Here is a 115,343-nt window from a genome sequence, read left to right as displayed (position 1 = left end):
ACCCGCGGGAAGATGTGCTGAATAATCATGGCTGTAAGCATCATGCCTAAAATTACACGAAAGTGTTAAGTTTTCTTTGTTTAAAATTTGACCTGTTGAAGCGTCTGCCAGGATTGCCCAATAGTTGGAGGTTCCCTTTTCTTCAAAAACAAATTCATAGCATAATTTCAAATCATTATTCTCGGTTTGAAAATAAATCAGTCTGTTTCTTACATTTGCAACGCCTTCTTTCTCTTCGTCTTTAATCCCAATCAATTGGTATTGGACTGCATTTTTCAAACCTAGAGCTTGCGCAGTATTTGCGAAAATTGAGGTATTCGCAGTAGCGGAGGCTGGTTTTGCAATAGTTGTATAATTTTTTGCAAAATTATCATCGAAATAGTTGATCTTTTTATCTTTAATTAAAGCGGTACCGATTGCATTATAAATCGGAATTCCGTTGTAGGATTGTTGAATTTTCACCACATCGCCTTTCATCGATGTTGAAAAATCTTCATTAATAATTTCGAAACTTTTTAAATCTGGTTTCATAAAATCACTCTTCGCAGCAATGTGGCTCTGAATGATGGTTTTAAAATCTTGCGCATTGGCCTGCCCAAAAGAAAGCAGAAAACAAACCGTCGCAATTTTCAAAGGTAAATTTCTATTTTTCATATATATTATTTATTTGTAGTCGAATTTATAAAAAATAATTATAATTCTTGCAATTTCGACATAAAATAAACGATTAATCTTCATTTCTCTTTTTTTAAGTTACGCCTATCGACTGTCAATAATCATTAATGATGATGTTTAGCATGTTAAAAAAAAGTGTACTAATTTTCGGGTATCAGTACAGAATCTTTTAGGAAAAATAAGCTTCAAATTTAAGAGTTTGTTTATAAGCAAATTTAAACAGGCTCTAAATAAAGATCAAAAAAATGAGCTGTCTATCGACAGCTCAAATTTTATAGCATGAAAACTAAGGCTTATTTACCTTCCATTTTCTTTTTCAATTCTGCTAAAACATCCAAATCACCAAGTGTTGATTTTTCTTCGTTACTAGAAGAACCAGTTGATTTTGTAGATGAAGTGTTAGAAGATGCTTCTCTTACATTTTTCTTTTCTTCGTCTCTGAAGATTCCTGTATGAGAAACTACTACTCTTTTGAATTCTTTGTTGAATTCGATTACTTTGAAGTCTGCAGCGTCTCCTTTCTTGATTTTAGATCCGTCTTCCTTCTCTAATAATCTTGATGGACAGAATGCTTCAACTTCTAGATCTTCGAACTGAACTTGCGCTCCTTTGTCGAAAACTTCAGTAGCTGTTCCTGGATGTACAGTTCCTTCCGCATATTTAGTTTCGAATTTGTCCCAAGGATTTTCTTGTAATTGTTTGTGACCTAAAGATAATCTTCTGGCTGCAGTATCTAATTCTAGAACTACAACTTTCAATTGATCTCCAACTGCACAGAATTCTGATGGATGCTTGATTTTCTTAGTCCAAGAAAGATCAGAGATATAGATTAGTCCGTCAATTCCTTCTTCTAATTCTACGAAAACACCAAAGTTTGTAAAGTTTCTTACAATTCCTGTATGCTCTGAACTTACGGGATATTTCGCTTCAATATTCGACCAAGGATCTTGGCTTAATTGCTTCATACCCAAAGAGATTTTACGATCTTCTCTGTCTAAAGTTAAAACTTCAGCTTCAACCTCATCTCCAACTTTTACGAAATCACCTGCACTTCTTAAGTGAGTTGACCATGACATTTCTGACACGTGGATTAGACCTTCCACACCTGGAGCAACTTCTACAAATGCACCGTAATCAGCAAGTACAACTACTTTACCTTTTACTCTGTCGCCCACTTTCATGTCAGCAGAAAGAGCATCCCAAGGATGAGCTTCTAATTGCTTCATTCCTAATTGGATTCTTGTTTTCTCGTCATCAAAATCAAGGATTACCACTTTCACCGTTTGTCCGTCTTCCAGGATTTCTGATGGGTGATTAACTCTGCTCCAAGAAAGATCGGTAATGTGGATTAATCCATCTACACCACCTAAGTCAACGAACACACCGTAAGAAGTAATATTCTTAACAGTACCTTCTAATACCTGACCTTTTTCTAATTGAGCGATGATCTCTTTTTTCTGACCTTCGATATCTGCTTCGATTAACGCTTTGTGAGATACAACAACATTTTTGAATTCTGGGTTGATTTTCACCACTTTGAATTCCATTGTTTTACCTACGAATTGATCGTAATCTTTAATTGGCTTAACGTCGATTTGAGAACCTGGTAAGAATGCTTCAATACCATGTACATCTACGATCATACCACCTTTTGTTCTTGATTTTACAAAACCGTTTACGATTTCTCCAGTTTCGTGAAGCTCGTTTACTCGATCCCAAGCTTTCAAGATTCTCGCTTTTCTGTGAGATAATTGTAATTGACCTGATTTGTCTTCTCTTCTGTCCACCATTACTTCAACCTCATCACCTGCGGCAAGAGCTGGATTATAACGGAACTCGTTTAAAGAAATAACACCTTCAGATTTAAAATTAATGTCAACGATTGCTTCTTTGTCGGTAAGTCTTACGACTCTACCAATAAGAACGTCGTTATCCTGAAGATTGTTAAGAGATCCATTATAGATTTCTTCTAGTTCACTTTTCTCTTGTCTAGATTCTGCATCAAGACCTGATTCAAATGAATCCCAATCAAATTGTTCTGGAGCTACGTTTTGGTTCAAAAGAACCTCTGCCTTGTCTGTCGTTTCTGACATAATAAAAATAATTTGTATTCTTTACCTTTCAATATTTGGCTTAATGTGGTACTTTGAAAAATAGAGAAGATGTTAGTTGTTAATGTTTTAACCAAGCCAAATGCTTCCACAAAAAGTGGTGCAAAAATACGGTTTTATTTGACACCACCAATCATAATTAATGAAATTTCTTGATCATATTATTAAATTTAAAGTTATTAATAAAAGCTTTCATTTATCTTTGCAAAATGGACTTACAGACAATCTACCAAAATTTGCAGATTCAGGACATGAATCAAATGCAGAAAACAACCTATAAAGCTACAGAAGATCACAAAGATGTTATTCTACTCTCCCCGACTGGCTCAGGGAAAACACTTGGCTTTCTCTTCCCTATTCTAAGAAATTTAAATACCAGATCGGTTGGAATTCAAGCCATCATTTTAGTTCCATCTAGAGAGTTGGCTTTGCAGATTGAGCAGGTTTTCAAAAGCATGGGTACCGATTACAAAGTAACCGTTTGCTATGGCGGACACGATAAAAAAATAGAAGTCAATAACTTAATTCAGGCTCCAGCTTTATTGATAGGAACTCCTGGAAGAATCGCTTATCATTTAAAAAACGACAATTTCGATCCGACCACAATTGAAACAATGGTTTTAGATGAGTTTGATAAATCTTTAGAATTTGGTTTTCATGAGGATATGAGTTTCATTATTAATGAAATGCCGAATTTGAAGCAAAGAATGCTCACCTCAGCTACGGCAATGCCTGAAATTCCAGAATTCACAGGAGTCAATCGTCCCGAGCAGGTTGATTTCTTAAAAGTTTTAGAAATTAAACCAGACTTTCAATTGCGCAAAGTAATGACCACTTCAGAGGAGAAGTTAGATACATTATTTACATTATTATGTAAAATAGGAAATAAAAGAACGCTTATTTTCTGTAACCACCGAGATGCGGTTGACCGTATTTCAGAATTATTAAAGGAGAAAGGAATCTCAAGGGAAACCTTCCACGGTGGTATGGAACAGGACGAAAGAGAACGTGCGCTGCTTAAATTCAAAAACGATTCTTCCCGAATTTTAATTACGACGGATTTAGCTTCACGAGGTTTAGATATTCCAGAGGTAGAATCGATTGTACATTATCAACTTCCACCGAAAGAAGACGCTTTCATTCACCGAAACGGAAGAACCGCCAGAATGAATGCTAAAGGTTTCGTATATTTAATAATGACCGAAGATGAAAATTTTCCTTTCATTAAAAAAAATACGCAGGAAGAAGTTTTAACGCAGGACTATAAAATGCCGTCAAGAACTCCATTTTTAACCATTTACATCAGCGCTGGAAAAAAAGATAAAGTGAATAAAGTTGATATCGTAGGTTTTTTAATTAAAAAAGGAGAACTGGAGAAAGATGATATAGGCTTGATCGAAGTGAAAGATACAACTTCTTATGTAGCGGTAAACCGACAAAAAGTAGTCGCATTATTGAAAAAATTAGAAGGTCAAAGATTAAAAAATAAAAAATCGAAAATCGAAATTGCTTATTAAATCACCATAATCAATCTCGTTTTATAAAGTCTTTAATTTTATGTAATTTTGTTTTTTTGACCGATTTCAAATGAAAATTAATTTACCAGACAAACTCTATTATTCCATTGGCGAAGTTTCAAAAGCTTTTGATGTCAATGCCTCGCTGATTCGTTATTGGGAGCAGGAATTCCCCATCATTAAACCGAAAAAGAATAAAAAAGGAAATCGGTATTTTACTCCTGAAGATATTAAAAACCTGAAGATTATTTACCATTTGGTGAAAGAAAAAGGGTACACGCTCGATGGAGCTAGAATTGCTTTAACCACCAATTCCAAAATCTCTGAAACCGTGTCGATGATTGATCGGTTGGAGTTCGTAAAAGCAGAGTTGCAAAAACTAAAAGAATCACTCGTGGAAAGACCCGAATAAAAAGGGTGTTTTTCTCTTATAAAAATGGGTGTTTTTCTCTTATTCGTCCTAATTTTTCAGGCTAGCTTTACTGAAAATTACGACCATGAGATTCAACCTACCACTTTCAGCCGCAAAAAACTATTTTTTAGGTTTCGCCACATCGGGTCTTTTTTTAGTCTCCGGCTTATACTTTTTCAATGCCAAAAAAACACCGGAAGATTCCCCGATTAATTTTACCGAAAGTTTAGAAGCAGAAAACCTCTCTGCCACAAAAACACAATTGTCCGCATTTAATCCCAATGAATTAAATGAGGAAGAATGGAGGTCGCTTGGATTCTCTGAAAGACAAGTGGCTACCATTCTTAAATATAAATCAGTAGTTGGCGGTAATTTTAACTCCAAAGAGCAGCTCAGAAAATGCTACGCGATCTCAGCAGAAAAATTTGAAGAGTTAGAACCGTTCTTATTGCTTCCTGCACAGGCTGGAAAATCAAATTATTATCAAAACTACAGCAATAATTCTAGCCGAAAAAATGCCTATTCCAATTATAGTTCTACTTCAAATAGAGGATTAACGATTCCAGGGAAATTTAATCCCGACACCTATTCTGTGACTGATTTTATTAAATTAGGATTTACAGAGCGACAATCGACTTCTATTTTAAAATACAAAAATTATTTAGGAGGAAGCTTCATCAGTAAGGCGAAATTTAAAGAATGCTATATGATTAGTGCCGAAAATTACCGAAAACTGGAGCCCTACCTTTTGCTACCAGAAACAGGTTCGGGAGTTAGCATCGTGAATAAAAACCATGCATATAAAAGTTCTTCTTTTGAAAAACCAACGGTCACCTATTCGCCTTTTGATCCTAATAGTACGAATCTGGAAGGCTGGAAGGCGCTTGGTTTCTCAGAAAAACAAGCACAAGTCATTATCAATTACAGAGATAAAAATCTAAAAGGAAGCTTCAAAAGTTTAGATGATATTGCGAGATGCTTCGTAATCTCCGCTGAAAAATTTGAGCAGTTAAAACCTTATATGGTGTTGAGTGCTGAAATGAATAACCCTAAAGAATTGAGCAATCTGCCACAAAATCAATCCTCTAAAACTGAAGTTCAAATTGATTCAAAAACCGATTTTAGAAAAACCAACCTCAATGAAATAACATTTAAACAACTCATCGAATTTGGGTTTGATGAAAAAGCTGCGGGAAGCTTTATCGGATTCCGTAAAAAACTAGGTGGTTTTATAACGAAATCGCAAATAATGGAAACCTATAATATCGATAAAGATTTAACTGCAAAATTAATTGCAACCGCACCGTTATTAATCGATCAAGTTCCGAGATATACATTTATGGACGCACCTGAATCTTGGTTAAAAAGCCACCCGTATTTTAAATATTACGCGGACAAAATTATTTATTATCGAATTACCTATTCTAATGAGAATAAATTCTTTAGAACAATGAACATAAAACCGGAAGCCGAGCAAAAAATGAAGTTATATCTTAAATAAAAAATCAGCTTCCGTAGATACTGATTTTTTAATAATTCTTGATTTAATTCTTAATAAATTTTAAAGACAGATGATCGAGCTGTAGAATATAAACTCCCGGAAGAAGTTTTCCGACCTCAAGTACATTACCATTTTTGAATGGTGCTTTAATATTTAAAAGTTGCTTGCCCGTAAAATCACGAATAGTGGCGCGCTGAATCATCTCTAATTGCGTACCCTTAACAAATAGCTTGGTTCCTAAAACAGGATTTGGATATAAAAAAATCTGGTCTTTCTTATCCGCACTGATTTCTGCAGCAGACAAAACTCCAATATTGTCGCAATAATCTACGGGATAAGATTGCCACTCGGAAAGATTAAAGGTAGACGTTGGCTCTACCACAGCCGAAGATCTGTACAAAGAAACATCGCCAAGCATTTCAAAATTATTTTGACCTCTTATTCCAATCGCATCAATGGTAGTGGATACATAGCGAAGTTCGATATAATTACTTCCGTTAAAAGTCATTTGTGGTGCCGCAGAAACAAACCGTGCTTGCTCATTGGTGATACAACTAAAATTTGAATATGGATTTAAGATTACAAAACTCTGATTATTTTCCACAATCCCTTCTAATTCATAAGGTGCTGGGAAATAGTAATTGTTATAAGTATTATTGTAGAATTGAATACTGAGGCGATATTTATTCAAATCAACAGCATGGCCGGTTTTATTGATAATTTCAATTGCTTTATTATCACCAGACCCCTCCAAATATTTGGTAATCATTAAATCCTTCGAATATACATCTTGATCTAAAGTATGGATTGATAATAAATTACTTTCCGCTGATTCTGTATAATCTTTATAATATGCTTTTACCGCAAATTGATAAAGTGTTGACGGAGTGAGATGATCTGCAATAAAATTCGTGCTTTTGGCATAACCAACAGGTATTCCATTCTGATAAATCTTATATCCCAAAATAGTACTATCAGTAGAAGGACTCCAGTTCAAATTAACAAAATAAGCACTTGTTTGTGAACTGCTTAAATTTTTTGGTGCTTCTGGAACCACCACGACAGGATTTTGATTCCAAATAGAATTCACCCATTCCGGATGATCAACAAATGGGTTTCTATTTTTCTGAATAGTATATACCCGATTGTTTCTTTCGATTTCACGGGTTGATACTGGGTCGCTATTATGCCACTGTAAAAGCATGGCAAGAAACCATTCTTCGTAGGCTTTTTCTTCCGATCCATCTAAGGGACTGGTATCATTGGCGGGTGAGGTGCCATTATAAAAATTAAAAGAACTTAATTTTCCTTCGTACCGAACGACGTAATACAATAAACTCCTGGCAATATCTCCTCGAAATTCGGGGTGTGGCTCGTAAACTCGTCCGGTATAGCCTGAATTAGGCGTGGCATTTTTGTTGATTTTAGAGCCATTGGTAAACGTGTAGTAATTAGTTGTTCCTGCAATACCGTACGGATAATTGCTCCGCAATTGATTAATTCTCGCATCAGTAGGTATTACAAAAAATAAATCTGAATACATAGGATAATTGCTGTTAAAGCTACTTTGCGGCATCATGTGTTCCCGGTTATAACCTAAACCTTCCGCTCCGGCGGAACTGATCAGGTTGTCTTTTGTATAGTGGTAAGCCGTAGTTCCAGTCGGATTATTACTGTAGATATCTAATAGATAAGTAGTATTAGAAGCGTCATAATCATAAAAATGATCTACATCAGTTAAGGCATAAAAACTCGGTAAATCACCATAATGCCACGTAATCGTTTTGTTTGAAATGATGTCGTGAAGTTTGGTTTTAAGTTCGTAACCATTAAGTCCCGATACCCCCTCATAGTAATTAGCTGGTGCCTGCGAAAAAAGTAATACAGGCAAAAAGAAAACAGAAAATAAAAATTGCTTCATTGCGTTTATTTGCAGCTAAATTACAACATAAGATTTTGAAAAACGGGGAAACATTTCATTTTTTTAAAAAAGGAAAAATCGATCATGAATCAGAATATTCATATTTATAGGATATTAACGCATATAATCCCCTAAAATATTTTAGAATTTTATACATTTTATATATCTTTGAAAACAAATATTAAATATGAATAGCGAACTAACTCATAACCTCACTATGATTGCAGAAACAGCCCGGGATTTTGCAGAAAAAAACATCCGTCCAAATATTATGGACTGGGACGAAAGCCAAACTTTCCCTGTGGAATTATTTCATCAGTTAGGAGAAATGGGATTTATGGGAATCGTAGTTCCTGAGCAATACGGTGGGTCTGGTTTAGGTTACCACGAATACGTAACGATTTTAGATGAGATTTCACAGGTTGATCCATCCATTGGTCTCTCGGTGGCTGCTCATAATTCCTTATGTACGAATCATATTTATGAATTCGGAAATGAAGAACAAAGACAAAGATGGTTGCCACAACTTGCTTCTGGTAAAGTAATTGGAGCTTGGGGGTTAACGGAACATAATACCGGATCAGATTCAGGAGGAATGAGCACAACCGCTGTAAAAGACGGTGATGACTGGATTATTTCTGGTGCAAAAAACTTTATCACCCACGCAATTTCAGGAGATATTGCCGTGGTAATGACCAGAACTGGTGAAAAAGGTGCGAAAAACAATTCAACCGCTTTTGTTTTAGAAAAAGGAATGGCTGGTTTTAGCTCCGGAAAAAAAGAAAATAAATTAGGAATGCGTGCTTCAGAAACCGCAGAACTTATTTTTGATAGTGTTAGAGTTCCAGATGCAAACCGTTTAGGCGAAGTAGGTTCAGGTTTTAAACAGGCCATGAAAATCTTGGATGGTGGTCGAATTTCTATCGCGGCCTTAAGTTTGGGAATTGCCAAAGGTGCTTACAAAGCTGCTTTAAAATATTCGAAGGAAAGACATCAATTTGGAAAAGCAATCAATCAATTCCAAGCGATTAATTTTATGTTGGCAGATATGGCTACAGAAATTGATGCTGCAGAACTATTGATTCAACGTGCTTCAAACCTGAAAAATGCAAAACAGCCAATGACCAAAGAAGGAGCAATGGCAAAACTGTATGCTTCTGAAGCTTGTGTAAGAATTGCCAATAACGCCGTTCAGATTTTTGGCGGATATGGTTATACAAAAGATTTCCCTGCAGAAAAATATTACAGAGATTCAAAATTATGTACGATTGGAGAAGGAACTTCTGAAATCCAAAGATTGGTCATCGGTCGAGAAATTTCTAAGTAACAAGATAAGTTATAAATCAAAGCTCGGTTATTACCGGGCTTTTTTAGTGAAAAATGGTCTACAAAAAAATTTTCTAACCAAGAAATCAATAAAAAAATTTCCTCTATTTTATTCTTTTCAACCGATTGTCTATATTTGTTTAAATTAATACTTAATGGATCAAATCGACGCTCTTAATCAAGTGGCAGAATTTCACAAAACTTTTAACGCTCCAATTTTAGAAAACCCTCAAATTCCTAGCAGAGATAGATGCCAATTGAGAGTTGCGCTACTGCAAGAAGAATTAAATGAGCTGCAAGAAGCTATTAATAATAAGGACTTGGTCGAGATTGCTGATGCATTATGTGATTTACAATATGTTTTAAGTGGCGCTGTTTTAGAATTTGGATTGGGTGAAAAATTCGGTAAACTCTTTAATGAGGTCCAGCGTTCTAATATGTCTAAAGCTTGCGCAAGCCAGCAGGAAGCCGCTGAAACAATTGCCTTTTACAAAGAAAAAGGAGAAGCAGCTTATGCTCAAAACTCTGGCGACAAAATCAATGTTCATCGTTTATCTGATCATAAAGTTCTCAAAAACATCTATTATTCTCCCGCTGATTTAAAATCAATTATCGAGGGTTAACCATTTATTTTCAACTCCAATATTTATTAATAATGAAACATTTTACTAAAATAATATTCACCGCTTCTACCCTTTTTTTAGCCTTACAATCCTGCCAATCGCAGAAAATTGTAGTCAACCGAGAAGTAGAAACAACAAACGACGGAAAAATGCTCTTAGGACATCAAACAAAAAACCAATTATTAAAAGAACCCTACAGCGAATGGTTCATACAGGGCTTTGATGATTATCAAATCGATCAAAAAGCATTGGCAGAATTAAAAAAAGAAAAACTTAATTCCTATAACATTATTTTGGTGATGGGAACTTGGTGCGAAGACAGTCACCGGGAAGTCCCACGTTTTTTCAAAATATTGGAAGCAACCAAATATCCTGAATCCAAATTAACGATCATTGCCGTTAATCGCAAAAAAGAAGCACCAAGCGGTGAAGAAGGACTCTATAATATTCAGCGTGTTCCGACCATTATCGTACAGAAGTATGGAAAAGAAATTGGCAGGATTATTGAAAGTCCCTCCAGCGGATATTTAGAAAGAGATTTACTCGAAATCCTTAAAAAAGACAATACCTCACTTAAAGACTTAATCAAATAAATTGAAAGCAACCCAAAAACCCTTATTTTTTATCGCAGGAGCCACTGCAATGCTGCTACTCTTCTTTTTATGGAATTCTTTAACCAAGAAAACAGAAGAAAAAGTTCAGAATGATTATTACATCATTACCAATCAAATTCGAAAAATGAATAAAATGGTGGTCATGGAGCAGGATTTCTCTAGCATGCAAAAAACAAAAATCACCTCGCAATTATTGGGGAGCTCGCTCCTACCTTCTACCGAAAAAGAGATCATTACTTTTACCAAAACCAATGCACAGGTTACTTATGACTTGTCTAAAATGAATATTAAAGTTGATTCTATCAATAAAAAACTAATTATCAAAGAATTACCAAATGCAGACATTCGCATCATCCCCAGTGTTGAAATTCAGTCGATGGATGATTCTTTTTTCAACCGTTTTAGCGATAAGGATTTTCAGAAAATTACCAAATCAGCAAAAGATAATGCCTATAAAACAGTCAATCAGAACCGACTTAGAGCGGAAGGCAGAAAACAATTATTAGAAAATTTAGACCAAATATTTGTTTTGGCAAAGGCTTTGAACTATCAGATCGAAGACCAAACCGGTCAACTCGATGTATCAAAACTTTAAAAATAAAAATATGCATTCTGATAAAAATGAAAAAACCACAGAGGCGCAAGTAAAAAAGCAAAACCAGGATTTGCCCAATTTACCAGCCGCCAGTGAAGAGGTTAACAATGAAAAAGCGGTAAAGAAACAGATTAAAAAAACCTCCAAATTACAGCCCGATGGCAAAACAGACAATACCGATCATAATAGCGAAAATTAATTTTTCGCTATTTTTTTTATGTTAAAGTATTGCTAAAGTCCCAAAATACTCGCACAATGTCACAGAATTTGCTTACTATAGGTATAGCATATTAAACGGTCACCTTCAAAATTTATCGTCATGAATTACCATATTTTCGGAATCTTTCCGACCATTAACAATGCCCTATCAGCAGCAAAACAATTAGAAAAAGCGGGTTATGTAAAACAATTCATCGGTTTCACACAAAACAGTAAAATACGTCCTGAGGCTTTAGTAGAAGACCATTTCATCGATGAAAATGAAGTCACCGTCTACACTCCTAACCTAAATCGCGCGCACAAAGCGAAAAATATTTTGCTAAAATTTGGAGCCGAAATAAATAAAATACAAGGACTTACGCCAGAAAATGATCAAAAAGATAAGCAACAGAAAACTGCTAGAATACCATTTGGCAGACGAAAAACAACCAACCTAAATCAATCAAAAGACTAAATTGGCGTTTCAATCTGAAGCAGCAAGCATCTATTCTATCCTCAAGACCACACCTGCTTTCCATTACAATCTTTTTTGGGTCTCGCCTGTCGCCGAGACCCAAAAAAGGATTTTCATTTCAATCAGGGCTAAAACTTCATTTTTAGTAATCTTAGCCTAGCAAAACATCAAGAAATTAAAAATTTAAAGCCCTATAAAACCTCTATCTAAAATATTTTCGGCAATAACGCCAAAACTAAAAGACAGTTTCATAGAAAATCCGTATTTTTGCCACTTAAAATTTTTAGTTCAAAATGATTAAAATTACTCTTCCTGATGGAAGCATCAAAGAATTTGAAAGCACAATAACTCCGCTTGACGTAGCAAAATCAATTAGTGAAGGCTTGGCCAGAAACACCATTTCCGCTGTTGTAAACGGAACACAGGTAGAAACCACGACCCCAATCACCGCAGATGCTACGCTTCAACTTCTCACTTGGAATGATGATTTGGGAAAGAAAGCATTTTGGCATTCCTCTGCACACCTTTTAGCACAGGCGATTATGGCGTTTTATCCAGACGCAAAATTAACCATCGGACCGGCAATTGAACAAGGGTTTTACTATGATGTTGATTTCGGCGAAGAAGCTTTGTCGGAAAAAGATTTCGAAAAAATCGAAAAGAAAATGTTGGAGAATGCAAAGAAAAACGCAACCTTTTCAATATATCCGGTTTCAAAAGCCGACGCACTGAAAGCATATGCCGATAATCCTTATAAAACAGAATTAATTTCAAACCTGAATGATGGCGAAATTACCTTCTGTACCCATGATAACTTTACCGATTTATGCCGTGGAGGTCACCTTCCAACCACTGGAATTGTAAAGGCAGTAAAGGTTCTCAATGCTGCTGGAGCTTACTGGAGAGGCGATGAAAAAAACAGACAACTTACAAGAGTTTATGGAATAACATTCCCAAAGCAAAAAGATTTAACGGAATATTTGGAGCGTTTAGAAGAAGCCAAACGCCGTGACCATAGAAAATTAGGTAAAGAATTAGGAATATTTGCTTTCTCTGAAAAAGTGGGTGCAGGTTTACCTTTGTGGTTACCAAAAGGTACTGCTTTAAGAAAAAAATTAGAAGAATTCCTTTCTGCTGCTCAAAAAAAATCAGGTTATGAATTTGTGATGACCCCCCATATTGGCGCCAAAGAATTATATGTAACTTCAGGCCACTGGGATAAGTATGGAGCAGACAGTTTTCAACCAATCAAAACTCCAAACGAAGGTGAAGAGTTTATGTTGAAACCGATGAACTGCCCCCACCACTGCGAAATTTATAAAGTTGGTCAATGGTCTTACAAAGATTTACCAAAACGATTTGCAGAATTCGGGACTGTTTACCGATATGAACAATCTGGCGAACTTCATGGTTTAACAAGAGTTCGTGGATTTACCCAGGATGATGCCCATATTTTCTGTACGCCAGATCAATTGATGGCAGAATTTGAAAATGTAATCGATTTAACGTTGTACGTTTTCAAATCATTAGGATTTGAAGATTTTGTCACACAGGTTTCTTTAAGAGATCCAGAAAACAAAGAAAAATATATCGGCTCCGATGAAAACTGGAAAAAAGCAGAAGATGCGATAATTCAGGCGGCGAAAAAGAAAGATCTAAATTATGTCATAGAATATGGTGAAGCTGCTTTTTATGGTCCAAAATTAGACTTCATGGTAAAAGATGCTTTAGGACGTAAATGGCAACTCGGGACGATTCAGGTAGATTATAATTTACCAGAACGATTCGATCTTACTTATATTGGTAGCGACAATGAAAAGCATCGACCGGTGATGATTCACAGAGCGCCATTTGGTTCTATGGAACGGTTCATCGCCATCTTATTAGAAAATACGGCAGGAGATTTCCCACTTTGGTTGGCTCCAGATCAGTTCACCATTTTACCGATCAGTGAAAAATATGTGGATTATGCAAAAAAAGTTTCGCAATTGCTAGAAAATCACGATATTTGTGGACTGGTTGATGACCGAAACGAGAAAACAGGTAAAAAAATCAGGGATGCAGAATTGCAAAAACTGCCTTTTATGTTAATCGTTGGGGAAAGTGAAGAAGGTACTGAAACCGTTTCTGTAAGAAGAAGAGGTGAAGGGGATCTCGGAACAATGAGTATCGAAGACTTTATCAGCTACTTCAAAAAAGAAGCAAAAATTTAGAATAATTAGAATTTAACCAATTAAAATAAGACACCATAGCACAGAAATTTCATTACAGAGGTAGAGGTCCGCAGAGACGAGTTCAGGAAGATTTGCACCAGATCAATCAAAAGATCCGCGCAAGAGAAGTTCGTTTGGTAGGTGATAATGTGGAACCCGGCGTTTATCCGCTAGAAAAAGCTCTCGAAATAGCTAAAGATCAGGAATTGGATTTAGTGGTTATTTCAGATAAAGCAGAACCTTATATTTCCAGAATTCTGGATTATAAAAAGTTCCTTTATGAGCAAAAGAAAAAGCAGAAAGAACTAAAAGCCAAACAAGTAAAAGTTACGGTAAAAGAAATCCGATTCGGTCCACAAACCGACGAGCATGACTACGATTTCAAAAAGAAACACGCCGAAAAATTCTTAGAAGAAGGTTCTAAATTGAAAACCTATGTTTTCTTTAAAGGCCGTTCAATCATCTTTAAAGATCAAGGAGAAATTCTTCTTCTTAAATTAGCCCAAGAATTAGAGCACGTAGGAAAAGTTGATCAATTGCCTAAATTAGAAGGTAAAAGAATGATTATGATGATGAGCCCGAAAAAACCGGCTAAATAATTTGACAATGAGTTGTTGTAGTTATTTGATGATTACATCGCTTTGAATTATAAAATAGAAAGAGACTTTTTGAGTCTCTTTTTTTTTGGTTTTATAAACTCCTTTTAAATACTTGAAATTGCTATTAAATAAAAAACGCTAGTCTTTAAAGGTAGCGGTTGATAAGCGAATGGATTCTTGAGAAATCCTTGGTCTTTTCGACGCAAAGTTTCGAGAGCTTGTGCTGCAAGCTGCACTCTGAATCATAGAAGGTGTTTCCCCATCTTTATGTCGGCTCTTTCATACCGTCCTTTTTCGAGCTTCATTTCAGAAAAACCAAATTTACGGTAAAGATGAATTGCCGATTCTAACTGCGTATTTGAGTAAAGAATTACGGTTTTAATTTGATTTTGTTTTGCGATGCACAAGCAATGTTCCAATAAAAGTGTTCCGATTTTAAGACCTTGGGCTTTTTCTGAGACAGCCATTTTACCCAATTCAAAAATATATTCCTCTTTCTTAAGTAAAGATGCCGTGCCAACAATTTCATCATCAAGTTTTGCATAAAAAATAAAACCTCCTTTTTCGATAATCTCTTCTCTTGGATTGCAGAGCGACCGAATATCACTTTCCTCAACCCGAAAATATTTTTCGAGCCATTCGTAATTAAGAATTTTGATGGCGTCTTTCAGATCATCAGAAAAGTTTATTATTTCTATTTTATTTGGGGTCATGGTTTTTGCATGTGAATTAAATTATTTTCTAAAAATTAAAAGATGTTCTAAATTTCAACTTATTGACCCCTCAGTTCATTAAAATGGTGCGTTAATTAGTTTATAAGAGGACACATCAGCTTTGAAAATCAATAATTTTCAACTTTATGTTCTTATAAAAAACAAAACTACGGTGTCCAATTTGTTCTATTTAGAAATTTAGACCGCTATTACAATTTTTGCATTCCTTTCCAACAAAAGTAATTTAATCATACAGAAGATTAAATATGGGGAGAAGATTTAAAAAAAATATAATAATTTCCAGTTTTTTTATTTTACGACCAAACTCATCATCAAATTATCATGGTATTCCTCACCATTTTTAAAATAGTTCTCAACAATGCCATTTTCTTTAAAACCCATTTTTTTATACAAGTATATTGCTGATATATTTTCACAATAAACCTGGAGCAAGAGCAATTCTAGCATTGGATTTTCTTTAGCCCAATCAATTGAACTTTTCATAAATTCAGTTCCTAAACCAACATTTCTCCAATCAGTCAACATTCCCATTCCTATAATAGCGGTGTGCTGCATCATGATTCTGGGATTTCCTGTAAGGTCAATATTTCCGATAATTTCATTTTCGAATTCGGCGACCAATAACAAGGAATTGTCTTTCTGAATAAATGAACTGATCCAATCCCTTTCTTGTTCTACCGTAATAATAATTTCGTTGGAAGTCTTTGGAATAAACGCACTATCACTGATGTATTTTTTTAAGGTCGCTAAAAGGTTTTCAGCATCAGAAATTTCAGCAGTTCTGATTCTAACTTCTTTACGATTTTTAAGGGTGACTGTTTTGGGATTAAATTTCATTTTTTACTTTTAAAATAAGAATTATTTGTGTAGAGAACCGACCAATTAATAACTGCGTGTGTGCTACAATTTCGCTTAAGATACTTCTGCAACACAAATATAATTTAAATTTGCAAAGTCTTAAAAGTTAATCATGAGGTCGTGTAGATTGGGCTATGGTTTTTATAAGAACAACATCTCCCGCGTGAGGGATCGCAGCGGTTACCCCGGAATAGGCGATGGGAACGCGGGGGCATGAGGAGTATGAGCGAAGAGCCCGACCTGAGGGAGGGAATGGTCTGGTCGTCAGGCGAGATCATGAGCGACTGAAGGGCACGCCCCAACCTAAAAACAATTATATAAAATATCTTTTTTTAATTCGCTGAAATTTCGTACTTTTGCAGTCTGAAAAATGTGTAGAATACTGTAAAGGGTGTGCACGTGAGAAGAAAAAGATATTGATAACAAATAGATAAATTAAGCAAAAATGCCAAAATTAAAAACTAAATCAGGTGCTAAGAAGCGTTTTAAGCTTACCGGAACTGGTAAGATTAAAAGAAAAGGTGCTTTCAAAAGCCACATCTTGACCAAAAAAGAAACGAAGCAAAAGAGAAATCTTACGCAAACTTCTTATGTTGCAGAAGTGGACAAAAAGAGTGTTTTACGTCAATTAGCTTTAAAATAGTTTTTATAAATCAATCGGTTTATAAGAATTAACAAATTCAGAAAATTTAACCCTGAAACGGTGCACCTAAGTGAATGAATAATTAAAAATGAATATTGAAGAATTATTAAATTTTCCTTTTTCATTACTAATTTTAAACCTCCGCCCTTTTCAAAAAAAACAAATTTAAATTATGCCAAGATCAGTAAATGCCGTAGCTTCTAGAGCTCGCAGAAAAAAAGTTATCAAACTGGCCAAAGGTTTTTTCGGTAGAAGAAAGAATGTTTGGACGGTCGCAAAAAACGCCGTACAAAAAGCAATGCAATATGCTTACCGCGGTAGAAAAGAGAAGAAAAGAAACTTCAGATCGCTATGGATCACGCGTATCAACGCTGGTGCAAGAGAACATGGAATGTCTTACTCCCAGTTTATGGGTGCTCTTAAAACAAACAATATCGAATTGAACAGAAAAGTTTTAGCGGATTTAGCGATGAATCACCCTGAAGCGTTCAAAGCGATTGTGGACCAAGTAAAATAAATGTAAAATTTTTTGTTATCAATTATAAATCCTAAACATTTGTTTAGGATTTTTTTATATATTTGAAAAAAAATTTTATGAAAAAGTTTTTACTCTTGCCAATTGTTTTAATTACGGTTAAAAGTTACTCCCAAACTTTTGTTCAAACTTACAAAGACCGCGCTGATCTTGTTACCCAAGCAAATATCAATACCAACTTAAATGAATTTGCAAGTTACGGCATCAAGAAAACTGGAACTACTGCAAATAACAATGCAGCGACTTGGCTACAGAATAAATATACCGCCTTAGGATATTCTGCTTCTGAGATTACGACACAGAGTTTTACCGTTTCTGGTGCGGCAACTAAAAATGTAATTGTTACCAAAACAGGAACGACTTTCCCAAACACTTTTATTATTATTTGCGGACATTACGATACCATTAATGGTCCAGGTGTTAATGATAATGGTAGTGGCGTTGCAGCCATCTTAGAAGCTGCTCGAATACTAAAAGATGTACCTACAGAATACTCTATTAAATTTATAAATTTCTCTGGTGAGGAACAAGGATTACTTGGAAGTAAAGCATATGTGACCAATGTAGTAAAAGCAACCAACCCTAGAATGGATATTAAATTGGTTCTCAATTTAGATCAAATTGGTGGTGTTGCAGGGTTTAATAATGTTCAAATTAATGTAGAAAGAGATGGTACGCCAAGTTTTCCAGCGGGCATGTATCCTAGTAATCCATCCTCTAATAATGCGGCCTCTGCGGTAGTAAGTGCAGAATTATCTCAAAATATAATAAATTATTCAACCATCAGTCCCGTAAACTCTTATGTTGAGCGTTCTGATTATATGCCATTTGAAGCTGAAGGATATGTAGTTACTGGCTTATACGAAACAAAAGAAAGTACGAAGCCGCATACTTCTGGTGATACTTATGTAAACATGGATCCTGTTTTTTTATATAAAGTTACCAAAGGCATCGTAGGCGCAATACAATATTTTGCTGTCGCGAATACCGACCTCGTTCTAAGCACAATCAATACCAAAAAAGATTTAAAAGACCGCGTGGTTATTTTCCCTAATCCTGCAAATGATTATGTGAATTTGGGTCTTGATGGAAAAGGCTATTCGACCACTGTTGTAGACATGACCGGAAAAGTAGTAATGCAATCTGAAGATCAACAAGTATTAAACACTTCTAAACTAAAAACGGGTGTTTATATGGTTAAAGTAACAACCCAAAGCGAAAGCACCACTAAGAAATTAATTATTAAAAAATAATTTAACTAATTTTTTGAGAAAACCTGAGTATTTGCTCAGGTTTTTTTATGTTCTATTTCTCTCCATCAGCAAATCTTCAATTTCACGCAGTGCAAACCCTTTCGCTTTTAGTAAAATTAAAAAGTGATAGAGCAGATCTGCCGCTTCATTTTTAAAAAGACCGGCGTTATCATCTTTGGCCTCGATGACCAATTCTACAGCCTCCTCTCCTACTTTCTGCGCCATTTTATTGATTCCTCTTTGGTAGAGGTCGTAAGTGTAAGATTTCTCTACTTTTTGATCAATGCGTTCTGAAATTGTTTCTTCCAGTTCATATAAAAAACCTTTGGAATTTTTTCCATCAAAACAACTAAAACTTCCCGTATGACAAACATTTCCGGCTGGTTTTACCTGAATTAATAAAGCATCGGAATCACAATCCTGTTTGATGCTTTTCACATAGAGGTAATTTTCTGAAGTTTCACCTTTCAGCCAAATTCGGTTTTTGGTGCGGCTGAAGAAATGAACGCGTTCGTCTTTTTGCGTTAATTCCAAAGCTTCTTCGTTCATGTAGCCCAACATCAAAACCTGCTGTGTGCGATGGTCTTGGATAATTACCGGAACTAAACCATTTCCTTTTTCAAAATCTAATTTCATCTTTAATTTTTTATTGTTTTTAAAATATCATCTGCAATCTCACCAAATAGTATTCAAGTTTATTGGTAAACTTATTTATGGCTATTTTATCGAATGGCGATTTTATTTTGTTTTAAATTTTCTTTTAAGTCGGTTATATTAATTTCATTGAAGTGAAAAATACTGGCAGCCAAAGCTCCCGTCACTTTTGTATTGGTGAAAACTTCGGTAAAATCTTCCATTTTTCCCGCGCCACTGGAAGCGATGATTGGGAGTTGGCAAACCTCGGAAACATTCTGCAACATTCGGATATCGAAACCATTTTTGGTACCGTCAAAATCCATTGAAGTCAATAAGATTTCCCCCGCTCCTAAATCTGCAACGGTCTTTACCCAATCTAAAGTTTTTAATTCCGTTTGAATTTTTCCGCCATTAATAAACACATAATCATCACCGTCGATCTGTTTCGTATCGATAGCCACAACGACACATTGATTTCCGAACTGTTGGGCGATTTCCTGAACCAGTTCCGGACGTCTTACAGCCGCAGAATTGATGGAAACTTTATCTGCGCCCGCTTTTAATAAAGCTTCAACATCCTGAACAGAAGAAATTCCGCCTCCGATAGTAAAAGGAATATTAATCTCTAAACTCAGTTTCTCAACGAGTTCGATGAGTGTTTTTCTATTTTCTAAAGTGGCCGTAATATCCAGAAAAACCAATTCATCAGCGCCGTCTTTCACATATTTTTTAGCAAGTTCCACCGGATCACCGGCAATTCGCAGATCTTCAAACTGAATTCCTTTTACCGTTTTCCCATCTTTAATATCCAAACACGGAATAATTCTTTTCTTTAACATTGATTAAATTTTTGAAGTTCTTTTAAACTTATTTTTCCTTCGTAAATGGCTTTTCCGATGATTGCACCAGAACAACCGATCTCTTTTAAATCCTCCAGATCTTTCATAGAAGAAATTCCGCCACTGGCGATTAAAGAAATTTCCGATTGATTCAAAATTTCCTGATACAATTCAAAGGAAGGCCCTTGCAACATTCCGTCCTTGGAAATATCGGTGCAAATAACTTCTTTGATTCCTTTACGTTCATAAGATTGAATAAAGTCCAAAACGTCCAAATCAGAATCGGTTAACCAACCGGACGCTTTTATTTTCCGGTTTAAACAATCTGCGCCTAAAATTAATTTTTCGGCTCCAAATTTAGTGATCCATTCTTCACAAAGCTTTGAATTTTCTACGGCGATACTTCCGATCGTGACTTGATTCGCACCAGCGTTGAAAGCATTTTCTAAACTTTCGCGGGTTTTTATTCCCCCGCCAAAATCAATTATTAGATCGGTTTGAGAAGCGAGCATTTCTAAAGTCTTTAAATTTTTAATCGTTTTTGCTTTTGCCCCATCCAAATCGACCAAATGCAGATATTGGATTCCGTGGGCTTCATATTCTTTGGCAATATCCAAAGGATTTTCGTGATAGATTTTTTTGGTATCGTAATCACCTTTAGAAAGACGCACGCATTTTCCGTCGATAATGTCTATGGCTGGAATTACTTTCATTCGTATTTTATTTGGTATGCAATTGCTGTAAATTTTTAACACAAGGGACGCAAAGATTTTCTTTATAATTATCCTGTTTATAATTCTTGTTAAGGACGCAAAGGCGTTTCACTTAGCAATGGGAAACGACACTGATAAAAAATTACAAAGTAATAGTTAGCTAGCAGATCTGAAATTAAGAAGAAAACAAAATTTTGGATTTAGCTTATGCAAACTTTAAAGAGATCAAATTTCAACTTTTACTTTTGTGACTTTTGTGGTTAAATTATTATAGTTTTAAAAAGTTTTCTAGAATCTTAGAACCGATATCTCCAGATTTCTCAGGGTGAAACTGGGTTCCGTAGAAATTGTCTTTTTGCAAAGTCGCAGAGAAAGGCAAAATATAAACGCACTCAGAAGTCGTATTTTCTCCTGCTTCACAATAATAACTGTGCACGAAATAGAAATTATCATCTGTAGAAATCCCATCTAAAAGATCGCCTTTAATTTCTTGTAAACTATTCCAACCCATGTGCGGAACAATATCGGTAGCTGGAAATTCTTTTACTTTCAAATTAAATATTCCAAGACATTGTGTATTTCCTTCTTCCGAAAAATCACACAACAATTGTTGTCCGAGACAGATTCCTAAAAACGGTTGTTTTAAAGTGGGAATCAAAGTATCTAAATTTCTTTGCTTTAAATAATTCATCGCCGTGGAAGCTTCTCCCACTCCCGGAAAAATCACTTTTCCCGCCTTTCTGATCTCCTCAAAATCTGACGTAATGAGGCTTTCAAATCCTAATTTCCGGATGGCATTTTCTACGGATTTTACATTTCCGGCGCCGTAATCGATGATTGCTATCATAATATTCCTTTGGTACTTGGGATTGAAAAATTGTTTTGATCCTGCTTCACAGAATCCCGTAAAACTTTGGCAAAAGCTTTGAAAATCGATTCAATTTTATGGTGTTCATTTTCGCCTTCACATTGAATGTTCAGATTGCATTTTCCAGTATCAGTGAAAGATTTAAAAAAGTGGTAAAACAATTCTGTCGGAACATCACCAATTTTTTCTCTTTTAAAATCGACATTCCAAACCAACCAATTTCGTCCGCCAAAATCCAAAGCAACTTGTGCCAAACAATCGTCCATTGGTAACGAGAAAGCATATCTTTCAATTCCTTTTTTGGAACCTAAAGCCTGTTCAAAACAAGTTCCCAAAACCAACGCGGTATCTTCGATCGTGTGGTGTTCATCAACCTGCAAATCACCTTTTACCTCAATTTCCAAATCAAAATTTCCATGTTTTGAGATTTGTTCGAGCATGTGATCGAAGAATGCCAAACCGGTATTGATATTCGATTTCCCGCTTCCATCTAAATTCAGCTCAACCGTAATTTCGGTTTCTTTTGTTTTTCGGTTCACCTTCGCTTTTCGTGGAATCTGCTTTAAATATTGGTAGATCTCGTCCCAACTTTGCGTGGTTAAATTAGCTTCTTCCAAATTTTCTGCTCCGATAAAAATAGATTGTGTACCTAAATTTTTCGCTAATTCTACATCTGTTTTTCGGTCACCGATAACGAAAGAATTTTTCAGATCGTAATTTCCGTAAATATATTTCTGAAGCAATCCAGTCCGGGGTTTTCTATTCTGCGAATTGTCGGATTCAAAACTGTCATCAATTAAAAGATCAGAAAAAACAATTCCTTCATTTTCAAAAGTTTTCAGCATTTTCTCCTGTGGAATTCGGAAATCTTCTTCCGGAAAAGAATCAGTTCCTAAACCATCTTGATTGGTTACCATGACCAATTCATAATCCAATTCTGTAACAATTTTTGCTAAATTTTGAATGACTTTTGGATAGAATTCTAATTTCTCTAGAGAATCTACCTGAAAATCAATGGGCGGTTCTACAATTAAAGTTCCGTCGCGGTCGATGAATAATACTTTTTTCATGATTTAGATTTCTGATAATACGTTTAAAACTTTTAAATTCTCGGCAGGTTTCCCGACACTTAACCGAAGGCAATTTTTTAAAGCCGGATGACGAAGACTCGTCCAGATGTTGGCTTGAAGTAATTTTTGATAAACCTTTTCGGCATCTTTAAATTCGATCAAAAAGAAATTGGCATCTGACGGATAGATTTTAACCACCTCTTTATTTTCCGCCAAACCTTTCTTCAATTTTTCTTTCTCTGATAAAATTATTTGGATATTCTCAGCTTGTTCTTGTCCATTTTGTAATTGCTGCAAAGCCAGTCTCTGACTTTCTGAACTGATATTATAAGGAGGTTTGAACCGATTAATAAATGAAGCAATTTCTGGCGACGAAATCCCAACGCCGATTCTTAATCCGGCCATTCCATAAGCTTTGGATAATGTTTTTAAAACAATTAAGTTCGGATATTTTTTTAATAAACCAACAGCAGATTCTTCTGGAGAAAACTCGATATACGCTTCATCCACAACCACAATTCCCTTAAAGCTTTGAATATAAAATTCCAAATCATTAATTGAATTTCCAGTGGGATTATTGGGTGAACAGAGGAATACAATTTTAGCCTTTGTATTTGTTAACGTCTCTTCAAATTCTATTTTATTTAATTGAAAATCAGCATTCAACTGCAGTTTTTCGACGGCTACGTTATTCATTTTTGCATAAATCTCGTACATCACAAAACTCGGATTGAACACCATGATCGAATCTTTCGCCGGCTCACAAAAAACCCGCATCACCAAATCGATCAACTCGTCGCTGCCATTTCCTAAAAATAAATTGGCTAAGTTTATTTTATTAATCTCTGCAAGTTTTCTTCTGAGTTGTACATTTTCAGCGTCGGGGTATCGGTTGTAATTTCCAAAAGGACTTTCGTTGGCATCCAGCAGAGTAAACTGGTCTTTGTCATCGGTCGGTCGCGAAGTGGAATAGGATTTCATTCCCACCAAATGTGGTCTGATTGTTTGTTCTAAATTAAATTCCATTTTCTAAAGATTTTAAGCGAAGTGAAACTGCATTTTTGTGGGCATTCAAACCTTCTGCAGCTGCCATTAATTCGATCGTTTTTCCAATATTTTGAAGACCTTTTTTTGATATTTCCTGAATGGTTATTTTCTTAACGAAACTATCGAGAGAAACGCCGCTGTAATTTTTGGCAAAACCATTGGTCGGTAAAGTGTGATTGGTTCCGCTTGCGTAATCTCCGGCAGATTCCGGCGTATAATTTCCGAGGAAAACAGAACCTACATTTGTGATTTTCGCAATATAATTTCTAGGATTATCAACTGCTAAAATTAAATGTTCCGGAGCGTAGAAATTACTCATTTCAAGAGCTTCATCAACAGTTCTCATCAAAATAAAACGACTGTTTTCTAAAGCTGATTTAGCAATTTCATTTCGTGGAAGTTCCTCCAATTGTATTTCGATTTCTCGTAAAGTTTCATTAAATATGATTTCATCAGTCGCGATGAAAATAATTTGCGAATCCGTTCCGTGTTCCGCTTGAGAAAGTAAATCTGCCGCACAAAATTCTGGATTTGCTTTTTGATCAGCAATAACCAAAACTTCACTTGGACCCGCCGGCAAATCGATGGCGACATTATATTCCATCGCCAATTGTTTCGCCTGAGTGACATATTGATTTCCAGGACCGAAAATTTTGTCCACTTTGGGAATACTTTCTGTACCGAAAGTGAGTGCTGCAATTGCTTGAGCGCCACCAATTTTAAAAATTTTTGTAATTCCACATAATTTCGCAGTATATAAAATTGCAGGATTAATTTTTCCATTTTTTTGAGGAGGTGTACAAAGAACAACTTCTTTGCAACCAGCAATTTCTGCCGGAATTGCCAACATCAAAACGGTGGAAAAAAGTGGTGCAGTTCCACCTGGAATGTACAAACCGATATTTTCTATGGCTCTAGATTCTCGCCAACACACGACTCCTTCTGTCGTTTCTATTTCTACCGATTTTTCTTTTTGGGCAAAATGAAATTGGAAAATATTTTCTTTTGCTTGTGAAATCGCTAATTTTAAATCTTCTGAAACGAAATTAGTAGCATTTTCAATTTCTTCTTCAGAAACCAAAAGATTTTCGATCGTAACCTGATCAAATTTTAAAGAAAATTCTCTTAGAGCAACATCTCCTACATCTTTTACTTTCAAGAAAATCTCCTGAACGGTATTTCTTAAATCTTTCTTTTCAAGAGCGGGCCTTTTCAAGAGTGTTTCCCAGGTACTTTTTTCCGGATATTTTAATATATTTTTCATGTTTACTGTTTTTGGACTTATTTCTAACGCAAAGACGCTAAGGAATTTTATTATTCTGTTGACCAATTGATTGCAAAGACGTTTGACTCAGCGAAGGCGTATTGCCTTTTTTAGTACATTGTACATTATACTTTTTACTAATTATTAGATTCTAATGTTTCATGTCTAACATCTAATTGTCTCATGTCTAATCTTTCTACAAAACCATTTTTTCAATTGGTATCACCAGTATTCCTTCGGCTCCACATTTCTTTAATTCATCAATAATTTTCCAGAATTCATTTTCCCGAACGACGGAGTGAATACTACTCCATCCAGATTCGGCAAGAGGTAAAACGGTCGGTGATTTCATGCCGGGTAAAATATCGATGATCTTCTCAAGGGATTCATTTGGTGCGTTCAACAAAATATATTTGTTCTCTCTGGAATTAATGACGGCTTGAATTCGGAACAGGAAAGATTCTAGGAGGAGGGAAATATCTTCGGGAAGATTTTGATTGGCAATTAAAACCGCTTCACTGGTTAAAACCTGCTCTACTTCTTTCAAACCATTGTGTAAAAGCGTGCTTCCAGAACTCACCAGATCGGCGATCGTATCTGCTAAACCGATGCTTGGCGCAATTTCTACCGAACCAGAAATCTCCACGATTTCCGCAGTAATATTGTTCTGATTGAAATAATGTTGAACGATGGTTGGATAAGAAGTCGCAATTTTCTTTCCTTGGAAAAAGCTAAGATCTAAATAGTCTTGGTCTTTTGGAATTGCCAATGAAAGTCTGCAATTAGCAAAACCCAGTTTTCTTACCAAGTCCACATTTTTGTTCTGTTCCAAAACTTCATTTTCACCGATAATTCCAATATCTACAATGCCTTGTTCTACATATTTTGGAATATCATCATCACGAAGGAAAAGAATTTCAAGAGGAAAATTGGTTGCTGAGTTCTTAAGTTTGCTTTTAAAATCGGGGATTTTGATGCCACATTCTTTTAAAAGTTCCAGGGATTTTTCGCTAAGTCTGCCACTTTTCTGAAGGGCAATTTTTAATTTGTTCATGTTCAGTTTTGGGAATGGGTCTGAACAAATGTCTTCATGTGAAACACAAAAAAAAACCGTCTTTGCTCAGACGGTTTTTTATTATTTTAAGTCACTTTGGACCACATTAAATCAACTCGTCTTTAGATGAGATGATGATGATGGAATAAAGCGGTTGTATTTTTCATGTTGTTTATAACGGTGCAAATATACCTTAAAAAAAACAAGGCATGCAAGATAAAATTTTTATAAAATCGTAACCATCTAATAAACAGTGATTAAAATTATTTATTCAATGTTTTAAACAACTCCTGAAGATTTTTTAATTCGATCTCATTGTCTGCCAATTTCTTATTAATCTTGGTGATATCAAGAATGAGGTCTGCGATCTTTTCACTAAACTTTTCCTTTTCAGCGTCCGATTTCGCGTTTGTTAATTTATCTTCCGCTTGATTTTTCTTTTGCTGAAGCAATTTTATTTTATTTTCCAGTTTTGCTTTTTCACTGAAATTTAATTCGAATTGGTCGTCTAGCTGTTTGATCTTTTCTTGGGTATTCTTGTCGGCACTGCTCTGCATCTGGTCAATGGCAGTATTATAAGCAGCATTAGAAGTCAATTGTTTGGTTTGGGTGTTTTCGAATCTTTGCTTCTCATCCTGCGAATATAAAAGCGCTGACATTAGAAATAAGGTAAAAAATAAAATAGTTTTCATCTGCTTGATAATTAGTAATTTCTATTGAAGTATATTTTTTATTTACTGCACAAGTTCCCGATAAACCCTCATCAAATTCTCCGCAATATTTTCATCATTATATTTTTGCACAAATTCTAAACCCTTTTCTGCACGGCGATTTCGTTCGGATTCATTGTTCCAAAGAAATAGAATTTTAGATTTTATGTCTTCAAATTGATACGGATTTACGTACATCGAATTTTCTCCACCTGCTTCTGGAAGACAACTCAAATTACTGGTAATTACTGGAGTTTTAGAAAATAGAGATTCAATAACAGGAATTCCAAAACCTTCAAACAAACTTGGGTAAACGAAAAGATCTGCTAATTTGTAAATCGCAGCCAACTCCTCCATCGAAACATTTTCAAGGAACTGAACTTGATCTTCGATTTTAATTTTAACTAAATATTTTTTTATTGTATTAAAATATTTGGTCTTTTTTCCAATGACGACCAGTGGAATTTCAGTTCCATCAATTGCTTTTACGATGTTTAAAAGATTTTTTCTGGCTTCAATGGTTCCTACATTTAAAATAAATCTCTCGGGTAAATTGAATTTTTCTTTTGTTTTAATTAAAAACTCATCGCTTTGATTTTCTTTAAAAACACTGTGACAACCTTGATAAACCACCCGAATTTTATCTTCAGAAATTTTTAAATATTGAATGATGTCTTTTTTGGTTTGCTCCGAAATAGCAATTACCAAATCTGCTTGGTTTACAGCATTTTTAAACTTCCATAAATGAATTCTGCGATCAAAAAAGGAATAATATTGCGGAAATCTCATGAAAATCAAATCATGAATCGTAACGATTTTTTTGATGGGCTTTTCTGTCCATTTTAAAGGAAGTTCGCCCGATAAACCATGGAAAATATCGGCACCAAAACCTTGTGCGTCCTTTCCCATTTTCAATTGCCGGGAAAAATTTCCTTTTGTGGTTTCTACAAATGAAACATTGGATATTTCGAGAATCTCCTTTCCTTTTTCAGACTGGTTTTTATTAAAAAGTATATATTCATTTTCTGGAAAATAAGTAGCGAGAATTCTCACCAAATCCCGTGAATAGTTACCTAAACCAGAACTATTATTGAAAAAACGTTTCCCATCAAAAGCAATTCGCATCTTCTAAAAATTTTTACTTCTGATGATGTAATTCGGTCTTTCTTTCACTTGCTTGAAGATTTTTCCCAAATAAATTCCGATGATTCCAAGAATAATCAATTGCAAACCACCGAAAAATACGACTGTCATTATTAAAGAAGCCCAACCAGAAATTTCAGTTTTTGTCACAAATGAATGAACCACATAAATTCCGTAACCAAAAACAGACAAAATTGAAAAAATAAATCCAAGATAAGCCGCTAAATATAAAGGTTTTACGCTGAATGCCGTAATTCCTGTAAATGCAAACTTCATCATTTTTTGGAGGTCATAACTGCTTTCTCCACTGGCTCTTTCTCCTGCTGTGAAACTGATTCCGGTTTGTTTGAAACCCATCCAATTTGAAAGTCCGCGGAGGAAAATATCCGCTTCATTCATATTTCGCACCACATCAACTACCGAAGAATCCATCAATCTAAAATCTGAACCGCCTCCTTCACGAAGATTTACATCTGAAATACTCGCCAAAAATTTATAATAAAGTGAAGAAGTTTTTCTTTTAAATTTTGAAATTTGTTTGGGATACGTTCTGATTGTATAAACTATATCAAAACCTTCTTCCCATTTTTTAATCAATTCTGGGATTAATTCTGGCGGATGTTGCAAATCTGCATCCATAGAAATTATTGCATTAGCGTTAGATGCGTCCATTCCGGCTTTCACGGCAGGTTGATGTCCGAAATTTCGGGAAAATTCTATGTATTTTATTTCTTCAAATTGTTGGGATAATTCTTCAATTTTGGCTTGAGTTTGATCTCTGCTTCCATCATTCACAAAAATAATTTCGAACCGATAATTTTCGAGCGTAGAAAAAACTTCCTTAATTCTTTGATGAATTAAAGCGACATTTTGCTCTTCGTTGTGAGCAGGAATAATGATGGAGATTTTTTTCACTTGTTGTTTTTAACGCAAAGAAACGCAAGGATTTTCTTTACAAATATAATGTTTTTCGTACTTTTTTTTTTGTTCGCAAAGGCGTTTCACTTAGCAATGGTTGAAGAAAATTAATTAATAAAAATTTTATAAGGTCTAAATTATTTTAGTCTAATTGATAATCTTTTTCAAAATCTTTGGTCATCAATTCATAAATAACCCGAAACCAAACGATGCAACAAGGTAATGCTTTTAGAGAATATTTCATGATATATTCATCTTTAATGAATTGTGGAAACAAATCTGAAAAAGAAAAGCACGTTAAAATGATGACAAAAATTAAAAGTCCAATATCAAGTGCACTTTTTTTCTTTTGCATCAAAAACCAAATCATCACTCCTGCAACTGCGATAATGTACGTTGGAGATTCTGAACCTGAACTGAAAAGCACGATGAACAAAAGCGTAGAAGCCAAAATCATCAATTGAAAAGGAAGATTTTTGTATTGTTTAATTCTTAAATAAGGCAATGCGAAAACCGCCATTCCGGGAAGTAAAAAGGTAAGATTAGAAATAGATGCATCTCCCAAAACACGTCTCACAATTCCCATCAAAGAATAATCTTGTCGGTTCCCCAAAACTTGATTGGAAGAATTTTTTTCTGATAACGATTGAAACCAATCTGCATAAGACTGAATTCCGAAATGTGGACTGGAAATGAGCATCGGTAAAATGATCAATAAAACTCCTGCACCAATTAATGATAGAATGAATTTCCATTTATTTTTAACAAAAAAGAACGCTGAAAGTCCGGCAATTCCGTATAATTTTACAAAAAAACCAATCATAATCGAGATTGCAGATTGCGTTTCTTTGCGCTCGTAAATATAAACTGCAGAAAGCATTAGCAAACCTGTTAATGCAATATTAAACTGCAAACTTACTGCTGCAGTGATGAATTCTTGTAAACAAAGCCAAGCAAAAAACGCTTTTTTAGCAGTAGAAAATGGCAATTTGTGAATGGCAAAAAGGAAAACCAAAGTATTGGCAATATTCCACAAAATCATACCCAACCAATCTGGTAAAAGCGCAAAAGGCGCAATAAGAACGCTGAAAAACACGCCATAATGATTAGAATCAAAATGAAAATCTGGGTTTAAAAGGTAAATATTTTTCTGATCTAAAGTATTGTAGAAAACTTTTTTGAAAATTAAATAATTATTGTATTTCAAAGGTCCTCCCAGATATTTCGCAATCGCGGAAGCAACGGAAACAATCAGATAAATCCCAAAAATGAATTTGGGATTTGAAATGATTTTTAAGAATTTATCTTTCAAAATAATTTAGAAATATTTTGATTATACAGAAACATTATTTTCTCGTAAAGCATCATTCAAAGAGGTTTTTTTGTCGGTAGATTCTTTTCTTTGCCCAATAATCAATGCACACGGAACTTGATATTCTCCTGCAGGAAATTTCTTGGTATAACTTCCCGGAATTACAACAGATCTTGACGGAACTCTGCCTTTTATCTCCACAGGATTTTCTCCCGTAACATCGATGATTTTCGTAGAAGCCGTCAAAACTACATTGGCTCCCAAAACTGCTTCTTTTTCTACGTGAACTCCTTCTACAACGATGCATCTTGAACCTACGAAAACGTCGTCTTCAATAATAACGGGTGCTGCTTGAAGCGGTTCTAAAACGCCACCAATTCCTACTCCTCCACTTAAATGTACATTTTTGCCAATTTGCGCACAACTTCCAACCGTCGCCCAAGTATCAACCATGGTTCCAGAATCTACATAAGCACCAATATTTACGTAAGATGGCATCAAAATAACTCCTGAAGCAATGTACGCTCCTTCTCTTGCAACTGCGTGTGGAACGACTCTCACCCCTTTTTCTGCATAATTTCTTTTCAATGGCATTTTATCATGAAACTCAAAAGGACCAACTTCAATGGTTTCCATTTTTTGAATTGGGAAATACATTACCACTGCTTTTTTCACCCATTCGTTTACTTTCCAGCCATTTTCTGTAGGTTCTGCAACGCGAAGTTCACCCAAATCTAATTGTCGGATTACTTCTCTGATGCTTTTACCGCTGTCTTCGGTGTGCAATAATTCTCGGTTGTCCCAAATATTTTCTATCGTTTCTTGTAATGTCATTTTTGATTTTATTTTAATTTTTTTTTGAATAATTGTAAATTTACAAAACTCTGCGTGCGAAAAGGTATGCTTTGTTCCAATATTTTTCGTTGAGGGAAGAAATAATCACTCCTTTTGAAGTTGAGGCGTGGATAAATTTGACTTCTCCGTCATTTCCTATATCGTGCACGATTCCGACGTGAGTAACTTTGCTACCTCCTGCAGTAGCAAAAAATAAAAGATCTCCAGGTTTTGTTTCTTTAATCGAAATTGATTTTCCTGTATTCGACTGGTCTTCCGAACGGCGTGGAAGTTTGGTGTTATTTTCATCGAAAACTTTAACGGTAAAACCTGAACAATCGAAGCCAGAAGAAGTATTCCCGCCATATTTGTAAGGAGCACCAAGATATTTTTCAGCATCTTTTAGAATTTCTTTTATTGCTGAGTTGACGTTTCCTGAAAAATTGGAGTCTAGCGTTTTTAGATTAGCTGTTTTCGCAACGGTTTTGGTGGGAATTGATCGTTTAACCACTTTTTTTGAAGTTCCGCAAGAGACTAAAAATAGCATTGCAAGTATTGCAAATAAGGCGTTTCTCATTTTTAAATTTACTAATTTTTCAAAAATAAGGAAAATATTCAAATTCTTCTTTAAATAAATTTGATTTTCCTTTAACGTCAACGTTTTATAAAGATTTCTGTACTCGTTTTCATTCCATTTCAAAAAAAGATTCTATATTTAAAATTCTAAAAAACCGAATTCGATCCAATGACCTTACAAGAATATAAAATTTATTTTAAAAAAGAAGTTTCTGAAATTTATACGGATTCGGAAAGTTCTATTTTGTTCGAAATTTTCCTGGAACATCTTGCCAATTTTAATAGGTTTGAATTGCGTAAAGTGCTGACGAAAGAAATTGAAGAAAGTCATTTTGTTCACCTTCAAAATTTAATCAATCAATTAAAATCAGGTAAACCCTATCAACAAATTTTAGGTGAAACGGAATTTTATGGCTTGAAATTCTTTGTGGACGAACATGTTCTTATTCCAAGACCTGAGACGGAAGAGCTTTTAGAACTGGCGATTCAAAAGATTCAAGATGCAAGATTCAAGATGCAAGATTCAGGATTTAAGATATTGGATATTGGAACGGGTTCTGGGATTATTCCGATTGTATTAAAGAAATATTTTCCTAATGCGGAAATTACAGCAATTGATTTTTCGGAAAAAGCATTGGAAATGGCGCAGAAAAATGCAGATTTTCATGAAGTTGAAATTCATTTTATTCAGCAAGATTATTTGAATAACAATTTGACGGAAAAATATGATGTCATCATTTCTAATCCACCTTATATTGGAAGGCAGGAAGAAAGTGAAATTGCTGATTCTGTAAAGGAATTTGAGCCGAAAATGGCGTTGTTTTCTCCGACTTCAAATGCTTTAATTTTTTACGAAAAAATTGCCAAAGATTGTAAAAATTACTTGGCTGAAAAGGGAATGGTTTATTTAGAAATCAACCAGAAATTAGGAAAAGAAACTCGGGACTTGTTTGTGGATGTTTTATCTGACGTTGAATTGTTAAAAGATTTGTCTGGAAATGAGCGATTTGTTGTTGGCAGAAAGGGGTAGTTAGCATGGCAATTTAAAAAAATATTGTTTTTCAATCGAGGTGATTGCCGATTAGGTTTTGAAAAGACGATTTTCGGAAAAATTTGACAAAGTAATAATTGCGACACGGAAAACTTTTATAAAATGCAAAATGCAAATTTTTTGGGGGGCGCGAGCGAAGCGAGCGCCGATAAGTTTTTTTAAAATTTTATGTATAAAAAACTACCAGTTGTTCTAGCCCCGATGGGAGCGGCATCCCCGCCTCGGCGGGATACAGTGGAAAGCGGGACTGATCNAGCGAGCGCCGATAAGTTTTTTTAAAATTTTATGTATAAAAAACTACCAGTTGTTCTAGCCCCGATGGGAGCGGCATCCCCGCCTCGGCGGGATACAGTGGAAAGCGGGACGGGTTTTTGTAAGCAGCAGAAATTGTGTTGCTCCTAAAACAATTAACCGATCTTCTTTTTCACGAAAACCATATAAGCCATATAAATCAACGGAAGTGCCATGATTCCTAAGAATAATGCATTCTCAATGGCCCGTTCTGGTTGTAAGGCTACGGCATAAATCAAACCGAAAAAAGCACCTCCTAAATGCGCGGCATGCCCAATATTATCGTTTTGTTTAGGGTTGAGCATCATATAAACCGAATACGCAAAATAGGCGAATCCGAAAATATAACCTGGAATGGCAATCGGGATAAAGAAGAAATAAATTCCTAAATCGGGAATCATGGCAATCGAGGTAAATAAAATCCCAGAAACACCTCCACTCGCTCCAATAGCAGAATACCAAGATTGGTTTTTATAAAGATAAAGCGAGAAAATATTTCCTAAAAGTATGGAACCGAAATAAACCAGCAAAAATCCATAGGCTCCAAACGCCTGGATCACAATCGGCCCGAAGAAATACAAAGTCATCATGTTGAACACCAAATGCATGAAGTCGGCGTGTAAAAATCCGGCTGAAATTAAGCGTACATATTCTTTGTTGCGCAAAATTGCGCCAACATTGAATTTATATTTCTCGAACATTGCATGGTTGCTGAACGCGATATAACTGATGATTGCCGTAGCTGCGATAATAATTAATAATACTGGACTCATAATATTCTACAAAATAAAAGTTTCGGTGACCGAAACTTTGGTTTAAACAATTTCTGAAGTTAAACTTCGGGAAAGTAATTTTTCGTGCATGGGTTTTAGTTTTTCTAAACTCCCGGTTTTTACGGTACATTTGCCTTTATAATGAACCAGCAAGGTGCATTGTTCGGCTTGCTCGAAAGTATGTTCGCAAATTTCTACAAGTGCATCAATGACGTAATCAAAAGTGTTAACATCATCATTCCATAAAATTATTTTATAGACTTCATCTTCTTTTTCGAGTACTGCAACATCTTCTTCGTATTCGCGCTGCGGATTTTCGTAATCCTTGATATTTGATGGTATGTTATAATGTAAACCCATTTCTTTAATTTTAAAAATGATTATTCTTTAAATTAAATTTCCCCAATTTCATTGGCCAGATCATTGATAATGCTTGGCTCTTCATAAGTCAATTCGACCAAATCCACACTTTTATTCTGCATCTTCAGAATTTTAACGTGGTAATTATTGATGTTGAATTCTTGATTTTCGGCAGGAATATCTTCTAATTCATGCAAAATAAATCCGGCCAATGTATTGTATTCGCCGTCTTCTGAAAGTGGAAACATTTTAGGTAAGCTTTCATTAATTTCATCTAAAGGCTGTGTTGCTTTTACCCAAAACACATTCTCGCCCACTTTGTCCACAATTCTTTCTTCATCATCTTCTTCATCCTGAATTTCGCCAACCAGCTCTTCTAAAATATCTTCAAGAGTAACAATTCCTTCGGTACCTCCAAACTCATCAATAACGACGGCCAAATGCTGCTTTTTCTGCTGGAAGACTTTCAATAAATCAGATATTTTTTTACTTCCCACTACAAAAAAGGCATCGCGCATGAGTCCTTTCAAATCATCATGGTCAATTTCGCCTTTTCGCTTCACATATTCGCGAATAATTTCTTTAGCATAAAATATCCCGATAATATTGTCAATAGAGTCTTGGTATACGGGAAGCCTAGAGTAACCGCCTTCCATAATAATATTGATGATTTCTTCGACCGGTTCTTCAATATCGATAGAAGAAATATTCTGTCTTGGAATCATAATTTGTTTGGCAGAGTGATCGGTGAAATCAAAAGCGTTTTTAATGATTTCGTAGTTTTCTTCTTCGATTTCGCCAGAGTCTGCGGATTGCTTGACCAAAAGCTGAAGTTCTTCAGTGGAATGAATTTCCTGCTCGGTTGCAGGGTGAATTTTTATCAAACGTAAAAAAGCATTGGACATGTGATTCATTGACCAAATAAACGGTTTGAATACGGTATAAAAAACCCTTAACGGAACGGCAATGAACATTGCGGTTTGCTCAGACTTTCGGATGGCTATTGATTTCGGAATTAATTCACCAAAAACGATATGCATAATGGTTATTAACAGGAAACTCAACACGAGAGAAATAGTGGTGACGGTTGCTTCTGCAATATCAACACTGAAGTACCGAAAAGTATCTGCAATAACATGGTGCATTGCACTTTCGCCCACCCAACCTAATGCTAGAGAAGCTAATGTAATTCCCAGTTGTGTGGCAGAAAGGTATTCATCAAGATGTTTTATTAAATATTCAGCCTGCTTTGCCATGGCATGTCCCTCGGCGGCTTTGAGTTGAATTTGGGAGTAACGAACCTTAACGATTGAGAATTCTGCGGCTACGAAAAAACCATTGAGAATAACTAAAAATAAAGCTAAAAAAAGCTTAAGTATGTCAGAGTCCATTTAGAAATTTAAATAATATTGTTGCAAAGATAATTAAAATTTAATAATTAAAATATTGATTAAGTGCATTGTAAATGAGGAAATTTAGACTATATCCTGATTAAATTAGTTGAACTAAAGAAATTATATTTTTCCCCTCACAGAAGAGCGGAAAACTTTTATAGGTAATCATCAAAAGTTTACTTTTCTCCGTGTAGATGTTCGTCTGATGAAATTTAAACCTTTATCGCTAAAAAGAAAAAAGCACCGAATAGCATTCGATGCCTTTTTCAATAGAGATGAAAGGATCTTTATTTTTTAATAAACTTAATGGCTTGTTTTCGTTCGCCATCTTTCACAGGAGTTAACAGATACATCCCTGGAGATAAGGTTCTAACATCAATTTCAATGTTTTTTGAATTTCTCAACAGGTTTTCGCTTTTCACTCTTTTCCCGGAGGCATCATAGATTTCGAGTTCTAGGGATTTGAAATCATTGTTTACATCAACCAACAAATAATCTTGCACTGGATTTTGTTTCAGGGAGATTTCGCTACCAAAAGTTACGGTTTCTTTGGCTTTTAAATTTACGCCCGCTCCCAAAACGATTTGCCACGAATTAAGGGTTGTTGGATCGCCTTGTCCGTAATCATAGATAATTAATCTCCAATCTCCAGCTAATTGTTTACCGGTAAGAAACGTACTCATCACTCCTGGATGATGAATGGGAAATTTTGCAGTTCCATAAGAAGGTAAATAGTTACCTGCAGGAATTGCTACACCAACTCCTACCGCTAAATGGTCAATTGGTGCGGTGTTTGCCGAATTAAATCCTAAAATATTACCTGCAACAAAAGAGGAAGAGTCTCCACAAGAGCTAATTCCACTTGCTCCAATTCTACGGATCAATGTGATTGCTTCTCCGGAAGGCGTAACCAATTCTACTGCAACGTCTCCTACCCAATTTGCAGAAATATCTAAATTAACTGTAAATTTTGAAGGATTTGTAATATTTCCTGTAATGGTGTTTGGAATGGTAATCTGTGACATATTCACACCTGGTTGCGTAAGACCACCACAACCTCCTAATCTTGTTACGCCATCTACTGTAGTTGTTGCAGTGTTGTTTTGATACGTTTGTGCTTGTGTAAATCCTACTGAAAGGAATAAAGCAAAAGCGAGAAAGTTAAGTTTTTTCATGGTAATTGTTTTTAAAATTAATACCAAAAGTATCAATTTTCCACCTAAAAAAAAGCCGTGTAAACACCTGAATATTATGGGTTAAAACACCCTAAAAAAAAATAAGACCGCAAAATGCAGTCTTATTGTATTAGAATGAAAATGTTTTTTCTAAGAATTTTTTAGCGCTTCCGCACCACCTACAATTTCCAAAATTTCGTTGGTAATGGCGGCTTGTCTTGCTTTATTGTAAAATATCTTAAGATCATTTCTCAGCGCTTCTGCATTGTCGGTTGCTTTATGCATTGCCGTCATTCTGGCGCCATGCTCTGAGGCTACGGAATCTAAAATTGCTTTATAAACCTGGGTTTTTATTGATTTCGGCATTAATACTTCTAAAATATCTTTTGCATTGGGTTCGAATAGATAATCGGTATTGGGTACTTCTGCTTGTTCAGGTAAAGCAATTGGCAAAATTTGCTCTTTCTTAACTTCTTGAGTGGCCGCATTGATAAATTTATTGTAAATCACATAAACTTTATCAAAACTTCCTTCACGGAAATCCCGCATGACGTTTTCTACAAAATTAGATACCACTTCGAAACTCATTCCATCAAAAACTGCACTTTGATTGTCATATACTTTTCTGCTTCTGCGAACGGAATCGTACACTTTTTTACCAACGGTAAGAATTTCTATTTCGTAATTGGTGTCTGCAATCGAGTGATTTAATTCTTTAATTACAGAGGAGTTAAATGCTCCGGCAAGACCTTTATTTGAAGTCACCACAATATAAAGCTCTTTCTTTACCTCTCTTTCTTCAGTGTAACTTGAAACCCCTTCTAAATCTACGGTAGAACTTACATTTTCTATAATTTCCTGTAATTTTTCTGAGTAAGGTCTCAACATGACAATAGCATCGGTGGCTTTCTTTAGTTTCGCTGCTGAAACCATTTTCATCGCACTCGTAATTTGCATTGTCGAAGAGATTGAAGTAATTCTTCCTCGTATTTCCTTTAAATTTGCCATTCTTTGAAGTCAAAGTTTAAAATTCGGTATTCAAAATCAGAAACCCTGAATACCGAAAATTGAATTTATTTTAGTTGTATTTAGACGCTAATTCTATCGCTGCCTGCTTTAGTACCTCTGTAATTGAAGCGTCAATTTTTCCAGATTTAATGGCAGCCATGGTTTCAGGATGCTTCGATCTCATGAACGCCACATATTCTAATTGAAATTCTTTTACCTTTTGAACTGGAATATTTCTTAATAAGTTCTCTGTTCCAACGTAAATCATGGCCACTTGGCTATCCACAGGAAGAGGAGAATTTACTGGCTGCTTCAAGATCTCTACGTTTCTTTCACCTTTAGAAATAACTGCTTGTGTAGAAGCATCTAAGTCTGAGCCGAATTTTGAGAAGGCCTCTAATTCTTTATATTGTGCCTGGTCTAACTTTAAAGTTCCAGATACCTTTTTCATTGATTTAATCTGCGCATTACCACCTACACGAGATACAGAAATACCGACGTTAATAGCCGGGCGAACCCCTGAGTTAAATAAATCAGTTTCCAAGAAAATCTGACCATCGGTAATTGAAATTACGTTGGTCGGAATATATGCAGAAACGTCACCTGCTTGGGTTTCGATAATTGGAAGTGCGGTTAAAGAACCACCACCTTTTACCAATGGTCTCAAGCTATCTGGCAAATCATTCATCTGTGCTGCAATGGTATCATCGTTGATCACTTTTGCCGCTCTTTCCAACAGTCTGGAGTGAAGGTAGAAAACGTCGCCAGGATAAGCTTCACGGCCCGGTGGTCTTCTCAACAAAAGAGAAAGCTCTCGGTAGGCCACTGCTTGTTTCGATAAATCATCATAAACGATTAAAGCAGGACGACCAGTGTCGCGGAAGAACTCACCGATCGCTGCTCCAGCCATTGGGGCATAAACCTGCATTGGAGCTGGGTCAGAAGCATTAGCTGCCACAATTACCGTATATGCTAAAGCGCCTTTGTCTTCTAATGTTTTTACAATTTGAGCAACGGTTGAACCTTTTTGTCCAATCGCTACATAAATACAGAATACAGGTTCACCTGCATCATAAAATTCTCTTTGATTAATGATCGTATCGATCGCAACAACAGTTTTACCTGTCTGACGGTCTCCGATGATCAACTCTCTTTGACCTCTTCCTACCGGGATCATAGAGTCAATTGCCACAATACCTGTTTGTAATGGTTCAGTAACCGGTTGACGGAAAATTACACCTGGAGCTTTTCTTTCCAAAGGCAATTCATAAGTTTCACCAGTGATTGGTCCTTTACCATCAATAGGGTTTCCTAAGGTATCTACTACTCTACCCAACATTCCCTCACCAACTTTGATGGATGAAATTCTTTGAGTTCTATTAACAGTATCACCTTCTTTCACTAATTTAGATTCACCCAAAAGAGCGACCCCTACATTATCTTCAGCAAGGTTAAGAACGATTCCTTCAACACCGCTTTGGAATTTTACCAATTCACCGTATTGAACATTTTCTAAACCGTATACTAAAGCGATACCATCACCGATGGTTAATACCGTTCCTACTTCTTCTACATTAGATTGCGTTTCGAAGTTGGCTAGCTGCTGTTTAAGAATTGCAGATACTTCTGCCGGATTTATTTCTGCCATTTTATGGTTGTTTTTGTCTTAATTTAATTGAAATTCTTTATTCAATCGGCCTAATTTTGCTTTCACCGATTCGTCTATCTGTTGATCTCCCACGCGCAAAATATAACCTCCTAAAATATCTGGATTGATAATGGATTTTACATCGAACTGGCTATTATGATTAACAAGCGTTGTAGATTTCAGAATGGTCTGAATATTTTCTGCTGAAAGAGCGGTCGCTGTAGTCAAAGTAATTCTTTGGACACCGTTCATATCTTCCACTTTGTTAATGAATTCTTGACCAATACTGCTCAACTGACCTTCTCTACCATGTTTAATGACCAACTGAATTAAATTTCTGGTCACTGGCGAAAAGCTCTTAAAAATCTCTGCTGAAACACTTACTTTTTTACGCACCTCAATAATAGGTGAGTTAAAAAAGCTTTGCAAATCTTTAGATTTTTCTATCGTCCCTACCAAGTCCTTCATCTCACTGAAAACAGAAGCAGTGCTTCCGGCCTCTTGGGTGAAATTCAGTAAGCCTTGGGCATATCTTTTTGCAACTTTACTTGTACGCATACTAGTTGAAGTTAGAAGATTTAAGGATATTCGCCACTAAGGTATCTTGTGCACTATCATTATCTAATTTTTGTTTCAAAATAGACTCCGCGATGGATACTGACAAAGTACCGATTTGACTTTTAATATCAGCAACGGCCGCAGTTTTTTCAGCTTGAATGGTTTGTCTTGCAGACTCAATCATTTTATCGCCTTCTATTTTTGCAACATCCTTAGCTTCCCCAACTATTCTATCTTTGATATCTCTCGCTTCTTTTAAAATCATATCACGCTGTACTTTCGCTTCTCGGATAATGATTTCGTTTTCAGCTTTTAAATTTTCAACTTCTAGTTTTGCCAATTTTGCTTGATTCAAAGAGTCTACAATGGTAACTTCTCTTTCGTTAACAGCAGCTAAAATTGGTTTCCAGGCGAATTTTGCCAAAAGAAATAAAAGGATTAAAAAGGTAAGTGTCATCCAAAACAATAAGCCAATTCCCGGTTCTATCATAATAGTAATTTTTTGTAATTTTTTTTCTTTATGGAAGTTAAAAAATTCTTAGCAGAGCCAACCGCGCTGCTAAGAACTAGTTTCTGAGGTTTCTTACTTAACGAACGCTCCAAAGATGATCGCGATCAAACCCGCACCCTCGATAAGTCCTGCAGCAATAAGCATTGCTCCCTGGATTTTACCCGCTTGTTCTGGTTGTCTTGCAATAGCATCCATTGCATGTCCACCGATTTTACCAATACCTAGACCAACGCCTAATACTGCTAAACCGATTCCTACGTAAATAAGTCCTACTCCTTGTGAAATCTCTTCCATAATAAAAATATATAAAGGTTAAAAATATTCTAAATTAATTAATGTGCTCCTTCATGTTCGTGCTCTTGAACTGCCATTCCAATAAACAAAGCTGAAAGAACGGTAAAGATATAAGCCTGTAAAGCTGCTACTAATATTTCCAACATTCCGATGAATAATCCAAGTGGAACTGAAGCAAAACCTAAAAGCGGTGTTTTAAAAATAAAGATCAATGACATGATCGCTAATACCATAATGTGTCCAGCTGTAATATTAGCAAAGAGACGCATCATTAAGGCAAATGGCTTCGTGAAAATACCGATGATTTCAATTGGAACCATAATTGGGTACAATAATAATGGCACTGGTGGCATGAAGATATGTTTCCAATAATCTTTATTGGCACTGAATAGAGTAATTAATAAAGTAATAATTGCTAAAACGGCTGTTGTTGCAATGTTACCAGTCAAATTATAACCAAATGGTGCGAACGGAATTAAACCAAACATGTTATTAAACCAGATGAAGAAAAATACAGTCAATAAATAAGGCATGTATTTTTTATATTTTTTCGCTCCAATATTTGGTATCGCTACTTCATCTCTAATGAAAAGAATAACCGGTTCCATAAATCTTCCGAATCCGCTCGGAACTAAAGATTTTGCATAGCCTCTTGCCATTCCAATAAAAACAAGGAACATAAAGAAGATTGAAATAAATATTGCTGCTACGTTTTTGGTGATTGAGAAATCGTAAAAAGCATTATCTAAATTGTGCTTTCCGCTCATTACCGAGAATAATTTTGCCTGCTCTAAACCTTGGGTTGAAGTAACAATTCCATGATCCAAAGTATAACCGTCGTGCTCGTGCCCGTGTGCAAGTGCACTTGACATCATCATATGCAATCCGTTTTTATCTTTAATGATGATTGGCAGCGGAATAGAAAAATGATATTCTTCCGGAGTTCCTTCATTTAAGGTAAAGACATGCCACTCGTTAGAATCACTGATATGGCTCATGATCATTCCTTTCGCATCAAATTTTTGATTATCCTCTACGATTTTTTGTTCTAAAGTTTCAGGGGTTTTGGCTTCAACTTCTTGTTGTGCATAAGTGAAAACACTTGAAAGCGTAAGAAATAAAACGAAAAATAAAGAAGAAATTCTCTTGTTCATAGGTCAAATTTATCGGTTTGCAAATATATTGAAATTATTAAAACTTACCAATACAAAAAATTGATTTTTATCAGTAAATTTTCAGGAGCGGTTTATTAACCGAATAATCTTAAAGTATAAGAAAAAAGAAGCCACCAAAAAGACCCCGATAAGAATCAGGAAATTGGTTCGATTCATTTCCAAAGTTTTAAGCCAATAGATGACCCAGACAACATCTTTAAAAATATTAATCATCATAAAAAGAATTCCCGGATTTGCAGTTTTGATCAAATACCTTTTGAAAAAATAATATAAAATTACATTGATAAAGGCAGCCGACAAGACTAACCATAAGAGATTCATCATATTCATGCTGCAAAAATAAGCAAGTTTATTATAATTGAAGGAAATTCCTTTTTGCCACTTCTCCTAAATTTCATAAAATGTAAAATTCAGTTCCTCATTTCACCCTTATTCAGTGCATAAAAAAATTGAAAAATTAATTTGTATTTTAGTATTTAAAACATTTATTAACAATGACTTAAAGACGTAAATATGTTAAAAAGAACTATTTTATTAGAAAACAAAACATCCGTAAGCACCAAAAATTTGCAAATCGTTATCAAAACGGAGGAAAGAGAAACTACGATTCCTGCTGAAGATATCGGCTATGTGGTGATCGATCATCCCCAAGTTTTTTTGAGTATTCCCGCCATGAATTTGTTGATTGAAAATAATGCCGCCATTATTGTGTGTGGGAATAATCATCTGCCCAACGGAATGTTCCTTAACCTGAACAGCCATCATATTCAACAAGAAATTTTCCGAAATCAAATGGAGGCGACTTTACCATTGAAAAAGCAGCTTTGGCAACAAACCGTAAGAGAAAAAATTAAAAATCAAGGGGTCTTGCTGGAACGAATGACGGGCGAAAAAAACAGTCTTGATTTCGTGGCATCAAAGGTGTTGAGCGGTGACACCTCTAATATGGAAGGCGTTGCGGCCAACCTGTATTGGCGGACATTTTTTGAGCATTGTGATCTTAAAGTCAAAAGAGAACGTTTCGGAAATTTTCCCAATAATTTCTTGAATTATGGTTATGCGATTTTGCGAGCTGCCACCGCTAGATCTCTTTCGGGGAGCGGACTTTTGAATACTTTGGGAATTCATCATCGGAACAAATACAATGCTTATGCCTTGGCAGATGATATGATGGAACCGTATCGGCCGTTGGTTGATGAAAAGGTTTTTGAAATACTCACCAGTAGCAACGAGCAAGAACTCACGACGGCAACCAAAGCAGCGTTTCTAAAAATTTTAACGCAAACGGTTTATTTTGAGGGAGACAAAAGTCCCTTGATGGTTGGGTTACAAAGAAGTGCAAGTTCTTTACAGCAGTGTTTTACGGGCGAAAAAAAGAAAATTAATTTTCCGCAATTATGGATTTAAACGGTTACCGAATTATGTGGATTTTTGTTTTTTTTGACTTGCCGACTGAAACTAAAAAAGACCGGCACAATGCATCGAAATTTAGAACCAATTTATTGAAAGACGGATTTAACATGATGCAATTTTCTGTATACATGCGCCATTGCGCAAGCAGTGAAAGTGCGGATGTACACGAAAAGCGTGTGGCGCAATTGCTACCTCCTTTTGGCAAGGTGAGCGTTTTACGAATTACCGATAAGCAATTTGGCAATATTATGAACTTTTGGGGGAAAGCAGAAGTTCCCAAACCGCCAGGTCCGGTACAGTTGGAATTATTTTAGGAATAAAAAAATGCTTCAATCTTGCCTTATCAGTGCAAAAAAGAAGCATTTTTTAGTACGATATTTACTACTTAAAACTTTGACTATTAGAAGGTAAGGAGCCAACTAATATCGTTTTTTCTAATCTTTAATCAAACCACAACCTGAGTAGGATATATTTTTATGTTTTCATCAATATCGTTTTTTCTAATCTTTAATCAAACCACAACAGTAAATTACCGACTATTGAAGAATTTAAAAATATCGTTTTTTCTAATCTTTAATCAAACCACAACAAATTCACCACCTACATCAGGAGATAAAAAAATATCGTTTTTTCTAATCTTTAATCAAACCACAACATTTCCAACCTCTTTCATGTTTGAAGTAAAATATCGTTTTTTCTAATCTTTAATCAAACCACAACAGGCGCCTTAAGTCCTTTGAAGTTGTTTTTAATATCGTTTTTTCTAATCTTTAATCAAACCACAACGGTGAGACTATGAAAAAATTATGGTCTGAAATATCGTTTTTTCTAATCTTTAATCAAACCACAACATTCCGTTACCGATGGATTAGAAAAATTTAAATATCGTTTTTTCTAATCTTTAATCAAACCACAACACATCGACCTTTCAAAGTGTACGGAGGAGGAATATCGTTTTTTCTAATCTTTAATCAAACCACAACTTTTGAATGATGTTGTAATTTTATTGGTATAATATCGTTTTTTCTAATCTTTAATCAAACCACAACTTGGTCTTCTGAAAAATGTAGGAATCAATAATATCGTTTTTTCTAATCTTTAATCAAACCACAACCTAGCAATGCAGAGGGCGAACGCTCAACAAATATCGTTTTTTCTAATCTTTAATCAAACCACAACAACCGGTAGATTAATTACACACACTTTCAAAATATCGTTTTTTCTAATCTTTAATCAAACCACAACATGGACTGACCGTAGGATAACCGATATAAAATATCGTTTTTTCTAATCTTTAATCAAACCACAACTACAAGTTCCACTATCAACGATTTAAGAAAAATATCGTTTTTTCTAATCTTTAATCAAACCACAACCCTCCGTTACCGATGGATTAGAAAAATTCAAATATCGTTTTTTCTAATCTTTAATCAAACCACAACAGGAGCGAATGACCAAAGAACTGCAGTCTAATATCGTTTTTTCTAATCTTTAATCAAACCACAACATAGGAACGATAGGTTAACAACGGAATTGAATATCGTTTTTTCTAATCTTTAATCAAACCACAACAATGGAAGTCATGGAAGCAGACAAGCAACTAATATCGTTTTTTCTAATCTTTAATCAAACCACAACGTTCCATATGGAATGCCCTAAAATTTTGGAATATCGTTTTTTCTAATCTTTAATCAAACCACAACTGAGCGATAAAGTAATGTCTGCGCCATTAGAATATCGTTTTTTCTAATCTTTAATCAAACCACAACCTATTTACATCAACGGAGTTTCAGCGGGTAATATCGTTTTTTCTAATCTTTAATCAAACCACAACAATACCTGCGTTGATATGCAATTGGTTAAAAATATCGTTTTTTCTAATCTTTAATCAAACCACAACGTTAGACTTCTGGCATATGGGCAGAATCTTAATATCGTTTTTTCTAATCTTTAATCAAACCACAACCATTGCATCTTTATTAATAAAAAGATCTCTAATATCGTTTTTTCTAATCTTTAATCAAACCACAACTCAATGGTAGTGGGGCTCACAGCTTAAACAAATATCGTTTTTTCTAATCTTTAATCAAACCACAACTTGAAGAGAGTTTAACCGCTGCTAATGCTTAATATCGTTTTTTCTAATCTTTAATCAAACCACAACTATAACGGGTGGTGAGAACGGCACAGACGAAATATCGTTTTTTCTAATCTTTAATCAAACCACAACTCTACTTTGTCGATTGGTAGGTATTCATAAAATATCGTTTTTTCTAATCTTTAATCAAACCACAACGAACTATGCTAATGCTTATAGTTTCTGAAAATATCGTTTTTTCTAATCTTTAATCAAACCACAACTAATACCATACCATAATACTGACAACCATAAATATCGTTTTTTCTAATCTTTAATCAAACCACAACGTTTAAACTTCAAGAGTGGCTCGAAAAGAAAATATCGTTTTTTCTAATCTTTAATCAAACCACAACATTGAAAGCCGCAGGTTTTTTATGGGCTTAATATCGTTTTTTCTAATCTTTAATCAAACCACAACACTTACAGAACTATTCACAACGTAATAAATAATATCGTTTTTTCTAATCTTTAATCAAACCACAACGTACACTACCAACGGCGGAGGAGTTTATGAATATCGTTTTTTCTAATCTTTAATCAAACCACAACTATCTGTATCTGTTTCCAAAAGATGTTAAAAATATCGTTTTTTCTAATCTTTAATCAAACCACAACAGGTGAAACTTATGGCCGTAGATTTAAACAATATCGTTTTTTCTAATCTTTAATCAAACCACAACTAACCATAACCATACTGACAACCATAACCAAATATCGTTTTTTCTAATCTTTAATCAAACCACAACCTGATTTAGCTTGCAGTTGACTTGCTCCAAAATATCGTTTTTTCTAATCTTTAATCAAACCACAACAGTAACAAAGATGAACGCAAATTGTAACAAAATATCGTTTTTTCTAATCTTTAATCAAACCACAACTCCGACACCATCGGAAAGTATAAAAGTAAAAATATCGTTTTTTCTAATCTTTAATCAAACCACAACAGATAGAACTATTGGATGTTTACAAAAACTAATATCGTTTTTTCTAATCTTTAATCAAACCACAACTGTTTCAAGTGCAATCAAAAATCTAAAAAAATATCGTTTTTTCTAATCTTTAATCAAACCACAACGGAGGCGTTACTATTATTTCTTCTTTCTCTAATATCGTTTTTTCTAATCTTTAATCAAACCACAACCAATAGCGCCAAACAATTGTTACCTGCTGTAATATCGTTTTTTCTAATCTTTAATCAAACCACAACGGTAGCGCATTTATGAATTTGTCAGCCTCAAATATCGTTTTTTCTAATCTTTAATCAAACCACAACTAATTGTTGCTCCAAATCTTTAATATCTAAAATATCGTTTTTTCTAATCTTTAATCAAACCACAACTGGCCAATTCCGCTTCATTCAGTGGACACCAATATCGTTTTTTCTAATCTTTAATCAAACCACAACATATTCCAAACTTTGATTATGATAGCCCGAAATATCGTTTTTTCTAATCTTTAATCAAACCACAACGGAAAATCCGTTGCAGAAAATCGGGGCGATTTTCCGTTGTGGTTTGGTTGCTTATGACCTCCGAAAACTGCATGTCAAGAAACTTATCGAATAAATTACTTTTTATTAATTTTTCCTATTGGGGAAATTGTAAAATCAATTCCCTCTATCATTGCGTTAAAATTACTTACTTTAAATTTTATATAGGGAAATTCTTTAAAGTTATCAATAACATTTCCTCCTTTTGGAGTTGTCAAACCACTTTCTTTTAATTTAGATTCCATTATTAATCCTTTAGAATCAAAAATGCTATTTTCTAAATAATAATTATTTAAAATTGAGTTTAGGTCTTTAAAAAATTCAGATTTCTTAATTGATTGATTTTTAAAATTTAAAAGTATTTTATCCCATAAACCAACAGTTTCAAGTATATCTTTTACTTCATGAATTTTTTGCTCATTTATAACTTCATTCATGTGCGAAATATTTGCAGTAGTACTATTTGCAGAAAGGTTATAAGTTAATTTGATACCATCTTCGTCCAAACCAGTAATTTTATAAAATCTGTTTATAATTGATTTTGTGTCTGAAAAATCTATTTCATCTTTTTCATCTTTAAATAAAATCACATTTAATCCTTTTTTCAAAATTATAGGCATTCCGTTAGATCGCAATAAACCATAATTAGTTTCCAAATGTTTTTCTGGTATTAATGAAATATTACCTTTAATTCGATCATTTTTATTAGATAATTTAAAAAAACTTCCTGCATCTAAAAAATTAATTAATTCGTATGCTCTGTCCATCTTTCCTTTTTCATTAGTACCTTCATAAACTGCCATACAGTAATTTCCATCATTCTTCGCATGATAAAATTGCTTGTGTTCATGCCGAGAAACATCGCGATGTTTTTTGATAAATAATGGATTCAAAACATCATTAGTGTAATAACGTATTTTCTTTATTGGAACTACAGAACCGTTTTTATTTGGTAAAACATATAATTCATTTTTAATTGTATTTTCCAGAAGTTGAATTTTCTCTTTTATTGGTTGTTCTTCATTTACATTTTTTAATTGTTTTTTTAGGGCTTCAATTTCTTTTTTAATCGATTTTTCTTGTTCTCTACCTTTTATTACAATTTCTTTAATACTGTTGTCAACAATATTTTTCAAATCTGTATCCTTGAAGGATTCCAATGGTTGACGTTTTACATATTTAACAATATCATCACCATTTTCGTCTTTTTTTAATATAAAAGCACCGTCGTTTGTGTGTTTTGGTTTTTTACTTTCTTCATCAATAACTGGCTGCTTTATCGCACCATAAAAACTTTCTTTATGAAGCGTTCCACGTGCAGTATCTCCTTGTTTATATTTAATTTCTCCATTTTCATTTCTTTGAATAATTCCTCTTTTACGAATGGCTTTTTTACTTTGAATATGTAAAACATCTGGTGTATGATGACTGATTAAAGTATTATTTTCAAAATCATCTACATCTTTATGAAATCCTTGCCAAGGAATTCTATGCGAAAAAGATGGCTTAGGTTTTCCGTAAAATTCATATTGTTCTAAATCGTGATAATAATTTGCCAAAGCATCATTAATATCTCTTGAGCAACATGCAACTACAACTGCATCTTTTGCATGATGTGCATGATTATCTCTTGTTTTGTCATTTAAACCCCACATTTGTCGTAAGTTGGCTGTGGTTTTTCCTTTAATTGGATAGACTTTATTAAATACTGTTTTTAAAAATAAATTTCCGTATTTACTAATGACACCAATATCTACAGACTGGCTATTTTTAAATCCATCTGGAATTTCTTCCATATTGAATGATTTATATTTTTTAAAATAGTACAAATATTCAAATCTCAACTTAGTTCGATCTGTAATATATTGGTCTCTTCTTTCTTTTGTAGATGCTACCTTTACTTTTTGGGATAGATCTTTTATTTGTTGTTCTAAACCTTTGTATTTTGCATACCAATGTTTTATGCGCAACAAAATTTCATCGTGATTTGGGCATTCAAAAGGAATTTTATCTTTTTTAGTTTGTCTATTGTAAATATTATCACATAATGTTTTGTTCAGTTGAGAATTATCCAAACTTCTACTTCTTGGAATGGTGTGTTCTATATCAAATTTTGGATTTTGCCCGATAAAATCTGAAAGACAAATAGTTTTTCCTGTATAAAGACAAACTTTATTTTGCTCTATCCAAAGTTGGTATTTCAAAATATCTGTTTCTGTTGGTTCGTAATTATTGTAATCTTCATTTTCATCATTACAATTATCAAATTTTATTTCTCCTCTAAAAATTGATTTTAATTCATTCGCATAGTTAGTTCGTCTATTTTTTAATTCTTCATTCCATTGTCTAATTGCCGTTCTTTCGTTTGCAGAATTTAGTTCTCTTGGCATTTCGATATGTATTACAGTTTCTTCATCAATCAATTCATCTTTGATTAATTGATTTACAACTTTTTTTACTTGATGTAAAGAACGCATTGCCATTGGATTTTTTATGGAAGAAATCAATGGACTTTCTAAATATTTTTTACCGTCAACTTCGCTTCGTTTTGCTTTTTTATAGATTTCAATTGCTGATGGATGATATAATTTTTTTAAATCATCTTGGCTCACATTAAAATTATCACTCAAAAACGTTTTTAAAATTTCATCAATAGTTTGCTTTTTCGCAAACTCTCCTCTTCCCGAATTAAGTTTCATTTGGTTTACAAACAAATCAAAACACTCCCTTAAAATTTGATTTTGATAATTTTCAGGAGTTTCATCCCAACGTTTTGTTCCAAAAAATGTTATTACTTGTTTATTTACATCCTTTTTATAGGCTTCTGCAACAAACTTATTTTCAGAACTCCAAGTTTCATTTTCTTTTTTTACATTTTTTATTAAACCGTTTACAATATCAATATTGTTACTATAAACTTTATAATTTTCAATAATTAAATTTATTTCTTTATTGATTATATTTTGATTTTCTTCAATTTGCCAAATTTCTTTTGGTAAAATGTTTTTCATATTCGCCAAGAAAACTGCATGAGAATAGATTAGATTTTGTCTCAAATAAGGTAAAATATTTCTAATCGCTTTTAAACTTAAAGAACCGTATTCTTGTTTTAATTTTATTTTCGAAAACTTTACCGCAGTTTTCTCATCGCAAGAAAGGTTATCTAAAGCAAATTGCTTCAACATTTCTATCTTATCAAATCGAAACAGAACATGCCAAAAAACATCTATAATTTCCTCTCTTGTTTTATTTGTTCCATTTTGATTGAGTTTTGTGTAATTTGAAAATAAATATTCTTTCCAATTATAGCCAAAAGTATCCATTAAATATGCAATTGTTGGACAACCTGCAACATTACTTCCAAAATTATAATTGAATAAAACATCAAACACTGATGCGTTTCTATCTTTAAAATATCCTGATTTCAAATCTTTTGGTGTTAATTTTTTTGCGATTTCAGAAAAATCAAAATTTGCTTTAGATTTTCTAAAAAACAAAGATTGAATATGTTCTTTTTCATCTTCATTCAGTAATCTTAATTTTTCGTCTGTTGGTAATTTAATTTTAATATTATTCAAATAGCTCAACATTCTAAATTCTTCAAAATCTGGATGAGAGATTGGTACACACGCTTTTCTAGTTTCGAGTGGACATTTTGCAACTAATCCTTTTTGAGATTTTAACGGTCTTTGAAAAAATATTGCTTTTTCAATTTTCTCTCTTACTTCTGTAGAAATATTTTGTTTTTCACAGATAAAATTAAATTCTGCTAAATAATGGTCAATTCTATGCGTATATTCTCCTCTTATTTTATTACCGCTTTTATATAAAGTATAAAAATATTCACCTAAAGTCGTACATTTTGCTTCTTCAATTTTTTCAGTCAAATCACTTATGGCTCTTTTAACTGGTCCAAGAAATTCCTTTTTATTTAATCTTTCTAATAGTTTTTCCTTTATTTCCTCGTAAGTAAATTTAGAAAACTCTTTAATTATTGCAGTGAATGCTCTTGAGAGTGTAAATAATGGCTTGTCGCCTGCTTCATCTTTATCATAACTGGTTAAAAAATCAGCAAATATTGTTTGAAAATCCAAAATTGAAGTCGCTTCGCTGATAAAAGAAGTTATCTCATCTTTCTTTTCCTCTATTATAGAATTGTCAGAACTATCAAGACGATTGCTCAAAAAACCTCTTCTTTGTGCAATATGATAAAATGCTCTTCCTATATTGTATCTGTCGTTTTTATTATTTAAGTCCAATAATTCCTTTGCAACTTTATTTCTAAAAAAATAAGGATTTTCTATTTGCTTTTTTCTTTCGTTAATATTTTCTTGATTATCAGTGCTTAACCACATTCTAAAATCTACATTTTGAGGATAAATTTTCTTATATCTCCAATCTTTCAAATCCTTTGCAGTTAATTTTGGACATAAATTATTGTCAGACAAAATTTGAAGTAGTTCAATTTTTCTAATTTTACGTCTATATTTTAATTTTCTCGCACTTCTAGATTCAGTCCTTTTTGCAGCTTTAGAACTCTCACTATTTGTTTTTGCTTCAATATTTACACCTTCAGAAAATACTCTTACCCCTTTATCTAACAGAGAATATTCTTTTCCTTCTTTTTCCACAATCGCCCATCCAACAGAGTTCGTCCCTAAATCTAATCCTAAAATTTTTGCCATTATATTCGCTTTATTAATCGTTCTATAAAAATAGGCAAAAAAGATAAAATAAAATTATACAAGTCCATAAAATGAATAAAAAATATTTAGTATATTTGTGTCAGATTAAAACAATTCTAATCTTTAATCTTATCACAATAAGGCTATATGCCGTAGATGAAAATCTTTAGTCCTGCTTTGGTGGGACTTTTTTTGTGATATTTTACTAGCGGTTGGAAGGTTGATAAACTTGACAAGGTTTTTAATACGGTAAAATTTTAATCAAAAATTTAAATTGCGTATTTTTGCAATTCTTAAAGAAAAATTATGTTCAATAGCTTACAGGATAAATTAGATAAAGCGCTGCACAGCATTTCGGGGCGCGGAAAAATTTCAGAAATCAACGTTGCTGAAACGGTAAAAGAAATTCGCCGTGCTTTGGTTGATGCCGATGTGAATTATAAAGTTGCGAAAGACCTCACCAAACGGGTGCAAGACAAAGCACTGGGGCAGAATGTTTTGACCAGTTTAACGCCGGGACAGTTGATGACCAAGATCGTTCATGACGAATTGGTAACATTAATGGGCAGCACGCATGAAGGAATCAATCTTTCGGGCAAACCCAGTGTTATATTGATTGCTGGTTTACAAGGGTCTGGTAAAACAACTTTTTCCGGGAAATTAGCAAACTATCTAAAAGTAAAAAGAAATAAAAAACCGCTTTTAGTTGCCTGTGATGTATATCGTCCGGCCGCCATTGAGCAGCTGAAAATATTAGGTTCCCAAACCGGAATCCCCGTTTATACCGAAGATGGTGCGCTAAATCCGGCGACCATTGCTGAAAATGCAGTGAAATTCGCGAAAGAAAACGGACACGATGTGGTCATTGTGGATACGGCAGGTCGTTTGGCCATAGACGAACAAATGATGAACGAAATTAAATCGGTTCATTATTTCATTAAGCCAGAAGAAACCTTATTTGTGGTGGATTCAATGACCGGACAAGATGCGGTAAATACTGCCAAAGCTTTTAATGAGGCCTTAAATTTTGACGGAGTTGTTCTGACCAAATTAGATGGTGACACTCGAGGTGGAGCTGCGCTAACGATTCGTTCTGTGGTTGAGAAACCCATCAAATTTATTTCGACGGGAGAGAAAATGGAAGCACTGGATGTGTTTTATCCGGAACGTATGGCTGACCGAATTCTCGGTATGGGTGATGTAGTTTCCTTAGTAGAAAGAGCCCAGGAACAGTTTGATGAAGAAGAAGCTAAAAAACTTCATAAAAAAATTGCCAAAAATGAATTTGGTTTTGATGATTTCTTAAAACAAATTAATCAGATCAAAAAAATGGGGAATATGAAAGATTTGATGGGCATGATTCCAGGGGTTGGCAAAGCCATTAAAGATGTTGATATTCAGGACGATGCTTTTAAACATATTGAAGCGATGATTCACTCGATGACGCCGGAAGAAAGAAGAAGACCATCAATCATCAACACGCAGCGAAAAAACCGAATCGCCAAAGGTGCTGGCCGAAAGATTGAAGATTTAAATGCCTTGATGAAACAGTTTGACCAAATGGGAAAAATGATGAAGATGATGCAGGGACCGCAAGGAAAACAAATGATGGAAATGATGAGCAAAGGAATGCCAAAAGTACCAGGAATGGGCGGCGGCAACTTGTTTGGTAAATAACACGTAAAATTTTATAAAATAAGAATCCCGGTCACGCAAAAGCGAACTGGGAATTTTTCATTAAGTTTAATTTGCTATTAAAAAAGGGGTTGCGCAAACACTTAGCGAAAATAAAACCGTTTGGACCAAATAAAAGGCACAAAAAATCCCGATTCTGTTAAATCGGGATTTTTTAACTGAAAGTTGTCTTATTTTAAGAAAACTGAAAATCCAAGATTAATTCCAAAAGTACCTACAGTAGTTTTGTAATCCGTTCCCATTACAGTTTCTTTGTTTGAAAATTGGTTATAAGATGCACCCACATCAACTCCGATATTTTGGTTGATTAAATATACCAAACCGCCTTTTGCTTTCCATGCAAAACCATCTACAGTTTCTGAATTAGAGTTACCATTATATTTTTCAGTGGCTTTTGTTGAAGCATAGCCTACACCTGCACCGAGGTAAGGAACTAAGTTAGTCGCTGATTTAAAATAATAAGTAGCTGTTGGCATTGCAGATAAAGTACTTACTGTATACTTGTCATCACCGTCTTTTTGACTCATTGAAACAAACCCTAAATCTAAACCTACCGCAAGTTTATCTTGCACGAAATATCCTACTGAAGGAGTAAGTGTAAATGTAGATACAGAAGGTTCTGTATTTGAGTTGTTTCCAACGGAATACTTTGTAGAGATATTGTTGAATCCTATTGTTGTAGATCCCCCAATTACCCATGATCCTTTTTCCATTTGCGCGTTCATCATTCCGAAAAGTGCTACAGCACCCAGTACCAATAATTTTTTCATAATTTTTTTAATTTTAGACTGCAAATCTAAAACTATTTTAACATATAATTAACATGATATTTGTCATGAAAAAACCACTCGAATGAGTGGCTTGCTTATTAAGGGTTAAATTTAATACAAGTTTGAAATTCATCAAAATTATCAAGTATATTATAATAAATTTTCCACCCTATTCCTAGACGGAACTTGACCAATAAGAGCTTCCGAAAACAGAAATTTCTCTATCGATCAAGAACTTAAAACAGGATTAGTCTATTTATTTTCCAAAAGAATAGGCATATCCTAAATTAATTGCACTGGAGGTGTATCCATTATTAGAAACTCCCATATACCCAACGTAAACTTCACTTGGTCCAAAATGGTAGGCCGCTTTTGGTTGAAAATAAAATCCACCATCGCTCGCTCCTGAGGCAAATAAAAATGCATATCCTAGATCAACGCCCAAACTGAATTGAGGCGAAAATTTATACGCTCCTGCAGCAGCAATAGGAATCATTCCTAAAGTATCCCCTCCGCCTTTCGGAAACCAAGCGGAATATCCAGAGGTAACCCCCAGGTTAAATTCAGCAGCAACTGGCCACAGGTAAGACACATCTACTCCGGCAAGAAAGTTGGAGGCGGATGAGATATCACCAACCGGTAAACCTACATGCGCTCCTAATTTAAAACTTCCGGTCGACTGAGCATGAACTGCCCCAAAAAGTGCAATAGCAACTACTAAAATTAGTTTTTTCATCGCTTTATAATTTTAATTGTAAAGTAAAAGTAAAACTATTTTTTTAAATTAACAAAATTTTAACAAATTATATTTTCATTTTTCCAGCAAAAGATTGAAATAATTCAGTTGGATTAAAATAAAACAGCTGGCCACCAGGTTATCAGTCGACCCATCATTTCTGCTATTTAGCGTAATATCTTAATTCCAAAAAACGAAAAAGATCGGTAAAAACCGACCTTTATGATTTGAGATGAAAATAGCTTAGTTAGAATGCATAACCAATTCTAATTCCTGTAACTACGGCTGGTGAAATATTGAAATTATTTCCACCATCATGAGTTACATCTGGTGATCCAGTAGCCTTAATAGTGGTATCTCCTTCAGACTCATAGGTTAAAGCAAGACCAGCTTCTACTCCTAAAAATACTCTTTTTACGAAGTAATAATCTGCTCCAAAAACACCTCTTACTCCAATTCTGAAATTGTTTGGTCCTTTTACTTCATTAACAAACGTAGTTCCTCCTGCTGAAGTTACGGTTTGTTTATTTTTACTAGAAGAAAAACCAGCCAAAACATCAGCACCCACATAAGGAGATAATCTCTCAGTTCCTGTAAAATGTTTTTCAGCACCGAACCCTAAACCAAAACCAAACTCATCTTTTTTGATTACTGTTTGATTGTTTGGATTTTCAGTGTTATTGTTGTTCGCTAAAAATAAAGTTGCTCTGTACGCAAATTTATCAGTTTTGAAATAACGTGCTTTAAACATCGCACCTGCACCAAAACCTTGATCTGGTAAGTTTACAGAAGTATTTCCTAAACCTCCTGCTACTCCTAAATCTACTGTTACATCACCTGCTGTAGGTTTGTATTCTTGTGCGCTCACTGTTGCGAAAAGTGCAATTGCACTTGCTAAAAATAATTTTCTCATGTTTTTAATTAATTTGTAATGCAAAACTAATTAAAAGCCATATGACGAAAAAAAAATCATGTATCATTTTTGAATTTCCTGATTTTATTCAGTTTTACCATTTTTAGGCCATGTAGATTTTAAGCAATGAACTATTTTTCCTATTGAATCATTCCTCACGTTGCCTCATTTCTTCTTTTCCGTAGGCATTAATAATTTTACGCACTACCGGATGGCGCACTACATCTTCTTCGGTAAGGTGTACAAAACCAATTTCTTCTACGTCTTTCAGGATTCGCATGGATTCCTTTAAACCTGATTTTTGCCGCATTGGTAAATCGACTTGGCTGGGATCGCCTGTGATGATAAATTTAGCATTCATGCCCATTCGGGTAAGAAACATCTTCATTTGAGAATAGGTGGTATTTTGCGCTTCATCCAATATGACGAATGCTTCATCTAAAGTCCGACCGCGCATAAATGCAAGTGGTGCCACTTCAATTACTTTTTTTTCGATAAAACCTTCCAGCTTTTCATGGGGAATCATATCACGAAGCGCATCGTAAAGCGGTTGTAGATAAGGATCGAGTTTTTCTTTTAAATCTCCCGGCAGAAAGCCCAAGCTCTCCCCTGCTTCTACGGCAGGTCTGGTTAAAATAATTCTTTTTACTTGTTTATCGCGCAATGCCCTGACGGCTAATGCTACACTTGTATAGGTTTTTCCCGTACCCGCAGGACCGATCGCAAAAATCATGTCTTTGGTTTCTGAAACTTTGACCAGCTTTTTAAGATTGGTGGTTTTCGCTTTAATAATTTTTCCACTGACCCCTTTTACAATAATATCTTGATCGAATACCAACTGTTTTTCAGCTTCATCTTTAAGGTTCAAGATACTTTCAACATCTTTTAAAGTAATCGAATGGTGTTTTGATATAAAACTTACCACATCTTCCAGCTTTGTTTTAAGAACATCAAGTGCTTCCTGAGTTCCCTGAGCGAAAATAAAATGATCCCTTCCAGTAATCTTGATCGACGGGAATTTGGATTTCAATAAATTAAAATATTGATTATTAACTCCATAAAAAGTTTTGGCATCGATGTCTTCAATTTCGAATTTTAGTTCAAACATAAATCAGCAGTTTTGATATTTTATTTTTATTAAAAGTATCAATTTTATTTCGATTATCAGGCTAACTTTTCCACATTCATGCTTAAAATATTATTTTTAAACTAAATTTGTACTTTCCAAAAAATACAAATGTCAGTTATTACCTTCACTTCAGATTACGGATTGGTCGATCACAGAGTTGCTTCTGTAAAAGGCGCGATTTTAACTTTAAAGGAAGATGTTACCATTATTGACGTTACGCATCAAATCCAAGCCTACAATCTTTTGCAAACGGCCTATATTGTGAGAAATGCGTATGGGTATTTCCCAAAAGGAACGGTTCATATTATCTCGGTAGATAGCTTTTATAACAAAAACCGAAAATGTATTTTGTATAAAGCAGATGACCATTATTTTATCGCGGCGGATAATGGACTATTAAGTTTGATTTTCTATGATATCAAACCAGAAGAAGTTTATGAAATCACTTTGAACAACCGCTTTGACGACGAAGTAAATTTTACATCTACTGATATTTTTGCACCCGTGGCCGTTCACCTGCAGAATGGTGGCTTGCCCGAAGTCATTGGCCGAAAATTTAAAACACCCAAACAACTTTCTTTTCCCCGTGCCGTCTTTAATGAAAGCGAAAAAATGCTGATCGGTGAAATTATGTATATCGATAATTTTGGAAATGTGGTATCGAATATTTCTAAGAAAAATTTCGATAAAAGCTGTGTCGGATTTAATAGTTATATCGTGAAATTTAGAAATCTCGCCTTGTCCAGAGTGCATGACCAATACACCGATTTGGTACATGATTGGACCAAGGAGCAGGAGTTTCATGGGAAAGCCGCGGCCGTTTTTAATGATGTTGGCTTGCTAGAATTAACGATCTACAAAGGGAATAGTGAAAGTGGCGCAAAAACCTTATTTGGTTTACAAGTCGGCGAAAGTATTTTTATTGAATTTCAATAAAACGGAATAACATCGTGATCAAACACTTCGTTTATTGATTTTTAAGAATGAAAAATGCAACCATTGTAAATTCTCAATTTTGGGATAATTCCATTATCTTTGCCATTAAATTTTTCAGATGCTTTATATCATTATCAAAGCCGTTCACCTCATTTTTATGGTCAGTTATTTCGCAGGAATTTTTTATCTCGTGCGGCTCTTTGTGTATTATAAAGATACCGATGCATTCGAAGAAAACAAGAAACAAGTGCTTCGCGAACAATATGTTTTCATGGCCAGAAGACTATGGAATATCATTACGGTTCCCGCAGGAGTTATTATGCTAGTTTCTGGTTTAATCATGATTTACCTGAATTTTGGGTTAATGAAAACGCCTTGGTTTCATCTTAAATTAACCTTTTTACTTGGGTTGGCAGCTTATCATTACTGGTGCTGGAAAAAAGTGATACAAATTAAAAATCTTCAGGGCAATGTACTACCCATTGAAAATATAAAACTTAGACAAGCCAATGAAATCGCTACTTTTATTTTATTTCTGGTTGTTTTTACAGTCATTTTAAAATCGATGGTTATCGCGTTTTGGTGGCAATTAATTGTAGGATTTATCGTTTTAGTAGGTCTCATTATGATGACGGTGAAATTAGTTAATAAAAAGAATAAACAATGAATAATGGTGAATGGTCAATAGTGAATAGTGCGATTTTTCACTCTTAACCCAATGCCGTTCTCCTACAACCTCAAATAATATGTTTGCAATATTTAAAAAAGAACTTTGGACTTATTTCGGAAATTGGAGTGCCTGGTTAATTGTCGGTGCTTTCAGTTTAATAGGCACGCTTTTCTTATTTTTCTTTGAAAATGATTCTAATATTTTCGACATTGGTTCTGCAACTTTACAGAGTTATTTCGTAATTGTCCCGTGGTTTTTAATGTTTTTGATACCCGCAATTTCGATGAAAACCTTGGCAGAAGAAGAGCAAGCAGGCACTTTGACTTGGCTTTTTTCGCAACCTGTTAAAGTTTCAGAAATCATCATCGCTAAATACTTGGCAGTTTGTTTCGTGGGAATGCTCTGTTTACTTCCCTCACTCGTTTACCTGTATACCGTGTATGTTTTGGGAGTTCCCGAAGGAAATATCGATTTGGGTGCAACCTTCGGTAGTTATTTTGGATTAATACTATTAATTGCAACGTTTTCCGCAGTTGGAATTTTGGCTTCATCCCTTTCGCAAAACCAAATTATGGCATACCTGCTCGGTGTTTTTTTATCCTTTTTCTTTTATTTTGGAGTAGAACAACTGGCAAGTTATAAATTATTAGGAGGCGCAGATTACGTTCTTTCTAATATTGGTTTTTATCAACACTTTATGGCATTTACCAGAGGATTAATTGACAGTCGAGACCTTTTTTATTTCGTGCTGGTGATTGCAATTTGTCTGTTTCTCGCTAAAGTTTTTGTAGAAAAGAAAAAGTAATTGAAATATTTATCACTTTTAAAAATGAACAAAAAAAACCTCAACTATCTTCTTCTAGCATTCCTTTTACTCCTGGGGATTTTCGGCATTTTCTCGAAACGTTTTGATTTAACCCAAGAGAAAAGATACACCCTTTCCGAATCGACCATTAAAGTGCTGGAATCAGTAAAAAAACCCTTGACTTTTGAAGTTTATCTGGATGGTGATTTCCCGGCAAGTTTCCGCCAGTTGCAAAACGAAACGAAATTCATGCTGGAGGAATTCCGAAAAGTTAATCCTAAAATTGATTTTCGCTTCATTGATCCAATTAAGACAAAAATGTCAAAAGACACTTTGGCTGCCATGGGAATGCAACCTTCGATTTTACCAGACATGAAAGAAGGTAAAATCTCTGAAATCGTAATGTTTCCCTACGCTGTTCTAAAATATGATTCACAGGGAACTTCAATTCCTTTAATCGTAAATCTGACCGGAATTGATGCCTCAGAACAACTCAACAAATCCATTGAAAATTTAGAATACAGCTTCGTTTCAAATATTAAAAGTATGACGGCGGATCGGAAAAAAACCATCGGAATCCTCATTAATCAAGATGAATTGCGCCCGGAAGAATTTCAAGGTTTTATGGAAATGGCTTTGGAAAATTACAATGCAGGACCAATAATCCCCCAGAATCAGACCGAACTGACTTATGCCGATGTTCCGCAACTTCAACACATGGATGCTTTGGTTATTGCAAAACCAAGAAAAGCTTTTACCGAAAACGAAAAAGTAATTTTGGATCAATACATTATGAATGGTGGAAAAACACTGTGGATGATCGATGCTGTAAATGCCGAAATGGATACCCTTTTCCACACCAAAAAAATAATGGCCTACCCGATGGACGTAAATTTAACCGATTTCTTTTTCAATTATGGCATCCGGCTAAATGCTGGTTTGGTGAAGGATATGAAAAAATCTGCACTTTTACGAATCGTTTCGGGAGAAGTGGCTGGTAATCCACAATACAGTAGTTTTCTATGGCCCTACTTCCCGTTGGGAATTGCGGAAAATAAAAATCCTATTACCAAAAACATCAATCCGGTAAAATTTGAATTTCCCACTTCCATTGATACATTAGGCAGAAAAAACATTAAAACAAAAGTGCTTTTTGAGTCGAGCGACCATACGCATGTAAAACAGGTTCCCAACTATGTTGCTCTGGCAGAAATCGTACAAGTGGATTCGTTGAGCGAATTTGATCAAGCAACCGCACCAAAAATTCTAGCAGTGAGTTTGGAAGGCAAGTTTAAGTCGGCCTACGCGACGAGAAGTGAGCGAAATAGCTATCCAGATTACAAAGCGGAAAGCCCCGAAAATAAAATGATTGTTATTGCCGATGGCGATGTTGGCCGAAATCAAATTTATAAAGGAAACCCGCTCCCACTCGGCGAAGATTTATTGACAAAGCAATCCTACGGCAACGAGCAGTTTTTGAGAAACGCTTTAGATTTTCTTTTAGATGATTCTAATTTAATGGAATTGAGAAACCGAAATATCGAAGCCAGATTGCTCGACCGACAAAGAATCGACGAAGAGAAAACCGATTGGCAATGGTTAAATTTAGTATTACCACTGGGAATTATCGGAGTATTAGGCGGCTTGTTTTTCTGGTTAAGGAAACGCAAATTTGAATAAATAAAAAGACCTTCAAGGTTAAATCCTGAAGGTCTTTCTCACTACCAGTGGGAAATGATTCCTTTTCTTTTTAGCGAAAAATAAACTTACTTCACTACGTCGTGAGAACTTAGCATGTTTTTAGGATCAAGAATTTCATCTAGCTTTTCTTTGGACAAAATATTTTGTTCTAGAACTAAATCATATACCGTTTTACCAGTCTCCATCGCTTGCTGAGCGATTTTAGTACTGGCTTTATAGCCAATGTAAGGATTCAATGCAGTTACAATACCGATGCTGTTCATGACTAAATTTTTACAAACATCGCGGTTGGCAGTAATTCCATCAATACATTTCGTTCTTAAAGTATCCATCGCTCTTTGCAAGTAGATCATTGATTCAACGATCGAGGCACAAAGTACGGGCTCCATTACATTTAATTGTAATTGTCCTGCTTCTGCCGCAAAAGTCACCGTCAAATCGTTACCGATCACTTTAAAACAAACCTGGTTTACCACTTCCGGAATAACAGGATTTACTTTTCCTGGCATAATGGACGAACCCGGTTGCATGGCAGGAAGATTAATTTCATTGATACCTGTTCTAGGTCCTGAAGAAAGCAATCTTAAATCATTACAGATTTTGGAAAGTTTTACGGCCAAACGTTTAAGCGCTGAAGAGTAAATTAAATAAGAACCTGTGTCTGGTGTAGCTTCTACAAGGTTTGGAGCAGATACAAATGCTTCACCAGTTAGTTTAGCTAATTTCTCTGCACAAAGTAATGCATATCCTTGCGGAGCATTAATTCCTGTTCCGATAGCAGTACCACCCATATTAATTTCTAAGAATAAATTAGAAATATTATTTAAAAGGGTAATCTCCTCATCTAAATTAGCAGCGAATGCGCCAAACTCCTGACCTAAAGTCATCGGAACTGCATCCTGTAATTGAGTACGACCCATTTTAATTACATCGCTAAACTCTTCTCCTTTTTTTCTAAATGAATTATTAAGTTCAGCTAAATGTTTCACCAAAATCTGGTTCATTCTGATCACGGTAAGTCGAACTGTAGTTGGATATACGTCGTTTGTAGACTGCGAAAGATTCAAATGATCATTCGGATAACAATGTTGGTAATCTCCTTTTTCGTAGCCCATAATTTCTAAAGCACGATTGGCAATAACTTCATTGGCATTCATATTCACCGATGTTCCTGCACCACCTTGAATCATATCTACTGGAAATTGATCGTGGAATTGACCATCGATAATCTCTTGACAAGCCTGCGAAATCGCAGCCGTCATCTTGTCATCTAAAAGACCCAGTTCATGATTGGTTTGTGCAGCCGCAAGTTTTACATAAGCAATCGCTTTTACAAATTCTGGATATTCACCCATTTTGTTACCTGTAATGTAGAAATTGTCTACCGCTCTTTGAGTTTGAACGCCATAATAAGCGTCTTTAGGAACTTGTAATTCTCCTAGTAAATCGGATTCTAATCTATAATTTTTCATAATAATTGATTTTGAAATATTAATATTTATTTATTTTTAATTTTTGTTAATGCTTAAATTTAATTGGTCTGTGTTCTACAGAATTTTTAAACACCTATTAATTTCTGTTTGCTTCCGTTTTATTAAAAGGCTTTAATTCTGTACATCACTCCTAAACTAACTCTATCAGTTTTATAATCTTGTAGAGAAGGAATTGCTTCCGTATACACATATTTCCGACCGATGTAAGCTAAGAAAATTCGTAAGTCCTGATCTTTAAAGGGAAGAAATTCAACGCCTCCCATGTAACCGTAGGCTTTTCGGAAGTCATCGTCATAATTCTCTACGTTTTTTACAGAAGTGGTTTCATACATTCCTTTGGCGAAAATATTCCATTCTGGTTTTGGCTGAAATTCTGCTTTTAAAATCACCGTATTATAAGTAACGTCTTGAAACACTTTCTGATTGTTGAGCGCCAACCATTCGGCTCCATCTTTCGTAGCGATTCCCAAGCGGTCTATCTTTTCATCAGCATTCATATAATCTAAAGTTAACTGAAAGTGCTTCAGATTGTATTTAGTCCCCATGGTAATCATTGAAGAATAATTATCTTCAGCTTCTGTCTGAATACCGTACGCCCATCGGGTCTGAAAACGCTTGTCGAGAAAACTACCATTCCAGTTGACGATATAAGCAAGTGGATTGTGAGACTGTTCAATTCCCTGCGCTGATAAATCACCGTAAATATCTTCTAAATAGGAGTTTCTGCTATTGGTGATTTGAAACTGAAATTCTTGATCTTTAATGGGCGTATAAATAATGGCTCCTCCCATCATACTGTTGTCCATTGCGCTAATAAAATCAGCATATTCGTGAACATTGATGGCATTCTGATCAAATTCAAATCCTCCCCAAGCCTGACGTTGCTTCCCAGTGATAATGCTAAATTTATCATTGAATTTATAACCTACGTACATATAGTCAGTGGCTTTACCAATATTATCTAAAGACTGTGGATTGGTAGGTCTGTTTAATCGTTGTCTAAAACGATAAAATATTTTTTCATTGAGATTTCCTTTAATTTCCAACCGGAACTGTCTTGCTTTAAAGGCCATTTCAGTTGCTTCACCTTCCTCTGAAATCATATCAAAGCTGGATTGTATATGGAAATAAATATTGAGTTGGTCATTATGCCTTTCCAAAAAACTAATCTTATCTTCAGTTTGCGTACTGGTCGGATTATCTTGAGCATAGATGCCTAAAGAAAAAACGCAGGCGACTAAGGTTATAATATACTTTTTCATAATGTTTATTTTTTACTGTTTACATAAAGCTGATGATCAAATAACCTACTCCAATGGCTACAATCGTAGAAACAAAACCCGGAATTTGAAAGGAGTGATTGATCACATACTTACCAATTCGGGTGGTACCGGTCCGGTCGAAGTTAATTGCGGCGACTACGGTAGGATAATTGGGAAGGAAGAAGTAACCGTTCACGGCTGGGAACATTGCCAGTAAAGCCAATGGAGGAATTCCTAAAGCCAATCCTAGTGGATAAAGCGTACGAACCGTTGCCGCCTGGCTGAACAAAAGGATCGACATTACAAATAGGGCAAAGGCAAATAAGAAAGGATAAGAAGTAACTACGCTTTGAATGTGCTCTTTGAAAAATGCGAGGTTACCATTGAAAAAAGTATCTCCCATCCAGGCAATTCCGAAGATGGCAATCACCGCTTGCATTCCTGCAATAAAAATACTTCCGTTAACTGCTTTGGTGACATCCGCTTTAGCAAAAACCAGAATCAACCCTGCGGTAGACATCATTACGATCTGTATGATTTGTGCCATCGTTACTTTCACGATTTCGCCATCGATAAGAAATGATGGCCGTAAGGTTGGGATTGACCCAAATAATACGACTGACAAAACACCCATTAGAAATAGAACAACAGCAATAAGCGGCCGTTTATTGCTCGTTGTATCTTCAGAATCTGTTGCATGTTCTTTATTTTGTATTAAACCTTCTTGAAGTCTTTTCAAATAGATAGGATCTTTTTCCAGGTCAACTCCTACAAAACTAACCGCGAAAGCACCTGCTAAAACACCAATAATCGTCGCGGGTACACAGACCATTAAAATATCAATCATTTCAATTCCCTGACCACCGAGTAAGCTGGTACTTAACAAAGCTGCAGTGGCGGCTGAAATAGGACTTGCAGTAATCGCCTGTTGTGAAGCGATAACAGATATACTTAATGGCCGTTCGGGACGCACTTTACTTTCTGTGGCAATTTCCGATATAATCGGTAATAAGGAATAGGCAATGTGCCCTGTACCAGCCAAAAAAGTAAATACATAACATACAATCGGACCCAGAAAGGTAATTGATTCTGGGTTTTTTCGAAGGATTTTCTCAGCGACCTTCACCAGATAATCTAATCCGCCGGCAGACTGTAAGGCAGATGCTGCAGTAATTACCGCAACAATCATTAACATCACTTCTATAGGAGCTTCGCCAGGAGGAATCTGGAACACAAAGACCAAAATAGCCATTCCGATCATTCCAAAAATCCCCAATCCGATTCCCCCAACTTTTGCTCCAACAAATATTGCGGCCAACACCACGATAAGTTGTAAATATACTGCGTATTCCATGTGCTTGTTTTTTATTAGTGTAAAGGTCAGCAAGTATAGCCCATGTTCTGAATTTTAAGCTATGAACTATCTTTCAGTAAGGGGTTACATTTTTCACATGATGGTGTGAACATTTACGCAGTTGATTTATCTCAGCTCCAATAGCATTGTACTGGAATAAAATCTGCGTACATTGCTGTCTAAATAATAAAGATGATTGTACCTGAAGCCTATCTGGAAAATTCTTTTTTTAATCATTTAAGCGATCACGAAAAGTCAGTTCTTAACGCCAATGCTTCACTCATGAAATTTGATCAAGAAGAAATGTTCATTAAAAACGAAAGCTTACTGCTCTCGGTTTTTTACATTTATAAAGGCGAAGTAAAATTGAAAGATCACGATGGTCGCTTGGTTGATATTTATGGGGAAAAAGATTTTATCGGTTTACGGTATTTATTCAGTGAAGAACCCATTTTTTTCTCAGCTTACGGTGTAAAAGGTACGCAGGTGATACAGTTTGAAAAAAATGTTTACAGAAAATTCGTGTCTACTAATTCTAAGTTTCTTGTTGACGTTTTTAATAAGGCGAATGAAAATATGACTTGCCTGGCCAAAAATCTTTTAAGCTATAAACGCAACAAAATCAATGGTGCTTTAGCAAATTTTCTACTGCATTATGGCGAAAAAGGATGTTTAAATTTTTTAAAGCAGAAAGAAATTAGCGATGTTTTGGGCTATTCGAGAGAAAATATCAACAAGTGTCTAAATAATTTTACCGCAGAAGGTTACATCGAATATACCGATGAAAAAATAAAAATACTGAATACTGAAGCCTTAATTTCAATTAAAAAGTTCGGTTAAAACTTGGTTAACTATTCATTGATGTATTAGAAAATCAGAATAGAATAAGTTGATTAAACGTCTTTTATAAAATCTTCATATTCGTGAAACACCCGTTCAAATCCGTCCATTTTTTCTACAAAAAACCCGAAGATTTCTTGCCAGGTATTTTTATTATAAATAGAAACATTTTCTTTAGTGACCCAAAACCTAGAAATGACTTTACCATTTTCTAAAGTATAGAATTCATCTTTCAGCACCGCACCCAATTCTTCTTCTAAAATAGATTCCAGCGACCACATTTTTTCAAAATAGGCATTGCGAAAGAGTTCATCAGTGATTTCTATATCTAAAGAAACTTCGACTTTCCTAGCATCTGCGTTAAATTTAAAAGCAAAATCCTTGATCTTGGTATTGTATAAAAGCCATTTTCTGGGAAAACTTTTTCCAAAGGCGATCCAGAATTCTTTTCTCAATCTTTGTGCTTCTTCTTTACTAAACATGCCAATAAATTTACAAAGTGCGAACTTACTCAAAATATCATATTTTACCCCATCTTCTCGATCCTTTTTTGAACACAAATATATTTCTATTTATAGAAATATTCTTAATTCACTTTCGCTCATCAAACATTCTTGATTTCGCGGTGGAAAAAAGCATATCTATTTGATACAATGCTTTTTTATAGCTTCTAAAAACTTTTACTTAATTTTGCTTTATGCTTTCCAAAAAATCACAATACGCCTTTCGAGCCCTTTCCTATCTTGTTGGAAAAAAGGAGGAAGGACCCATTTTGATTTCAGACATTGCGACTGAGAAAAAAATACCTTTAAAATTTTTAGAAAATATTCTCCTTGAACTGAAAAAAGCAGAAATTCTGGACAGTAAGAAAGGAAAAGGTGGCGGCTATTTCTTTAATGTCAATCCCGCTGAGGTTACTCTTGCAACCATTATCCGACTGGTAAATGGCCCTATTGCCATGATTCCTTGCGTTAGTATTCATTTTCATGAACAATGTATGAATTGTAACAAAAAACATTGTGGGCTGCACGATGTTTTGATCGAGGTTCGTGATTCCTCTTTAGCCATTTTAGAAAAGAAAACCTTACTAGACATCGTGGATTAAATCTTTCAATTTTTATTTGCCTTATTAGTCCACTAATTTGGTAGAATAATTAAATTGTCGCAAATTTGTTGACCTTAATTAAACAAATAATGTTTTCAGCAGAAGCCATTCAACAATTAGAAAAGCTTACCCTCGAGCAAAGTCTTTCTAAACTATGCGAGATCGTTCCCAGCGGAATTGTGTTTTCTACTTCTTTAGGTCAGGAAGATCAAATTATTACCGATGTTATTTTTAAAAATAAATTGCCCATCAAAGTATTCACTCTGGATACGGGACGATTATTTTATGAACACTACGATCTTTTAGCAAATAACAATTCCAAATACAAAATTAAAACAGAAGTTTATTTCCCAGCTGCTGACGAGGTCGAAAAAATGGTTAATGAAAAAGGAATTAACAGTTTTTTTCAGTCGGTAGAAAACAGAAAAGAATGCTGTGCTATCCGAAAAGTAAAACCACTAAACCGCGCTCTAGAAGGCGCCAAGGTTTGGATTACTGGTCTTAGAAGTGAGCAATCTGAAAACCGACAAACCTTACAAATGCTGGAATGGGACGCAACCAGGCAACTCCACAAATTTAATCCCCTGCTTTATTGGACTTATAACGATGTTTTAAAATATATTGAAGAACACCAGATTTTGGATCTACCCCTTCATCGCCAAGGATTCATCAGCGTGGGCTGTAAACCTTGTACAAGAGCGATCGAGCCGGGCGAGAATCCGCGTGCTGGAAGATGGTGGTGGGAAGAATCTCAAAAAGAATGCGGTCTGCATTCCGAAAAATAAAAATTGTAAAATACGATTATGTCAAAATATCATTTAAATGATCTGGAGCAATTAGAGGCAGAAAGCATCTATATTATGCGAGAAGTTGCAGCCCAGTTCGACAAACCAGCCTTATTATTCAGCGGCGGAAAAGATTCGATTACCTTGGTTCACTTAGCGATGAAAGCCTTTGCTCCGATGAAAATCCCTTTCCCTTTGGTGCACATCGATACGGGACATAATTTCCCGGAAGCATTGGCGTACCGAGACTTTTTAGCAAAAGAAATCGGCGCCGAATTAATTGTTAGAAAAGTGGAAGACACCATTCATAAACAAAATCTAACCGAACCCAAAGGAAAATTTGCTTCACGAAATTGGTTGCAAACGCATACGCTATTAGAAACGATCGAAGAGTTTCAGTTTGATGCTTGCATCGGGGGCGCAAGGCGGGATGAAGAAAAAGCCCGTGCAAAAGAACGTTTTTTCTCTGTTCGTGATGATTTCGGGCAGTGGGATCCCAAACTGCAACGACCAGAACTGTGGAAAATTTATAACGGAAAAATTCACAAAGGTGAAAATGTTCGGGTCTTCCCTATTTCTAACTGGACCGAATTGGATGTCTGGAATTACATTAAAAAAGAAAATATTCAGTTGCCCACGATTTACTTTTCGCATGAAAGAGAAGTTTTGGAATATGAAGGTCAACTCATTGCAGTTTCAGATTTCATTCAAATTGATGAAAATGATAAAATTTCTACGAAAACCGTACGCTACAGAACGGTGGGCGACATGACTTGTACCGCAGCGGTAGAAAGCAACGCAGCGACCTTAGATGAGGTGGTCGAAGAAATCACCGCTTCCAGAATTTCGGAACGGGGCGAAACAAGAATCGATGATAAAGTGACCGAAGCCGCTATGGAAGACCGAAAAAAAGGCGGATACTTTTAACAATGAATGAATAATTGGAAATACGTGATGAGCAATGCAACTATTACTCCTTACGAATTCCTCATTTCTAACAAATAAAAATACATGGATATATTAAGATTAATGACTGCCGGAAGTGTTGATGATGGCAAAAGCACCTTAATTGGTCGACTTTTGTACGACAGCAAAAGTATTTTGGTGGATCAATTAGAAGCCCTGGAAAAGCAATCTAAAAATAAAAATTCCGACGGTATCGATTTGGCAATTCTCACTGATGGTTTGCGGGCCGAACGGGAACAAGGCATCACGATTGATGTTGCGTACCGGTATTTCTCAACTACTAATAGAAAATTTATTATTGCAGATGCTCCCGGACATGTGCAGTACACGAGAAACATGATTACGGGTGCCTCAAATTCTGAGCTGATGATTATCCTCATCGATGCTCGGCAAGGCGTCATCGAGCAAACCAGAAGACACAGCATCATCGCTTCTCTTTTGAAAATTAAGCACATCGTCATCGCCGTGAATAAAATGGATTTGGCGGATTTTTCCGAGCAAGTTTTTGAAAAAATTAAAACCGATTATTTAGAAATCGCCAAAAAACTTAACCTCAGCAATATTCAGTTTTTCCCGATCTCTGCTTTAGATGGAGATAATATTGTGGATCGTTCTACGAAAATGCCTTGGTTTAAAGAAAGTTCATTACTGGAATATTTGGAGCAAGTTGAAACCAGCGAGGAAACCAATCTAGAAGATACGCGCTTCCAGGTACAATTTGTTATTCGTCCGCAAACCGAAGAACACCATGATTATAGAGGCTACGCCGGGGAAATCGTCAGTGGAATTTATAAAAAAGGAGACCGCATCAAAATTCTACCGCAAAATATAGAAACCACAATTTCTAAAGTGGAAACCGGCGGAAAAGAAGTTGATGAAGTTTTTGCACCACAACCCGCCGTTATTCATATAAAAGATGATATTGATATTTCGAGAGGTGATTTTTTTGTAAAGATGGAGCACATTCCTACCGTGGCAAACGAATTCCAAGCCTTGGTCTGTTGGATGGATCATAAAGTTTTAATTCCCGGCAATAAATATTTTTTACAACATCGGAGTAAAGTCATTAAAGTGGTTGTGAAGGATATTGAGTATCAATTAGACGTGAATACTTTAGAAAAAACACCAATTACCGATTCGGTAAAATTGAATGAAGTGGTGCGTGTCACTTTGAAAACAGCGGGACCACTGGTTTTCGATTCTTTTGAGAAAAACAAAGGAACAGGAAGTGCCATTTTGATTGATGAAACCAGCAATGCAACCGTTGCTGCGGTAATGATCCTGTAAGCGATGAGTATCGTTCAACCCAATAATATGCATCCGCTATTCCTCAATTTGGAACGGATTCCTGTATTAATGGTGGGCCATGACGATCTAATTTTTCGGGCAGTGAAGCAATTCTGCCGCAATTCTATTCATTGTAAAATTAAGATTTTTGATGAAAATATTTCAGCTGAACTCATTGCATTTTCAGCTGAAAAAACAAACATCAAACTCATCCATCGAAAAATCGAAGACCAAGATTTACTGGATTTTGCTTTGCTGATTATTTCTACCGAAGATCACGAGTTTGAAGAACATCTGGTGCAAAGCGCTCATCTTAAAAACATTCTCGTGAATGTAGTTGGCAAGCCACAAATCAGTGATTTTTCATTGGTCTCTGTCATTAAAAAAGAAAATATAAAACTGGGAATTTCTTCTAATGATTATTCGCCAGAAGTACAGAAAAGAATCAATAAAATTATCGAACACAGCATTCCTTCTGACCTTGAAGAGTTTATTGGCAAGCTGAAATTTGCTCATAAAAACCCTTTGATAAACCGGGAAGATGAACTGAAAATCCTCGATACGATTACCGCAGATTATCTTGATCAAAGACAGAAACATCCGCTTGCAGATTCGGAATACGAAAATTTGTCAAAAATTGCCAAAGCGGTTCGTCGCCGGGCCAGTATTTATCTGGGTATTATTGGCGTGATGGTTTTGGTTGGTGTTTTATCGTATATTCTTTTTGAATTTCAGTTATTTCCAGACATCAATGCATTTATGAATCAGGACGATCATATTTTTTACAAAATGTTGGCGGTTGGTTTTGTGGCAGAATTGGTGGTGGGAAGCACAGGAATGGGTTATGGTATTATTTGCACGACGATTCTTTTGATGATGAATATTGCGCCACCAATCATCAGCGCAAGTATTCACTCGGCAGAAACCTTTACGTCGGCGGCAGGAAGTATCAGCCACTATCGACTGAAAAATGTGAACATGAAGTTGGTAAAAACGCTGGCAATTCCGGCGATTGTAGGGGCAATCATCGGTGCGTTGGCACTCACCTATTTTGGTGAGCATTATGCGCACATTGTAAAACCATTAATTTCTTGTTATACCTTATATCTTGGCATTAACATTTTGCGAAATGCCTTTAATAATAATAATAAAAAGAAAGTGCGCATCCAGAAATCCGGTCGAAGCATCAGAGCCATAGGATTAACTGGTGGATTTATTGATTCTTTCACAGGTGGTGGTTGGGGACCATTGGTTACTGGAACTTTACTAAAAGACGGCAGAACACCACGCTACGTCATCGGAAGTTCTACCCTAGCGAAGTTTATACTGACGATCACCAGTGCAATAACCTTTGTACTAACCATCGGAATTCAGCATTGGAATATTGTACTCGGATTATTGATCGGAGGAATCGTTACCGCTCCTTTCGCTGCCATGTTGACGAACAGGATTCCGATTAAGAAAATGTTTGTAGTTATTGGGATTCTCATTATAACATTGAGTGTTATTTCAATTGTAAAATCATTGAGTTAATTTTTAGTGATTTATTTACTAATTACTCTTAAAAATAAAACTCATAAGTATATTTTTTAATTTTTGGCTAAAGCCGAAGAATGCTCCTAAAAAAAACGGGCTTTAGCCCGTTCCTATTGAATTTAAATTTATTTTTGATAAGAAATACTGTCTAAAGGTTTTCCTTTATTGTATTTTTTAATGAAGATTAGTTTTCCTTTTTCATTATAATACTTCCAATCGCCATTATAGTACCAATGGATATATTCATCAGTGACTTCGGTTGTAGATTGCCCTTTCTTCTTCACTTTTCCGTTCGGATGAAAAAATTTGGTCTTTATTACTTCCTTCTGATAAATCTCTTTCTGATCGATTTTATGATCGATGAAAGTACGCCAAACACCAATTTTAAGACCTTTCTTATATTTTCCTTTTGAAACAAAAATGCCCTGTTCGGTAGTATTGGATTCGATCCATTTCCCCTCTCTTTTTTGAACTTTTCCATCCTTGATGTGTTGGTTCACTTTGGTGGGTACACACGATAAGAGTGTGCAAATAAACAATAGAAAAATATATTTGATATTCATGGAATTAAATAACCCCCAAATCTTTTCCGACTTTATCAAAAGCTGCAATGGCTATATCTAATTGCGCTCTGGTATGCGCCGCCGAAAGTTGAACTCTGATTCTGGCTTTTCCTTTTGGCACCACGGGATAGAAAAATCCGATGACATAAATCCCTTCCTCCATTAATTTCTCCGCCATTTTTTGGGCCAAAGGAGCGTCGTACAGCATTACTGGAACAATCGCAGCATCACCATCTGGAATATCAAACCCTTTGGCTTTCATTTCTTTTCTAAAGTATTCGGCATTTTCCATCACTTGATCTCTCAAAGTGGTATCATCGGAAATCATATCCAGAACTTTGATCGCTGCACCTACGATTCCTGGAGCGAGAGAGTTCGAGAATAAATAAGGTCTTGAACGCTGTCTCAGCATATCGATGATTTCTTTTTTCCCAGAGGTAAATCCACCCAATGCACCACCTAGAGCTTTTCCTAAAGTAGAAGTAATAATATCAACTCTACCCATCACTGCACTGGCTTCGTGTGTTCCTCTTCCGGTTTTACCGATAAATCCAGTTGCGTGCGAATCATCGACCATCACCAAACAATCGTATTTTTCGGCCAAATCACACAGACCTTTTAAATCTGCAACAATTCCGTCCATAGAAAAAACACCATCGGTTACAATGATTCTGAAACGGTGATTCTGCTGGGAAGCGGCTTTCAACTGCTCTTCCAAATCAACCATATTGTTATTTTTATATCGGTATCTGGCTGCTTTACACAAACGGACTCCATCAATAATCGAAGCGTGATTTAATTCATCAGAAATAATGGCATCTTGGTCGGTAAATAATGGTTCAAAAACACCCCCATTTGCATCAAAACAGGCTGCATATAAAATAGTGTCTTCCAACCCAAGGAATTTAGAAATTTTGGCTTCTAATTCTTTATGAATATCCTGCGTACCGCAAATAAAACGTACAGAAGACAAACCATAACCGCGACTATCAACCATTTCTTGGGATGCTTTCATCACTTCTTTATTGTTTGATAAGCCCAAATAGTTATTCGCGCAGAAATTCAATAATGATTTTCCGTTGGCTTCAATCACCGTAGATTGTTGGGAGGTAATGATTCGTTCGGTTTTAAACAAACCATCATTCTTAATATTTTGCAGTTCGTTCTGTAAATTTTCCAGATAATTTTTTGAAATCATATTTAATTATTTTGAAACGCTAATTTACGAAAAAAAGCACTCTTTCAAGTGCTTTTCTGATTTTGTTATTAATAACATAAGGTTAAGTAGGGCTGGGCTATTCTTTTATAAATTTTAAAGTTTTATCCGCAAGTTTTAACAGATAAACTCCTTTTGGAAGCGGATTTACTCCAATCGATTTTTCTGAAGACAGTGTTCCAGCCTGCAGCATTTTCCCATCTAAACTAAAAATTTGATAAGCATGTTCTGAGGTCATTCCGTTCACGAAGAGTTCATCTTTTACTGGATTAGGAAAAATTTTGATTTCCTTTTTCGAAACATCATTGACAGCTAAAATTGCTGGATCTTTGGTTACGGTTGACCCTTTTGTAATGATTTGTTTATCGTAATTAAACGTTACTGAAGCCACATTAAAAGGCAGTGCTTCGGCAAAATATTGATTATTTGATTGATGATCCAATACCAAATATACCACTTGCCCAGCGGTGCCTGTCACTTTAATGGGCAGGGGCAACTCAAAGAAATTCACAGATGAATGACTTTGGGTTTGAGCAACTTTAAATCGAATGACTTGATCGGGAGTTTGATTCCATCTAATTTGATAAGAAGGATAGCCTTGCCCATAAATCCAGTCATTAAAAAATCCAGTGAAATCTTTTCCGGTAGATTGCAGCAAAGAATTTTTCAGGTCGGTAGTCACGGCGTACTGGTAAGCCAGGTTGGGTTGATTATGGTAGTCTTTTAAGGCTTGATAAAAAGGAGCATCTCCTAAAACCCATTTGATCATTCTTAAAACATAACCACCTTTGGAATAACTCAACCGGCCGCTAAAAATGGTATTAACACTGCCTAAGCTTGCATCAGCTACATAAACACTTCCTCCTGCGGATTGCGTGATATAGTCTATTTCTGATTGCAAATAACTCATAAACTGGCTGTTGGTCATGAGAAGTTTCTCGTTGGTGAGATGTTCACCATAAGTTGCAAAACCCTCATTGAGCCAGATATCGTTCCAGGCACCGCAAGTCACTTTATCACCAAACCATTGATGGGCCAATTCATGAGCGATAAGACCCTTGCCAAATGAGCCCATGGAAGACATTGTTGAATGCTCCATGCCGCCACCCCAGCCAAATTGCATATGGCCATATTTTTCATTCCGGTAAGGATATGGGCCAAAATACTCCTCATAAAGATTCATTAAATCTTTGGTCCAGTTAATATTTGCCATACTGGTGGTGTTAGAGGCAGTGGAAGGATAAACGTAATTGACAAAAGGGAAAGGAGGCGTTCCCATGGTATCATTAAATTTGGTGTAATTCGTAATTCCTAAGGCCACTAAGTAAGCGGGAATCGGATAATTGGTTTGCCAAAAAGTCAATTTTTTATTGCCTGGCAATAACGTTTCAGAAAACAATTTCCCATTAGAAGCGACATTGTATTGTGAAGGCGTGGTGATTTTGATGTCAAATTTTTCAATTTTATCATTCATACTTTGCTTTGTCGGAAACCATTCTTGGGCGCCATACGGTTCAGAAAGCGTAAAAAGAACAGGTGTTCCACCTTGGGTAGAAGTTGTAAAAGCGTCACCAGCACTTCCCATCGTATCTGGTGTGCCAGCATATTTGATCGACAGTGAATCTAAGGTTGCGGAGGCTAACGGAGTTGGAAAGTCAATTTTTATTTCTTTGGTCGACAATTGACTGAAAGTTAGATTTGTTCCGTGGTATTTGACTTCAGAAACCGTCAGAACATTAGAGAAATCAAAATAAATACTGGAAATATTTTGATTAGGCACAAAATGGCTGGTCACTGTTCCACTTACGAAACTCTGTGCTGGATCAAGTTCCAGATCCATTCTCTGGTATTTCAAATCATAATTTAAAGTGTTGGGGTTCACATTATAATTAATCATTTTAGCATACCTTTCGGTTTCACTTTTAATCATACTTTTTCTTTCTGCTTCTTCATTTTGGCTAAAAATCTGTACGAAAGAAAGGATTAAGGCTAATGTATAAAACTGTTTCATTTATTCAATTATTTGCCGATAAAGATAAAAAAAAACCTTTCAATAAATATTGAAAGGCTAGTTTTTATATGAAATAAATATTTATAAACTGAGTGTTGGCTCGAGAATTTGTTCCATTCGGCTTTTAACTTGATCTACAGAACCCGCATAATTATTAATGAGTAACGAGAAAACCAAAGTTTTACCAGAGTTTGTTTTCATATAACCTGCCAATGTTTTTACTTTATTTAATGTACCTGTCTTAGCAAAGATTTGGCCATTTCCTGCTCCATAAAACATTCTTTTTAAGGTTCCGGTTTGTCCGCCAATCGGTAAACTTTCCTGGAAGGTCTTATAATATTTTTGATCCATTAAATTGGCCAAATATTTTACTTGCGAAATAGGAGTTACCACATTACTTCGTGAAAGTCCGCTGCCATCATGATAATTTAAACCTTGCGTATCAAACCCGATTGATTGCAAATGATTATTAACGACCTTTCTTCCCGATTCTAGCGTTTGATCGCCTAATTTCTGAAAACCTACCATGCGTAAAGTCGCTTCTGCCAACGCGTTATCACTGTGTTGATTTGTATACAAAACAATCTCGGCTAAAGTCGGTGATTGGTAAGTCGTAATTAGCTCTCTCTTCTCTGGATTCGGATCTGCATATCTTGTTACCACTTTTCCAACGACTGGCAAACCACTCTTTAACATGGTTGCTCGCAAGTTGTTCGCTAAATAGGCAGGAGCATCGGGTAATTTTGTAGTGAGATAGCCACCATCAAATTTATCGGCATACACCATCTGCCCAATGTAAGGCGAGATGTAATAATAATTTTTGTTTTCAGAAAATGGATTGGATTTCTTTGCAATCAACTTCTCATTTTGAGGATTAATCTCGTGGGTCGTTCCAACTGGTAAATAATAATTGCCATTTTCTAACCACACAATACTTTCAGGTAAAGACTGGCTTTTATTTAATTTAAAAACGCCAGTTTGAATAATGATATCGCCATTGATTTTCTTAATTCCTTTGTCTTTGGCGGCCGCAATAAAATCACTAATTATTTCGCGATACGAATAGGCACCAGCTTTATTGGTTCCTAAAGACGGATCACCACTACCTACGATGTACAAATTTCCGTTAAGAATACCATCTTCTATGGTTCCAGAATATTCTAACTGGGTAATCCACCGGAAATTTTCTCCCAAAAGGTTCAACGCCGTTTCCGTAGTCAATAATTTAGTTGTAGAAGCAGGAATCAAAGAAGCATTTTCATTATAAGAACTAATGATTTTTTTGGTTTTGGGATCATAAACCACAAAACCCCAATTTGCATTACGCAAAACTGGATCATTGATCATTGAATTCAGTTTAATATCCACGAGTTCCTTTGCGCTGAGAAGTTTTTCAGCAGACTCTTTAGTAGAATTTAAATTTTGAGTATCGTATGATTGCGGGTAAGTTGTCGAAGCGAAACTCCCCTGTCCTAAAGCAAATGTAGAAACTGCAATTGCAGAAGAAACCAGGATTTTTTTGATGTTAATCATTTAATTTTATTATTTGATTATCTATTACTAGTTCTGGTAAAAGAAGAATTTTCTAATACAAAACATCTATAAAACGTTCAAAAGTATAAAAAATTGTTGAGTCACAGTGATTTAACGGGTATAAAAACGTGGTAAAAACTGTTAAACTTTGTTAAAAGTCAACGAAAATCAGCTTTTTTATAGAATGATAAGCTGTAATCTCATCAAATTCGACTAAACTTTTGGTAACCAAACCTTTGTATTCTTCGTACCGTTTTCCACGCGGCAATTTGAGCAAAAGTTGATATTGGTACATTAAATTTAATTTTCCGATTGGCGATTTTTCAGGTCCAAGAATACATTCTTCGGGCAAATATTTCCTTAAAATAGATCCTAGAAATTGAGAGGCACGATTTACTTTATCTTCTTTGCGGTGTTTCAGTTCGATCATAATTAATTTTACGAAAGGCGGATAGAAGAATTTTTTACGTTCCGTCAGCAGATGCTCATAAATCATCGGCGTATCGTTATTTTTTAACAGTTGAAAAATAGCGTGTTGCGGATTATAAGTCTGTATCAGTACTTTTCCTGATCCAGAGATTCGCCCGGCCCGGCCCGAAACTTGGGTAATCAATTGAAAAGCTCTTTCTTCTGCCCGAAAATCTTGTACATATAATAAGGAGTCTGCTTTTGGGATGGCGACCAGTTCAATATTATCAAAATCCAACCCTTTGGAAATCATTTGAGTACCTACAATAATATCGGTTTCGCCTTCTTCAATTTTTTCATATAATTTCTCATAGGCGAATTTTCTGCGCATAGAATCTACATCCATTCGGTCGACTTCTGCCTCGGGGAAAATCTTAGAAACTTCTTCATGAATCTGTTCAACACCGACTCCTCTTATATTCAGGTTTTCTGAATAGCATTTCGGGCAGGTTCGTGGTTTCGAGGCTTTTTGACCACAATAATGACATTTCATTTCATTTGAAAATTTATGATAAGTCATTACCACGTCACAATTCGAACAATAGTTCACGTAACCACAGGTTTCACATTCTACCACATTGGCGTATCCACGGCGATTATGCAGAATCATGGTTTGTTTTTTATGATCGAGTTCTTTCTGTATTTCATCAATAAGATGGAGCGAAAAACTACCGGCTAATTTTTTGGTATCCTGCGCTTCTTTAAAATTGATGAGCTCAAATTCCGGAATTTTCACGCTTCCAAAGCGTTCGCCTAAATAAACATATTTCAGTTTATCTTTTTTAGCTGCATAAAAAGACTCTACCGAAGGTGTTGCGGAACCAAGAATTATAGGAGCATCATAAAATTTTGCCAACATTTGGGCGGCATCTTTTGCGTTAAAAAACGGAGAAATTTCTCTTGGCTTATAGTTCGAATCATGTTCTTCATCAACAACGATTAATCCGAGATTCTGATAGGGTAAAAACAACGCATTTCTGGTTCCAATAAGGATTCTGATATCATTATTTTTTATTCTTCTCCAGACTTCTACCCTTTCAAAATCAGTAAGTTTCTGGTGATAATATCCTAGTTGTCTGCCATATTTTTTCTCTAAACGTTGTACAATTTGTTTGGTTAAAGAAATCTCGGGCAAAAGAAAAAGCACATTCTTCTCCTCCGCAACCGCGTCTTCAATTTTCTCTAAATAAAGATGGGTTTTACCAGATGAAGTTACGCCATGAAGCAAGACATTTTTATTTTGTTTGAACGCTTCATCAATTTCATATTTCGCTTGAAGCTGAATATCACTCAATTTTTCTAGATCTTCAGTTTCTCCTTCGAAACTTTCCAGCCGATCTTTTTGCAGATAATATTCCTGTACCAAATCCTTTTCAACTAATGATTTTAATTGTGCATGAGCAAAATTACCTTCTTCTAAAGCATCAGATTTCTTAATTGCTTTTTCAGGATGTTCGGTTTGCTTTTCGAGCAGCAAAAGAAAAAGTTCCTGCTGTTTCGGTGAGCGTTTTAGCGTTAATAGAATTTCTGGTAAATGGGTGTTTTTTACTTTTTCTTCATTAATTTTTAAATAGGCAACTTCTTTGGCTTTATATTTTTCAGCGATCTTTTCATCGATTTCTATGTACTGTAAATCGATTAGAGAATTGATTGTTTTTACAATTTCTTTTTTTGGAATAAAAGCTTCGATCTCTGTTAAATTGATAAGTTGCCGAACCTCTAAAGCTTGGATGAGATACATTTCATTAACGTCCAGATTCTCAAAATCAACCGCTACATTCGGTTTTAATTTTAGATAGGTTTCACTTTCTAATTTTAAAGAACCAGGAAATGAAAAACGATAAATTTCACCAAGATTACCCATATAATAATCAGAAAGCCAAGACCAAAACCAAATCTGTTCCTTTGGCAAAATCGGAAAATCATCTAAAATATTGATAATATCTTTCGGTACAAAATTCTCAGGTTGGTGGTTATGAAGTTCAAATACGATTCCGGTATAGATCTTTTTTCCTCGAAAAGAAACCAAAACCCGCATGCCGACCTGTATGTTTTCCATCAGTTCTACAGGAACTTTATAGGTAAAAGTTCCTTTTAAATTTAAGGGAAGAATGACTTGGGCGAAAGTTGATTTAATGGTATGATGATTTGATGAGCTAATAATGCGGGAGTCTTTCGATTCCGTTTTACAAATTTAGAAATAAAATTCGGCTAAAAACCAATTGCCTTTTATTAATTGAAAAACGGGCGAAAGCCCGTTCCTATTGATGGTGATTATTTTGATAAATCAAAATAAAAAATAGATGAAAATTTATTTTCCTTTTCGTCGATCCAATTCTTTTTGAATTAAAACCAATTCACGGCCGGTTTGCCCAGCTACAGAGGTATTTTCTTGCGCTCTTCTGGTCAAATACGGAACCACATCTTTTACAGGACCATACGGAAGATATTTGCAAACATTGTATTTTTCGGCACCCAAATAATAGGTAATGTTATCACTCATACCGTACAATTGGCCAAAATGAATTTGTGGGTGTTCGTTTGATAAACCCATCGCTTTCATTTTATCCATCACGAGTTCGGTTGATTTCTCATTATGCGTTCCAAAAAAGCCAGAAACTTTATCCAAATTATTCAAAACAAAATCGATAGCTGCATTAAAATTATCATCTGAGGCTTGTTTTGTGGGTTGAATAGGATCCGGATAATTCATGGCTGCGGCACGTGCTCTCTCTTTTTCCATATAGGCCCCACGTACAAATTTATAGCCTAGAAAATAATTTTGCTCTTTGGCTCTTTCTAAATCTTTGGCCAGATATTCCATTCGGCCTGTTCTGTACATTTGTATGGTGTTCCAGATAATGGCTTTTTCTTTATTAAATTTCAACATCATTTCATTGACCAAATCATCGGTAGCATCTTGCATCCAACTGTCTTCTGCATCAATCATCAACACCACTTTTCGATCAAAAGCCATCTGGCAAACGTCTTCGTATCTCTTTATCACTCTCGCCCATTCTTCTTTTTGGGAAGTGGTAAGTTCCACCTTTTTACCAACCTCTTCATAGATTTCTATTCTTCCAAAACCAGTTGGTTTAAAAACCACAAAAGGAATGGCGGGATTTCCTTCAGCAAACTTAATATTTTGCTGGATTTCAGCACACGTATCATCAAAAACCTTCTCTTCTGCTTTTCCTTCAATCGCATAATCGAAAATACTTCCCACATGATGTTTAAACATTTGTTTAACCACTTTCATACTTTCTTCACGGGTTTCGCCACCACAAAATTGTTCAAATAAAGTTTGCTTTACGATATCGGTTACAAAAGGGAAATTATTCTTCACTGTAAAATTTAAGGCTGTGATTCCAAAATTGGTAATCATCGGCTGCTCAATGGCTTTGAACATCCAAAACGCTTTTTTCAGTTGAGAATCGGTTTTGTCTGCGAAGGCAATTTGGGTGTTATCAAAAATATTCATGCTCATTTTTAAAGTTGAACAAATTTAATACAACTCTTTGAATTGATAAAACTAAATTAAAGTTTAATTTTGTGATAAATTTCAGTATCAATGATTTCACTATTAGATCAGGATTTCTCACAGCTCAATGATTTTTTGACCAACCTAAAACCGACCCAACTTTTAATTTTAGTTGATGAAAACACCCATGAATATTGTCTACCTACAGTATTAGGGAATTTGGAAACAGAAATTCCATTTGAAATCATTGAGATAGAAGCTGGCGAAGAATTGAAAACGCTGGAAACTGCGGCACAACTGTGGGAAATATTAACTGAATTTGAAACCGATCGCAAAGCTTTGATGATTAATCTAGGAGGTGGCGTGATTACCGATATGGGTGGCTTTATAGCCTCGACGTATAAAAGAGGAATTTCTTTCATTAATATTCCAACGACGCTTTTGGGCATGTGCGATGCTTCAATTGGCGGAAAAACTGGCATTGACCATCAGTTTTTGAAAAATATTATCGGAACTTTTGCGCATCCCAAACATATATTTGTTTTCCCAGAATTTTTGAAAACCTTGCCTTTAGAAGAATTACGAAGTGGTTTTGCAGAAATGCTAAAACATGGTTTGATTACGGATGAAAAACATTGGAATGATTTAATTGCCATTGAAGATTTAACAGCAGAAAGTATCTTCCCGTTCATTGAAACTTCGATGAAGATTAAGCAAAATGTGGTTGCGCAGGATTTTACTGAACAAAACATCCGAAAAACCTTGAATTTTGGACATACGATTGGCCATGCGATTGAAAGTTTGTTTCTGTTAAAAGGAAAGCCAATCATGCATGGTGAAGCAGTTGCTTTGGGGATGATTTGCGAAACCAGAATTTCTCTGCTTCAAAATTTACTTACAGAGAAAGCAGCAAGTGATATTATTTTTAACATTCGAAAATTCTATCCAGTGTTGGATATCTCTGAATTTTCAGTGGAAGAAATCTTAAACCTAATGAAAAACGATAAAAAAAATGCGGGTGGCCATATTAACTTTTCTTTATTAACGAGTATCGGTCATTCTAAATTTGACCAATCAGTTACTGTTGAAAATATTAAAGACGCATTGCTATATTATCAAAAATAAAATTGAAAACTGATTATTATAAAATGAAATCCCCAGCCAACCATCGGCTGAGGATTTTTAATTTTAACACAAAATACTGATATGCAGTATTTTAAAACAGTTGCTATTTAAACCCTTGTTTAATTTTAGAGACTATTCTAATGTTTTGGCACAGCATTTGAAAGTACTGTCCCGTAAAACAAAATTAAAAATGTAATGACAATGAGGATTCAAACCTTTAAGAAATTTTAGAATTTCAATTATTAAAGAAATGAGTCTAGAATTATCAAAAACGTAAAATTAATCAGAAAAATTTAACATTATGAAAAAGTTAGTATTAGGTGCGGCAATCGCAATGAGTTCATTGGCATTCGCACAACAGTTCGGGATTAAAGGGGGAATGAATGTTTCTTCGCTTTCAAAAGACGCAGGTTTAAGCGACAATAAATCAAAAATTGGCTTTAATGCTGGTTTATTTATGAATGCACCGTTGGGACAAAACTTCAGTATTCAGCCGGAGATTTTGTATAACAACCTTGGTGATAAAGTAACGTACAAAAACCTTGCAGGCAATGAATATGCTTCGGTTTCTAGAAACTTAGATTATATCGCCGTACCAGTAATGTTCCAATATAATGCAACACCTGAATTTTATTTAGAAGCAGGTCCAGAATTTGGTTTCTTGGTTAGTGCAAAAGTGAAAACAGATAACAGCGTTTTAAATACAACCACTACAACCTCTTTAGATACTGATGCTTACAAAGATTTCAATATGGGAATTGGACTTGGTGCAGGATATTATTTCACTCCAAAAATTGGTTTAACTGCCCGATATGTTGCCGGTGTGACTGATGTTTACAGTGCTAACAACGGAGATAAAGTTAAGAATAACAATTTCCAAGTAGGTTTGGCTTACAAATTCTAAGAAAATCATTTCATATCGGATTAAAAAAGGTTGGGAACATATTCCCAACCTTTTTTTAATATAAATTATTCAAATAGTTCAGCATCTTCACCTTTCGGCACCGGATATTCTTCAGTGAAGCAACCAAAACAATGTTTGGAACTGCCCAAGATATTTTTAAGATTATCCATGCTTAAAAATTCAAGTGAGTCCACGCCCAGGTATTTTCTTAATTCTTCTACCGTCATATTGGCTGAAATCAAATCGTCTTTTGTTGGGGTATCAATTCCAAGGTAGCAAGGTGCAATAATCGGCGGCGAAACACTGCGGAAATGAATTTCTTTGACGCCTGCATCTTTCAGAATTTTAACCAATCGCTTGGAGGTAGTACCGCGAACAATGGAATCATCAATGATCACTACTCTCTTTCCTTTAATTTCAGAAATAATCGGATTCAATTTAAGATTCACGATTCGCTCTCGCATTTCCTGAGTGGGGACAATAAAACTTCTACCGATATACCTGTTTTTAATCAAAACGGGTCGAAAAGGAATACCAGAAGCGATTGAAAAACCAATCGCAGCAGGAACTCCAGAATCTGGCACACCGATAACGATATCTGCTTCTATCGGTGCCTGTTCCCAAATTTTCATACCGGATTTCTCCCGGATTTCGTGCACATTAATTCCCTCCATAATGGAGTCTGGTCGGGCAAAATAAATATATTCGAAGGCGCAGGTTCTTTTTTCACAGTCTTCTTTGGCCATGAAACTTTGCAAACCAGTTTCGTTTTCATTGGTATAAATAATTTCTCCCGGCAAAATATCACGAACATATTGCGCTCCCACCGCATCTAAAGCTACTGATTCGGAAGCTACGACATAGGTTTTCTCATCGATGGCACCCAAAACTAGGGGGCGGATTCCATGAAAATCACGGAAGGCAAAGAATTTATTTCTGGTCATTCCGACCACAGAATAAGCACCTTCAATTTTTTCCATGGTGGTTTTAATGGCAGCACGCAAGCCTAAATCCAAGTGTTTTTGAATGAGTCGTAGAATCACTTCCGAGTCAGAGGTCGCTCTGAACACCACTCCTTCAGCTTCTAATTCCCGTTTTAATTCGCGCGCATTGGTTAAGTTGCCGTTGTGTGCAATTGACAAAATAATCTGGTCATATTCATTCTTGGCAAAAAAAGGTTGAAAATTATATTTTTTCTTATCGCCCGCTGTGGTATATCTCGTATGTCCGATCGCAGAGTTTCCCATGAAGGTTTCTGGTTCACGGATTTCTTTATAAACATCCAAGACCAATCCTTCATCTTTAATATTAAAAATTTTCCCCTGATTCATTACCGAAATCCCACACGCCTCCTGACCACGATGCTGCAAGGCAAAAAGGCCAAATTGCGATAGTGAAAAAGTATCGACATCGGTATTGGAGTAAAGGCCAAAAATGCCACATTCCTCTGAAGGCGAATCAAATGGATCATCTTTTTTGAGCAGATTTCGGCCGTAGGTATTTTCCTTGAATTGATTTAAATAATCTATTCTATGCTGTTGTAAATCTTTCATTTTTATCCTCACCCCAACCCTCTCCAATGGAGAGAGAGTAAGGTTTTTTATTTGTTTAAAACTTTCTTTAATCGTTCATAAATTTCTACATACGCTTCAGTAACTTCACCTAAATCCCTTCTAAAACGGTCTTTATCGAGTTTCTTCATCGTATCTTTGTCCCAAAGTCTGCAAGTATCAGGCGAAATTTCATCAGCTAAAATAATTTTACCGTTGGAATCTTTACCCAATTCGATTTTAAAATCGACCAAAATAATGTTCATCTTATCGAAAAGGTCGATTAAGATATCATTAATTTCAGACGTAAGTTCATACATTTCGTCGAGTTCTTCATACGTTGCGGCACCTAAGAATACGGCATGGTGATCATTAATTAGTGGATCGCCAAGTTCATCTTTTTTATAGCAAATATCAAAAATCGTTACCGGAGACTTTATTCCTTCTTCAATTCCCAAACGTTGCGCCATACTTCCAGCCGAGTAATTGCGAACTACCATTTCTAGGGGAATAATGTGTACTCTTTTTACCAGCTGCTCTCTTTCGTCTAGCTTTTTAATAAAATGGGTGGCGATTCCTTTGTCATTTAAATATTCAAAAATCAATGTGGTAATTGCATTGTTCATTTCACCTTTCAGATCTACGTTCCCTCTTTTTTGTGCGTTGAAAGCGGTTGCATCATCTTTGAAACGGACAATCACTTCATTTGGATTATCGGTTTGAAAAACCTGCTTTGCCTTTCCTTCATAAAGCATTGCTCCTTTTGTCATTTTTACTTTTTATTAAATTTTACTTTTTACTTATTTAATAGGGTTAAAACCCTATCCTTATTTAAACCGCCACTTCATGGCTTTTGGAATCATAGTTTAACTAAAATCCCAGTAAGAACTGCGAGTCCGAAACTTAGCAAAGTTCCTATTAATACATACTCTGTAAGTTTTCTCTGTTTTGCTTCTGCTAAATCACTAAATCTGAAAACTGATTTTGCGGCGATCATAAATCCAACTCCTTCCCAATGATTCACTAATATAAATACGAAGACCAAAAGACGCTCGAGGATGCCAATATACTTCCCTGCATTTACAAGAGAATCTGTTTGCAATGTATTATACTCAGCACTTACGGGAGTCCAAATTGAAATCACTGTTTTAATAATTATGGAAGAAGGAACGGTTAGAAATATCAACGCTGTTACCAATTCTAAAGTTCTCGGATTGAATAAATCTTCCCATTTAAAATAGGGAAAATAGAAGATTGACAATGCCGCAATCACCAATAAATGAGCAGTTTGATCGATAAAAAACCAAGATCTTTTTGTTTTTTTATTTTGAAAATGAAGTTTTGTCCAATCAATTAGAAAATGAGTTAGGCCTATTATTAAAGCAATCCACCACAGATTTAAATCCCATAAAAATAGAATTGCAAGAATGCTGTGCACCAGAATGTGAAGATATAAAAAGATGCTTTTTTCCTTCTTCTTCTCTTTATCAGCGACCCAAGAATTGGGCTGAAGAATAAAATCTCCTAATAAATGTGCCAATATGAGAGGGATGAAAATCATTTATAATTCTGCAATTTTTTTTCTAAAGAATTGATCAGTTTCTTGTATCAGCTCAAAATTAGCACGTTTAAGTCTTTGACTTACTGAAGATTGTGTAATATTGAGTTCTTTTGCTAGTTCTTCTTGGGTGAGTTCCGAATTCCGTAACAACTGATGAATAATTTCTGCAGTGGCGGCCGTCCAGTTATCAAAGTCGATGGAAGCCCATTTGAAAAGGATATTCAAATCACGAGTCACTTTATCATTTTCTGTTTGTATGGATAATGTTTTCCCTTGGGATTTAATTTCAGTTAACAATCTGCCAGAATTCACATACGCTGAACCATTGGATTCTGTGATTTTTTCCGATTGAAAGACTTCGTTTCCTATACCGATTGCCAAACGAACGTCTAGATTTTCAAAAGTTCTGATCAGGGATTTCAAAAGCAAAGCCTTGTGAAAAACACCATCTACATTGCATTTTAATTGAAATTCATCTCCGCGATAGACTTCCCAATTTTCCGGTGTTGTTGACCATGAACCCAATAATTCTTTCAATTTTGGGAGCCACAACTCACTGTCTGACTTTTGAGAATTAATAATATCACCGGTAATAACTGCAATCATTCGTCAAATATAAGCATTAATCCTTATAAACTCAAAATATAAGGTAAATACCTAATATTTATTTAAAAAGCTTAGACTAAAACATAAGCTAATCCACTAATAATCAATCAATATAAGTAAAATAGCTAATATTAAATTTTACCATTATTAGAAATCAATTAAAATTATTTAAAATATTCAACACCATTTTTAAAAATATTATGATAATTCGCGGTTGGAATATTTTTTAATAAACCTTCTGCAAAACGTTCAGGATGCCCCATTCTTCCAAAAATTTTACCGGATGCAGAAGTCAATCCTTCGATTCCAAATAAGGAATTATTAGGGTTAAATGGCATTCCGTGTGCAACATTTCCTTCATGATTAATGTATTGAGTCGCAAGCTGACCGTTTTTATACAATTCCAGTATTGCCTCTTCAGAAGCTATAAATCGGCCTTCACCGTGCGAAATCGGAATCGTAAATACTTGATCCTTCATTCCCTTTAACCAAGGTGAATCATCATTAATAACTTTCACATCGACCATTTGAGAAATATGACGACCGATTGCGTTATGTGCTAAAGTCGGCGAATCTTCATTCAAATCCCGAATTTCACCATAAGGCAGTAAACCGGATTTTACCAAGGCTTGGAAACCATTACAAATTCCGAGAATCATTCCATCGCGTTCCAGCAATTGATGAACCGCCTTTTTCATCTTCTCGTTTTTCAAAACATTGACGATGAATTTTGCAGAACCATCTGGTTCATCTCCAGCCGAAAAACCACCCGAGAAAACCAAAATCTGTGACTGATTAATTTCGGAAATCCAGGCCTCTAAACTTTCATTTAAGAGTTGGTGATTTAAATTGATAAGAGGCAAACCTGAAATCTCAGCTCCTTCTTTTCGAAAGGCATTTTGGGTTTCATATTCGCAATTGGTTCCTGGAAAAATTGGGGCAAAAACTTTCGGTTTCGCAATTTGATGTTTGTTAAAATAAATCGTTCTGGGTTGAATTGAATTTAATTTTGAATCAATTTCAACAACGATTTTTTTATTTTCCTTTGTTGGAAAAAGTTCTTCAAAAGTTCCACTCCATACTTCAAGTAAATTTTTGATATTGAAGTTCAAATTTCTGATTTTCAAACCATCTGAATCATTAACCTCACCAATGACTTGAAGCAAACTGCTCTCTAGCGTTACCGAACTTTCGATAATAAAACTTCCAATATTCTTTGTTAAAAGCAACTTTTCGTCTGCCTTAATTTCTGCTCCAAGGTGATTACCAAAACTCATTTTTGCTAAGGCAACTGCAATTCCACCCTCTTTGACTGTTTTCACCGAAACAATCTTTTTGGCCTTAATGTTTTCAAATATGAAATCAAAGATCTGTTTTAAATCTTCGTAATTCGGCATTCCATTTTCTTGCGAAATATGTTGGAATAAATACAATTTATTTCCTGTTTTTTTGAATTCTGGTGAGATGATATTTTTCTTTTCTCCATTCGCGCAGGCAAAAGAAATCAAAGTCGGTGGAACGTGAATATCTTGGAAACTTCCACTCATGGAGTCTTTACCGCCAATCGCAGCCAACTCAAAATTCATCTGCGCATCATACGCCCCAAGCAAAGAAGCCAAAGGTTTCCCCCACTTCTCTGGGTAATTTCCTAGTTTTTCAAAATACTCTTGGAAGCTCAAACGGATGTTTTTATAATCACCACCCATAGCGACAATTTTAGCAACACTTTCAACAACGGCATTTGCGGCACCAACCAAGGAGTTTTGCGACGACAAATCGGCATCAAAACCCCAACTTGCTAAAGAGACTGTTTCAACATTTTTGGCGTTTAGAATCGGTAATGTTTGGACACTTCCTTCCATAGGGGTCAATTGGTGTTTTCCACCAAACGGCATCGCAACGGTCGTTCCACCCACAGAAGCATCAAACATTTCTGCCAATCCTTTTTGGGAAGCGACATTTTTACTAGAAAGTATTTTTAAGAAATTCTCTTCACTGAACTTTATGATTTGATTTTCAACAGGTTGCAGGTGTGATACCCGCGCATGCTGTGTTTTTGCACAACCATTGGTATCTAAAAACTCCCGACCTAAATCTACAATTTTATTCCCTTGCCAGAACATCTGCATTCTACCGGAATCGGTTACTTTCGCCACTTCTACGGCTTTTATGTTTTCCTTTTCACAAAACCTGATAAATTTTTCTTTGTCTTTCGCTTCAATAACAACCGCCATTCTTTCCTGCGATTCAGAAATAGCGAGTTCAGTTCCATTTAAACCTTCATATTTTCTAGGAAGAATATCGAGGTTAATTTCCAGTGAGTCAGCGATTTCACCAATCGCCACCGAAACTCCACCTGCCCCAAAATCGTTTGATTTTTTAATTAAAGTCGTGACTTCAGGATTTCTAAAGAGTCTCTGAATTTTTCGCTCTTCAACTGCATTCCCTTTCTGAACTTCAGTTGATAACGTATGAATTGAAGTTTCATCTTGAACTTTAGAACTTCCACTTGCGCCGCCAACACCGTCCCTTCCGGTTGCGCCTCCTAATAGAATAACGAGATCACCATTTTGGGGCTGCTCTCTTTTGACCCAATCTTTTTTCACGGCACCCACGACAAAACCAACTTCCATTCTTTTTGCTTTGTAACCCTCGTGGTAAATTTCATTCACCAATGTTGTGGCTAAACCAATTTGATTTCCATAGGAGGAATAACCGTTTGCTGCCTGTTTCGTAATCGTTCTTTGCGGAAGTTTTCCAGGTAAAGTGTCAGAAATTGGCTCTAAAACATTGGCTGCTCCTGACAATCTCATCGCTTGATAAACAAAAGCACGTCCGGACAAAGGATCGCGAATTGCTCCACCTAAACAAGTTGAGGCACCACCAAAAGGCTCAATTTCAGTTGGGTGATTATGGGTTTCGTTTTTAAATAACAAATACCAAGGTTCTTTTTTACCATCAAAATCTGCTTCAATTTCAATTGTACAGGCATTGATTTCATCGGAAACCACAAGATTTTCTAATTTCCCTGTCTTGTGGAAATATCTTGCACAAACCGTAGCAAGATCCATTAATGACACTGGTTTCGCTTCTCTACCTAAAAATTTTCTCTTTTCTAAATAATCATTAAATATCGTTTGCAAAGTCGATTTAAAAGAATCATTAAATTGAATATCAGTCAATTCTGTTTCAAAAGTCGTGTGTCGGCAATGGTCGCTCCAATATGTATCCAAAACTTTAAGTTCTGTTTCGGTCGGACTTCTATTTTCGGTTTTAAAATAATTTTGAATAAATTCTAAATCATCAATATCTAAAGCAAAACCATGATCATCATAAAATGCTTTTAATTCTTCCGCAGAAAAATCTGTGAAACCTTCATGAACAATAACTGGATCAGGAGATTCTTCCACCGGAATTTCTAATTTTGATAAATCTTTAACCTGCGATTCCACTTTATTGATCAGATGATTCTTAATGGTTTCAACTTCGGCCTCAGAAACACCAAACAATTCGATGAGTTGACCACTTCTAACTTTACCTTGTTCATTTTCAGTTAGTAAGGCAATACACTGTTGCGCCGAATCTGCACGTTGGTCATATTGACCTGGTAAAAATTCAGTCGCGAAATATAGATTTTTCGCAGGATTTTCTTCATGTAAAATATCGGTCACGGGATCCACAAAAGTACTGGCAATCACTTTGGAAAGCTCATCATCATTCACACCGAAAACATCATAAACATTATAGACTTTAGCGTCTTTAATATGGGGTACGATATTTTTTATTTCATTAAAAATTTTCGGACTTTCAACATCGAAAATTCCTTTTTTTTCTACGAAGATTCTTTTTTTCATTTTTAATTTTTATAATAGGATTATATCCTATTCTTTATTAAATCGTCCTTTCAGGACATTATAAGATTTATTTACTTGCCAAAAGCGATAAAAAAAATGCAGCCAAAAAGACTGCATTAAATATTTATACTTTAAGGTCGGCTTTTAATCCGATGAGTTCGGCGTACTTTTTTAAGATTGGATTTACCTCATTTTCGATAAACTCTTCGGTTTGAATGGGTGCGAAACCGATGAAGTTTTTCGGGTCGAGCACTTCCATCAATTTTGATTTATCCAGTTTTAAGGAGGCGTCGTTCATAATTCTGCTAATTAAATCATTTTCTTTGCCTTCTTGTTTAACCTTTTTTGAAGCTTCCATGGAATGAACGCGGATGGTTTCGTGAATTTCTTGTCGGTCGCCACCAGCTTTCACTTCTTCCATAATGATATATTCGGTCGCCATAAACGGAAGTTCTTCCATTATATGTTTCTGAATTCTATTTTCATAAACTACGATTCCATTCATGATATTATTCCAAATCATCAGAATAGCATCAATTGAAAGAAACGCTTGTGGAATGGTCAATCGCTTATTGGCAGAATCATCCAAAGTTCTTTCAAACCATTGGGTCGATGCGACCATTGCGGAACTTGTAGAAAGTGACATCACGAATTTTGCCAAGGCTCCTATTCTTTCCGAACGCATTGGATTTCGTTTATAGGCCATCGCAGAAGATCCGATTTGGTTTTTCTCGAATGGTTCTTCTATTTCTTTTAAATTCTGAAGTAATCTTAAGTCATTGGTGAATTTGTGCGCAGATTGTGCGACATTAGAAAGTAACGCTACAACCTTTGCATCAATTTTACGGTCATAGGTTTGGCCGGAAACACCGAATACTTTATCAAACCCAAAACGTTTTGAAAGTTCTTTATCTAAATGTTTTACTTTGGAATAATCACCATCAAATAATTCCAAAAAACTCGCCGCAGTTCCGGTGGTTCCTTTTACGCCGCGAAATCTTAAAGTTTCTAAGAAAAATTCTAATTCTTCAAAATCTAAAATTAAAGACTGTAACCATAAAGTCGCACGTTTTCCCACGGTTGTTAGTTGTGCAGGTTGATAATGCGTAAAACCGAGCGTCGGTAAATCTTTATATTGAATCGCAAAATCAGCCAGATTCTTCATGACATTGACCAATTGTTTTCTGATCAACAAAAGACCGTCGCGCATTTGAATCAGATCGGTGTTATCGCCCACAAATGCTGAAGTTGCACCCAAATGGATTATTCCTTTTGCCAAAGGGGCAGCGTCGCCATACGTGTGAACATGTGCCATCACATCATGACGGAATTTTTTTTCATACTCCGCCGCCTTTTCATAATCGATGTCTTCCGCGTTTTCTTTAAGTTGTGCGATTTGCTCTACGGAAATGTCGAGCCCTAAATCTTTTTCGATTTCGGCCAGAGCGATCCATAATTTTCTCCAGTTTCTGAACTTGTTATTCGGTGAGAAATTGTAGAGCATTTCCTCACTTGAATAGCGTTCTTCAAGGGGATTTTTATAGGAATTCATTCTTTCTTTTACTTTTTACTCGCACAAATTTAAGGAAATTATTTCAGGCAAAAAATTTATTTTCGTCCGGTAAACTCTTTCATGGTGTCATAAACTCCAAACACATTTTGCATCACCCAATCAAATGCTGGGATTGGAAGTAATCCTTGCGAAAGTCGGATAAACCAATAAGGAAGAGGCAAAGCAAACATTTTGGTTTCCTTTTCGATTGCTTTAATAATTCGTTCTGAAGTTCTTTCAGGTTCTAAAATTGGCAGTACTTTCGACTTCACGCCATCAAACATTCCGGTATTGATAAAGAAGGGCATGATGGTCGTAACAGAAATATTTTTCTTTAACTGATTCATTTCCAAACGAACGCTGTCGCCCCAACCAACTACTGCCCATTTTGATGAAGCATACACCGACATTTTCGGATTAGAAATTAGGCCTGCCGAGGAAGCAATATTACAAATAGCACCGGAATTTTTAGCGATCATTCCAGGTAAAAATTCCAAAGTGGTGTGCATTACAGCAGTTGTATTAATCGACATACTTTTTTCAATCTGTTCATGGGTGTGTTCATGAAAATATTTTCCTACTACAATACCAGCATTATTGATTAGAATGTCAACGGAACCCACTTCAGTTTTTACGCGTTGCGCATTAATTTTAATTTCATCAAGATCAGACACATCAACTTTATAAGTAAGTACCTCACCACCCAATGTGGAGAATTCTGATTTGGTTCGTGCTAAACCTTCTTCGTTTATATCCCAAATAATTAATTGTGAACAACCTCTTTCCAGAGATTTGCGGCTCATGATTTTTCCTATTCCGGAACAACCGCCCGTAATAAGAACTATTTTATTTTTGAAATCCATTGCTAATGATTTATTTTTTTACGGTAAATTTGTTTGGATTGATAGTTGTTATAAATAACGCTAACCACGAGGTTCAACGAAATTGCCCCTAACAAAAATCTAAACTACGATTAATTAATAAATAAAAGCGATGAATTTTCACGATATTTTAACACGACAACAAGAATTTTTCACTAGTCAGAAAACTAAAAATCTGAAATTCCGAAAAATCTATTTGGAAAAATTTAAAGAAGTCATTATTAAAAATGAGGATATATTATACGAAGCCATTTACCGGGATTTCGGAAAATCAAAATTTGATACCTACACGACCGAAATTTCTTTTGTTTTAAAAGACATCGATTATTACCTTAAAAACTTACATTCTTTAGCAAAACCAAAACGAGTGCGCACCAATCTCGCCAATCAATTGGGCTCCAGCAAAATCCATCCCGAACCGTTGGGATGTACGCTAGTCATCGGCGCATGGAATTATCCGTATCAGCTTTCGCTTTCGCCGGTAATTGCTGCTATAGCTGCTGGAAATACGTGTATTTTAAAACCAAGTGAAGTTGCAGAAAACACAATGAAAGCAATGGCCAAAATTATTAATGAAAACTTTCCCAAAGAATATTTGTTTGTTGCAGAAGGTGGTGTAGAAGAGATCACTGAAATATTAAAACTAAAGTTCGATAAGATTTTTTTCACCGGAAGTCCGAAAGTTGGGCAGATCGTTTACGAAGCAGCAGCAAAGCATTTAACGCCGGTAACCTTGGAATTAGGAGGAAAAAGCCCGGCCGTTGTAACCTCCAGTGCAAATTTTGAAGTTGCTGCTAAGCGAATTGTTTGGGGAAAGTTCCTGAATGCCGGTCAAACTTGTGTGGCCCCCGATTACATTCTGGTTGATGAGAAAGTGAAGGATAGCTTCCTGGATACGTTGAAATCTTATATTGAGAAATTTAATTATCAGCCAGATGCAGCACATTACACAAGAATCATCAATGATCGAAATTTTGATCGGTTGCTAAAATTAATTGATCAAGAAAAAGTCTTCTATGGTGGAAAAAGCGATGCATCATCAAAATATATTGAGCCTACACTCCTGCATAAGGTGACGTGGGCTGACGCGGTGATGCAAGAAGAAATTTTTGGACCAATCTTACCGGTTTTAACTTTTAAAAACTTCAATGAAGCATTGCTTCAAATCGCAAAAGGAGAGAAACCCTTATCTGCGTATTTATTTACAAATGATTCGGAAGAAAAAGAACATTTTATTTCGAAAATATCTTTTGGTGGCGGTTGTATTAATGATGTGGTGATGCATTTAAGCAATGACAATCTTCCATTCGGCGGCGTTGGTACTTCTGGAATTGGGAATTATCATGGAAAATTTGGTTTCGATGCTTTTTCTCATCAGAAAGCCATTCTCAGTCGCGTAACTTGGGGCGAACCTGATTTAAAATATCCGCCTTATTCCGACAAAAAATTGCATTGGATTAAAAAACTCTTATAAAAAAACAAAATCTCATCAGTTAACTGACGAGACTTTTGCTTTAAGATTTAGGCGCCCATTTCTGGAAAAACGCTTTAACCTTGTCGATACTGTAGCCTTTTCCTTCCTCCAAAACTGCGCTGTCTTGGGTATGAATCATTTTACCGTTTTTATCTAAAATAATGAAAACGGGATAACCGAATTTTGCTCCAGGATTGTCATACTTCGTAAATACTTTTTCATTTTTATTTTCAGGAGAATAATTCAAATGATAATACAGATAATTTTCATCCACTATATTTTTAAGTTCCGGAGTGGTTTGCACAAACTGATTAAATCTCAAACACCAAATACACCAGTTTCCACCAGCTTGTAGGATAATATTTTTATTTTCCAGTTGTGCCTGTTTTACCAATTCAGCAATTTTCGCTTCTGCATTTTCCTTATCATTATAAGGTTTCGGAAGTTTAGCTTTCTCTTCTGCAGCCACTTTTTTCTTTGCTTCTATAATCGCAATACTGTCTGCTTCAACTGCACTCGACTTCTTTGTTTGTGTTGATTTCATAGTGCTGCTTTCCGTTTTCTGGGAACAAGCCAAATTGGTAATCAACAAAGCTGAAACAGCAAATATTCTTAGGATTGTTTTTTTCATTTTTTAAGGGATCTATTTATCGTTTGCAAATTAATAAAAATAGAATGAACCATAAACTTAATTATCACTAAATTTGCACCTAATTTATGAACTTTATATTCAAAATCTTACTGCTTTTTACAAAACTGCCGCTGCGGATTTTGTATCTATTTTCAGATTTCATATTTTTTGTCATCTATCATCTTGTAGGCTACCGAAAAAATGTGGTTCGTGAAAACCTTCAAAATTCTTTTCCTGAAAAATCTCCTGAGGAACTCAGAAAAATTGAAAAAAAATTCTATCTTAATTTTTGCGATTATATCGTCGAGACTTTTCGATCATTTACGGTATCCTCTACTGAATTGCGGGTTCGTGTTCAGCATATTAACCAAAATGTTTTTCAGGAAGCCTATGATGAAAAGAAAAACATTATTCTCTTGGCCGGACATGTTTTTAACTGGGAATGGTTTAATGCCTTAGCAATGGCAGTGCCACAGGACAAGAGTTTCCCAGTTTATCGCAAGGTTCAAAGTGGTTTTTGGGAGCAGAAGATAAAAGAACTCAGAACCCGATTCGGCAATCAACCCTTAGAAGCGAAAGAAGTGGTACGCCACATTTTCAGAAATCCGAACGATGGTAATTCTATTTATTTATTTGTTGCAGACCAAACGCCACATGTTTCAGAAGTGACTTACGGTTTAAATTTTTTGAACCAGAAAACACCCGTTTTTGTAGGTTACGATAAGCTTTCGACCAGAATGGATTTGGCCTTTATTTACTGCGATATGAAAAAAGTAAAGCGAGGTTTTTATCAGGTAAATTATTATCGTATTCTTCCGGATGGTGAAAAATTTGTAGAACATGAAGTTGTTAAAAAATTTCATCAACGGTTAGAAAATACCATTAATAAAAGACCAGACAATTATCTTTGGTCGCACAGAAGATGGAAATATCAAAACGCCATCAAAGTTATGGGCACTTAGATTCGTAAATATTCTTACCTTATTTAGCAAATTACTATTGGATTTAGCAATCGTCATACTTAATTGGAATGGAAAAAACTGGTTAGAAAAATTTCTACCCAACGTTATTGAACATTCTGAAGATGCACTTATTTACGTCATAGACAATGCTTCTTCTGATGATTCTATTTCATTTCTAAAGGAAAATTTTCCAATGGTTAAAATCATTGTTAATACTAAAAATTACGGATTCGCAGGCGGTTACAATGAAGGTTTAAAAAAAGTTCAACACGAGTTTTACTGTCTCTTAAATTCTGATGTTGAAGTGACTGCTCACTGGATCAGACCCATTCTTGCTATTTTTCAGCGTGACAAAAACATTAGTGCTGTTCAGCCTAAAATTCTTGATTTTAATAAAAGAACGCATTTTGAGTTTGCGGGAGCTGCAGGTGGTTTTCTTGATAATCTTGGTTATCCGTATTGCCGCGGAAGAATTTTTGAAAACATCGAAGAAGATAAGGGTCAATATGATGATGAAATCGAAATTTTATGGGCCTCAGGATGTTGTTTCTTTATCCGTTCTCAGGATTTTTGGGCCCAAAATGGCTTTGATGCACGATTCTTTGCCCATCAAGAAGAGATCGATTTATGCTGGCGTTTAAAAAACTCAGAAAAGAAAATATTTTATACCGGAAAATCTGCGGTTTATCATGTGGGCGGCGGAACATTAAATAAACAAAGTCCACAAAAGACATTCTTAAATATCCGAAATAATTTTTCGATGCTTTTAAAAAATGCACCTTTTTCTACCTTAGTTTGGTTGATTCCTTTTCGGTTAATCCTCGATGGATTTGCAGGAATTTATTTTGGATACAAACACGGCAGGTCTCATTTTTGGGCGGTCATTCGTGCCCATTTTTCTTTTTATGAGCAAATTCCAAAAACGTTTAAACTTCGGCAAAAAAATCAGATTAAAAAGTTCTACGAAGCGAAATGGCTGGTTTTTAAAAACTTTCTGTAAGTTATCCTTCTATATTCAACCACGATGACTAAATTTATCTAAATTTATGCTATGAATATCAATATCTACTTCATCATTGCAATCATCGTGGTTTCGCTCCTCTTTCTTGGGATTTTAATTTATTTTTTTCAACATAAATTTTTCTTTCAACCCGAAAAACTACCGGCAGATTTCAAATTCGCCTATGAGCATCTAAAAGCAGAGGAAAAATATGTGGAAACTGAAAAAGGAGCCAATATCAGTTATCTTCATTTTCAGGTGGATGACCCAAAAGGGGTGGTGATCTATTTAAAAGGAAATACAAAAAGTATTAAAGGTTGGGGGAAATTTGCGATCGACTTTACACGATTAGGCTATGAAGTGGTGATGATGGATTACCGTGGATTTGGGAAAAGTACGGGAAAAAGAACCGTAGAAGCCATGAAAAGAGATTCTCAATTTATTTACAATATTGTAAAAAAAGAATTTAGTGAAGATAAAATCACGGTTTACGGGAGGTCACTTGGGTCAGGATTTGCGGCGCGACTTGCCTCTAAAAATAATCCGCGTTTGTTAATTTTAACCTCGCCACTGTATTCATTACTACGAACGATTCAGCGTTATTTACCTTTTATGCCCGCCAAACCATTCTTGCGGTACAATATTCCAACTTTTCAATATTTAAAAAATGTGCGTTGTCCGATTAAAATCATTCATGGCAGTGAAGACCGACTTGTGCCGATCAAGACCGCGATTGATCTGTCGGAAATAAATCCAGAACTTACCCGATTGTATGTGATTTTAAGAGCTGGCCATATCGATATTCATCAATTTGAGGAATACCATCGCGCAATGGAAGAGATTTTTGAAGAGCGAAAGGTTTTCATTGACGCAGAAAAAACAAGTTTAGGGTATTCCCATCGGAAGTAAAAGCTGAATTCTATGATCAAAAAAATTATCTTTGTAGTCCTTAAAAGATTTGAATGGAATTATTGATCATCATTTTACTCGTTTTACTCAACGGAATTTTTTCCATGTCGGAAATGTCACTCGTCTCCTCCCGAAAATTCAAACTAGAAAATGCGGGTCGAAAAGGCAGTAGAGGCGCAAAAAAAGCACTTGAACTTTCAGAAAACCCCACTAAATTTTTATCAACGGTCCAAATCGGGATTACTTTGATTGGGATTTTGCTTGGGGTATATTCCGGTGAAAACCTCACCAATGATTTTAAAAGTTTTCTGGATCAATTCGCAGTTATTACACCCTATTCTAAGCCATTGGCGACCATCGGAATTGTAATTTTCATCACGTATTTATCCATTTTGTTAGGGGAATTGTTACCGAAAAGAATCGCAATGACTTTCCCGGAGCGAATTATTACTTTGCTCGCAAAACCGATGGACATTTTGTCTAAAGTTACCTCGCCTTTTGTTTTATTATTAACCACTTCCAATAATTTATTGCTAAAGTTATTTGGAATAAAAAGCACCTCAGACAGCATTATTACCGAGGAGGAAATAAAATCCATCGTTAGGGAAAGTGCGCTGGAAGGACAAATTGAACAAATTGAGCATAATATTGTGGAAAGGGTTTTTGAGCTGGGTGACCGGAAAATCAATACACTTTTGACCCACCGAACCTCGGTAACTTTTTTTAACGTGAGTGAAAATTTGGAAAGTATTTTACAGAAAATCAAAGACGAGAAGCACAATGCCTATCCAGTGACCGATGGAAATAATTTAGATCACATTATCGGAATTGTGAGCATGAAAGATCTCTTTCCGATCGCTGATCCAGAAAATTTTAATCTGAAAAACCATTTAAAGCAGCCTGTTTTTCTTAATGAAAATTATTACGCCTATAAAGTGCTGGAAATTTTTAAAAAAGAAAAAAACCATTATGGGATTGTTATCGATGAATATGGAAATACCGTAGGGATCGTAACCATGCACGACGTATTAGATGCGCTTGTAGGAAATACAGCGACCAGCGATAATTTTGATTACCGAATTACACAACGAAGTGAGCACTCATGGTTGGCAGATGCCCAGTTTCCCATTGTAGAATTCATCAAATACTTTGATCTGGATTATGAATTTGATAATAAAGACAATTATACCACGTTGGTTGGTTTTTTCCTCAATGCACATCATGGCTCTACGGAAGTGGGTGATACGATAACAATTGAAGACCTGGAGCTTGAAATTATCGACAAAGACCGGCAGCGGGTAGATAAAATATTAATTACCAGAAGAATCTCTTAAACTAAAAAATATGGGAAAGCTTCTTCAATATTTTCAAGAAAAAGTGGTTTTTTTACCAGTCGTTTTGCCAGAAAATCATGAATTTGATTTTAAAAATAATTTCGAAGAATATTTTTGGGAAACTCCTTTTGACGGAAAAATAAATGTACTTCATTTTAAAATAAAAAACCCGAAAGGCGTCATTGTCTACTTCCATGGAAATGCAGATAATCTACATCGTTGGGGGAAAATCGCCACAGAATATACCACCTTTGGGTACGATGTTTTGGTGATGGATTATCGTGGTTACGGAAAAAGTTCAGGTCCCAGAAATGAAGATTATCTTTATTCCGATGCGCAGTTTTTCTATGAGTTTGCAAAAGAGCATTATGGAGAAGAGAATATAATCGTATATGGAAGAAGTTTGGGCGGTTCTTTTGCGGTTAAAGTGGCAGCAGAAAATCAGCCAAAAGCGGTCATTTTAGAAGCAGCATTCTTTAATTTACAGGATATTGTGAACCGATGGTTGCCCAAACAAGTAACAGATCGTGTTTCTCCGACTATGACCTATCATTTTTTATCCAATGAAAATATTATAAAAGTGCAAGCACCACTCTATCATTTTCATGGGACAAAAGACAATATAGTTCCTTTAAAATCAGGTAAAAAATTATTTGAAACTTTCAAAAAATCGCAACCGAAAATAAAAAAGAAATTTATTGAAATTCCAAATGCCGGACATGATGACCTGATTAATTTTGAGAAATTTGTAACCGAAATTAAAAAAATATTAAACGCTGATGAGTAAATGGGAATTTAATAGCAAAGTGTTTCTTCAACAGTTAATCGCGTATTTTTTTCTACTGAATGGTTTAAAATTATTATTAAGCTTACGAAATATTGATCTTCTTAAAGTTCTAAACAACGGAAGCTCCTTGCAAGTTACAATAGCAGAAGTTCAAGTTCTTTACCCTAACCGTGTTCCAGGTATGATTATTTCTGATTTTATCTTCTTTAATACAATAGTCTCCTACTGCATCACTATAATCATATTTTTATTGCTATTGTTTTTCAGCAAAAGTAAAAGAGAAACTTTTCTGATCTTTATTCCTTCAATGGTCCTTATTATTTTCTTTGGCCAAGAATTTTGGAACATCGTAAAATTTCTTTTTATTGAACCCTTTACATTTCTAGATAATATTTATTTAGAAGTCATTTTCAGTGGAGTTGTCTTAATTATATTGTCTACTTTATTATTCAGTTATTCTAATTCAAAAAAATTACTAAACAATGCTTAATTTTTGCGCCATCGATTTTGAAACCGCCACACACGAGCGACACTCTGCCTGTGAGATGGGAATTTGCGTGGTTGAAAATGGCGAAATTGTTTCTACTAAGACGTGGCTCATCAAACCACCAAGTTATCCTTATTTTCACCCCAGAAATATTGATGTTCATGGTATTACTCCCAATGAAGTGAGCGATGCACCGACCTTCGATGAAATATGGCATGAAGCGCAGGATTTAATGTATGGAAATTTAATGATTGCACACAATGCCGGTTTTGATGCTGGTGTGTTGAGAAGTTGTCTGGATTACTATGGTTTTTTTAAACCCAAACTGAATTATTTATGCAGTATTTCGATTGCCAAAAAATCGTGGAAAGGTTTACCGAAGTACGGATTGAAAAGCTTGGCAGAGCAACACAACATTCATTTTAATCATCACCGTGCAGGTGCTGATGCCGAGGTTTGTGCGAAGATTTCTTTATTGGCTTTTAATCAACTGATGCTGACTAGAGATGATGAAGTTAATGAATACATGAAAAAAAATATGAAAACACTTTAGATACGAACTTACCTTTAATTACTCAGGACTTCAGCCACTAAGTTAAACTTTGGAACCTCTATTTCTAAAGTTTCATTGGATAAAATATTTTTGCAATAATACTTTCCCGACATATTCCCAACACCGGAACGCAGCATTACGTTCGAAAAATAGGTGAAATTCTCGCCTGGTTCAATCGTTGGTGTTAATCCAATCACCCCTTCTCCGGCGACTTCGGTAAAGCCGAATCCTAAATCAAAAATCAACCATTTTCTGCTCAAGAGTTTGATGGCCTCGCGCCCTAAATTTTCTATACTGATATTGTACCGAAATACAAAGCGGTTCTCTGCAGGAAAACTGTTTTTTGTATCGTACTGGGGAATCACAGAAACTTTAATATCGAAAGTAGTCGTTGAATACATGATGGGAAATTTAAATCAGTTCATACAAAAATCCCGCCTTTGTAGACGGGACTTGTATAATTTGTGAAAATTTTTCTTTAATTAAAGTTCCAATCCTCTTCTTTCGTCACCTCCAAGTAAGAATTCAACCGGATTATCGATCGCTTCTTTTACGGCAACTAAGAATCCTACAGATTCTTTACCATCGATAATTCGGTGGTCGTATGATAATGCCACGTACATCATTGGGCGAATTACAACCTGTCCATCAATCGCCATCGGTCTTTGTAGAATATTGTGCATTCCTAAAATCGCTGATTGTGGTGGGTTAATAATTGGAGTAGACATCATGGAGCCGAAAGTTCCACCATTAGTAATGGTAAAAGTACCTCCCGTCATTTCATCAACAGAAATATCACCGTCTCTCACTTTTTCAGCAAGGGATTTAATATTAGCTTCTACGCCTCTGAAACTCATGTTTTCTGCATTTCTCAACACTGGAACCATCAAACCTTTCGGTCCAGAAACCGCGATGGAAATATCACAGAAATCGTAACTTACTTTGAAATCGCCATCGATTGAAGCATTAACATCAGGATACATTTGAAGTGCTCTGGTTACTGCTTTGGTAAAGAAAGACATGAATCCCAAACCAATTCCGTGTTTTTGAGTAAACTCTTCTTTATAGAGCTTTCTGATTCTAAAAATTTCCGACATATCAACTTCATTGAAGGTCGTCAACATCGCGGTTTCGTTTTTCACAGAAACCAACCTTGCGGCAATTTTTCTACGAAGCATGGATAGCTTGGTGGTGCTTGATCCTCTAGATCCGCTGGTAGCAGAACTTGTGGCTCCCATGGCTGGAACAGAAGCTACCTCAGCATCTTGTTTGGTAATTCTACCATCTTTCCCAGAGCCACTTACTTGTGAAGCATCAACACCTTTTTCGTCTAAAATTTTCTTAGCTGCTGGTGATGGTGTTCCGGTGGCATACGTTGCAGCAGGTTTAGCTTCTATTTTTGGAGCTTCTGGTTTCGCAGGTTCCGCTGCTTTAGCCTCTGTTTTTGCAGGCACAGAGCCTTCTGGTTTCGCTGCAGCGGTGTCAATCAGGCAAACCACCTGACCTACTTCTACTACCTCACCTTCTTCAGCTTTCAGGGTAATTACCCCACTTTCTTCTGCTGGTAATTCAAGCGTTGCTTTATCAGAATCTACTTCTGCGATAGGTTGATCTTTTTCTACATAATCGCCGTCTTTTACTAACCACGTTGCGATTTCAACTTCGGTGATGGATTCTCCCGGCGATGGGACTTTCATTTCTAATATAGACATCGGATATATTTTTTATTTTTTGTTTTAAATCGATTAAAAACTTTATTTTGAGTAAAATTATTGAATTAAAATTATGCGGTTACCGGTCTTTTCGTCGGTGCATCATTTCGATCAAATACGCGATTAATTACACTATTCTGATTTTTTTCAAACATTTTATGGCTTCCGGGTGCTGGTGAACCACTTGGCACAGCAGCAATAACCTGAATTCCTGTATCGCGGAAATTTCTTAAAATATACCCCCAAGCTCCCATATTCTCTGGTTCTTCTTGTACCCAAAGCAATTGTTTTCTCTTGCCATATTTCGCGAAAATCTCATCGATCTTATTTTGTTGTAGCGGATACAGTTGTTCCATTCTAACCAAGGCTATATTTTCGCAATTCAGCTCTTCTTTTTTAGCCAAAAGTTCGTAATAGATTTTACCTGAACAAAGAACTAATTTATCAATTTTATCTGGTGTTGCTGTTACATCATCGATGATTGGCTGGAACTCTCCTGTCGCTAATTCTTCAATGGTAGAAATTACTTTTGGATGGCGCAATAATGATTTTGGCGTCATTACGACCAAAGGTTTTCTGAAGTTCCATTTCATTTGTCTTCGCAGTAAATGAAAATAATTTGCGGGTGTTGTGGCATTGGCAACAACCATATTTTCATTGGCACAAAGCCCTAAAAATCGTTCTAATCTTGCTGAAGAATGTTCGGCGCCCTGTCCTTCAAAACCATGTGGAAGAAGCATTACTAAGCCTGCTTGAATTTTCCACTTCTCTTCTGCTGCAACCAAATATTGATCGATAACGATTTGAGCACCATTAACAAAATCACCAAACTGAGCTTCCCAAATCGTTAAGGTGTTTGGCGAGGCCATGGCGTAACCATAATCAAAACCTAAAACTCCATATTCTGATAGATGGGAGTTGTAAATATCAAACCTGTTTTCTGAAACATGTCTTAAGGGGATGTACTCTTCTTCACTATCTTCGGTTTTTACGAGTGCGTGCCGGTGAGAGAATGTTCCACGTTCTACATCTTCACCAGATATTCTCACATTGTGACCTTCGGTAAGTAAAGTTGCATAAGCCAACCATTCACCTAGTGCCCAATCTAGTGTATCTCCTTCAATCGCCTTAATTCTGTTTTCAAAAAGTCGGGTTACCTTAGTAATGAATTTTTTATCCTTGGGCAAGGTCGACATTTTAAGAGCCAATTCCTTCAACTGCGTTGCATCAAACTTGGTATCGACTGCCTGATAAACTTCTCCTTTTGTAGACATCGGTAAATCTTTCCAAGCATCTGCCATAAAAAGATCCATGGTATTTTTTTCAATTTCTTTTGATGCGTCAAAATCTGCATCCAAAAGTTTTTTGAAAGAAGTCTCCATATTTTTCAAGACTTCATCAGGAAGCATCCCTTCCTTAATTAATTGTTCTTTATAAATCTCTCTCGGGTTGGGGTGTTTCGAAATTAATTTATACAGGTTTGGTTGTGTAAACCTAGGTTCATCGCCTTCATTATGTCCGTATTTTCTATAGCCTAAAAGATCGATATAAACATCTTTTCCAAATTTTGCGCGGAAATCAGCAGCAAAACGAATGGCATGCACCACCGCTTCAACATCGTCAGCATTCACATGCATTACAGGAGATTCTGTCACTTTTGCAACGTCTGTACAATAATTGGAAGAACGGGCATCTAAGAAATTGGTGGTAAAGGAAACTTGATTGTTCACTACAATATGTACGGTTCCACCAGTGGTGTAGCCTTCCAGCGTCATCATTTGGGCAACTTCATACACGATACCCTGTGCTGCAATCGCACCATCACCATGAATAATGATTGGTAACACTTTCTTGTAATCTTTGTAGGTATCATCTACTTTTGCACGACAAATACCTTCTACCAGAGCTGCAACAGTTTCTAAGTGTGAGGGATTAGGAGTTAGATTGATTGAAACCTCTTGTCCATTTTGCGTTTTTATTTTTTTAGATGATCCTAAATGATATTTCACATCCCCAGAAAACACATCTTCTTCAAACTCTTTACCTTCAAATTCCGAGAAAATCTGCTTGTACGACTTACCGAATATATTGGTTAATACGTTTAAACGTCCTCGGTGGGCCATTCCCAAAACAACTTCATCTACTCCTAATTGGGAGGAACGGGTTATTAATTGATCTAAGGCTGGGATCAGCGACTCTCCTCCTTCCAATGAAAATCTTTTTTGCCCTACAAATTTAGTATGGAGATAGTTTTCAAAAGCTACCGCTTGATTGAGTTTCTCTAAAATTTCAATTTTTTCATCGGCGTTTAACTGCGGATGATTTTCATTAACTTGCAGCCACTCTCTGATGAAAGTGCGCTCTGCCACATTATTAATATGCATATATTCCACCCCAATCGATTTGCAATAAATTTTGTCGAGATGATTAATAAGTTCCTGCAAAGTAACCGCTGAAGCTAAACCAGTGGTGGTGGCCGAATTAAATTTTCGGGAAAGATCAGCTCTGGTTAATCCAAAATTTTCTATTTCCAAAGACGGTTCGTAATTTCTTCTTTGTCTCACCGGATTGGTGTTGGTAAAAAGATGACCACGATGTCTGTAGGCTTCAATCAAATTTAGAACTTGAAATTCTTTTTGTATATCCTCTGGAATCTGACCATTTGCGGAGGCTTGATTTGCCAGCTGTACTGGAGTAGAAACTTTTGTTGATTCAGAATTACTCCCAAAATCATCACCATATCCTTCTAAAGCAAAATCAAACCCCTGAAAAAATGCTTTCCAGGAAGGTTCTACCGAGTCGGGGAACTTTAAATATTGTTGGTATAAGTCTTCTATTAACTGCGAATGTGCAGCGTTTAGGAATGAAAATTTGTCCATTATTTACAAATTAACTGTTTATTTTTATTTAAAGACCAAATTTAACAAAAATAAGTGACGTAGTAAAGCCAAAAAATGGTTAAAAAGACGATTACTACAAATTATTTGTAAACCGGCAAAGATAATTTCATAACGGTGTTAGTATCAGTGGTTGGCTCTTCTAAGAAAGTCTGTTGCAAATCACCAATTCGCATGGTGTCACGTTTTGCTTTTGTTAAGAGTTGCTGAATTGCTTGCACCCGACCTGCATAACTTCCTTGATAGAAAATCACGTAGTATTTTGCACCATTTATGGTTCTAAAACTAAAATTATTGTCGGTTATCCCCTCTTTTTTAGAAAGCGGAATTCCATAAAAATAAGAAACCTCTTTATCCTTAAAACTATCTGCATCCGTAATTAAAATAGGCTCACCATATTCATCATCTCTTTTGCCTAAATCCATTTTCACATAGTTTGTTGCTTTATTATGATTAATGACAATGTTTTTAAAAAGGGCATCTTTTACATTTTTGGTCGTAACGTTTATGCCTAGCAGCAATTGAGTGTCTTGTTGCTCTACAATTAGGGAGTCGAATTTTAAACTTTCGTGCTGCATTTCTCGATCAACTTTATTACCTAGAAGATGATAAAGGTTTTTCATGCTTTTATCAATATTATCAACCCAAAAGTCTTCAGATATTAAATTTAAAGATCGTTTTAAAAATGGTTGTTTTGGGGTGTGAACAAACCAAATGATTTTGGTTTTATTATTTTGGGCAATAAATTTCAGGTCGATCGAGTATGGCGTACTTTTCCGGCCTTCGAATAATTGATACTTCAACGTTCGTTCAGGATTTTCATATCGAATAAAAACATCACCAAAAACATCATCATCCTTTTGATCGTGAAAGCTTAATGCACTGCCTCTTCCTTCATAGGGTGTGAAATATTGAACGCTTAAGTCTTTATTATCTGAAAAAAAAGAGTTCCATCTGGTAAAATTCTGTAAGTTATTAAATTGCGGGAATACTTTATCAATGGGATAATCAATCTCTTTTTCGATCGTGAAATTTTTATTCTCATCAACAAATGTCATTGAAACGGCATAAACCGCTCCGAAAAACAAAACCATAAAAATTCCAAATTTTATCCAACGCATGGGGCAAAAATACGGAAAAAGGTGCGCAAAAAAAACACGGCAATAAAAATACGACCGTGTTGCTTTATTTTGGATGAAAGTTGTTTACGGGATTTGTGTTCCTGGTTTAATGACTGCATTTTTTTTAACAACGATAATTCCATCTTTAATAGAATAGGTTTCAAAATCTCCATCCGCTAAATGTTTTCCGCCAATGATTCTGACATTGTCACCGATTCTACAGTTTTTATCGAGAATTGCCCGTTCGATATAGCAATATTTTCCGACTCCCAAATTGGGAATTCCTTGGTTATCATTGGATACAATTTCTTTGGTTTCCTGATAAAAATCGGCACCCATCATGTAGGAATTCATTAAGGTACTTCCGCGGTCAACACGACTGCGATTCCCCACTATTGAATTTTCTATTTTATCTGCCATTACAATACAGCCATCACCGAAAACGGCTTTGCTTACATAGGACCCAAGTATTTTAGACGGCGGGAGCATTCTTGCTCTGGTATAAATGGGCGATTTGCTGAATAAATTGAATTTCGGAAAATCCTTCGTTAAATCTAAATTCGCATCAAAGAAAGATTGTATGGTTCCTATATCAGTCCAGTAGCCATCATATTGAAAGCTCAAGGTTTTATATTTCCCAATCCCATTTGGAATAAGCTCACCACCGAAATCGTCCCCTGGATCCTCATCAAACATTTTTTTCAATCCATTTTTATTGAAAACATATATTCCCATGGAGGCAAGATATTCTTTACCATCGGCTTTGTTTTTTTCAGAAACTTCAGATTTCCAATCATTTAAAGCATCTCCCGACGGTTTTTCAATGAAGGAGGTTATATTTCCTTCTTCATCAGATTTCAAAATCCCAAAGCCTGTAGCATCGTGGGCATTCACCGGAATGGTTGCAATGGTAATATCGGCTTTATTTCGGCAATGAAAATCGATCATTTCACGAAAATCCATTTGATACAGTTGATCACCGGAAAGAATTAATATATACTCATAATCATATTTATCCAAATGCTTCATGGATTGCCTAACCGCATCAGCCGTACCTTGATACCAAGCATCGCTTTCTATATTTTGTTCTGCGGCTAAGATATCCACAAAACCTTTGCTGAAAATATCAAAGTGGAAAGAATTTTTAATATGAGAATTTAGTGATGCTGAATTGAATTGGGTCAGCACGAGAATTCGATTGAATCCCGAATTAAGACAATTTGAAATTGGAATATCCACTAACCGATACTTCCCTGCAATTGGGACCGCTGGTTTCGAGCGTGTGTTGGTTAAAGGAGACAGTCTGGTTCCTCTTCCTCCACCTAGAACAATTGATATTACGCTGGGTTTCATATATTTCTTTTTATTAGATTACTAAAATTTGTTGTATAACAATATTACCATTTTTCTGGTACTAATCAAAATAAAATTGACTGATAAATGATATCATATTTGAATTTAAGGTGGAAAAGATACAGAATCGATAAAGATCAAAAAATTCTTAATGCCAGTATGAATAAAGTAGAGAAAATTAATATAATCTTCTTTGAGTCTTTTGGGTTCATCGTATTCAGGAATAAATGGAGATCAAAGGAATTTCAGTTTTATCGGTAGAAAATCCTTTGTAGCAAACGTCTAAGCTCGCGGACTATCATGGGTAAAGGAAATAGCACATCACAAAAAAATCTCCCAAAAAATTTGAGAGATTTGCGATCCGGACGGGACTTGTTCTTTTTGAAAAAAAGCCCTATCCATAAGCTTTATGCTGTTTCCTTGTTTAGTAGGTCACTGAATAGGTCACTTTTATAAACAATTTAGAGAGCGTCGTTTTTTACTGGTGCAAATATAGCCCATTTTTAATTATTTTCAAATATTCAATTCATTTTTTCAATAAAAAAGTTACAATTGGCAGATAATCAAGTTGATTTATTTTGACCAATCCCCTTTAAACATTGATATAATTTTGAAATCCTGCACTATACTATAATTAAACTGTCTTTCAATTCGTATTTCGCATATGGAGTCCAATGTAAATACAACTTTATAATTTTTAAAGAACCGTAATTAAATTTCATGATTATAATATTCATCAAGATTTGATAAATATTTTATAATTAAGTTCACATCAATTTTTGTTTCAAATTGATCATTATCAGAAACAACCGTATAGGTTACTGTTCTTACTAAAAACCTTATCGCTTCTTTTATTTCTTCATCTTGTAATTCTGTAAAAAAAGTCTGATAAGCTTGAAATGGAATGTAATAGGAGTTTTCACTTTTTACGTAATAAATATTAAATCTTTCTGAAAGAAGATTAAGAAAACTTTCTATTCCACTTTTAAAGTAATTGAGTAGTTCATAAAATAAAACATGATTGAACTCAAAATGTAATTTATATCCCAAATCTACTTTAGTAGCAAGGTATTTATCTTTATAATGAGCCGCATATAATTTATAAAATTCATTATCCGAGTTGAGAACATCTGAAAGTTTTTTTTCTTGGTATTCTAAAAGAATATCTTCAAATTGATTAAGCTTTTCATTTGTGAAAAATTCGTTATAATTATCAAAATCGCGATGTCTAAACGAAGAGTCCTGTTCATTTAATCTTCTATACAATCTAATTTTCTTTTGTGCTGATGTTAAATTCATAGTTATTTATTTTTGTTAAATTTATTAAGAAAGTTATTGAAATTAAAACCAATACCTGCAATATTAGGTTTAAGTTCCAAATTGTCTAAATCCCAAAGTTTTTCCCACAGATTTTCCCTTTCGTTAAGATTTTGCTTTCTTTCCTTTTTTAAACTTTGCTTGATTTTATCTAATTTAGACTTATATTCTGGAGTATAATTTGGTTTGTTTAAAAAATTGATTTCAAAATCTTCTATTTTTAAAGTCACATTTGAGGGGTTAGATTCTATAAAACCTTTGATAATTTCTGTGTGAAGCCAGAATGCTAGATTATGTAATCTCGATTGATAACCTGTTAATGCCAGCTCACCATCTTCAATTGAAAAATCACCATTAATGATTTTTAAATCATTTTCATGCGGTTTATCAATATCGTTTATTAAATAATTGATGTCTTTATATAGAGTTTCTATAAAGTTGGGATTTTCATTTCTTAATGGCTCAATTACCGAAATAATGTATTCATCCAAAGATTTTTTTTCGGTATTTCTTATTTCTTCTATAATATTTAGATATTCAGTTCTTTGTAACATTGCTTCATTAGATTGGGCTTTAATAGTAAGTGCGTCCGTTCACGAAATCAATTAGTGATGTTTTTATTTACTCCATTTTAAGTTTTGTGCATACTTTGTATGTGGTCCAATTTCATATGGAAAAGATTTTGAACCAGTCTCATGTCCTAATGTTTGAATAACTTCATCTGTTACCCATATATAATTTTCAGAGGATTTGGTCTTTAAATCCATAAGTAATGGCATTTGTTCATCATTAATAACTAAATCAAAAACTTCATAAATGAACAGTCCTTTACCTCCCATATCCAGATCAATTATAGGTGATTGAATTTTTTTCTTAAACTTGTAGTCGATGTATCTAAAAGGTCTCCATGTTAAAATTTCTGTCGCAATTAATTCTTCACAAAATTCTCTCCAAGGCGAAATCTCACGATCCTCTTTTGAATCGAACCATTTAAGAAATTTAATTAGATTTTTACCTTTTACATGAACACGCAGATCATTTTTTGCTATTCCTTTTTCAGTTTCAAATTTTCTGTCAGGTCTAACATCTAATTCTTCGAATTTTTTTTCACAGCCTGGTAATGTTTTATAACAGCCTCCTACAGGTTGAAAATATTTTCTTGTTCTACTTTTAACAAGCAAATATTCATTTTCAACTTTTATTCTATAGAGATATGAAATAGAAACACGAACATCAGTATTTTTTAACAAAACCTGTGACTGGAAATAAAATCCAAGTCTATTATAGTTTTCATATACAAAAGTTACAATGAAAGTAAGTAATGCGATATATCCAGTGGTGGAATATTTAGATTCTGTCCAGTTTCCTTTTTCAATGTATCCAACAACGATTAGAATAACAGACAAAATTATTTGTAGAAAGATAGGTCCTTTTTTCATACAATTTTGGGGCTTGGATTAAGTTTTTTAATGGTCTCGGCGACAGTTTCAAAATCTAGAGCTTTATCTGGAAAGCATTTAGCCACAGCTTCCGGCAATATTCTTAATCTTATATCTGAAAAAGAAAATGCAAGCCCTTCATTAGATTCTTCGCCTGACAAATTAGCTAATTCCTCAAACTGCTTATCTGTAATTTCAACACCATCAAGAGAGGTTTTAAAAAGAAGCACTCTTTCCTCAAAGGTGGGACGTTCAAATTCCAAAATAATTGCAGCTCTTCTTACTATAGCTTCATCAAGAAAATGCAATCTGTTTGTAGACATGAACAGTATTGCCCGACCATTTAGTTCACGAATTTCATCAATTTTTTGAATTAATGTATTTACAGCTGCTTTTTCTTCCTGATGCATCTGCATAGTAGATCTGGTTGAAGCAATTGCGTCAGCTTCGTCAATCAGTAAAAATGCTATTCTCTTTTTACCTGCTTGATTTTTCAGTTCTGCAAAAGCATCATTTACCAGATTTCCCATTTGACCGTGCAAACCTTCACCTCTCACTCTTGTACTCAACTTTAGAAAAAACCCATCCTTTTTTAAATCTCTCAGCATTTTATCTGCAATGGCTTCAGCTGAAACAGTTTTACCTGTTCCCGCATCACCTGTCAATATAATTAAAGGATACTTCTCTTTCAGTTGTGAAATTACGGGTAGTTCAGATTTGTGAAATTTCTTGCTCCACTCAACTAGACCTTCCTGATCTAGCAATAGTTTTAAGTTTGAGAATATCCTATTATATTTGTCTTCAAAACCTATTAAATGTTTAGCTCTTTCGGCTATTTCTCTGCTCGGCAGTTCTGTTATATTATCGAAAATTGTACTCATATTTATTTAAAGTTCTTTTTTTGTAGTTCGTATCCATTGCTTGCATATAGCTGTGCGTCTGACTGCTGTAAATGTGGAAAATTAGTATTAATATTTGTACTGCCCCAATTCACTTTTAAATCTTTTTGAAAATTTGCTTTTTCTTCAGCAGTTAGGTTGTGCCATTTCTGGGTATGAGATAATATGATGGATAGTGAAGTATTATCAGTATTTGGCCAATCATTATTTTTTCCGGCACGTTCGCTATCGGTTGCATCACCTAAATCATTTACAATAAATTTAGCTGCTTTTACAGGTAAGCTAGTGTTGGTATCAATTAAGGTTATACTTACTGAATATAAATAATATTTTTCTGCAAATTTGAGCACATCATGGAAAACCTTATCCACATATTCCATTGTCCATTTATTGGTACGTCTGGCTATAGTTCTAATATCTGTTTCGCAACTTTCAAATGTTTTTCTTACATCAAGAACTGTGTAAGTATTTGTTTTTGTATTTGTTCCGTACATAGTTTAATTTATTTAATGTTAAAAGCTGGACCAAAGACACTTTTCCATTCCTGTACCGTATCTCCTTCATTATTTCTCGCCTGAGCAAAGTTCAAAGTGTCAAAAGCCTCTTCAGCTTCTTCAATAATTTCGTTCCACTTCGGTTGATTCATCCTCTTTGCTACATTATTTTCTTTATTTGTATTGTCTGCAAAATAGATTGGTGAATCATAATTAGGTGGCACATTACGAATGGAATCCTGAAATACAATTTCCGGGAATTCGGAGGAACTTATAAATTCAAAAAAACGAATAATTCCTTCTTCAACATTTGTTTGAATTCCTTTATTAATATCAAGATGGGCAACAATCAATTCTATCGCAAAAGAAGACAATCCAGGCTCATCATCAGAGGGATTTAATTCTTTATAATTTCTCCACCACTTTACAGCCCTTACAATTGAAGTGTAAGCGGGATTCTCTTGTCTTCTATTAAGTGAAAAACTTAATTGTTTTGAAATACTGGTAATATATTTTTTACCATTACCATGTCTGCTGGGTTGCCATACATAATCCTTTGGTAAACTCAAAGGTACTACAGGTACTATATCAACACTTAATCCAGAACCAGAAAAATATATGGTTACAGATTTTGTATTTCCTGCCGCATCAACATCTTTAGAAATATCTTTTTGCGGATATATCTCTTCTAAATACTCTACAATGAAATCAAAAAGTTTCCCAATATCATTATGAATGTCTTCGTCACCTGCAACAAAAAGCACAAGATCTATATCTATAGGATGGTCTCCTGTAGGTTTTAAAATTGTATGCTTTTTCCAAGAGCCGGCAATGATATATTTTTCAACTTTTAGCCCATGCCTGTCATCTTCAGCAATTTTTTTATTTAATTTTTCCTTTAGATTGTTTAGCTGATCTCTATACTTGCCCATATTTTCTGGCTGTAATTTGATTTTGCTAATAAAAAACTGTAAATCTTTGTCTGATAATTTCATTTTTCTGTTTATTATGTTTGTTACATCAAACTCTTCGCCTACGAATTGGGTGATGACAAACTGTCATTAAAGTCTGATTTAGATGTAAATTGAGCCAAATGTAATCTTATTTTAAAATAAAGAATTACGGAAATCCATAAGGAGATAAATAGCATTTTTAAATTTTGCACTCAAAATAAATTCCTGTTATTTCTTCTCATTTACACGTTCATATTTAAATTTGATTTACTACAAGCATTATTCTGTGATGCTTGTAGTAAATCAGGGAATTACTTTTCTTTTGTAATTCCTTTGAAAGGGGTGTTACTGGAAGTTTTTACATCCATAAATCTGCCTGTAGCCGTATCACGTTTTATCCACGAATCGTTTTGTGGATTGTAAGTTTGTGAACGCCCTTTAACGGCTCCGTTTCTGTGACCATCTCCGGTCGGTTTGTTAGTTGCCATAATTATTAAGCATTTTTTTCCTTTAACATTAGCCATAAAGGAATTGGCAGTTGAACAAACTTCATACATATACTAATTCCGTTAGAAAGATTTTTATAACTTTGGGAAATATGAGCTTATCCACTCATATACTAATTCCATTAGTAATGCTTTTTGGTATATAGATGAATGTAGAACAAAAAAACACCAATGAAATAATTTTTGAGACATTACCCAGTGATGAACTTATAGATTATATCTCATTTAAAGAAGAATATCCTGATGAAGCGACGTCAGCATTTACTGAATTTTGCAGTAGATTTGAAAGAGATATTTTGCAAAAAGCTGAGATATATTGTAATAAATTTAATTACAGTGAGGTCGTTGCTCTTGAAATAGCAACATGCGCTTTTGCAAGAGTATGGAAATATCATTCTTTTACTAAGGATAAAGCAAAGTATCCTGATGATATTGATCGATCAATTTTATTGTGGCTTTATCCGATAGTATATACTCAAATAATAAAATATGGAGATCTGGATACTTGTGCTGAACCTGAAGAAGATGATTTATCTATTGTCGAGAATATTGATGAACTAATTACGTTAACAATAGGAGATGAAGATATCCAAAAGAAAAAAGATTTAAAAATTAGATTAGAAATTATTGAGAGAGCTATGCTTGGTTTATCTGAAAAACATAAGATTATTTATCTTACATACAAAGCATACGAAAATACAGGTAAGAAAAACCTGCCAAGATCGGTAGGTAAGAAGCTCAGAGAGAAATTGAATTTAGTTCAAAATTCAATTCAGGTTTATAAGAAAGAAGCTAATGATCATATTAATAACTATCTAAAAGCTTTCAATGGGAATTGATAAAAAATATATAGGAAAAGTTACAGAGAATAATCTTGATGATTGGTTACACTCAACAGGTTTTGTATTTCCTCAGACTAAAATTCATATAGAGAGGTTTAATAAGCTTTACGAGGATTATGATTTTAAGCTGAAAAACACCAGCATTAATGTCAAATCAATTATTGATGGTTCTTTTTGCTTAGAAAAAGAACCAAAAATTATATCTATTGATTCTAACATAAGTCTTGAAATACAAAGTTTGAAAATGGTTGCAAGAAAAGGGCAAAGTGGTATTTCTCAAAGTGTGATTGATAAAATGAAGCAGAATCAGAAAAAGAAAAATGGTGATAGATAATATTTCCTTTTCAAAAATTAAAAAACTTGCTGGAAATATTAGTGGGCTTTTCAATACAGAAAAAATAATTCCTTTACATCTTATTGCAGAATCTGAAGATATTGAAGTATTTTATGATCACTATGAAAAAGGAACTTTTGATGGAATGACCGTTTATGATGACGATGAATTTTATATTCATATAAATGTAGATAATTAACCTGTTGTGCATTTAGCATAAATTAATTTTTGTTTTATTTATACTTCTTTTAAAAACGAAAAAATTCAGATACTGTATCATTGTAAAGGAAGTGATTTTA

At 35.2% G+C, this 115,343-nt stretch carries 103 protein-coding genes, 1 pseudogene and 1 CRISPR repeat array (1 of these 105 running past the window's edge); of the genes and pseudogenes, 40 read left to right on the top strand and 64 right to left on the bottom strand.

The window, feature by feature from the left end; genetic code table 11:
- Both QWY78_RS01965 and rpsA read right to left on the bottom strand, forming a co-directional pair.
- Window positions 1-654, bottom strand: partial view of a T9SS-dependent M36 family metallopeptidase gene (locus tag QWY78_RS01965; RefSeq protein WP_290216017.1) — the beginning only. The gene continues 1,941 nt to the left of window position 1, outside the view; 654 of the gene's 2,595 nt are visible here — the first part of the coding sequence; its start codon is at window positions 652-654; the stop codon falls past the left edge of the window.
- Between the two features lie 314 nt (window positions 655-968).
- On the bottom strand, window positions 969-2,768 hold the full coding sequence (rpsA, locus tag QWY78_RS01960) for a 30S ribosomal protein S1 (RefSeq protein ID WP_290216015.1): 1,800 nt from the start codon (window positions 2,766-2,768) through the stop codon (window positions 969-971).
- 227 nt (window positions 2,769-2,995) lie between these two features.
- Between rpsA and QWY78_RS01955 the strand changes: the two genes are divergently transcribed.
- The 3 genes from QWY78_RS01955 to QWY78_RS01945 all read left to right on the top strand — a co-directional run bounded on the left by QWY78_RS01955 (window position 2,996) and on the right by QWY78_RS01945 (window position 6,216).
- A complete protein-coding gene (locus tag QWY78_RS01955; protein WP_290216012.1) occupies window positions 2,996-4,303 on the top strand; it encodes a DEAD/DEAH box helicase in 1,308 nt (435 codons plus the stop codon).
- Window positions 4,304-4,373: 70 nt separating this feature from the next.
- The gene (locus tag QWY78_RS01950) at window positions 4,374-4,715 is read left to right on the top strand and encodes a MerR family transcriptional regulator (protein WP_290216010.1); all 342 of its coding nucleotides are present in this window, start codon (window positions 4,374-4,376) and stop codon (window positions 4,713-4,715) included.
- An 85-nt stretch (window positions 4,716-4,800) separates the two neighbouring features.
- Window positions 4,801-6,216, top strand: coding sequence for a ComEA family DNA-binding protein (locus tag QWY78_RS01945; RefSeq protein WP_290216009.1), 1,416 nt, complete (start codon window positions 4,801-4,803; stop codon window positions 6,214-6,216).
- A gap of 43 nt (window positions 6,217-6,259) precedes the next feature.
- Here the strand turns inward: QWY78_RS01945 and QWY78_RS01940 are convergent, their stop codons facing one another.
- Window positions 6,260-8,137 (bottom strand): endonuclease, encoded by a 1,878-nt coding sequence (locus QWY78_RS01940; RefSeq protein WP_290216007.1) that lies wholly within the window; start codon window positions 8,135-8,137, stop codon window positions 6,260-6,262.
- A gap of 187 nt (window positions 8,138-8,324) precedes the next feature.
- Here QWY78_RS01940 and QWY78_RS01935 point away from each other — a divergent pair, with 187 nt between their 5' ends.
- The 8 genes from QWY78_RS01935 (at window position 8,325) to infC (ending at window position 14,780) form a co-directional block, all read left to right on the top strand.
- Window positions 8,325-9,464: an acyl-CoA dehydrogenase family protein gene (locus QWY78_RS01935; RefSeq protein WP_290216005.1), complete on the top strand. Its 1,140-nt coding sequence runs from the start codon at window positions 8,325-8,327 to the stop codon at window positions 9,462-9,464.
- A gap of 154 nt (window positions 9,465-9,618) precedes the next feature.
- Complete coding sequence (locus tag QWY78_RS01930; RefSeq protein WP_290216002.1) at window positions 9,619-10,086, top strand: pyrophosphohydrolase domain-containing protein; 468 nt, start codon at window positions 9,619-9,621, stop codon at window positions 10,084-10,086.
- Between the two features lie 32 nt (window positions 10,087-10,118).
- Window positions 10,119-10,679 carry a TlpA family protein disulfide reductase gene (locus tag QWY78_RS01925; RefSeq protein WP_290216000.1) on the top strand — a complete coding sequence of 187 codons (561 nt, stop codon included), beginning with the start codon at window positions 10,119-10,121 and terminating at the stop codon, window positions 10,677-10,679.
- Window position 10,680: 1 nt separating this feature from the next.
- A complete protein-coding gene (locus QWY78_RS01920; RefSeq protein ID WP_435389031.1) occupies window positions 10,681-11,295 on the top strand; it encodes a DUF4230 domain-containing protein in 615 nt (204 codons plus the stop codon).
- Between the two features lie 10 nt (window positions 11,296-11,305).
- Window positions 11,306-11,494 (top strand): hypothetical protein, encoded by a 189-nt coding sequence (locus QWY78_RS01915; RefSeq protein ID WP_290215999.1) that lies wholly within the window; start codon window positions 11,306-11,308, stop codon window positions 11,492-11,494.
- A gap of 120 nt (window positions 11,495-11,614) precedes the next feature.
- Window positions 11,615-11,968, top strand: coding sequence for a hypothetical protein (locus tag QWY78_RS01910; RefSeq protein WP_290215996.1), 354 nt, complete (start codon window positions 11,615-11,617; stop codon window positions 11,966-11,968).
- Window positions 11,969-12,261: 293 nt separating this feature from the next.
- Entirely contained in the window at window positions 12,262-14,181 is a 1,920-nt protein-coding gene (gene thrS / locus QWY78_RS01905) for a threonine--tRNA ligase (RefSeq protein ID WP_290215994.1), read from the top strand.
- A 92-nt stretch (window positions 14,182-14,273) separates the two neighbouring features.
- Window positions 14,274-14,780: a translation initiation factor IF-3 gene (gene infC / locus QWY78_RS01900; RefSeq protein ID WP_290215992.1), complete on the top strand. Its 507-nt coding sequence runs from the start codon at window positions 14,274-14,276 to the stop codon at window positions 14,778-14,780.
- Between the two features lie 242 nt (window positions 14,781-15,022).
- On the opposite strand, the gene QWY78_RS01895 is transcribed toward infC, so the two are convergent.
- Together QWY78_RS01895 and QWY78_RS01890 are read right to left on the bottom strand one after the other, a co-directional pair.
- The gene (locus QWY78_RS01895; RefSeq protein WP_290215990.1) at window positions 15,023-15,493 is read right to left on the bottom strand and encodes a GNAT family N-acetyltransferase; all 471 of its coding nucleotides are present in this window, start codon (window positions 15,491-15,493) and stop codon (window positions 15,023-15,025) included.
- A gap of 309 nt (window positions 15,494-15,802) precedes the next feature.
- Window positions 15,803-16,351, bottom strand: a complete 549-nt coding sequence (locus tag QWY78_RS01890) for a GNAT family N-acetyltransferase (RefSeq protein ID WP_290215988.1) — start codon at window positions 16,349-16,351, stop codon at window positions 15,803-15,805.
- Window positions 16,352-16,817: 466 nt separating this feature from the next.
- Between QWY78_RS01890 and rpmI the strand changes: the two genes are divergently transcribed.
- The 3 genes from rpmI (at window position 16,818) to QWY78_RS01875 (ending at window position 18,803) form a co-directional block, all read left to right on the top strand.
- Window positions 16,818-17,015 carry a 50S ribosomal protein L35 gene (gene rpmI / locus QWY78_RS01885; protein WP_027377392.1) on the top strand — a complete coding sequence of 66 codons (198 nt, stop codon included), beginning with the start codon at window positions 16,818-16,820 and terminating at the stop codon, window positions 17,013-17,015.
- 172 nt (window positions 17,016-17,187) lie between these two features.
- Window positions 17,188-17,532 (top strand): 50S ribosomal protein L20, encoded by a 345-nt coding sequence (rplT, locus tag QWY78_RS01880; RefSeq protein WP_290215979.1) that lies wholly within the window; start codon window positions 17,188-17,190, stop codon window positions 17,530-17,532.
- A gap of 77 nt (window positions 17,533-17,609) precedes the next feature.
- Window positions 17,610-18,803, top strand: coding sequence for a M20/M25/M40 family metallo-hydrolase (locus QWY78_RS01875; RefSeq protein WP_290215977.1), 1,194 nt, complete (start codon window positions 17,610-17,612; stop codon window positions 18,801-18,803).
- Between the two features lie 45 nt (window positions 18,804-18,848).
- On the opposite strand, the pseudogene hisIE reads toward QWY78_RS01875, so the two are convergent.
- From hisIE to QWY78_RS01805, 14 genes and pseudogenes are all read right to left on the bottom strand, one after another.
- Window positions 18,849-19,445, bottom strand: a pseudogene (gene hisIE / locus QWY78_RS01870) (bifunctional phosphoribosyl-AMP cyclohydrolase/phosphoribosyl-ATP diphosphatase HisIE); the annotation flags it as partial.
- An 80-nt stretch (window positions 19,446-19,525) separates the two neighbouring features.
- Entirely contained in the window at window positions 19,526-20,278 is a 753-nt protein-coding gene (hisF, locus tag QWY78_RS01865) for an imidazole glycerol phosphate synthase subunit HisF (protein WP_290215975.1), read from the bottom strand.
- Window positions 20,272-20,991, bottom strand: a complete 720-nt coding sequence (gene hisA, locus QWY78_RS01860; protein ID WP_290215974.1) for a 1-(5-phosphoribosyl)-5-[(5-phosphoribosylamino)methylideneamino]imidazole-4-carboxamide isomerase — start codon at window positions 20,989-20,991, stop codon at window positions 20,272-20,274. Before hisA ends, hisF begins: the two co-directional genes overlap by 7 nt.
- Window positions 20,992-21,259: 268 nt before the next feature.
- Window positions 21,260-21,838, bottom strand: a complete 579-nt coding sequence (gene hisH, locus QWY78_RS01855) for an imidazole glycerol phosphate synthase subunit HisH (protein WP_290215972.1) — start codon at window positions 21,836-21,838, stop codon at window positions 21,260-21,262.
- A complete protein-coding gene (gene hisB, locus QWY78_RS01850) occupies window positions 21,835-22,929 on the bottom strand; it encodes a bifunctional histidinol-phosphatase/imidazoleglycerol-phosphate dehydratase HisB (RefSeq protein ID WP_290215970.1) in 1,095 nt (364 codons plus the stop codon). Before hisB ends, hisH begins: the two co-directional genes overlap by 4 nt.
- A gap of 3 nt (window positions 22,930-22,932) precedes the next feature.
- Complete coding sequence (gene hisC / locus QWY78_RS01845) at window positions 22,933-23,955, bottom strand: histidinol-phosphate transaminase (RefSeq protein WP_290215968.1); 1,023 nt, start codon at window positions 23,953-23,955, stop codon at window positions 22,933-22,935.
- Complete coding sequence (gene hisD / locus QWY78_RS01840) at window positions 23,945-25,240, bottom strand: histidinol dehydrogenase (RefSeq protein ID WP_290215967.1); 1,296 nt, start codon at window positions 25,238-25,240, stop codon at window positions 23,945-23,947. The genes hisC and hisD overlap by 11 nt, the downstream gene beginning before the upstream one ends.
- A gap of 196 nt (window positions 25,241-25,436) precedes the next feature.
- Entirely contained in the window at window positions 25,437-26,294 is an 858-nt protein-coding gene (gene hisG, locus QWY78_RS01835; protein WP_290215965.1) for an ATP phosphoribosyltransferase, read from the bottom strand.
- 263 nt (window positions 26,295-26,557) lie between these two features.
- Window positions 26,558-26,986 carry a hypothetical protein gene (locus QWY78_RS01830; RefSeq protein WP_290215963.1) on the bottom strand — a complete coding sequence of 143 codons (429 nt, stop codon included), beginning with the start codon at window positions 26,984-26,986 and terminating at the stop codon, window positions 26,558-26,560.
- 42 nt (window positions 26,987-27,028) lie between these two features.
- The gene (locus QWY78_RS01825) at window positions 27,029-28,129 is read right to left on the bottom strand and encodes a glycosyltransferase family 4 protein (protein ID WP_290215961.1); all 1,101 of its coding nucleotides are present in this window, start codon (window positions 28,127-28,129) and stop codon (window positions 27,029-27,031) included.
- Window positions 28,130-28,132: 3 nt separating this feature from the next.
- The gene (locus QWY78_RS01820; protein WP_290215960.1) at window positions 28,133-29,062 is read right to left on the bottom strand and encodes a glycosyltransferase family 2 protein; all 930 of its coding nucleotides are present in this window, start codon (window positions 29,060-29,062) and stop codon (window positions 28,133-28,135) included.
- 145 nt (window positions 29,063-29,207) lie between these two features.
- A complete protein-coding gene (locus QWY78_RS01815) occupies window positions 29,208-30,383 on the bottom strand; it encodes a glycosyltransferase family 87 protein (RefSeq protein WP_290216044.1) in 1,176 nt (391 codons plus the stop codon).
- Between the two features lie 15 nt (window positions 30,384-30,398).
- On the bottom strand, window positions 30,399-31,211 hold the full coding sequence (locus QWY78_RS01810) for a 2,3,4,5-tetrahydropyridine-2,6-dicarboxylate N-succinyltransferase (RefSeq protein ID WP_290215959.1): 813 nt from the start codon (window positions 31,209-31,211) through the stop codon (window positions 30,399-30,401).
- A 40-nt stretch (window positions 31,212-31,251) separates the two neighbouring features.
- Window positions 31,252-31,788 (bottom strand): C40 family peptidase, encoded by a 537-nt coding sequence (locus QWY78_RS01805; protein WP_290215958.1) that lies wholly within the window; start codon window positions 31,786-31,788, stop codon window positions 31,252-31,254.
- Between the two features lie 168 nt (window positions 31,789-31,956).
- On the opposite strand from QWY78_RS01805, the gene prmC reads away from it, so the two are divergent.
- Entirely contained in the window at window positions 31,957-32,817 is an 861-nt protein-coding gene (prmC, locus tag QWY78_RS01800) for a peptide chain release factor N(5)-glutamine methyltransferase (RefSeq protein ID WP_290215957.1), read from the top strand.
- Window positions 32,818-33,245: 428 nt separating this feature from the next.
- On the opposite strand, the gene QWY78_RS01795 is transcribed toward prmC, so the two are convergent.
- The 10 genes from QWY78_RS01795 to atpB all read right to left on the bottom strand — a co-directional run bounded on the left by QWY78_RS01795 (window position 33,246) and on the right by atpB (window position 42,004).
- Window positions 33,246-33,902 carry a rhomboid family intramembrane serine protease gene (locus tag QWY78_RS01795; protein WP_290215956.1) on the bottom strand — a complete coding sequence of 219 codons (657 nt, stop codon included), beginning with the start codon at window positions 33,900-33,902 and terminating at the stop codon, window positions 33,246-33,248.
- A gap of 42 nt (window positions 33,903-33,944) precedes the next feature.
- Window positions 33,945-34,262 (bottom strand): ATP-dependent Clp protease adaptor ClpS, encoded by a 318-nt coding sequence (locus QWY78_RS01790; RefSeq protein ID WP_290215955.1) that lies wholly within the window; start codon window positions 34,260-34,262, stop codon window positions 33,945-33,947.
- 32 nt (window positions 34,263-34,294) lie between these two features.
- Window positions 34,295-35,653 (bottom strand): hemolysin family protein, encoded by a 1,359-nt coding sequence (locus QWY78_RS01785; protein WP_290215954.1) that lies wholly within the window; start codon window positions 35,651-35,653, stop codon window positions 34,295-34,297.
- Between the two features lie 290 nt (window positions 35,654-35,943).
- Window positions 35,944-36,831, bottom strand: coding sequence for a T9SS type A sorting domain-containing protein (locus tag QWY78_RS01780; protein WP_290215953.1), 888 nt, complete (start codon window positions 36,829-36,831; stop codon window positions 35,944-35,946).
- Between the two features lie 150 nt (window positions 36,832-36,981).
- Window positions 36,982-37,839 (bottom strand): ATP synthase F1 subunit gamma, encoded by an 858-nt coding sequence (gene atpG / locus QWY78_RS01775; RefSeq protein ID WP_290215952.1) that lies wholly within the window; start codon window positions 37,837-37,839, stop codon window positions 36,982-36,984.
- Window positions 37,840-37,909: 70 nt separating this feature from the next.
- Window positions 37,910-39,487, bottom strand: coding sequence for a F0F1 ATP synthase subunit alpha (gene atpA / locus QWY78_RS01770; protein ID WP_290215951.1), 1,578 nt, complete (start codon window positions 39,485-39,487; stop codon window positions 37,910-37,912).
- A gap of 18 nt (window positions 39,488-39,505) precedes the next feature.
- Window positions 39,506-40,045 (bottom strand): ATP synthase F1 subunit delta, encoded by a 540-nt coding sequence (gene atpH / locus QWY78_RS01765; protein ID WP_290215950.1) that lies wholly within the window; start codon window positions 40,043-40,045, stop codon window positions 39,506-39,508.
- A 1-nt stretch (window position 40,046) separates the two neighbouring features.
- A complete protein-coding gene (gene atpF / locus QWY78_RS01760; protein ID WP_290215949.1) occupies window positions 40,047-40,535 on the bottom strand; it encodes a F0F1 ATP synthase subunit B in 489 nt (162 codons plus the stop codon).
- A gap of 93 nt (window positions 40,536-40,628) precedes the next feature.
- Window positions 40,629-40,850 carry an ATP synthase F0 subunit C gene (locus QWY78_RS01755; protein WP_052252138.1) on the bottom strand — a complete coding sequence of 74 codons (222 nt, stop codon included), beginning with the start codon at window positions 40,848-40,850 and terminating at the stop codon, window positions 40,629-40,631.
- A 38-nt stretch (window positions 40,851-40,888) separates the two neighbouring features.
- Entirely contained in the window at window positions 40,889-42,004 is a 1,116-nt protein-coding gene (gene atpB / locus QWY78_RS01750) for a F0F1 ATP synthase subunit A (RefSeq protein ID WP_290215948.1), read from the bottom strand.
- A 534-nt stretch (window positions 42,005-42,538) separates the two neighbouring features.
- On the opposite strand from atpB, the gene cas1 reads away from it, so the two are divergent.
- Both cas1 and cas2 read left to right on the top strand, forming a co-directional pair.
- Entirely contained in the window at window positions 42,539-43,432 is an 894-nt protein-coding gene (gene cas1, locus QWY78_RS01745) for a type II CRISPR-associated endonuclease Cas1 (protein ID WP_290215947.1), read from the top strand.
- The gene (cas2, locus tag QWY78_RS01740) at window positions 43,423-43,752 is read left to right on the top strand and encodes a CRISPR-associated endonuclease Cas2 (protein WP_290215946.1); all 330 of its coding nucleotides are present in this window, start codon (window positions 43,423-43,425) and stop codon (window positions 43,750-43,752) included. Before cas1 ends, cas2 begins: the two co-directional genes overlap by 10 nt.
- 107 nt (window positions 43,753-43,859) lie before the next feature.
- Window positions 43,860-47,049: direct repeats of the CRISPR family, unit length 36 nt; unit sequence AATATCGTTTTTTCTAATCTTTAATCAAACCACAAC.
- Window positions 47,050-47,144: 95 nt separating this feature from the next.
- Here cas2 and cas9 read toward each other — a convergent pair.
- A complete protein-coding gene (gene cas9 / locus QWY78_RS01735; RefSeq protein WP_290215945.1) occupies window positions 47,145-51,752 on the bottom strand; it encodes a type II CRISPR RNA-guided endonuclease Cas9 in 4,608 nt (1,535 codons plus the stop codon).
- A gap of 306 nt (window positions 51,753-52,058) precedes the next feature.
- On the opposite strand from cas9, the gene ffh reads away from it, so the two are divergent.
- A complete protein-coding gene (gene ffh / locus QWY78_RS01730) occupies window positions 52,059-53,429 on the top strand; it encodes a signal recognition particle protein (protein WP_290215944.1) in 1,371 nt (456 codons plus the stop codon).
- A gap of 188 nt (window positions 53,430-53,617) precedes the next feature.
- Here the strand turns inward: ffh and QWY78_RS01725 are convergent, their stop codons facing one another.
- From QWY78_RS01725 to QWY78_RS01710, 4 genes are all read right to left on the bottom strand, one after another.
- The gene (locus QWY78_RS01725; protein WP_290215943.1) at window positions 53,618-54,217 is read right to left on the bottom strand and encodes an OmpW family outer membrane protein; all 600 of its coding nucleotides are present in this window, start codon (window positions 54,215-54,217) and stop codon (window positions 53,618-53,620) included.
- Window positions 54,218-54,473: 256 nt separating this feature from the next.
- On the bottom strand, window positions 54,474-54,953 hold the full coding sequence (locus QWY78_RS01720) for a hypothetical protein (RefSeq protein ID WP_290215942.1): 480 nt from the start codon (window positions 54,951-54,953) through the stop codon (window positions 54,474-54,476).
- Window positions 54,954-55,200: 247 nt separating this feature from the next.
- Window positions 55,201-55,866: a BT1926 family outer membrane beta-barrel protein gene (locus QWY78_RS01715; RefSeq protein WP_290215941.1), complete on the bottom strand. Its 666-nt coding sequence runs from the start codon at window positions 55,864-55,866 to the stop codon at window positions 55,201-55,203.
- A gap of 148 nt (window positions 55,867-56,014) precedes the next feature.
- Entirely contained in the window at window positions 56,015-56,974 is a 960-nt protein-coding gene (locus QWY78_RS01710) for a PhoH family protein (protein ID WP_290215940.1), read from the bottom strand.
- A gap of 129 nt (window positions 56,975-57,103) precedes the next feature.
- On the opposite strand from QWY78_RS01710, the gene QWY78_RS01705 reads away from it, so the two are divergent.
- From QWY78_RS01705 to gldG, 4 genes are all read left to right on the top strand, one after another.
- On the top strand, window positions 57,104-57,931 hold the full coding sequence (locus QWY78_RS01705) for an SAM hydrolase/SAM-dependent halogenase family protein (protein WP_290215939.1): 828 nt from the start codon (window positions 57,104-57,106) through the stop codon (window positions 57,929-57,931).
- Window positions 57,932-58,049: 118 nt separating this feature from the next.
- A complete protein-coding gene (locus QWY78_RS01700) occupies window positions 58,050-58,598 on the top strand; it encodes a CopD family protein (RefSeq protein ID WP_290215938.1) in 549 nt (182 codons plus the stop codon).
- 79 nt (window positions 58,599-58,677) lie between these two features.
- Window positions 58,678-59,406, top strand: a complete 729-nt coding sequence (locus tag QWY78_RS01695) for an ABC transporter permease subunit (protein WP_290215937.1) — start codon at window positions 58,678-58,680, stop codon at window positions 59,404-59,406.
- A gap of 24 nt (window positions 59,407-59,430) precedes the next feature.
- Window positions 59,431-61,086, top strand: a complete 1,656-nt coding sequence (gene gldG, locus QWY78_RS01690) for a gliding motility-associated ABC transporter substrate-binding protein GldG (protein WP_290215936.1) — start codon at window positions 59,431-59,433, stop codon at window positions 61,084-61,086.
- Window positions 61,087-61,172: 86 nt separating this feature from the next.
- Here the strand turns inward: gldG and aspA are convergent, their stop codons facing one another.
- The 3 genes from aspA to QWY78_RS01675 form a co-directional block, all read right to left on the bottom strand.
- Entirely contained in the window at window positions 61,173-62,579 is a 1,407-nt protein-coding gene (aspA, locus tag QWY78_RS01685; protein ID WP_290215935.1) for an aspartate ammonia-lyase, read from the bottom strand.
- Window positions 62,580-62,701: 122 nt separating this feature from the next.
- Window positions 62,702-63,862, bottom strand: coding sequence for a porin (locus QWY78_RS01680; RefSeq protein WP_290215934.1), 1,161 nt, complete (start codon window positions 63,860-63,862; stop codon window positions 62,702-62,704).
- 19 nt (window positions 63,863-63,881) lie between these two features.
- Window positions 63,882-65,216: an anaerobic C4-dicarboxylate transporter family protein gene (locus QWY78_RS01675; protein WP_290215933.1), complete on the bottom strand. Its 1,335-nt coding sequence runs from the start codon at window positions 65,214-65,216 to the stop codon at window positions 63,882-63,884.
- Between the two features lie 192 nt (window positions 65,217-65,408).
- Here QWY78_RS01675 and QWY78_RS01670 point away from each other — a divergent pair, with 192 nt between their 5' ends.
- Window positions 65,409-66,056: a Crp/Fnr family transcriptional regulator gene (locus QWY78_RS01670; RefSeq protein ID WP_290215932.1), complete on the top strand. Its 648-nt coding sequence runs from the start codon at window positions 65,409-65,411 to the stop codon at window positions 66,054-66,056.
- A 53-nt stretch (window positions 66,057-66,109) separates the two neighbouring features.
- Here QWY78_RS01670 and QWY78_RS01665 read toward each other — a convergent pair whose 3' ends face one another.
- Entirely contained in the window at window positions 66,110-66,538 is a 429-nt protein-coding gene (locus QWY78_RS01665; RefSeq protein WP_290215931.1) for a DUF4268 domain-containing protein, read from the bottom strand.
- A gap of 215 nt (window positions 66,539-66,753) precedes the next feature.
- On the opposite strand from QWY78_RS01665, the gene QWY78_RS01660 reads away from it, so the two are divergent.
- The 5 genes from QWY78_RS01660 to QWY78_RS01640 all read left to right on the top strand — a co-directional run bounded on the left by QWY78_RS01660 (window position 66,754) and on the right by QWY78_RS01640 (window position 71,732).
- On the top strand, window positions 66,754-67,161 hold the full coding sequence (locus QWY78_RS01660) for an RrF2 family transcriptional regulator (RefSeq protein ID WP_290215930.1): 408 nt from the start codon (window positions 66,754-66,756) through the stop codon (window positions 67,159-67,161).
- 89 nt (window positions 67,162-67,250) lie between these two features.
- On the top strand, window positions 67,251-67,946 hold the full coding sequence (locus QWY78_RS01655; protein WP_290215929.1) for a phosphoadenylyl-sulfate reductase: 696 nt from the start codon (window positions 67,251-67,253) through the stop codon (window positions 67,944-67,946).
- 18 nt (window positions 67,947-67,964) lie between these two features.
- Complete coding sequence (cysD, locus tag QWY78_RS01650) at window positions 67,965-68,873, top strand: sulfate adenylyltransferase subunit CysD (RefSeq protein WP_290215928.1); 909 nt, start codon at window positions 67,965-67,967, stop codon at window positions 68,871-68,873.
- 84 nt (window positions 68,874-68,957) lie between these two features.
- Window positions 68,958-70,199 (top strand): sulfate adenylyltransferase subunit 1, encoded by a 1,242-nt coding sequence (locus QWY78_RS01645; protein ID WP_290215927.1) that lies wholly within the window; start codon window positions 68,958-68,960, stop codon window positions 70,197-70,199.
- Window positions 70,200-70,202: 3 nt separating this feature from the next.
- Window positions 70,203-71,732 (top strand): TSUP family transporter, encoded by a 1,530-nt coding sequence (locus QWY78_RS01640; RefSeq protein ID WP_290215926.1) that lies wholly within the window; start codon window positions 70,203-70,205, stop codon window positions 71,730-71,732.
- Between the two features lie 128 nt (window positions 71,733-71,860).
- Here the strand turns inward: QWY78_RS01640 and QWY78_RS01635 are convergent, their stop codons facing one another.
- The 6 genes from QWY78_RS01635 to QWY78_RS01610 form a co-directional block, all read right to left on the bottom strand.
- On the bottom strand, window positions 71,861-72,298 hold the full coding sequence (locus QWY78_RS01635; protein WP_290215925.1) for a toxin-antitoxin system YwqK family antitoxin: 438 nt from the start codon (window positions 72,296-72,298) through the stop codon (window positions 71,861-71,863).
- A 4-nt stretch (window positions 72,299-72,302) separates the two neighbouring features.
- On the bottom strand, window positions 72,303-73,496 hold the full coding sequence (gene kbl, locus QWY78_RS01630; protein ID WP_290215924.1) for a glycine C-acetyltransferase: 1,194 nt from the start codon (window positions 73,494-73,496) through the stop codon (window positions 72,303-72,305).
- Window positions 73,497-73,593: 97 nt separating this feature from the next.
- On the bottom strand, window positions 73,594-75,525 hold the full coding sequence (locus QWY78_RS01625) for a M1 family metallopeptidase (protein ID WP_290215923.1): 1,932 nt from the start codon (window positions 75,523-75,525) through the stop codon (window positions 73,594-73,596).
- Window positions 75,526-75,606: 81 nt separating this feature from the next.
- On the bottom strand, window positions 75,607-77,058 hold the full coding sequence (gene dacB, locus QWY78_RS01620; RefSeq protein WP_290215922.1) for a D-alanyl-D-alanine carboxypeptidase/D-alanyl-D-alanine endopeptidase: 1,452 nt from the start codon (window positions 77,056-77,058) through the stop codon (window positions 75,607-75,609).
- A gap of 151 nt (window positions 77,059-77,209) precedes the next feature.
- Window positions 77,210-79,663: a replication restart helicase PriA gene (gene priA, locus QWY78_RS01615; protein WP_290216042.1), complete on the bottom strand. Its 2,454-nt coding sequence runs from the start codon at window positions 79,661-79,663 to the stop codon at window positions 77,210-77,212.
- 174 nt (window positions 79,664-79,837) lie between these two features.
- Entirely contained in the window at window positions 79,838-81,007 is a 1,170-nt protein-coding gene (locus QWY78_RS01610; protein WP_290216041.1) for a proline dehydrogenase family protein, read from the bottom strand.
- A gap of 90 nt (window positions 81,008-81,097) precedes the next feature.
- Here QWY78_RS01610 and aroB point away from each other — a divergent pair, with 90 nt between their 5' ends.
- Window positions 81,098-82,132 (top strand): 3-dehydroquinate synthase, encoded by a 1,035-nt coding sequence (gene aroB / locus QWY78_RS01605; protein WP_290215921.1) that lies wholly within the window; start codon window positions 81,098-81,100, stop codon window positions 82,130-82,132.
- Window positions 82,133-82,433: 301 nt separating this feature from the next.
- Complete coding sequence (locus tag QWY78_RS01600) at window positions 82,434-83,036, top strand: porin family protein (RefSeq protein ID WP_290215920.1); 603 nt, start codon at window positions 82,434-82,436, stop codon at window positions 83,034-83,036.
- Between the two features lie 65 nt (window positions 83,037-83,101).
- Here QWY78_RS01600 and purF read toward each other — a convergent pair whose 3' ends face one another.
- The 7 genes from purF to QWY78_RS01565 form a co-directional block, all read right to left on the bottom strand.
- Complete coding sequence (purF, locus tag QWY78_RS01595; RefSeq protein WP_290215919.1) at window positions 83,102-84,589, bottom strand: amidophosphoribosyltransferase; 1,488 nt, start codon at window positions 84,587-84,589, stop codon at window positions 83,102-83,104.
- 47 nt (window positions 84,590-84,636) lie between these two features.
- Window positions 84,637-85,356 (bottom strand): phosphoribosylaminoimidazolesuccinocarboxamide synthase, encoded by a 720-nt coding sequence (gene purC, locus QWY78_RS01590; protein WP_290215918.1) that lies wholly within the window; start codon window positions 85,354-85,356, stop codon window positions 84,637-84,639.
- Between the two features lie 89 nt (window positions 85,357-85,445).
- Window positions 85,446-86,147 carry a DUF3307 domain-containing protein gene (locus QWY78_RS01585; RefSeq protein ID WP_290215917.1) on the bottom strand — a complete coding sequence of 234 codons (702 nt, stop codon included), beginning with the start codon at window positions 86,145-86,147 and terminating at the stop codon, window positions 85,446-85,448.
- Window positions 86,148-86,753, bottom strand: a complete 606-nt coding sequence (locus QWY78_RS01580; protein WP_290215916.1) for a SatD family protein — start codon at window positions 86,751-86,753, stop codon at window positions 86,148-86,150. It lies immediately after the preceding gene.
- Window positions 86,754-86,917: 164 nt separating this feature from the next.
- Window positions 86,918-90,607 (bottom strand): phosphoribosylformylglycinamidine synthase, encoded by a 3,690-nt coding sequence (locus QWY78_RS01575; RefSeq protein WP_290215915.1) that lies wholly within the window; start codon window positions 90,605-90,607, stop codon window positions 86,918-86,920.
- A 124-nt stretch (window positions 90,608-90,731) separates the two neighbouring features.
- Complete coding sequence (purB, locus tag QWY78_RS01570) at window positions 90,732-92,159, bottom strand: adenylosuccinate lyase (RefSeq protein ID WP_290215914.1); 1,428 nt, start codon at window positions 92,157-92,159, stop codon at window positions 90,732-90,734.
- A gap of 56 nt (window positions 92,160-92,215) precedes the next feature.
- Window positions 92,216-93,022: an SDR family oxidoreductase gene (locus QWY78_RS01565; RefSeq protein ID WP_290215913.1), complete on the bottom strand. Its 807-nt coding sequence runs from the start codon at window positions 93,020-93,022 to the stop codon at window positions 92,216-92,218.
- A 130-nt stretch (window positions 93,023-93,152) separates the two neighbouring features.
- Between QWY78_RS01565 and QWY78_RS01560 the strand changes: the two genes are divergently transcribed.
- Entirely contained in the window at window positions 93,153-94,514 is a 1,362-nt protein-coding gene (locus QWY78_RS01560) for an aldehyde dehydrogenase (RefSeq protein WP_290215912.1), read from the top strand.
- 40 nt (window positions 94,515-94,554) lie between these two features.
- On the opposite strand, the gene QWY78_RS01555 is transcribed toward QWY78_RS01560, so the two are convergent.
- The gene (locus tag QWY78_RS01555; protein WP_435389032.1) at window positions 94,555-95,058 is read right to left on the bottom strand and encodes a thioredoxin family protein; all 504 of its coding nucleotides are present in this window, start codon (window positions 95,056-95,058) and stop codon (window positions 94,555-94,557) included.
- 173 nt (window positions 95,059-95,231) lie between these two features.
- Here QWY78_RS01555 and QWY78_RS01550 point away from each other — a divergent pair, with 173 nt between their 5' ends.
- The 6 genes from QWY78_RS01550 (at window position 95,232) to QWY78_RS01525 (ending at window position 101,177) form a co-directional block, all read left to right on the top strand.
- The gene (locus QWY78_RS01550) at window positions 95,232-96,107 is read left to right on the top strand and encodes a lysophospholipid acyltransferase family protein (RefSeq protein WP_290215910.1); all 876 of its coding nucleotides are present in this window, start codon (window positions 95,232-95,234) and stop codon (window positions 96,105-96,107) included.
- 37 nt (window positions 96,108-96,144) lie between these two features.
- Window positions 96,145-97,107, top strand: a complete 963-nt coding sequence (locus QWY78_RS01545) for a glycosyltransferase family 2 protein (RefSeq protein ID WP_290215909.1) — start codon at window positions 96,145-96,147, stop codon at window positions 97,105-97,107.
- Window positions 97,108-97,158: 51 nt separating this feature from the next.
- Window positions 97,159-98,016 carry an alpha/beta hydrolase gene (locus tag QWY78_RS01540; protein ID WP_290215908.1) on the top strand — a complete coding sequence of 286 codons (858 nt, stop codon included), beginning with the start codon at window positions 97,159-97,161 and terminating at the stop codon, window positions 98,014-98,016.
- A gap of 53 nt (window positions 98,017-98,069) precedes the next feature.
- The gene (locus QWY78_RS01535) at window positions 98,070-99,350 is read left to right on the top strand and encodes a hemolysin family protein (protein WP_290215907.1); all 1,281 of its coding nucleotides are present in this window, start codon (window positions 98,070-98,072) and stop codon (window positions 99,348-99,350) included.
- A gap of 10 nt (window positions 99,351-99,360) precedes the next feature.
- A complete protein-coding gene (locus QWY78_RS01530; protein ID WP_290215906.1) occupies window positions 99,361-100,137 on the top strand; it encodes an alpha/beta hydrolase in 777 nt (258 codons plus the stop codon).
- A gap of 482 nt (window positions 100,138-100,619) precedes the next feature.
- Window positions 100,620-101,177: a 3'-5' exonuclease gene (locus tag QWY78_RS01525; RefSeq protein WP_290215905.1), complete on the top strand. Its 558-nt coding sequence runs from the start codon at window positions 100,620-100,622 to the stop codon at window positions 101,175-101,177.
- Window positions 101,178-101,191: 14 nt separating this feature from the next.
- On the opposite strand, the gene apaG is transcribed toward QWY78_RS01525, so the two are convergent.
- From apaG to QWY78_RS01465, 12 genes are all read right to left on the bottom strand, one after another.
- On the bottom strand, window positions 101,192-101,578 hold the full coding sequence (gene apaG, locus QWY78_RS01520) for a Co2+/Mg2+ efflux facilitator ApaG/CorD (protein ID WP_290215904.1): 387 nt from the start codon (window positions 101,576-101,578) through the stop codon (window positions 101,192-101,194).
- An 81-nt stretch (window positions 101,579-101,659) separates the two neighbouring features.
- Window positions 101,660-102,889 carry a 2-oxoglutarate dehydrogenase complex dihydrolipoyllysine-residue succinyltransferase gene (gene odhB / locus QWY78_RS01515; RefSeq protein WP_290215903.1) on the bottom strand — a complete coding sequence of 410 codons (1,230 nt, stop codon included), beginning with the start codon at window positions 102,887-102,889 and terminating at the stop codon, window positions 101,660-101,662.
- A gap of 71 nt (window positions 102,890-102,960) precedes the next feature.
- On the bottom strand, window positions 102,961-105,768 hold the full coding sequence (locus QWY78_RS01510; protein ID WP_290215902.1) for a 2-oxoglutarate dehydrogenase E1 component: 2,808 nt from the start codon (window positions 105,766-105,768) through the stop codon (window positions 102,961-102,963).
- Between the two features lie 101 nt (window positions 105,769-105,869).
- Window positions 105,870-106,907: an SRPBCC family protein gene (locus QWY78_RS01505; RefSeq protein WP_290215901.1), complete on the bottom strand. Its 1,038-nt coding sequence runs from the start codon at window positions 106,905-106,907 to the stop codon at window positions 105,870-105,872.
- An 84-nt stretch (window positions 106,908-106,991) separates the two neighbouring features.
- Window positions 106,992-108,260, bottom strand: a complete 1,269-nt coding sequence (locus QWY78_RS01500; protein ID WP_290215900.1) for a glucose-1-phosphate adenylyltransferase — start codon at window positions 108,258-108,260, stop codon at window positions 106,992-106,994.
- Window positions 108,261-108,971: 711 nt separating this feature from the next.
- On the bottom strand, window positions 108,972-109,559 hold the full coding sequence (locus QWY78_RS01495; protein ID WP_290215899.1) for a hypothetical protein: 588 nt from the start codon (window positions 109,557-109,559) through the stop codon (window positions 108,972-108,974).
- A gap of 2 nt (window positions 109,560-109,561) precedes the next feature.
- Window positions 109,562-110,131, bottom strand: a complete 570-nt coding sequence (locus QWY78_RS01490; RefSeq protein ID WP_290215898.1) for a hypothetical protein — start codon at window positions 110,129-110,131, stop codon at window positions 109,562-109,564.
- Window positions 110,132-110,194: 63 nt separating this feature from the next.
- Window positions 110,195-111,016, bottom strand: coding sequence for an SMODS-associated NUDIX domain-containing protein (locus QWY78_RS01485; protein ID WP_290215897.1), 822 nt, complete (start codon window positions 111,014-111,016; stop codon window positions 110,195-110,197).
- Entirely contained in the window at window positions 111,013-111,897 is an 885-nt protein-coding gene (locus QWY78_RS01480; RefSeq protein WP_290215896.1) for an AAA family ATPase, read from the bottom strand. The genes QWY78_RS01485 and QWY78_RS01480 overlap by 4 nt, the downstream gene beginning before the upstream one ends.
- A 2-nt stretch (window positions 111,898-111,899) precedes the next feature.
- Complete coding sequence (locus tag QWY78_RS01475) at window positions 111,900-112,409, bottom strand: HORMA-1 domain-containing protein (RefSeq protein WP_290215895.1); 510 nt, start codon at window positions 112,407-112,409, stop codon at window positions 111,900-111,902.
- Between the two features lie 8 nt (window positions 112,410-112,417).
- Window positions 112,418-113,404: a CBASS oligonucleotide cyclase gene (locus tag QWY78_RS01470; protein ID WP_290215894.1), complete on the bottom strand. Its 987-nt coding sequence runs from the start codon at window positions 113,402-113,404 to the stop codon at window positions 112,418-112,420.
- A 269-nt stretch (window positions 113,405-113,673) separates the two neighbouring features.
- The gene (locus tag QWY78_RS01465) at window positions 113,674-113,850 is read right to left on the bottom strand and encodes a hypothetical protein (RefSeq protein ID WP_290215893.1); all 177 of its coding nucleotides are present in this window, start codon (window positions 113,848-113,850) and stop codon (window positions 113,674-113,676) included.
- A 164-nt stretch (window positions 113,851-114,014) separates the two neighbouring features.
- On the opposite strand from QWY78_RS01465, the gene QWY78_RS01460 reads away from it, so the two are divergent.
- The 3 genes from QWY78_RS01460 to QWY78_RS01450 are packed head-to-tail and all read left to right on the top strand — an operon-like array spanning window position 114,015 to window position 115,243.
- Window positions 114,015-114,707, top strand: coding sequence for an RNA polymerase subunit sigma (locus QWY78_RS01460; protein ID WP_290215892.1), 693 nt, complete (start codon window positions 114,015-114,017; stop codon window positions 114,705-114,707).
- Window positions 114,697-115,044, top strand: a complete 348-nt coding sequence (locus QWY78_RS01455) for a hypothetical protein (protein WP_290215891.1) — start codon at window positions 114,697-114,699, stop codon at window positions 115,042-115,044. The genes QWY78_RS01460 and QWY78_RS01455 overlap by 11 nt, the downstream gene beginning before the upstream one ends.
- Window positions 115,031-115,243, top strand: coding sequence for a hypothetical protein (locus tag QWY78_RS01450; RefSeq protein WP_290215890.1), 213 nt, complete (start codon window positions 115,031-115,033; stop codon window positions 115,241-115,243). The genes QWY78_RS01455 and QWY78_RS01450 overlap by 14 nt, the downstream gene beginning before the upstream one ends.
- Window positions 115,244-115,343 lie beyond the last annotated feature (100 nt).

Origin of the sequence: Kaistella yonginensis, from assembly GCF_030409525.1 — a bacterium.
Lineage (GTDB): Bacteria > Bacteroidota > Bacteroidia > Flavobacteriales > Weeksellaceae > Kaistella > Kaistella yonginensis.
This window is presented reverse-complemented; position numbering and strand designations above follow the sequence as displayed.

What these genes read in the sequence shown, in the direction of transcription:
- prmC (WP_290215957.1), top strand. Translation starts at nt 31,957, where the DNA reads ATGACCTTACAAGAATATAAAATTTATTTTAAAAAAGAAGTTTCTGAA.
- QWY78_RS01705 (WP_290215939.1), top strand. Translation starts at nt 57,104, where the DNA reads ATGTCAGTTATTACCTTCACTTCAGATTACGGATTGGTCGATCACAGA.
- QWY78_RS01725 (WP_290215943.1), bottom strand. Translation starts at nt 54,217, where the DNA reads ATGAAAAAATTATTGGTACTGGGTGCTGTAGCACTTTTCGGAATGATG.
- QWY78_RS01495 (WP_290215899.1), bottom strand. Translation starts at nt 109,559, where the DNA reads ATGAATTTAACATCAGCACAAAAGAAAATTAGATTGTATAGAAGATTA.
- QWY78_RS01700 (WP_290215938.1), top strand. Translation starts at nt 58,050, where the DNA reads ATGCTTTATATCATTATCAAAGCCGTTCACCTCATTTTTATGGTCAGT.
- QWY78_RS01795 (WP_290215956.1), bottom strand. Translation starts at nt 33,902, where the DNA reads ATGAGTCCAGTATTATTAATTATTATCGCAGCTACGGCAATCATCAGT.
- QWY78_RS01475 (WP_290215895.1), bottom strand. Translation starts at nt 112,409, where the DNA reads ATGTACGGAACAAATACAAAAACAAATACTTACACAGTTCTTGATGTA.
- aroB (WP_290215921.1), top strand. Translation starts at nt 81,098, where the DNA reads ATGATTTCACTATTAGATCAGGATTTCTCACAGCTCAATGATTTTTTG.
- atpG (WP_290215952.1), bottom strand. Translation starts at nt 37,839, where the DNA reads ATGGCAAATTTAAAGGAAATACGAGGAAGAATTACTTCAATCTCTTCG.
- kbl (WP_290215924.1), bottom strand. Translation starts at nt 73,496, where the DNA reads ATGATTTCAAAAAATTATCTGGAAAATTTACAGAACGAACTGCAAAAT.
- QWY78_RS01465 (WP_290215893.1), bottom strand. Translation starts at nt 113,850, where the DNA reads ATGGCAACTAACAAACCGACCGGAGATGGTCACAGAAACGGAGCCGTT.
- QWY78_RS01540 (WP_290215908.1), top strand. Translation starts at nt 97,159, where the DNA reads ATGAATATCAATATCTACTTCATCATTGCAATCATCGTGGTTTCGCTC.
- QWY78_RS01955 (WP_290216012.1), top strand. Translation starts at nt 2,996, where the DNA reads ATGGACTTACAGACAATCTACCAAAATTTGCAGATTCAGGACATGAAT.
- cas1 (WP_290215947.1), top strand. Translation starts at nt 42,539, where the DNA reads ATGTTAAAAAGAACTATTTTATTAGAAAACAAAACATCCGTAAGCACC.
- QWY78_RS01565 (WP_290215913.1), bottom strand. Translation starts at nt 93,022, where the DNA reads ATGGATTTCAAAAATAAAATAGTTCTTATTACGGGCGGTTGTTCCGGA.
- atpH (WP_290215950.1), bottom strand. Translation starts at nt 40,045, where the DNA reads ATGCGTACAAGTAAAGTTGCAAAAAGATATGCCCAAGGCTTACTGAAT.
- QWY78_RS01480 (WP_290215896.1), bottom strand. Translation starts at nt 111,897, where the DNA reads ATGAGTACAATTTTCGATAATATAACAGAACTGCCGAGCAGAGAAATA.
- QWY78_RS01930 (WP_290216002.1), top strand. Translation starts at nt 9,619, where the DNA reads ATGGATCAAATCGACGCTCTTAATCAAGTGGCAGAATTTCACAAAACT.
- hisC (WP_290215968.1), bottom strand. Translation starts at nt 23,955, where the DNA reads ATGGAATTTAATTTAGAACAAACAATCAGACCACATTTGGTGGGAATG.
- QWY78_RS01695 (WP_290215937.1), top strand. Translation starts at nt 58,678, where the DNA reads ATGTTTGCAATATTTAAAAAAGAACTTTGGACTTATTTCGGAAATTGG.
- ffh (WP_290215944.1), top strand. Translation starts at nt 52,059, where the DNA reads ATGTTCAATAGCTTACAGGATAAATTAGATAAAGCGCTGCACAGCATT.
- QWY78_RS01785 (WP_290215954.1), bottom strand. Translation starts at nt 35,653, where the DNA reads ATGGACTCTGACATACTTAAGCTTTTTTTAGCTTTATTTTTAGTTATT.
- QWY78_RS01810 (WP_290215959.1), bottom strand. Translation starts at nt 31,211, where the DNA reads ATGACATTACAAGAAACGATAGAAAATATTTGGGACAACCGAGAATTA.
- QWY78_RS01625 (WP_290215923.1), bottom strand. Translation starts at nt 75,525, where the DNA reads ATGAAACAGTTTTATACATTAGCCTTAATCCTTTCTTTCGTACAGATT.
- odhB (WP_290215903.1), bottom strand. Translation starts at nt 102,889, where the DNA reads ATGTCTATATTAGAAATGAAAGTCCCATCGCCGGGAGAATCCATCACC.
- QWY78_RS01830 (WP_290215963.1), bottom strand. Translation starts at nt 26,986, where the DNA reads ATGAAAACTATTTTATTTTTTACCTTATTTCTAATGTCAGCGCTTTTA.
- cas9 (WP_290215945.1), bottom strand. Translation starts at nt 51,752, where the DNA reads ATGGCAAAAATTTTAGGATTAGATTTAGGGACGAACTCTGTTGGATGG.
- QWY78_RS01640 (WP_290215926.1), top strand. Translation starts at nt 70,203, where the DNA reads ATGAGTATCGTTCAACCCAATAATATGCATCCGCTATTCCTCAATTTG.
- QWY78_RS01505 (WP_290215901.1), bottom strand. Translation starts at nt 106,907, where the DNA reads ATGCGTTGGATAAAATTTGGAATTTTTATGGTTTTGTTTTTCGGAGCG.
- QWY78_RS01585 (WP_290215917.1), bottom strand. Translation starts at nt 86,147, where the DNA reads ATGATTTTCATCCCTCTCATATTGGCACATTTATTAGGAGATTTTATT.
- QWY78_RS01645 (WP_290215927.1), top strand. Translation starts at nt 68,958, where the DNA reads ATGGATATATTAAGATTAATGACTGCCGGAAGTGTTGATGATGGCAAA.
- QWY78_RS01470 (WP_290215894.1), bottom strand. Translation starts at nt 113,404, where the DNA reads ATGAAATTATCAGACAAAGATTTACAGTTTTTTATTAGCAAAATCAAA.
- QWY78_RS01485 (WP_290215897.1), bottom strand. Translation starts at nt 111,016, where the DNA reads ATGAAAAAAGGACCTATCTTTCTACAAATAATTTTGTCTGTTATTCTA.
- aspA (WP_290215935.1), bottom strand. Translation starts at nt 62,579, where the DNA reads ATGAAAAATTATAGATTAGAATCCGATTTACTAGGAGAATTACAAGTT.
- QWY78_RS01560 (WP_290215912.1), top strand. Translation starts at nt 93,153, where the DNA reads ATGAATTTTCACGATATTTTAACACGACAACAAGAATTTTTCACTAGT.
- thrS (WP_290215994.1), top strand. Translation starts at nt 12,262, where the DNA reads ATGATTAAAATTACTCTTCCTGATGGAAGCATCAAAGAATTTGAAAGC.
- QWY78_RS01660 (WP_290215930.1), top strand. Translation starts at nt 66,754, where the DNA reads ATGCTTTCCAAAAAATCACAATACGCCTTTCGAGCCCTTTCCTATCTT.
- QWY78_RS01895 (WP_290215990.1), bottom strand. Translation starts at nt 15,493, where the DNA reads ATGACCCCAAATAAAATAGAAATAATAAACTTTTCTGATGATCTGAAA.
- QWY78_RS01780 (WP_290215953.1), bottom strand. Translation starts at nt 36,831, where the DNA reads ATGAAAAAACTTAACTTTCTCGCTTTTGCTTTATTCCTTTCAGTAGGA.
- atpF (WP_290215949.1), bottom strand. Translation starts at nt 40,535, where the DNA reads ATGATAGAACCGGGAATTGGCTTATTGTTTTGGATGACACTTACCTTT.
- QWY78_RS01490 (WP_290215898.1), bottom strand. Translation starts at nt 110,131, where the DNA reads ATGTTACAAAGAACTGAATATCTAAATATTATAGAAGAAATAAGAAAT.
- QWY78_RS01460 (WP_290215892.1), top strand. Translation starts at nt 114,015, where the DNA reads ATGAATGTAGAACAAAAAAACACCAATGAAATAATTTTTGAGACATTA.
- rpmI (WP_027377392.1), top strand. Translation starts at nt 16,818, where the DNA reads ATGCCAAAATTAAAAACTAAATCAGGTGCTAAGAAGCGTTTTAAGCTT.
- QWY78_RS01805 (WP_290215958.1), bottom strand. Translation starts at nt 31,788, where the DNA reads ATGAGAAACGCCTTATTTGCAATACTTGCAATGCTATTTTTAGTCTCT.
- hisH (WP_290215972.1), bottom strand. Translation starts at nt 21,838, where the DNA reads ATGATAGCAATCATCGATTACGGCGCCGGAAATGTAAAATCCGTAGAA.
- QWY78_RS01940 (WP_290216007.1), bottom strand. Translation starts at nt 8,137, where the DNA reads ATGAAGCAATTTTTATTTTCTGTTTTCTTTTTGCCTGTATTACTTTTT.
- QWY78_RS01825 (WP_290215961.1), bottom strand. Translation starts at nt 28,129, where the DNA reads ATGCGAATTGCTTTTGATGGGAAACGTTTTTTCAATAATAGTTCTGGT.
- QWY78_RS01710 (WP_290215940.1), bottom strand. Translation starts at nt 56,974, where the DNA reads ATGTTTGAACTAAAATTCGAAATTGAAGACATCGATGCCAAAACTTTT.
- QWY78_RS01655 (WP_290215929.1), top strand. Translation starts at nt 67,251, where the DNA reads ATGTTTTCAGCAGAAGCCATTCAACAATTAGAAAAGCTTACCCTCGAG.
- QWY78_RS01670 (WP_290215932.1), top strand. Translation starts at nt 65,409, where the DNA reads ATGATTGTACCTGAAGCCTATCTGGAAAATTCTTTTTTTAATCATTTA.
- QWY78_RS01910 (WP_290215996.1), top strand. Translation starts at nt 11,615, where the DNA reads ATGAATTACCATATTTTCGGAATCTTTCCGACCATTAACAATGCCCTA.
- QWY78_RS01580 (WP_290215916.1), bottom strand. Translation starts at nt 86,753, where the DNA reads ATGATTGCAGTTATTACCGGTGATATTATTAATTCTCAAAAGTCAGAC.
- QWY78_RS01500 (WP_290215900.1), bottom strand. Translation starts at nt 108,260, where the DNA reads ATGAAACCCAGCGTAATATCAATTGTTCTAGGTGGAGGAAGAGGAACC.
- QWY78_RS01950 (WP_290216010.1), top strand. Translation starts at nt 4,374, where the DNA reads ATGAAAATTAATTTACCAGACAAACTCTATTATTCCATTGGCGAAGTT.
- QWY78_RS01600 (WP_290215920.1), top strand. Translation starts at nt 82,434, where the DNA reads ATGAAAAAGTTAGTATTAGGTGCGGCAATCGCAATGAGTTCATTGGCA.
- QWY78_RS01510 (WP_290215902.1), bottom strand. Translation starts at nt 105,768, where the DNA reads ATGGACAAATTTTCATTCCTAAACGCTGCACATTCGCAGTTAATAGAA.
- QWY78_RS01715 (WP_290215941.1), bottom strand. Translation starts at nt 55,866, where the DNA reads ATGAGAAAATTATTTTTAGCAAGTGCAATTGCACTTTTCGCAACAGTG.
- atpA (WP_290215951.1), bottom strand. Translation starts at nt 39,487, where the DNA reads ATGGCAGAAATAAATCCGGCAGAAGTATCTGCAATTCTTAAACAGCAG.
- atpB (WP_290215948.1), bottom strand. Translation starts at nt 42,004, where the DNA reads ATGAACAAGAGAATTTCTTCTTTATTTTTCGTTTTATTTCTTACGCTT.
- QWY78_RS01790 (WP_290215955.1), bottom strand. Translation starts at nt 34,262, where the DNA reads ATGGGTTTACATTATAACATACCATCAAATATCAAGGATTACGAAAAT.
- QWY78_RS01875 (WP_290215977.1), top strand. Translation starts at nt 17,610, where the DNA reads ATGAAAAAGTTTTTACTCTTGCCAATTGTTTTAATTACGGTTAAAAGT.
- QWY78_RS01455 (WP_290215891.1), top strand. Translation starts at nt 114,697, where the DNA reads ATGGGAATTGATAAAAAATATATAGGAAAAGTTACAGAGAATAATCTT.
- QWY78_RS01610 (WP_290216041.1), bottom strand. Translation starts at nt 81,007, where the DNA reads ATGAATATTTTTGATAACACCCAAATTGCCTTCGCAGACAAAACCGAT.
- QWY78_RS01680 (WP_290215934.1), bottom strand. Translation starts at nt 63,862, where the DNA reads ATGAAAAAGTATATTATAACCTTAGTCGCCTGCGTTTTTTCTTTAGGC.
- QWY78_RS01535 (WP_290215907.1), top strand. Translation starts at nt 98,070, where the DNA reads ATGGAATTATTGATCATCATTTTACTCGTTTTACTCAACGGAATTTTT.
- purF (WP_290215919.1), bottom strand. Translation starts at nt 84,589, where the DNA reads ATGAAAGATTTACAACAGCATAGAATAGATTATTTAAATCAATTCAAG.
- gldG (WP_290215936.1), top strand. Translation starts at nt 59,431, where the DNA reads ATGAACAAAAAAAACCTCAACTATCTTCTTCTAGCATTCCTTTTACTC.
- hisA (WP_290215974.1), bottom strand. Translation starts at nt 20,991, where the DNA reads ATGAAAGTAATTCCAGCCATAGACATTATCGACGGAAAATGCGTGCGT.
- purC (WP_290215918.1), bottom strand. Translation starts at nt 85,356, where the DNA reads ATGACAAAAGGAGCAATGCTTTATGAAGGAAAGGCAAAGCAGGTTTTT.
- QWY78_RS01550 (WP_290215910.1), top strand. Translation starts at nt 95,232, where the DNA reads ATGAACTTTATATTCAAAATCTTACTGCTTTTTACAAAACTGCCGCTG.
- QWY78_RS01635 (WP_290215925.1), bottom strand. Translation starts at nt 72,298, where the DNA reads ATGAATATCAAATATATTTTTCTATTGTTTATTTGCACACTCTTATCG.
- QWY78_RS01925 (WP_290216000.1), top strand. Translation starts at nt 10,119, where the DNA reads ATGAAACATTTTACTAAAATAATATTCACCGCTTCTACCCTTTTTTTA.
- QWY78_RS01665 (WP_290215931.1), bottom strand. Translation starts at nt 66,538, where the DNA reads ATGTTTAGTAAAGAAGAAGCACAAAGATTGAGAAAAGAATTCTGGATC.
- QWY78_RS01915 (WP_290215999.1), top strand. Translation starts at nt 11,306, where the DNA reads ATGCATTCTGATAAAAATGAAAAAACCACAGAGGCGCAAGTAAAAAAG.
- QWY78_RS01720 (WP_290215942.1), bottom strand. Translation starts at nt 54,953, where the DNA reads ATGAAAAAACTAATTTTAGTAGTTGCTATTGCACTTTTTGGGGCAGTT.
- dacB (WP_290215922.1), bottom strand. Translation starts at nt 77,058, where the DNA reads ATGATTAACATCAAAAAAATCCTGGTTTCTTCTGCAATTGCAGTTTCT.
- rplT (WP_290215979.1), top strand. Translation starts at nt 17,188, where the DNA reads ATGCCAAGATCAGTAAATGCCGTAGCTTCTAGAGCTCGCAGAAAAAAA.
- hisB (WP_290215970.1), bottom strand. Translation starts at nt 22,929, where the DNA reads ATGAAAAAAGTATTATTCATCGACCGCGACGGAACTTTAATTGTAGAA.
- hisG (WP_290215965.1), bottom strand. Translation starts at nt 26,294, where the DNA reads ATGAACAAATTAAAAATTGCCCTTCAGAAAAGTGGCAGACTTAGCGAA.
- QWY78_RS01575 (WP_290215915.1), bottom strand. Translation starts at nt 90,607, where the DNA reads ATGAAAAAAAGAATCTTCGTAGAAAAAAAAGGAATTTTCGATGTTGAA.
- QWY78_RS01525 (WP_290215905.1), top strand. Translation starts at nt 100,620, where the DNA reads ATGCTTAATTTTTGCGCCATCGATTTTGAAACCGCCACACACGAGCGA.
- QWY78_RS01530 (WP_290215906.1), top strand. Translation starts at nt 99,361, where the DNA reads ATGGGAAAGCTTCTTCAATATTTTCAAGAAAAAGTGGTTTTTTTACCA.
- cysD (WP_290215928.1), top strand. Translation starts at nt 67,965, where the DNA reads ATGTCAAAATATCATTTAAATGATCTGGAGCAATTAGAGGCAGAAAGC.
- QWY78_RS01935 (WP_290216005.1), top strand. Translation starts at nt 8,325, where the DNA reads ATGAATAGCGAACTAACTCATAACCTCACTATGATTGCAGAAACAGCC.
- QWY78_RS01675 (WP_290215933.1), bottom strand. Translation starts at nt 65,216, where the DNA reads ATGGAATACGCAGTATATTTACAACTTATCGTGGTGTTGGCCGCAATA.
- apaG (WP_290215904.1), bottom strand. Translation starts at nt 101,578, where the DNA reads ATGTATTCAACGACTACTTTCGATATTAAAGTTTCTGTGATTCCCCAG.
- QWY78_RS01755 (WP_052252138.1), bottom strand. Translation starts at nt 40,850, where the DNA reads ATGGAAGAGATTTCACAAGGAGTAGGACTTATTTACGTAGGAATCGGT.
- hisF (WP_290215975.1), bottom strand. Translation starts at nt 20,278, where the DNA reads ATGTTAAAGAAAAGAATTATTCCGTGTTTGGATATTAAAGATGGGAAA.
- rpsA (WP_290216015.1), bottom strand. Translation starts at nt 2,768, where the DNA reads ATGTCAGAAACGACAGACAAGGCAGAGGTTCTTTTGAACCAAAACGTA.
- cas2 (WP_290215946.1), top strand. Translation starts at nt 43,423, where the DNA reads ATGGATTTAAACGGTTACCGAATTATGTGGATTTTTGTTTTTTTTGAC.
- purB (WP_290215914.1), bottom strand. Translation starts at nt 92,159, where the DNA reads ATGAATTCCTATAAAAATCCCCTTGAAGAACGCTATTCAAGTGAGGAA.
- QWY78_RS01945 (WP_290216009.1), top strand. Translation starts at nt 4,801, where the DNA reads ATGAGATTCAACCTACCACTTTCAGCCGCAAAAAACTATTTTTTAGGT.
- QWY78_RS01555 (WP_435389032.1), bottom strand. Translation starts at nt 95,058, where the DNA reads ATGAAATCAACACAAACAAAGAAGTCGAGTGCAGTTGAAGCAGACAGT.
- QWY78_RS01450 (WP_290215890.1), top strand. Translation starts at nt 115,031, where the DNA reads ATGGTGATAGATAATATTTCCTTTTCAAAAATTAAAAAACTTGCTGGA.
- hisD (WP_290215967.1), bottom strand. Translation starts at nt 25,240, where the DNA reads ATGAAAAATATATTAAAATATCCGGAAAAAAGTACCTGGGAAACACTC.
- QWY78_RS01890 (WP_290215988.1), bottom strand. Translation starts at nt 16,351, where the DNA reads ATGAAATTTAATCCCAAAACAGTCACCCTTAAAAATCGTAAAGAAGTT.